Annotated in this window: 101 protein-coding genes and 1 pseudogene (1 of these 102 running past the window's edge); 59 read left to right on the top strand and 43 right to left on the bottom strand. The window is 68.2% G+C overall.

Going from position 1 to position 115343, the window contains the following annotated elements:
- On the bottom strand, nt 1-737 hold the 5' portion of the coding sequence (locus IM708_RS05260) for a 3-carboxy-cis,cis-muconate cycloisomerase (RefSeq protein WP_209425276.1). The gene continues 319 nt to the left of window position 1, outside the view; only the first 737 of its 1056 coding nucleotides appear in the window; the start codon lies at nt 735-737; its stop codon lies off the left edge, out of view.
- Between the two features lie 149 nt (nt 738-886).
- Between IM708_RS05260 and nthA the strand changes: the two genes are divergently transcribed.
- The 4 genes from nthA to IM708_RS05240 all read left to right on the top strand — a co-directional run bounded on the left by nthA (nt 887) and on the right by IM708_RS05240 (nt 5221).
- Complete coding sequence (nthA, locus tag IM708_RS05255) at nt 887-1507, top strand: nitrile hydratase subunit alpha (protein ID WP_209425275.1); 621 nt, start codon at nt 887-889, stop codon at nt 1505-1507.
- Nucleotides 1504-2136: a nitrile hydratase subunit beta gene (gene nthB, locus IM708_RS05250; protein ID WP_209425274.1), complete on the top strand. Its 633-nt coding sequence runs from the start codon at nt 1504-1506 to the stop codon at nt 2134-2136. Before nthA ends, nthB begins: the two co-directional genes overlap by 4 nt.
- The gene (locus IM708_RS05245; protein WP_209425273.1) at nt 2123-2362 is read left to right on the top strand and encodes a nitrile hydratase accessory protein; all 240 of its coding nucleotides are present in this window, start codon (nt 2123-2125) and stop codon (nt 2360-2362) included. Before nthB ends, IM708_RS05245 begins: the two co-directional genes overlap by 14 nt.
- Nucleotides 2363-2491: 129 nt before the next feature.
- Nucleotides 2492-5221: a PAS domain S-box protein gene (locus IM708_RS05240; RefSeq protein WP_209425272.1), complete on the top strand. Its 2730-nt coding sequence runs from the start codon at nt 2492-2494 to the stop codon at nt 5219-5221.
- Between the two features lie 120 nt (nt 5222-5341).
- Here the strand turns inward: IM708_RS05240 and ahcY are convergent, their stop codons facing one another.
- Both ahcY and IM708_RS05230 read right to left on the bottom strand, forming a co-directional pair.
- A complete protein-coding gene (ahcY, locus tag IM708_RS05235; protein ID WP_209425271.1) occupies nt 5342-6733 on the bottom strand; it encodes an adenosylhomocysteinase in 1392 nt (463 codons plus the stop codon).
- Between the two features lie 184 nt (nt 6734-6917).
- Nucleotides 6918-8123: an MFS transporter gene (locus IM708_RS05230; protein ID WP_209425270.1), complete on the bottom strand. Its 1206-nt coding sequence runs from the start codon at nt 8121-8123 to the stop codon at nt 6918-6920.
- A gap of 149 nt (nt 8124-8272) precedes the next feature.
- On the opposite strand from IM708_RS05230, the gene IM708_RS05225 reads away from it, so the two are divergent.
- Together IM708_RS05225 and IM708_RS05220 are read left to right on the top strand one after the other, a co-directional pair.
- Nucleotides 8273-10126, top strand: coding sequence for an autotransporter assembly complex family protein (locus IM708_RS05225; RefSeq protein ID WP_209425269.1), 1854 nt, complete (start codon nt 8273-8275; stop codon nt 10124-10126).
- Nucleotides 10126-14019, top strand: coding sequence for a translocation/assembly module TamB domain-containing protein (locus IM708_RS05220; protein WP_209425268.1), 3894 nt, complete (start codon nt 10126-10128; stop codon nt 14017-14019). The genes IM708_RS05225 and IM708_RS05220 overlap by 1 nt, the downstream gene beginning before the upstream one ends.
- Nucleotides 14020-14465: 446 nt before the next feature.
- Here IM708_RS05220 and IM708_RS05215 read toward each other — a convergent pair whose 3' ends face one another.
- Nucleotides 14466-15731, bottom strand: a complete 1266-nt coding sequence (locus IM708_RS05215) for a lytic murein transglycosylase (protein ID WP_209425267.1) — start codon at nt 15729-15731, stop codon at nt 14466-14468.
- A gap of 88 nt (nt 15732-15819) precedes the next feature.
- Nucleotides 15820-16908, bottom strand: a complete 1089-nt coding sequence (locus IM708_RS05210; RefSeq protein WP_245243009.1) for an ABC transporter ATP-binding protein — start codon at nt 16906-16908, stop codon at nt 15820-15822.
- A gap of 164 nt (nt 16909-17072) precedes the next feature.
- Here IM708_RS05210 and deoC point away from each other — a divergent pair, with 164 nt between their 5' ends.
- Nucleotides 17073-18023 carry a deoxyribose-phosphate aldolase gene (gene deoC / locus IM708_RS05205; RefSeq protein ID WP_209425266.1) on the top strand — a complete coding sequence of 317 codons (951 nt, stop codon included), beginning with the start codon at nt 17073-17075 and terminating at the stop codon, nt 18021-18023.
- 7 nt (nt 18024-18030) lie between these two features.
- Nucleotides 18031-20331, top strand: coding sequence for an aldehyde dehydrogenase family protein (locus IM708_RS05200; protein WP_209425265.1), 2301 nt, complete (start codon nt 18031-18033; stop codon nt 20329-20331).
- 304 nt (nt 20332-20635) lie between these two features.
- Here IM708_RS05200 and IM708_RS05195 read toward each other — a convergent pair whose 3' ends face one another.
- The 5 genes from IM708_RS05195 to IM708_RS05175 form a co-directional block, all read right to left on the bottom strand.
- Nucleotides 20636-21775 carry a M20/M25/M40 family metallo-hydrolase gene (locus IM708_RS05195; RefSeq protein WP_209425264.1) on the bottom strand — a complete coding sequence of 380 codons (1140 nt, stop codon included), beginning with the start codon at nt 21773-21775 and terminating at the stop codon, nt 20636-20638.
- Nucleotides 21776-21779: 4 nt separating this feature from the next.
- Complete coding sequence (locus IM708_RS05190) at nt 21780-23420, bottom strand: ABC transporter ATP-binding protein (RefSeq protein ID WP_209425263.1); 1641 nt, start codon at nt 23418-23420, stop codon at nt 21780-21782.
- Nucleotides 23417-24223 carry an ABC transporter permease gene (locus IM708_RS05185; protein ID WP_245243017.1) on the bottom strand — a complete coding sequence of 269 codons (807 nt, stop codon included), beginning with the start codon at nt 24221-24223 and terminating at the stop codon, nt 23417-23419. The genes IM708_RS05190 and IM708_RS05185 overlap by 4 nt, the downstream gene beginning before the upstream one ends.
- Nucleotides 24224-24303: 80 nt before the next feature.
- On the bottom strand, nt 24304-25248 hold the full coding sequence (locus IM708_RS05180) for an ABC transporter permease (RefSeq protein ID WP_209425261.1): 945 nt from the start codon (nt 25246-25248) through the stop codon (nt 24304-24306).
- A 60-nt stretch (nt 25249-25308) separates the two neighbouring features.
- On the bottom strand, nt 25309-26925 hold the full coding sequence (locus IM708_RS05175) for an ABC transporter substrate-binding protein (protein ID WP_245243008.1): 1617 nt from the start codon (nt 26923-26925) through the stop codon (nt 25309-25311).
- Nucleotides 26926-27161: 236 nt separating this feature from the next.
- Between IM708_RS05175 and IM708_RS05170 the strand changes: the two genes are divergently transcribed.
- From IM708_RS05170 to IM708_RS05155, 4 genes are all read left to right on the top strand, one after another.
- Entirely contained in the window at nt 27162-28463 is a 1302-nt protein-coding gene (locus IM708_RS05170) for an ArgE/DapE family deacylase (protein ID WP_209425260.1), read from the top strand.
- An 11-nt stretch (nt 28464-28474) separates the two neighbouring features.
- Nucleotides 28475-29965, top strand: a complete 1491-nt coding sequence (locus IM708_RS05165; RefSeq protein ID WP_209425259.1) for a M81 family metallopeptidase — start codon at nt 28475-28477, stop codon at nt 29963-29965.
- The gene (locus IM708_RS05160; protein WP_209425258.1) at nt 29962-31116 is read left to right on the top strand and encodes a M20 aminoacylase family protein; all 1155 of its coding nucleotides are present in this window, start codon (nt 29962-29964) and stop codon (nt 31114-31116) included. The genes IM708_RS05165 and IM708_RS05160 overlap by 4 nt, the downstream gene beginning before the upstream one ends.
- 339 nt (nt 31117-31455) lie before the next feature.
- The gene (locus IM708_RS05155; RefSeq protein ID WP_209425257.1) at nt 31456-31953 is read left to right on the top strand and encodes a VOC family protein; all 498 of its coding nucleotides are present in this window, start codon (nt 31456-31458) and stop codon (nt 31951-31953) included.
- A gap of 47 nt (nt 31954-32000) precedes the next feature.
- Here IM708_RS05155 and IM708_RS05150 read toward each other — a convergent pair.
- The 3 genes and pseudogenes from IM708_RS05150 to IM708_RS05140 form a co-directional block, all read right to left on the bottom strand.
- Nucleotides 32001-32945: pseudogene (locus IM708_RS05150) on the bottom strand (DUF3179 domain-containing protein).
- 231 nt (nt 32946-33176) lie between these two features.
- The gene (locus tag IM708_RS05145) at nt 33177-33671 is read right to left on the bottom strand and encodes a hypothetical protein (RefSeq protein ID WP_209425256.1); all 495 of its coding nucleotides are present in this window, start codon (nt 33669-33671) and stop codon (nt 33177-33179) included.
- 155 nt (nt 33672-33826) lie between these two features.
- The gene (locus IM708_RS05140) at nt 33827-34756 is read right to left on the bottom strand and encodes a hypothetical protein (RefSeq protein WP_209425255.1); all 930 of its coding nucleotides are present in this window, start codon (nt 34754-34756) and stop codon (nt 33827-33829) included.
- Between the two features lie 282 nt (nt 34757-35038).
- On the opposite strand from IM708_RS05140, the gene IM708_RS05135 reads away from it, so the two are divergent.
- From IM708_RS05135 to IM708_RS05120, 4 genes are all read left to right on the top strand, one after another.
- Nucleotides 35039-35650: a sigma-70 family RNA polymerase sigma factor gene (locus IM708_RS05135; protein ID WP_209425254.1), complete on the top strand. Its 612-nt coding sequence runs from the start codon at nt 35039-35041 to the stop codon at nt 35648-35650.
- 2 nt (nt 35651-35652) lie between these two features.
- The gene (locus tag IM708_RS05130; RefSeq protein WP_209425253.1) at nt 35653-36306 is read left to right on the top strand and encodes an NrsF family protein; all 654 of its coding nucleotides are present in this window, start codon (nt 35653-35655) and stop codon (nt 36304-36306) included.
- A 280-nt stretch (nt 36307-36586) separates the two neighbouring features.
- Nucleotides 36587-37147 (top strand): VCBS repeat-containing protein, encoded by a 561-nt coding sequence (locus tag IM708_RS05125; protein WP_209425252.1) that lies wholly within the window; start codon nt 36587-36589, stop codon nt 37145-37147.
- A 70-nt stretch (nt 37148-37217) separates the two neighbouring features.
- Complete coding sequence (locus tag IM708_RS05120) at nt 37218-38798, top strand: ABC transporter substrate-binding protein (protein WP_209425251.1); 1581 nt, start codon at nt 37218-37220, stop codon at nt 38796-38798.
- Here IM708_RS05120 and IM708_RS05115 read toward each other — a convergent pair.
- The 5 genes from IM708_RS05115 to IM708_RS05095 form a co-directional block, all read right to left on the bottom strand.
- Nucleotides 38702-39379, bottom strand: coding sequence for a plastocyanin/azurin family copper-binding protein (locus tag IM708_RS05115; RefSeq protein ID WP_209425250.1), 678 nt, complete (start codon nt 39377-39379; stop codon nt 38702-38704). The two genes, IM708_RS05120 and IM708_RS05115, sit on opposite strands and share 97 nt — an antisense overlap.
- 113 nt (nt 39380-39492) lie before the next feature.
- Complete coding sequence (locus IM708_RS05110; RefSeq protein WP_209425249.1) at nt 39493-39768, bottom strand: hypothetical protein; 276 nt, start codon at nt 39766-39768, stop codon at nt 39493-39495.
- Between the two features lie 276 nt (nt 39769-40044).
- A complete protein-coding gene (locus IM708_RS05105) occupies nt 40045-41214 on the bottom strand; it encodes a C45 family peptidase (protein ID WP_209425248.1) in 1170 nt (389 codons plus the stop codon).
- Nucleotides 41211-42293, bottom strand: coding sequence for a PHB depolymerase family esterase (locus tag IM708_RS05100; RefSeq protein ID WP_209425247.1), 1083 nt, complete (start codon nt 42291-42293; stop codon nt 41211-41213). Before IM708_RS05100 ends, IM708_RS05105 begins: the two co-directional genes overlap by 4 nt.
- A 27-nt stretch (nt 42294-42320) precedes the next feature.
- Nucleotides 42321-42737, bottom strand: a complete 417-nt coding sequence (locus IM708_RS05095; protein ID WP_209425246.1) for a CopG family transcriptional regulator — start codon at nt 42735-42737, stop codon at nt 42321-42323.
- A 268-nt stretch (nt 42738-43005) separates the two neighbouring features.
- Here IM708_RS05095 and IM708_RS05090 point away from each other — a divergent pair, with 268 nt between their 5' ends.
- From IM708_RS05090 to IM708_RS05075, 4 genes are read left to right on the top strand one after another with little or no spacing between them, the layout of a single operon-like run.
- Nucleotides 43006-45270, top strand: a complete 2265-nt coding sequence (locus IM708_RS05090) for an acyl-CoA dehydrogenase (protein WP_209425245.1) — start codon at nt 43006-43008, stop codon at nt 45268-45270.
- Nucleotides 45267-46553, top strand: coding sequence for an acetyl-CoA C-acetyltransferase (locus tag IM708_RS05085; protein ID WP_209425244.1), 1287 nt, complete (start codon nt 45267-45269; stop codon nt 46551-46553). Before IM708_RS05090 ends, IM708_RS05085 begins: the two co-directional genes overlap by 4 nt.
- Complete coding sequence (locus tag IM708_RS05080) at nt 46553-48637, top strand: 3-hydroxyacyl-CoA dehydrogenase NAD-binding domain-containing protein (protein WP_209425243.1); 2085 nt, start codon at nt 46553-46555, stop codon at nt 48635-48637. Before IM708_RS05085 ends, IM708_RS05080 begins: the two co-directional genes overlap by 1 nt.
- The gene (locus tag IM708_RS05075; RefSeq protein ID WP_209425242.1) at nt 48634-50466 is read left to right on the top strand and encodes an acetyl-CoA hydrolase/transferase C-terminal domain-containing protein; all 1833 of its coding nucleotides are present in this window, start codon (nt 48634-48636) and stop codon (nt 50464-50466) included. The genes IM708_RS05080 and IM708_RS05075 overlap by 4 nt, the downstream gene beginning before the upstream one ends.
- A gap of 174 nt (nt 50467-50640) precedes the next feature.
- On the opposite strand, the gene IM708_RS05070 is transcribed toward IM708_RS05075, so the two are convergent.
- Nucleotides 50641-51444, bottom strand: a complete 804-nt coding sequence (locus IM708_RS05070; RefSeq protein ID WP_245243007.1) for an ABC transporter permease — start codon at nt 51442-51444, stop codon at nt 50641-50643.
- Between the two features lie 231 nt (nt 51445-51675).
- On the opposite strand from IM708_RS05070, the gene IM708_RS05065 reads away from it, so the two are divergent.
- From IM708_RS05065 to IM708_RS05035, 7 genes are all read left to right on the top strand, one after another.
- Complete coding sequence (locus tag IM708_RS05065) at nt 51676-52758, top strand: sugar transporter (RefSeq protein WP_209425240.1); 1083 nt, start codon at nt 51676-51678, stop codon at nt 52756-52758.
- Between the two features lie 13 nt (nt 52759-52771).
- Nucleotides 52772-53425 (top strand): ABC transporter ATP-binding protein, encoded by a 654-nt coding sequence (locus IM708_RS05060; protein ID WP_209425239.1) that lies wholly within the window; start codon nt 52772-52774, stop codon nt 53423-53425.
- Nucleotides 53426-53560: 135 nt separating this feature from the next.
- The gene (locus IM708_RS05055) at nt 53561-54733 is read left to right on the top strand and encodes a hypothetical protein (protein ID WP_209425238.1); all 1173 of its coding nucleotides are present in this window, start codon (nt 53561-53563) and stop codon (nt 54731-54733) included.
- Nucleotides 54673-55470, top strand: a complete 798-nt coding sequence (locus IM708_RS05050; RefSeq protein ID WP_245243006.1) for a glycosyltransferase family 2 protein — start codon at nt 54673-54675, stop codon at nt 55468-55470. The genes IM708_RS05055 and IM708_RS05050 overlap by 61 nt, the downstream gene beginning before the upstream one ends.
- Nucleotides 55467-56735, top strand: a complete 1269-nt coding sequence (locus tag IM708_RS05045; RefSeq protein WP_209425236.1) for a glycosyltransferase family 4 protein — start codon at nt 55467-55469, stop codon at nt 56733-56735. Before IM708_RS05050 ends, IM708_RS05045 begins: the two co-directional genes overlap by 4 nt.
- Before the next feature lie 133 nt (nt 56736-56868).
- Nucleotides 56869-58011 carry a polysaccharide pyruvyl transferase family protein gene (locus tag IM708_RS05040; protein WP_209425235.1) on the top strand — a complete coding sequence of 381 codons (1143 nt, stop codon included), beginning with the start codon at nt 56869-56871 and terminating at the stop codon, nt 58009-58011.
- 123 nt (nt 58012-58134) lie between these two features.
- Nucleotides 58135-59199, top strand: a complete 1065-nt coding sequence (locus IM708_RS05035; protein WP_209425234.1) for a P1 family peptidase — start codon at nt 58135-58137, stop codon at nt 59197-59199.
- A gap of 166 nt (nt 59200-59365) precedes the next feature.
- On the opposite strand, the gene IM708_RS05030 is transcribed toward IM708_RS05035, so the two are convergent.
- The gene (locus tag IM708_RS05030) at nt 59366-59587 is read right to left on the bottom strand and encodes a DUF1150 family protein (protein WP_209425233.1); all 222 of its coding nucleotides are present in this window, start codon (nt 59585-59587) and stop codon (nt 59366-59368) included.
- A 13-nt stretch (nt 59588-59600) separates the two neighbouring features.
- Nucleotides 59601-60014, bottom strand: coding sequence for an Hsp20 family protein (locus IM708_RS05025; protein ID WP_209425232.1), 414 nt, complete (start codon nt 60012-60014; stop codon nt 59601-59603).
- 204 nt (nt 60015-60218) lie between these two features.
- On the opposite strand from IM708_RS05025, the gene IM708_RS05020 reads away from it, so the two are divergent.
- Nucleotides 60219-60437, top strand: a complete 219-nt coding sequence (locus tag IM708_RS05020; protein WP_209425322.1) for a DUF465 domain-containing protein — start codon at nt 60219-60221, stop codon at nt 60435-60437.
- 72 nt (nt 60438-60509) lie between these two features.
- Here IM708_RS05020 and IM708_RS05015 read toward each other — a convergent pair whose 3' ends face one another.
- Nucleotides 60510-60977 (bottom strand): bacterioferritin, encoded by a 468-nt coding sequence (locus tag IM708_RS05015; protein ID WP_209425231.1) that lies wholly within the window; start codon nt 60975-60977, stop codon nt 60510-60512.
- A gap of 162 nt (nt 60978-61139) precedes the next feature.
- On the opposite strand from IM708_RS05015, the gene purE reads away from it, so the two are divergent.
- The 5 genes from purE to IM708_RS04990 all read left to right on the top strand — a co-directional run bounded on the left by purE (nt 61140) and on the right by IM708_RS04990 (nt 66032).
- On the top strand, nt 61140-61628 hold the full coding sequence (gene purE / locus IM708_RS05010) for a 5-(carboxyamino)imidazole ribonucleotide mutase (RefSeq protein ID WP_209425230.1): 489 nt from the start codon (nt 61140-61142) through the stop codon (nt 61626-61628).
- Nucleotides 61621-62688, top strand: a complete 1068-nt coding sequence (locus IM708_RS05005; protein ID WP_209425229.1) for a 5-(carboxyamino)imidazole ribonucleotide synthase — start codon at nt 61621-61623, stop codon at nt 62686-62688. The genes purE and IM708_RS05005 overlap by 8 nt, the downstream gene beginning before the upstream one ends.
- A 183-nt stretch (nt 62689-62871) precedes the next feature.
- A complete protein-coding gene (locus tag IM708_RS05000; protein WP_245243016.1) occupies nt 62872-63966 on the top strand; it encodes a carboxynorspermidine decarboxylase in 1095 nt (364 codons plus the stop codon).
- A 34-nt stretch (nt 63967-64000) separates the two neighbouring features.
- On the top strand, nt 64001-65239 hold the full coding sequence (locus tag IM708_RS04995; RefSeq protein ID WP_209425227.1) for a saccharopine dehydrogenase family protein: 1239 nt from the start codon (nt 64001-64003) through the stop codon (nt 65237-65239).
- Nucleotides 65240-65273: 34 nt separating this feature from the next.
- The gene (locus tag IM708_RS04990) at nt 65274-66032 is read left to right on the top strand and encodes a Stf0 family sulfotransferase (RefSeq protein WP_209425226.1); all 759 of its coding nucleotides are present in this window, start codon (nt 65274-65276) and stop codon (nt 66030-66032) included.
- A 14-nt stretch (nt 66033-66046) separates the two neighbouring features.
- Here the strand turns inward: IM708_RS04990 and IM708_RS04985 are convergent, their stop codons facing one another.
- Nucleotides 66047-67357: a FliI/YscN family ATPase gene (locus IM708_RS04985; protein ID WP_209425225.1), complete on the bottom strand. Its 1311-nt coding sequence runs from the start codon at nt 67355-67357 to the stop codon at nt 66047-66049.
- Between the two features lie 36 nt (nt 67358-67393).
- Between IM708_RS04985 and IM708_RS04980 the strand changes: the two genes are divergently transcribed.
- From IM708_RS04980 to IM708_RS04920, 13 genes are all read left to right on the top strand, one after another.
- On the top strand, nt 67394-67804 hold the full coding sequence (locus IM708_RS04980; RefSeq protein ID WP_348524941.1) for a flagellar basal body protein: 411 nt from the start codon (nt 67394-67396) through the stop codon (nt 67802-67804).
- A gap of 15 nt (nt 67805-67819) precedes the next feature.
- The gene (gene flgC, locus IM708_RS04975; protein ID WP_209425224.1) at nt 67820-68221 is read left to right on the top strand and encodes a flagellar basal body rod protein FlgC; all 402 of its coding nucleotides are present in this window, start codon (nt 67820-67822) and stop codon (nt 68219-68221) included.
- An 18-nt stretch (nt 68222-68239) separates the two neighbouring features.
- Nucleotides 68240-68533, top strand: coding sequence for a flagellar hook-basal body complex protein FliE (gene fliE / locus IM708_RS04970; RefSeq protein WP_209425223.1), 294 nt, complete (start codon nt 68240-68242; stop codon nt 68531-68533).
- Nucleotides 68534-68556: 23 nt separating this feature from the next.
- Nucleotides 68557-68823 (top strand): flagellar biosynthetic protein FliQ, encoded by a 267-nt coding sequence (locus IM708_RS04965; RefSeq protein ID WP_209425222.1) that lies wholly within the window; start codon nt 68557-68559, stop codon nt 68821-68823.
- A gap of 3 nt (nt 68824-68826) precedes the next feature.
- On the top strand, nt 68827-69543 hold the full coding sequence (locus IM708_RS04960) for a flagellar hook-basal body complex protein (protein WP_209425221.1): 717 nt from the start codon (nt 68827-68829) through the stop codon (nt 69541-69543).
- 11 nt (nt 69544-69554) lie between these two features.
- Nucleotides 69555-70340: a flagellar basal-body rod protein FlgG gene (flgG, locus tag IM708_RS04955; RefSeq protein ID WP_209425220.1), complete on the top strand. Its 786-nt coding sequence runs from the start codon at nt 69555-69557 to the stop codon at nt 70338-70340.
- Nucleotides 70340-70768 carry a flagellar basal body P-ring formation chaperone FlgA gene (flgA, locus tag IM708_RS04950; protein ID WP_209425219.1) on the top strand — a complete coding sequence of 143 codons (429 nt, stop codon included), beginning with the start codon at nt 70340-70342 and terminating at the stop codon, nt 70766-70768. The genes flgG and flgA overlap by 1 nt, the downstream gene beginning before the upstream one ends.
- Before the next feature lie 45 nt (nt 70769-70813).
- Nucleotides 70814-71551: a flagellar basal body L-ring protein FlgH gene (gene flgH, locus IM708_RS04945; protein WP_209425218.1), complete on the top strand. Its 738-nt coding sequence runs from the start codon at nt 70814-70816 to the stop codon at nt 71549-71551.
- A gap of 7 nt (nt 71552-71558) precedes the next feature.
- Complete coding sequence (locus IM708_RS04940) at nt 71559-72026, top strand: flagellar basal body-associated FliL family protein (protein WP_209425217.1); 468 nt, start codon at nt 71559-71561, stop codon at nt 72024-72026.
- A gap of 98 nt (nt 72027-72124) precedes the next feature.
- Nucleotides 72125-72886: an endonuclease/exonuclease/phosphatase family protein gene (locus tag IM708_RS04935; protein WP_209425216.1), complete on the top strand. Its 762-nt coding sequence runs from the start codon at nt 72125-72127 to the stop codon at nt 72884-72886.
- Between the two features lie 24 nt (nt 72887-72910).
- On the top strand, nt 72911-74425 hold the full coding sequence (locus IM708_RS04930) for a phospholipase D family protein (RefSeq protein WP_209425215.1): 1515 nt from the start codon (nt 72911-72913) through the stop codon (nt 74423-74425).
- Between the two features lie 69 nt (nt 74426-74494).
- Entirely contained in the window at nt 74495-74794 is a 300-nt protein-coding gene (locus tag IM708_RS04925; RefSeq protein WP_209425214.1) for a hypothetical protein, read from the top strand.
- A 5-nt stretch (nt 74795-74799) separates the two neighbouring features.
- Nucleotides 74800-75285, top strand: coding sequence for a hypothetical protein (locus IM708_RS04920; protein ID WP_209425213.1), 486 nt, complete (start codon nt 74800-74802; stop codon nt 75283-75285).
- Nucleotides 75286-75529: 244 nt separating this feature from the next.
- On the opposite strand, the gene IM708_RS04915 is transcribed toward IM708_RS04920, so the two are convergent.
- The gene (locus tag IM708_RS04915) at nt 75530-77170 is read right to left on the bottom strand and encodes a peptidoglycan-binding domain-containing protein (protein ID WP_209425212.1); all 1641 of its coding nucleotides are present in this window, start codon (nt 77168-77170) and stop codon (nt 75530-75532) included.
- Between the two features lie 134 nt (nt 77171-77304).
- Between IM708_RS04915 and lipB the strand changes: the two genes are divergently transcribed.
- From lipB to IM708_RS04900, 3 genes are all read left to right on the top strand, one after another.
- Complete coding sequence (gene lipB, locus IM708_RS04910) at nt 77305-77991, top strand: lipoyl(octanoyl) transferase LipB (protein ID WP_348524940.1); 687 nt, start codon at nt 77305-77307, stop codon at nt 77989-77991.
- Between the two features lie 253 nt (nt 77992-78244).
- Nucleotides 78245-79915: a cytochrome c oxidase subunit I gene (gene ctaD, locus IM708_RS04905; protein ID WP_209425210.1), complete on the top strand. Its 1671-nt coding sequence runs from the start codon at nt 78245-78247 to the stop codon at nt 79913-79915.
- Nucleotides 79916-80075: 160 nt separating this feature from the next.
- The gene (locus IM708_RS04900; protein WP_209425209.1) at nt 80076-80570 is read left to right on the top strand and encodes a DUF2244 domain-containing protein; all 495 of its coding nucleotides are present in this window, start codon (nt 80076-80078) and stop codon (nt 80568-80570) included.
- A gap of 21 nt (nt 80571-80591) precedes the next feature.
- Here IM708_RS04900 and IM708_RS04895 read toward each other — a convergent pair whose 3' ends face one another.
- The 5 genes from IM708_RS04895 to trpS form a co-directional block, all read right to left on the bottom strand.
- Entirely contained in the window at nt 80592-81050 is a 459-nt protein-coding gene (locus IM708_RS04895; protein ID WP_209425208.1) for a GatB/YqeY domain-containing protein, read from the bottom strand.
- A gap of 102 nt (nt 81051-81152) precedes the next feature.
- Nucleotides 81153-84164, bottom strand: a complete 3012-nt coding sequence (locus tag IM708_RS04890) for a hypothetical protein (protein WP_209425207.1) — start codon at nt 84162-84164, stop codon at nt 81153-81155.
- 137 nt (nt 84165-84301) lie between these two features.
- On the bottom strand, nt 84302-85588 hold the full coding sequence (locus IM708_RS04885) for an O-acetylhomoserine aminocarboxypropyltransferase/cysteine synthase family protein (protein ID WP_209425206.1): 1287 nt from the start codon (nt 85586-85588) through the stop codon (nt 84302-84304).
- 212 nt (nt 85589-85800) lie between these two features.
- Entirely contained in the window at nt 85801-86655 is an 855-nt protein-coding gene (locus IM708_RS04880) for an MBL fold metallo-hydrolase (protein ID WP_209425205.1), read from the bottom strand.
- Nucleotides 86656-86803: 148 nt separating this feature from the next.
- Nucleotides 86804-87856: a tryptophan--tRNA ligase gene (gene trpS, locus IM708_RS04875; RefSeq protein WP_209425204.1), complete on the bottom strand. Its 1053-nt coding sequence runs from the start codon at nt 87854-87856 to the stop codon at nt 86804-86806.
- A 91-nt stretch (nt 87857-87947) separates the two neighbouring features.
- Here trpS and IM708_RS04870 point away from each other — a divergent pair, with 91 nt between their 5' ends.
- Nucleotides 87948-88664 (top strand): rhomboid family intramembrane serine protease, encoded by a 717-nt coding sequence (locus IM708_RS04870; protein ID WP_209425203.1) that lies wholly within the window; start codon nt 87948-87950, stop codon nt 88662-88664.
- Nucleotides 88665-88856: 192 nt separating this feature from the next.
- On the opposite strand, the gene murJ is transcribed toward IM708_RS04870, so the two are convergent.
- From murJ to IM708_RS04855, 3 genes are all read right to left on the bottom strand, one after another.
- Entirely contained in the window at nt 88857-90404 is a 1548-nt protein-coding gene (gene murJ / locus IM708_RS04865; protein ID WP_209425202.1) for a murein biosynthesis integral membrane protein MurJ, read from the bottom strand.
- A 315-nt stretch (nt 90405-90719) separates the two neighbouring features.
- On the bottom strand, nt 90720-93443 hold the full coding sequence (locus tag IM708_RS04860) for a [protein-PII] uridylyltransferase (RefSeq protein WP_348524943.1): 2724 nt from the start codon (nt 93441-93443) through the stop codon (nt 90720-90722).
- Nucleotides 93444-93567: 124 nt separating this feature from the next.
- Nucleotides 93568-94764, bottom strand: a complete 1197-nt coding sequence (locus tag IM708_RS04855; RefSeq protein WP_209425201.1) for a penicillin-binding protein activator — start codon at nt 94762-94764, stop codon at nt 93568-93570.
- A gap of 105 nt (nt 94765-94869) precedes the next feature.
- On the opposite strand from IM708_RS04855, the gene rsmI reads away from it, so the two are divergent.
- The 8 genes from rsmI (at nt 94870) to IM708_RS04815 (ending at nt 102008) form a co-directional block, all read left to right on the top strand.
- On the top strand, nt 94870-95748 hold the full coding sequence (rsmI, locus tag IM708_RS04850; protein ID WP_245243005.1) for a 16S rRNA (cytidine(1402)-2'-O)-methyltransferase: 879 nt from the start codon (nt 94870-94872) through the stop codon (nt 95746-95748).
- A complete protein-coding gene (locus IM708_RS04845; protein ID WP_209425200.1) occupies nt 95741-96118 on the top strand; it encodes a YraN family protein in 378 nt (125 codons plus the stop codon). Before rsmI ends, IM708_RS04845 begins: the two co-directional genes overlap by 8 nt.
- Nucleotides 96119-96300: 182 nt before the next feature.
- Entirely contained in the window at nt 96301-97254 is a 954-nt protein-coding gene (gshB, locus tag IM708_RS04840) for a glutathione synthase (RefSeq protein WP_209425199.1), read from the top strand.
- Nucleotides 97251-98147: an alpha/beta hydrolase fold domain-containing protein gene (locus tag IM708_RS04835; RefSeq protein WP_209425198.1), complete on the top strand. Its 897-nt coding sequence runs from the start codon at nt 97251-97253 to the stop codon at nt 98145-98147. Before gshB ends, IM708_RS04835 begins: the two co-directional genes overlap by 4 nt.
- 44 nt (nt 98148-98191) lie before the next feature.
- The gene (locus IM708_RS04830; protein ID WP_209425197.1) at nt 98192-99730 is read left to right on the top strand and encodes a YifB family Mg chelatase-like AAA ATPase; all 1539 of its coding nucleotides are present in this window, start codon (nt 98192-98194) and stop codon (nt 99728-99730) included.
- Between the two features lie 42 nt (nt 99731-99772).
- Entirely contained in the window at nt 99773-100372 is a 600-nt protein-coding gene (locus tag IM708_RS04825; protein WP_209425196.1) for a hemerythrin domain-containing protein, read from the top strand.
- A gap of 65 nt (nt 100373-100437) precedes the next feature.
- Nucleotides 100438-100785 (top strand): TraR/DksA C4-type zinc finger protein, encoded by a 348-nt coding sequence (locus IM708_RS04820; protein ID WP_209425195.1) that lies wholly within the window; start codon nt 100438-100440, stop codon nt 100783-100785.
- An 8-nt stretch (nt 100786-100793) separates the two neighbouring features.
- Nucleotides 100794-102008: an MFS transporter gene (locus IM708_RS04815; protein ID WP_209425194.1), complete on the top strand. Its 1215-nt coding sequence runs from the start codon at nt 100794-100796 to the stop codon at nt 102006-102008.
- Nucleotides 102009-102192: 184 nt separating this feature from the next.
- Here the strand turns inward: IM708_RS04815 and lpdA are convergent, their stop codons facing one another.
- On the bottom strand, nt 102193-103578 hold the full coding sequence (gene lpdA / locus IM708_RS04810) for a dihydrolipoyl dehydrogenase (protein WP_209425193.1): 1386 nt from the start codon (nt 103576-103578) through the stop codon (nt 102193-102195).
- Between the two features lie 653 nt (nt 103579-104231).
- Between lpdA and IM708_RS04805 the strand changes: the two genes are divergently transcribed.
- Complete coding sequence (locus IM708_RS04805; RefSeq protein WP_209425192.1) at nt 104232-104690, top strand: TerB family tellurite resistance protein; 459 nt, start codon at nt 104232-104234, stop codon at nt 104688-104690.
- A gap of 41 nt (nt 104691-104731) precedes the next feature.
- Here IM708_RS04805 and IM708_RS04800 read toward each other — a convergent pair whose 3' ends face one another.
- The 10 genes from IM708_RS04800 to IM708_RS04755 form a co-directional block, all read right to left on the bottom strand.
- Entirely contained in the window at nt 104732-105148 is a 417-nt protein-coding gene (locus tag IM708_RS04800; RefSeq protein ID WP_209425191.1) for a universal stress protein, read from the bottom strand.
- Between the two features lie 550 nt (nt 105149-105698).
- Complete coding sequence (locus IM708_RS04795; protein ID WP_209425190.1) at nt 105699-105935, bottom strand: Lrp/AsnC ligand binding domain-containing protein; 237 nt, start codon at nt 105933-105935, stop codon at nt 105699-105701.
- Nucleotides 105936-105995: 60 nt separating this feature from the next.
- Nucleotides 105996-106538 carry an RNA 2',3'-cyclic phosphodiesterase gene (thpR, locus tag IM708_RS04790; protein WP_209425189.1) on the bottom strand — a complete coding sequence of 181 codons (543 nt, stop codon included), beginning with the start codon at nt 106536-106538 and terminating at the stop codon, nt 105996-105998.
- A 90-nt stretch (nt 106539-106628) separates the two neighbouring features.
- Nucleotides 106629-108305 carry a BCCT family transporter gene (locus IM708_RS04785; RefSeq protein ID WP_209425188.1) on the bottom strand — a complete coding sequence of 559 codons (1677 nt, stop codon included), beginning with the start codon at nt 108303-108305 and terminating at the stop codon, nt 106629-106631.
- Nucleotides 108306-108374: 69 nt separating this feature from the next.
- Nucleotides 108375-108788, bottom strand: coding sequence for a universal stress protein (locus IM708_RS04780; RefSeq protein WP_209425187.1), 414 nt, complete (start codon nt 108786-108788; stop codon nt 108375-108377).
- 111 nt (nt 108789-108899) lie between these two features.
- Entirely contained in the window at nt 108900-110450 is a 1551-nt protein-coding gene (locus IM708_RS04775) for an AAA family ATPase (protein ID WP_209425186.1), read from the bottom strand.
- 223 nt (nt 110451-110673) lie between these two features.
- The gene (locus IM708_RS04770; protein ID WP_209425185.1) at nt 110674-111519 is read right to left on the bottom strand and encodes a fumarylacetoacetate hydrolase family protein; all 846 of its coding nucleotides are present in this window, start codon (nt 111517-111519) and stop codon (nt 110674-110676) included.
- Between the two features lie 133 nt (nt 111520-111652).
- Nucleotides 111653-113167, bottom strand: coding sequence for a TRAP transporter large permease (locus tag IM708_RS04765; protein WP_245243004.1), 1515 nt, complete (start codon nt 113165-113167; stop codon nt 111653-111655).
- Nucleotides 113164-113766, bottom strand: a complete 603-nt coding sequence (locus IM708_RS04760; RefSeq protein ID WP_209425184.1) for a TRAP transporter small permease — start codon at nt 113764-113766, stop codon at nt 113164-113166. Before IM708_RS04760 ends, IM708_RS04765 begins: the two co-directional genes overlap by 4 nt.
- Nucleotides 113767-113934: 168 nt before the next feature.
- Nucleotides 113935-114972, bottom strand: coding sequence for a TRAP transporter substrate-binding protein (locus IM708_RS04755; protein WP_209425183.1), 1038 nt, complete (start codon nt 114970-114972; stop codon nt 113935-113937).
- Nucleotides 114973-115343 lie beyond the last annotated feature (371 nt).

Here is a 115343-nt window from a genome sequence, read left to right as displayed (position 1 = left end):
AGCGTGCCTGTCAGCAGGGCCAGCGCGTGCCCGAAGGACACCATCGCGCTTCGATCGGTGTGCCAGACCGGCCCGGTTCTGAGGTCGAGAGCGCGCGCGACGTGTCCCACGAATCCCGGTTCCAACTGGCAGGGCAGGTCCCTGGCGCCGATCGGCCCACCGATCTGCACCTGCCCGATACCGGCGCGCAGTCCCTCGAGCCGGGTCAGATGTTCCTGAAGGGGGCGTGCCCAAGCGCTCAGGCGCAGTGCGACCGTCGCGGGCAGTGCGGCCTGCATCCGGGTCCGGGCCATGAGGGGTTGGGTTCCGAACCGCTGCTCCAGTGTGTCGATCAGTCCAATAATGCCGGCCAGGCGCGTTTCGAGAGTCGAGAGGACCGACAGCAGGGTCAGCGCCATCGCGGTGTCTATGACATCCTGGCTGGTCGCGCCGGTGTGGATTGCCCTTGCCGCATCCGGTGGCAATGAACTGCGCAGGGCCGTGACCATGGCCGGGACCGGCAGTCCGTCGGCGGCGCCGGCTGAGCCGATTCCGTCCGCGTCGAAACCGTCGATCGCGGCCAGTGCCGCGGCCGCCGCGTCCGCGGTGACGGTGCCGGTCGCGTGCAAGGCGCGGGTCCAGGCGGCCTCGAAGGCGAGCATGCGATCGGTGAAGGCGCGCGCAGAGAATTCGGCCGCGAAGGACTCATCGGACAGAAGGTCGCCAAAAAGGCCCGATGCGGTGAAGGCGTTGGTCATGCGTCCACCCGGCCAGATTTCGCGCCGCTGCGCAAGCGGTCTTGCGGCCAATGTCGGTCGGCGCGGGTTTGTGTCGTTGACGTGCGATCCGGGTTCACAGGCCTGCGGTTCCGGCTTATCCTTGCGCGTGCAACCAGCCGAGGCCGCCCATGCCCCATGATCACCCCCATCATGACGCGCCGCCCGATCCGATGACCGAACGGGTGCGCCAGCTTGAGGAGCGCCTGGTCGCGCAGGGTCTGGTCGACCCCGCAGCGGTCGACGCGATCATCGAAACCTACGCCGAGAAGGTGGGCCCGCGAACCGGCGCCGCGGTCGTGGCGCGCGCCTGGACAGATCCCGAGTTCGCGGATTGGCTTGCGCGCGATGCGACCGCGGCAATCGGGTCGATGGGTTATGCCGGCCGGCAGGGCGAACACATGCAGGCGGTCTTCAATACACCCACTCTCCACAACCTCATCGTCTGCACGCTTTGCTCCTGCTATCCGTGGCCTGTCCTGGGTCTGCCGCCGGTCTGGTACAAATCGCCTGCCTACCGGTCGCGCGCGGTGATCGAGCCGCGCGCGGTGCTGGCGGAATTCGGGCTGGAGTTGCCGCCGCAGGTGCAGATCCGGGTCTGGGATTCGACGGCTGAACTGCGCTATCTGGTGATCCCGATGCGCCCCGAGGGGACCGAGGAGATGACTGTCGACGAGTTGGCCGCGCTCATCACCCGTGATTCGATGGTCGGGACCGGGCTTCCGGTTGCGCCGGAACGGGTGTCAGGTTGAACGGGCCGCAGGATCTGGGCGGTCAGATGGGTTTCGGCCCGGTTCGACCCGAAGTCAATGAACCCGTGTTCCATGCCGCGTGGGAGGCGCGCGCGCTGGGCCTGACTCTGGCCACTGGTGCCCTTGGGCACTGGAATATCGACGAAAGCCGGCATGCCCGCGAGAGCCTGCCCCCGGCCGTCTATCTTTCTTCGAGCTATTACGAAATATGGATTCGCGGGCTTGAGGCGCTGCTCGATCGGCACGGCTTGCTGGACCCCGCCGCATCTGTTCCGCATCCGCGGCGCCTTGCGCCCGGTGCGGTGGCGCAGGTTCTGGCCGCCGGGACCGACTACACGCGCCCCATCGCGGGCCCGCCGCGTTTTCGGCCCGGCGATCGGGTGCGGGCGCGCAACATCCATCCGCGCGGGCACACCCGGCTACCACGCTACGTCCGGGGCCACGCCGGTATCGTCGAGGCGGAGCATGGCGGCTTCGTGCTGCCCGATGCGAATGCCCACGGACAGGGCGACGCGCCCGAGCGGCTCTATACCGTCGTTTTCGACGGCGCCGACCTCTGGGGGCCGGATGCCGAGCCGGGGACTTCGGTTTCGGTCGACGCATGGGAGAGCTATCTTGAGCCGATCTGACCTGCCGCCCGCCCCCGATGCCCCGTTTGAGGCGCCCTGGCAGGCCCGTGCCTTCGCGCTGGCGGTCGCGGCGCACGATGCCGGGCTCTACGACTGGCCGGAATGGTCTACGACCCTGGGTCGGGCGCTGCAGGGCGCCGCACCCGACGGATCGGACTACTACGATCGCTGGCTTCTGGCGCTGGAGGAAATCCTGCAAGACCAGGGACGCCCCGATCCGCGCTGAATCACGGTGCCGGCGCATCTGCGCTTGCCGCCTTTAACCCTTGCTTAGGCCCGCTGTCCGATCCTGCAACCCTGCGGTCAGGGAAGGGGAACGCCTTCGCGCGTGACCCGCGGTTCAGGATCGAGTGACATGCCCGCGACGATGCCACTGAGCGACGACTTCGATGCCGCGGCACGCTTTGAGGCCGTCGCCGAGAACATGGGGACAACCGTCATCACGACCGATGCGGCGCGTCGGATCCAGTGGGTCAACCTCGCCTTCACGCGCCTGACGGGCTACACGCTGGACGAGGTGCGCGGCCAGCATCCGGGCCGGCTGTTCCACTTCGAGCGCACCGATCGTGCCACCCTGCGCCGGATCGCCGCGGCGCTGGCCGCCGAGCGCCCCGTCCGCGCCCAGATCGAGAACCGCAATAGATGGGGCGAAACCTACTGGGTCGATCTGGACATCCAGCCCCTGCATGACCCGCGCGGCAAGCTGCAGGGTTTCGTGGCGGTGCAGGTCGACATCTCCGAGATGATCGAGGCGCGGGCGCGGCGCGATGACGTGATCGCGGGCGCGCGGATCGGCACCTGGGAATGGGACGTGACCAGCGGCCTCAACCGGATCAACGACATTTGGGCGGGCATGATCGGATACACCGCGGCCGAACTGGAACCGGTGACGATCGACGTCTGGCGCAACCTCATCCATCCGCAGGACTTTCCGCGCGTCACCGCCGCGCTGGACACGGTTCTGCGCGGCGAAGCCGAGCAATTCGAATACGAATTCCGCTTCCGCCATCGGGATGGTCACTGGGTGCATGTCCTGTCGACCGGCAGGGTCCTCGACCGTGACGAATCCGGCCAGCCGATGCGCATGGCCGGGGTGCATGTCGACGTCTCAGCCCGGCGGAACCTGGAACACGCGCTGGCGGCCGAAACCGAGCTGCTGCACACGCTGACCGAAACCAGCGTCTCGGGCATCATCGCCGTCGACACGGAGGCGCGGATCGTCTTCGCCAATTGCGAGGCGGCGCGCATCCTGGGACTGCGGGACGGCTCGCTGATCGGGCGCTATCTGCATGACGAATGCTGGCAGATCGCGGGGCTGGACGGCGGGCCGATTGACCCGGCCGAATTGCCCTTCGAATCGATCATGGCCACGGGTGAACCGGTTTGTGACCTGCGCCACGCGCTGCGCCTGCCGGATGGTCGTTGGCGGATGCTGTCGGTCAATGCCGCCCCCTTGCCGCGCCGGCCGATGGGGGCCGCGGTCGTCTGCGCAATTACCGACATCACCGAACAGATCGAGACCGAGCGCGCGCTGAAGCAGGCAATCACCGATAGCCGCGCCACGACCGAACGCTACAGGCACATGGCCCGCCTCAGCCGATCGTGGATATGGGAGGTCGATGCCGATCTACGCTTCTCGCACCTCTCGAAAAGCTACGACCTGATCACCGGGCTGGACCCGAAGCGCGTCCTCGGGCGCCGCTTCGCCGAGCTTCGCGCCGGTTCGGAATTCGTGACGGTCGGCGACGGGTTCAAGGCTTTCGACGAGGCCATCGCTGCGCGGCAACCCCTTTCCGAGTTCGTCTACGGCATCCGCCGCCGCAACGGCAACGTCCAGTGGCTGCAGATCGACGGCGAGCCGATGTTCGACGCCGAGGGACGGTTCGCCGGCTATCGTGGTGCCGGCAGTGACATCACGCAACTCTACGAGATGCGCATGCGCGCCGAGGAGGCCAGCAAGGCCAAGTCGGATTTCTTGGCGATGATGAGCCACGAGATCCGCACGCCGCTGAACGGGATCCTCGGCATGGCCGAACTGATCCACGAAACCGCCGATAACCCGGAGTTGTGCGAAAAGATCGGGATCATCCGCGATTCAGGCGAGGCGCTTCTGGGCGTGCTGAACGACGTGCTGGACCTGTCGCGGATCGACGTAGGGCGTCTGGAATTCGATGTCGCACCTTTCGCGCCGGGCCTGATCGCGCAACGCACCTGTGCGCTGCACCATCCGCGCGCGCAGGAAAAGGGCCTGGATTGCAGGCTTGAGGTCCGTCCGCCGAATGGCCCGTTGCGGCTGGGCGATTCCAACCGCGTGGCGCAGATCGTGAACAACCTCGTCTCGAACGCGGTCAAGTTCACCGACAATGGCTCGGTGACAATGCGGATCGAGAACGCCCAGGAGGCCCCGCTGCGGCTGTCCGTTCGCGACACCGGCATCGGCATGAGCGCCGAACAGGCGGCGCGGGTCTTTCAGCCCTTCGTGCAGGCGGACAGTTCGATCGCGCGGCGCTACGGCGGGACCGGGCTGGGTCTGTCGATCGTGCGGCGCCTGGTGGATCTGATGCAGGGCACCGTCGTGATCGACAGCGCCGAGGGAGAGGGCACTCAGATCACCGTCGAACTGCCCTTGCCCATCGCCGAGGCGATTGAGGTGGACCACGACGCGGCAATGACCGATGGCGCCGCGCCGACCCCGGATCCGCTGACCGGGATGCGCGTTCTGGTGGCCGAGGACAATCGCACCAACCTGATCATCCTTCAGAAGATGCTTCAGTCGCTCGGGATCGATGCGGTCTATGCCGAAGACGGCCGCGCCGCCTGCGCCGCCTGGGCGCCGGGTCGGTTCGACGCGTTGCTTTTCGATATCAACATGCCCGACATGGACGGCCGTACCGCGCTGGCGACCCTGCAGGCGCGCGCCCTGGCCGAGGGCGTGTTGCTGCCGCCCGCCGCGGCCATCACCGCCGCCGCCATGGCCCACGAGGTCGCCGAGCATGCCGCCTGCGGCTTCGCGCAAACCCTAACCAAGCCTTTCCGCAAGAAGGCGCTGATCGAGGTGCTCGCTGCCTTCCGCACTCCCGGCTGACGCCTGCTCCGGTCTCTCGGCGCCCGCCGATTGGCGAGGTCAACCGGGCGCGTTCCTCCGCAAGCCACTCGGGTCGGCGCGTGATCCTTCAGCCCCTGCCGAGCGGCGCATCGGACGGGGTCAATAGCGGTAATGTTCCGGCTTGAAGGGGCCTTCCGGGGTGACCCCGATATAGGCCGCCTGATCCGGTTTCAGTTCGGTCAGCTTCACGCCGATCCGTCCCAGATGCAGTCGCGCGACCTTCTCGTCAAGCGCCTTGGGCAGGATGTAGACGCCGGGCTGATACTCCTGGCCCTTGGTCCACAGTTCGATCTGCGCCAGCACCTGGTTGGTGAACGACGCCGACATCACGAAGCTGGGATGCCCGGTGGCGTTGCCCAGGTTCAGCAGCCGCCCCTCGGACAGCAGGATGATCCGGTTGCCCGAGGGCATCTCGATCATATCCACCTGGTCCTTGATGTTGGTCCACTTGTGGTTCTTCAGCGCCGCGACCTGAATCTCGTTGTCGAAATGGCCGATGTTGCCGACGATCGCCATGTCCTTCATCGCGCGCATATGGTCGACGCGGATGACATCCTTGTTGCCGGTCGCGGTAATGAAGATATCAGCGGTTTCAACGACATCTTCAAGCGTCACGACCTGATAGCCGTCCATCGCTGCCTGCAGCGCGCAGATCGGGTCGACCTCGGTCACCACGACGCGCGCGCCCGCGCCGCGCAGTGACGCGGCCGAGCCCTTGCCGACGTCGCCATAACCGCAGACCACGGCGACCTTGCCGGCCATCATCGTGTCGGTCGCACGCCGGATACCGTCGACCAGGCTTTCCTTGCAGCCGTACTTGTTGTCGAATTTCGACTTCGTCACGCTGTCGTTGACGTTGATCGCCGGGAAGGGCAGCAGCCCCTTCTTGTGCAACTCGTAGAGCCGATGCACGCCGGTCGTCGTCTCCTCGGAAACGCCGCGGATCGCGTCGCGCTGCTTGGTGAACCAGCCGGGGCTTTCCTTCAGCCGCTTGCGGATCTGGGCGAAAAGGAATTCCTCCTCCTCGCTCGTCGGCGTGGCGATCAGGTCCTCCTCGCCGGCCTCGACCCGCGCACCGATGAGGATGTAGAGCGTTGCATCCCCGCCGTCGTCGAGGATCATGTTCGCGCCACCCTCGAACTGGAAGATCTTGTCGGTATAGGCCCAGTAATCCTCCAGCGTCTCGCCCTTGACGGCAAAAACCGGCGTGCCGCCCGAAGCGATGGCGGCGGCGGCATGATCCTGGGTCGAGAAGATGTTGCACGACGCCCAGCGGACATCCGCCCCCAGCGCGCTCAGCGTCTCGATCAGCACTGCGGTCTGGATCGTCATGTGCAGGGACCCCGCGATGCGCGCGCCCTTGAGTGGCTGGCTCTCGCCGTACTCCTCGCGCAGCGCGATCAGGCCGGGCATCTCGGTCTCGGCGATGTCGATTTCCTTGCGGCCGTAATCGGTGAGTGCGATGTCCTTGACGACGAAATCCTGCACCATGGTGTGATGCTCCTTGCCTGAATGGGTCGACGGGCAGATAGCACCCGGACCCTGGGGTGACAAGGCAACGGCATTTTGCGGGTGCTGCGGAAGTAAGCGGGGGAATGCGACGGGCGAAAAAAGCTCCCTTGCGACGAGAGATGGGCGGAGAATTCGGCTCCAGGTCAGGTGTGGTGCGGTAAGCTCAGCGATTGAGCCATGGCAGGAACACGGTCAGCAGTCCCAGGACAGGCAGATAGGCGCAAACCTGGTAGACGAACTCGATACCGCGCGCGTCGGCCAGCACGCCCAGTGCGGCTGCCGCGATCCCGCCGATCCCGAAGGCGAATCCAAAGAACAGCCCGGCGATCAGGCCGACGCGGCCGGGGACCAGTTCCTGAGCGAAAACCACGATTGCCGGAAAGGCTGAGGCGAGCACGAAGCCGATCACGACAGTCAGCACGCCCGTCCACAGAAGCGACACATGTGGCAGCAGGAGCGTGAAGGGCAGCACGCCCAGGATCGAGAACCAGATCACGCCGCGCGTTCCGAAACGGTCGCCAAGAATGCCGCCCAGCATCACGCCGAGCGCCGCGGCGGCGAGAAAAAGAAAAAGCATCAGTTGCGCGGCCTGCGTCGAAAGGTCGAACCGCTCGATCAGGAAGAAGATGTAATAGCTGGAGATGCTTGCGGTGTAGATGTTCTTGGAAAAGACGAGAAAGGCGAGCACCGTTATCGCCAGCAGAACCTTGCCCCGCGGAAGCCGCGCAGTGCTTGCCGGCGCGGGTCGGCTTGCGGCCGTCCGACGGTGCCCCTCGTGCCAGCGACCCACGGCGGCGAGGATCGTCATGCCGGCCAAGGCCAGCACGGCGAAGCCGCCCACCGCCACGCGGCCGAGCGGGACGACGATGAACGCCGCCAGAAGCGGTCCCAGTGCATGGCCGACGTTGCCGCCGACCTGAAAGAGCGATTGCGCCGTTCCGAATTTCCCCCCCGCTGCGGCGCGGGCCACGCGGCTTGCCTCGGGGTGGAAAACGGCCGAGCCGATGCCGATGAGTGCCGCCCCCGACAGCAACCAGCCATAGGCGTTCCCGAAGGCCAGGAAGAGCAACCCAAGGAGAGTCGACGCCATTCCCAAGGCCAGCGAAAGCGGCACCGGGCGGCGGTCGGTGGCCAGACCAATCAGCGGTTGCAGAACCGACGCGGTCCCCATGAAGGCAAATGTGAGGAGCCCGATCTGCGCAAAGCTCAGCGCGAACTCGGCCTGCAGAAGCGGATAGATCGCTGCGAGCACCGATTGCATCACGTCGTTGATCATGTGGCAGAGGCTGATCGCCACGATGACCAGATAGTGCGTACGCAACCCCTCGACGGAGGGGGCGGCGGAGAACGACGTTTGGCTGGTGGACATGAAGCGGCACTGCATGACTGCGGACGCGGCAGCCAAGTCCTCGCGCACGGAAATGTCAAGTCGGACCGACCCCGTTTTCGATGTGCTTGAGCATTGCGACTGGTGTCCTATGATGGGAAGGTATGGGGATGTGTGATGGGGTAGGGCACGTGGCAGAAAGCTATCGCAACCGGCAAAGGCGCACCGCGCGCGGGGCGCTGCGCTCCGGTGCGGTGGCCGCGGTGCTGGTCGTGGGATTGACCACTTTCCCGTTCCAGCCACTGGGGGCGTTCGACACGCTCGAGTTTCGCGCGCCGGGCGCGCCGGCGGATCTGCGCGAAACGCTTGAACGGAATTCGCTGCTGGGCGGTCTGCGCGAAGAGGGACGCGTTGAGCCGCTCGACGTGATGGCTGCAGCGCGGGCAGAGTACGGTCGCCTGATCGGCCTACTCTATGAGCAGGGGTACTACGCGCCGCAGATCAGTGTCCAACTCGATGGTCGCGAGGCGGCCGGAATCCCGAGCCTTCGCCCGCCGCGCAATATCGGGCAGGTGGTAGTCACGGTTGATCCCGGTCCTCGGTTCCAATTCGGCCGGGCGGAAATCTCCCCGCTCACCCCCGAAACGACGCTGCCCGAAGGATTTGCCACCGGCGAGCCCGCCCGCAGCACCCTGATCCGTGATGCGACGCAGTTTGCGGTGGACGGCTGGCGCGCGCGCGGTCACGCGCTGGCCGAACCGTCCGCCCAGCAGGTCACGGCGGTGCATCCTGCAAGGCGGCTCGACGTTGCCGTGCAGCTGTCGCCCGGGCCGCAGCTGCGCTTCGGCGCGTTGCTGCCGCAGGGTGCCGAGCGCACGAGGCCCGAGCGTGTGCGCGCGATCGCCGGACTGCCCGTGGGCGAGATACATGATCCTGAAGCGATAGCTCGCGCCGAAGCCCGCCTGCGCCGGACAGGCACGTTCAATTCGGTCGCCTTGCGGACGGCGGATGCGGCCAATCCGGACGGCACGATCGATATCGACGCGCTGCTGGAGGAGGCGCCGCTGCGGCGGCTGGGCGTTGGTGCGGAGCTCGACACCGAGGCGGGGGTGAGGCTGACCGGCTTCTGGCTGCATCGCAACCTGCTGCGCGGCGCCGAACGCTTGCGCCTTGAGGCGGCGATCGAGGGGATCGGGGCGCGGTCGCGCGGGATCGGCTTCACCGTCGATGGCCGCTTCACGCGTCCGGCGACCTTCACCCCCGATACCGATCTGGAACTGGGGGCGCGTGCATCGACACTGGACGAACGCGACTATGAGGCCGAGGCGGTTCAGGCCGAGCTGCGACTCGTGCATCGTTTTTCCGACCAACTGACCGGCAACGCCGGGGTTATTCTACGTTACGAGCGTGCGCGCTTCGGCACGCCGCGGGTTACTCGGAACTTCGCCACGATGGCCTTGCCGGTCGGCTTCGAGCGCGACACGCGCGACGTCGCTCTCAATGCCACGCGCGGCACCTACCTTGCGGGTGAGATCAAACCCTACCTTGGCTTTTCCGGGGCGGACCACGGGATGCGCCTGACGGTCGACGCGCGCGCCTATACAGGGTTGGGCACCGACAGGGTCGTTCTGGCCGGTCGTGCGCAGGTCGGTGCAATCCTGGGCAGCGGGATCGACCGTACGCCACGCGATTTTCTGTTCTACTCGGGCGGTGGCGGCACCGTGCGCGGTCTGCCGTACGAATCCCTCGGGATCGACGCGGGGGCGGGCCGTTCTGGTGGTCGTGGCTTTGCCGCGATTTCGGGCGAGGTGCGGGCGCGAATGACCGACTCCATTGCGGCGGTCGCTTTCGCAGATGCCGGCTACGTCGCAGAGCGTGCCTTTGGCGGTCGGTCCGGTTGGCATGCGGGCGCAGGCGTCGGTCTGCGTTACGAGACGCCGATCGGCCCCCTGCGGCTGGATCTGGCCACGCCGATCCGACGCAGCAGCGGCGATGTCTCGAGCCGTCGCTTCCAGCTTTACCTCGGTATCGGCCAGGCTTTCTGATGCGGAAATTCGTCTATATCGCGCTGGCGCTGCTGCTGGCCGTTGCCATCTTTCAGGCACCGGTGCTGGCCCAGGATGAGGCCGACGACGATCCCGGGGTGATCGCACGGTTTCTGCAGGACACACTCTCGGAAGCCGGCCGCGACGTGCGCATCCGTGGCTTCAGCGGTGCGTTGTCGTCGCGCGCAACGATCGACGAACTGTCCATCGCAGATGACGAAGGCGTCTGGCTGGAATTGCGCGACGTGGTGCTGGACTGGAATCGCGCGGCGCTTTTTCGGCGCATCGTGTCGATCAACGAATTGGCGGCGGGCGAAATCGAGGTGCGTCGTCCGCCCGCCACACCCGAAGACGATATCGTTCTCAGCCCCGCCGCGCGGCCGGAATTTCAGCTGCCCGAGTTGCCCGTATCGATCACCATACGCAATCTTCGCGCGGATGCCGTGACCCTGGGCGCGCCGATCCTCGGGCAGGAGGCGCGGCTTCGGCTGGAAGGCGCAATGCAACTCGAAGGCGGCGAAGGCGAAGCCAGTTTTCTGGCTGAACGCATCGACGGCCAGGAAGGCGTGTTCAGGTTCGAGGGCAGCTTCGACAACGAAGCGCGCTTCCTGGCGGTCGATTTGGAGTTGTCCGAAGGGCGTGACGGAATTGCCGCGCGCGCGCTCAACATTCCCGACCGGCCGTCCGTTGACCTTCGCATCTTGGGCGACGGACCGCTGAGCAGCTTCAGTGCCGATATCCATCTTGGCACGGATGGCGTGGAGCGCGTCAGCGGAACCATCCTTCTGGATGACGAATCGCCTTTCAACGGCGAGGAAACGGCGCAACATTTCGAGCTGGACGTTGCCGGGGATCTTCGGCCGCTGCTCGACCCGTCGTTGCACCCGCTGTTCGGCACCGACAGCCGCCTCCGCACGCGCGGCAGTCGCGCCGAGGACGGCTCGGTGAACCTGTACGAACTTACCTTCAATACCCGGACGGTCCGTTTGGCTGGACGCGCTGATTTCGCTTCCGACGGGCTGCCGCGGGTCATTCAACTCATCGCCGACGTGGCGCGCCCGGATGGAGAGCCCGTGGTTCTGCCGGGCAGCGGCGGCGCTGCGCGCCTGGGCGAGGTCACGCTCAACATCGACTATGACGCCGAGGTATCCGCCGACTGGTTCATCGAGGCCGCGATCGACGAGTTGCTTCTGCCAGACCTGTCGATCGCGGACATGGACCTGCGCGCCCGTGGGCAGTTGGCCCCGCCAGCCAGTGCTGGCGAGGCGCCGCCGCCGTTCTTCGATGGCGTCTTCGATTTCTCCGCCCGCGGCATTTCGGCGGCCGACCCCGGCTTGCAGCAAGCCATCGGCGAGGCCGTCACCGGCTTCATGAGCTTGCGCCTGCCGGGCGCCGGCGAACCCATAGAAATCGGTGGCCTGGTGATCGAGGGCGAAACCGTCTCGCTGAGCGCGCGCGGCGAACTCGACGGAACGGAGTTCGATGGCTTTATGGAGGCCGAAGCGCCGTCGCTAGACGCTTTTTCGGAGCTGGCCGGGCGCAGTCTGGGCGGAGCCGCCCTGATCACCGGCGAGGGGCGGATCGATTTCCTGACCACTGCGCTCGACATGGAATTCGGTCTGACGGCGACGGATCTTTCGATCGACCAGCCCGAAGCAGATCGCTTTCTGGCCGGCGAGTCGACCATGAGCGTTTCCGTGCACCGGGACGAAGAAGGTACCGTCCTTCGCGATTTCACGCTCAATGCCGGGACACTGAGCGTGGAGGCCAGGGGACAGCACCGGCCCGAGGCGATCTATGTCCAGACCGAGATAGATATCGGCGATCTGGCACGGCTTGGTCCAGGGTATGGCGGCAGCGCCCGGCTGGAAGCGCGCTTCGACAGTGATGGCGAGGAAGACCGGCGCGTCACCTTCGACGGCGGAACCCGTGACATCCGCCTCGGCGAGTTGCCCGGGGCCGATGAGGTGGGCGCGTTGCTGCGCGGCGCAACCGAGCTATCGGGCGCCCTGCGGCTGGAAGAGAACGCGGTGACGATCGAACGACTGACTGTCGAGGGGGAGCAACTGGGACTTGACGCCCGCGGCCGCTGGTCCGAAACGACGCCCGATATCCAGTTGCGGCTCGATCGGCTGGACCTGGACGGGTTGCGGCCCGGCATGGGTGGGCGACTGGAAGGCGAGGCGCGCTATTTCTACCGGCAACTCGAGGGGCGGGTTCTGAGCGTGCAATTGGCCAGTGACGGAGGCCTCCGTATCGGTCAGCAGCCGATCGACGGAATGCTGGCCAGCGGGGTTCGATTGACCGCACGGGTCCTGCAACCTGACGCGGGTGGACTGGTGATCGAAGCCGCGCAACTCGACGCGCAAGGACTGCGGATCGCGGCCGAAGGACAGCAAACGCCTGCGGGCGACGCACGGTTCGAACTGACCGGGACACTGGACAACCTCGGCCGGTTGGTCGCCGGCTTCGACGGGCCGGGCCGCCTTTCGGGGACGTTGAGCAAGGCGGCAGACAGCAGCGTCTACGATATCAATTTCGCCCTGAGCGGACCCTCGGGGCTGGATTTGCGCGCTTCGGGCAGCGTCAGCGAAAGCCTCGATCTGGACCTGCGTCTGTCGGGCAATGTCAATGCCGCGATCGCCAATCCCTTCATCGAACCCAATTCGATCCAGGGTCAGATCCGGCTGGATGCGACCGTCCAGGGACCACCCGCGCCGAGTTCGGTCCGGGGCACCGCGAACCTGAGCGGTGGCCGTTTCGTTGCACCGGGACCGGGCGTTGCCATCGGTGCGATCGAGGCGCGTGCGCAGATCGCCGGCAACCAACTGCAGCTTTCGGCAACCGGCAGCCCGGATCGGGGCGGGCGGGTCGCGATCAGCGGTTCGGTAGGGCTGGATGCGCGGCGGAATGCCGACTTGCAGGTCACGCTGGACCAGCTGGTCGTCGCGCAGGCGCAACTCTTTGAAGCCGAAGTATCGGGCCAGGTGAGCGTTAGCGGGCCCATCGCACAGGGTGCGCTGGTCTCGGGCACGGTCTTCGTGAACGAGGCTGAAATCCGCATTCCGAACTCCCCCCTGGCGCGTGCAGGCTTCGTTCCGGACGGCCTGCGTCACGTTGGCGACAGCGCGGCGGCGCGGCGGACCCGTGCGAACGCAGGGATCGCGCGCGGCGAGACGAATGGCCGCCGTCCAAACCCGCTGCGTCTGGACCTTACCCTGGATGCGCCGGGTCGTGTCTTCATTCGGGGCCGTGGCCTGGATGCCGAGCTCGGCGGTCGGCTGAGGTTGACCGGTACCACCCGCGACGTGATTCCGTCGGGCAGTTTCAGCCTGATCAGGGGCCGGCTCGACCTGCTCGGAAACCGCTTTCTTCTGACCGAGGGATCGGCCAGTCTGGTAGGAAGTTTCGTGCCTTATCTGAGGCTTGTCGCGACGACCGACAGCGATGGCGTGTCGACGAGCATCGTGCTGGAGGGAGAGGCGACCTCACCGGATATCCGCTTCACCTCGGTGCCCGAATTGCCGGAGGACGAGGTGCTTGCGCGGTTGGTGTTCCGGCGGTCGCTGGCGTCGCTGTCGCCGTTTCAGGCGGCGCAACTGGCGATGTCGGTGGCGACGCTGACGGGGCGTTCGGATGGTGGGGTGCTCAGCCGGACGCGCCAGGCACTGGGGCTGGACGATCTGGATTTTACCACCGACGCAGAAGGCACGACCGCGGTGCGGGCCGGGCGCTATATCACTGAAAACATTTACACCGATCTTTCCGTCGACAGCGCCGGGCGCAGCGAGGTCTCGATCAACCTGGACCTTACCCCGTCCATCACGGTGCGCGCGCGCACCGATTCCGAGGGGCGGTCGGCGGTGGGCGTCTTCTTCGAACGCGACTACTGAATCGGGCCTTGTGGGCGCGTTGGCAGGGTGCTGGCGGGCGTATGGCAAGGGGCTGGCAAGCGTATGGCAAACGTATGGCAGTTCCGAACGGTGCAGCAGGGAATTGGCAAGGTCTGCGCGCGCGGGTCTCGGCTGTCACCGGGACGGAAGCAAGGGGGGGCGCCGCCCCCCTCTTGGCTGCGTCAATTCACCCCCCGGGATATTTCTGGACAGAAAATGCCGGAGGGGGTGGGGGTTACTGGCCCTTGCCGACGGGGCCACTTTTCGCCGCGCGCGAAGCGCGCGGCGCCTGGCCCAACGCGAGGAAGGTTCGTGCGCGGAACGCGCACAGCCTGACGAGGGGCGGGAGAACCTCCGGGGCCGTGTCGGCCCGGAAGGGGCGCCTGCGGCGGAGCGATCGCGTAAGGCGTGTCCTGTCGCTGGCGGGACTTCGTGCCCACCGGGCGTCAGCGACGCAGCCGTTGTAGCAGCGCGAGCGAGACATAGCCGTCGGGCGCCACGCCGTTTGCCGCCTGCCAGGACCGGACCGCCGCCAGCGAGCCCGAGCCGATGCGGCCGTCGATCTCGCCCTGGTAGTGCCCCGTGCGCGCGAGAAGGCGTTGCAGCTCTTCGCGCTCGCTGGCGTTCAGCGGGCGGTCGTCGCGCGGCCAGGCGGCGACGAAGGGGCCGGCGCCGCGCAGCCGGTCGGCCAGGTGCGCGATGGCGATCGCATAGGCGTCGGCGTTGTTGTAGCGCTTGATCACCTGGAAGTTGCGGAAGGTCAGGAAGGCCGGGCCGTTGGCGCCGGCCGGGAACATCAGCGTCGCCTCGCCCACGCCGGGCAGCCGGCCGCCGCGCTGCGACTGCACGCCCATCGCCGCCCAGTCCTGCACCGGGCGCGCGCTGCCCGCCAGACGCGGGTTGAAGCCCGAGGGCAGGCGGACCTCGACCAGGGCGGGCTGGCCTTGCTGCCAGCCGAAGCGCGACAGATACGCCGCCGCCGAGGCCAGCGCGTCGGTCGGGTCGTCCGACCAGATGTCGCGCCGCCCGTCGCCGGTGAAATCGACCGCATAGTCCAGGTAGCTGGTCGGGATGAACTGGGTGTGCCCCATCGCGCCGGCCCAGCTGCCGACCATCCGCTCGGGCGTGGTGTCGCCGGCCTGCAGGATCTGCAGCGCGGCGATCAGTTGCTGTTCGAAGAAGGCGCGCCGGCGCCCCTCGTAGGCCAGCGTCGCCAGCGATTCGATGATCGGTGTGTTGCCGCGCAACGACCCGTAGGAGCTTTCCAGCCCCCAGATCGCTGCCACCACTTCTTTCTCGACGCCGTAGCGGGCCTCGATCGCGGCCAGCGTGCGGCCGTGGTCGCGCAGCGCGCGGCGGCCGTTGTCGATCCGCGTGTCCGAGACGGCGGTGTCCAGATAGCCCCAGATCGGCCGGGTAAACTCGGGCTGGTGGCGGTCGCGGCGGATTGAATCGGCGTTGTAGCCGACGCCGGCGAAAGCCCGGTCGAAGGTGCGCACGCTCACGCCCTGCGACAGCGCGCGGCCGCGAAATCCCGTGATCCACTGGTCGTAGGTCGCCGTGCGCGGTGCGGTGGCGGCCAGCCGCGTCACCTCGGCCGCCGGGGGGCGGGCTTGCGGGCGGGGGGACCGTTCCAGAAAGGCGCTGGCGCCGCCGCACCCGGCGAGCGAGACCAGCAATGCCGTGAATATGCCTGCGCGGAGATGAACCATCGTCGCGTGTTCCTGCTGCTCGTGTTTGTTTTGTGGTCTTTTGCGCGGAGCATAGCGCAGGCCGGGGCCTGCGCAAAGGGCTCAGCCGTCAGTTGAGCGGAACCACGCAATCACAAATGCGCAGGCGCACGCGGGTGCCGATATCGTGCTGCGCGCCGGGGCCCGAGATGACGATCATGCAGCGCTCGCCCTCCTGCACCCAGTAGATCTGATCGTGGCCGCGGAATTCGCGCCCGGTGACGACGGCGGGGCCGGCGGCGTCGGGTTCCAGCAGGATCTGTTCGGGTCGCACCGCCAGGTTGACCGCGCCATTGGCCGCGCGCGACAGGGGCAGGTTGCCGAAGGCGGTTTGCGCCTGCATGCCGCTAGCGTTGCCGCGCAGGATGTTCGACCGGCCGATGAAGTTAGCGACGAATTCGGTGGCGGGATTTCGGTAGATCTCGTCAGGGGTGGCGATCTGGACGACGCGGCCCTTGTCCATTACCGCGATCCGGTCGGCGACGGCCAGCGCCTCCTCCTGGTCGTGGGTGACGAGGATCCCGGCCGCCCCTGTCGATTTCAGCATCTTGCGCACTTCCTGCCGGGTTTCCACCCGCATCTTGGCGTCCAGGTTGGAAAAGGGCTCGTCCAGCAGGATCAGGCGGGGGGCGACGGCCAGCGCGCGGGCCAGCGCCACGCGCTGCTGCTGGCCGCCCGACAGCTGGTGCGGGCGCCGGCGCGTCAACTCTTCCAGCCCGACGAAGGCCAGCATCTCCTGCGCGCGCGCTTCGGCCCGGGCGCGGGGCAGGCGGTGCAGGCCGAAACGCACGTTTTCCAGCACCGTCAGATGCGGAAAGAGCGCGTAGTCCTGAAAGACGAAGCCGATTTCGCGGGCCTCGGGCGGCAGGTCGGTGATGTCCTGCCCGGCAAAGACGATGCGGCCTTCGTCGGGCGCCTCGAACCCGCCGATCATGCGCAGCGTCGTGGTCTTGCCGCAGCCGGAGGGGCCGAGAAGCGCCATCACCTCGCCCTCGCCCAGGCTGAGGCTGACGCGTTCGACCGCCGCGGTCTGCGCGTGGGCAAAGGTCTTGCGCAGGCGGTCGACCTCGAGCAAGGGTTTGGCGGGTTTCTGCCGGTAGCCCAGCGGCGAGGCCTCGGCCGGCATCTTGAAGGACAGGATCTTTGGCCGTTCGTTCATCTGACCCCTTGGCCCCGCTGGCGGGAGCGACGGCGCGCCGCAGGGGCAGGGTTACATTGCCTGAGCGGATTTATCAAGTTTGCCCGCGGGGCTGCGACAACGCGCACTTGCCCTGTTCCGCGCGCCGACCTAGGCTGGCGCGTCAACAGCCCCGGACCCTCAGGATGACGCCCGACCGCAACCCGACGATGCCGCTTGCCACCGACTGGTTCGAGCCCGTGCGCGTCAACCGCCCCGCGGCCGAGCGGCGGGCCGCGACGCTGGTCGCGCGGCGCGGTCCGAAGAAGGTGCATCAGGCGGCGTTCCTGCTCAACGCGATCCGCTGCATGGACCTGACGACGCTGGCGGGCGACGACACGCCGGACCTCGTGGCGCGGCTTTGCGCCAAGGCGCGCCGGCCACTGGGTGAGGATATCGTGGCGGGCCTGGGGCTGACGGCGATGCCACGGGTGGGGGCGGTCTGCGTTTACCCGACGATGGTGGCGCCGGCGGTGCGGGCGCTGTCGAATTCCGGCATCCCCGTCGCCTCGGTCGCCACGGGGTTTCCGGCGGGGCTGATGCCGCGCGACCTGAGACTGGCCGAGATCCGCTACGCGGTGGACCAAGGCGCGGCCGAGATCGACATCGTGATCACCCGCGCGCATGTCTTCCGCGCCGACTGGGCGCTGCTGCACGACGAGATCGCGGCGATGCGCGAGGCCTGTGGTGCTGCGCATATGAAGGCCATCCTGGGCACCGGCGATCTGGTGACGCTGAAGAATGTCTACGACGCCTCGGTGGTCGCCATGCAGGCGGGCGCGGATTTCATCAAGACCTCGACCGGGAAGGAGGCGGTGAACGCGACGCTGCCCGTCAGCCTCGTGATGCTGCGCGCGATCCGCGACTTTGGTGCGCGCACCGGCCAGCGGGTCGGCTTCAAGCCGGCAGGCGGGATGAAGAGTGCCAAGGACGCCATCGCCTGGCAGATCCTGATGCGCGAGGAACTGGGGCGCGACTGGCTGGAGCCCGAGGTGTTCCGCCTCGGTGCCTCGTCCATGCTGGGCGATATCGAGCGCCAGCTGGAGCATCACGTCACCGGCCGCTATTCGGCGACCCACCGCCACGCGCTGGCCTGAGATGCCCATGCCCAACCTCACCGAGGCCCTTGCCACCATGGAATACGGCCCTTCGCCCGAAAGCCCCGGTCCGGCGCTGGACTGGCTGAAACGCGCGCCCTTCGGGCATTTCATCGGGGGCAAGTTCACCCGGCCGGCGGACCTGTTCGACGCGATCAACCCTGCCGCCGGCGCGGTGCTGGCCCAGGTCAGCCAAGGCAGCGTCAAGGACGTGAATCGCGCGGTCACCGCCGCGCGCAAGGCGGCGAAGGGTTGGGCGAAGACGCCGGGGGCAGACCGGGCGCGCGCGCTCTATGCGCTGGCGCGGCGGATGCAGAAGCACGCGCGGCTTTTCGCGGTGCTGGAGACCCTGAACAACGGCAAGCCAATCCGTGAAAGCCGCGACATCGACGTGCCGCTGGCGATCCGGCACTTCTATCACCACGCCGGCTGGGCCGCCTTGGTCGAGGACGAATTCCCCGGCCTGCACCCGCACGGCGTCTGCGGGCAGATCATCCCCTGGAACTTTCCGCTGCTGATGCTGGCGTGGAAGGTCGCGCCGGCTCTGGCAGCGGGCAACACCGTGGTGCTGAAGCCGGCCGAATACACGCCACTGACCGCGTTGCTCTTTGCGGACATCTGCGCGCAGGTCCTGCCGCCGGGGGTGGTCAACATCGTCACCGGCGATGGGGCGACAGGCGCGGCGCTGGTCGATCACGGGGATGTCGACAAGATCGCCTTCACCGGCTCGACCGAGGTCGGGCGCGCGATCCGGGGGGCGACGGCCGGCAGCGGCAAGGCGCTGACGCTGGAACTGGGCGGCAAGTCGCCCTTCATCGTCATGGCCGACGCAGACCTCGAGGCCGCGGTCGAAGGCGTGGTCGATGCGATCTGGTTCAACCAGGGCGAGGTCTGCTGCGCGGGGTCGCGCGTTCTGGTGCAGGCGGCGGTAGCCGAGCGGTTCATCGCCCGCCTGAAGGACCGGATGGCGCGCCTGCGGCTGGGCGATCCGATGGACAAGGGCGTGGATATCGGCGCGCTGGTGCATCCGGTGCAGGCGGCGCGGGTCGGGTCGATCCTGGACCAGGCGGTGGAGCAGGGGGCCGAGTTGCATCTGGCCGGGACGGCGGTGGGCAACTTCTGTCCGCCCGGCCTGCTGACCGGGCTGGGCACGTCGAACATAGGCTGGAGCGACGAGATCTTCGGCCCCGTCGCAGCCGTCATGTCCTTCCGCACACCGGCCGAGGCGGTGGAACTGGCCAATGCGACGCGCTACGGCCTCGCTGCGTCGATCTGGAGCGAGAGCGCGACGGTGGCGATGGACCTGGCGGCGCAGGTGAAGGCGGGGGTGGTCTGGATCAACGGCACCAACCTTTTCGACGCAAACGCGCCCTTTGGCGGCATGCGCGAGTCGGGTTTCGGGCGCGAAGGCGGGCGCGCCGGGATGTTGGCCTATCTGGCCGCGCCGGCACCCTCGGGCAAGGAGCGCAAGGCGCTGGCCGCGCCCGCCCCGTTGCCGGGCGACGAGGGCGCGGGCGGGATCGACCGCACGCGAAAACTCTATGTCGGCGGGAAGCAGGCGCGGCCGGATGGCGGCTACAGCTTTGCCGCGCCGGGCGGGGCTGCGCCCCTGGGCAACCGGAAGGATATCCGCAACGCTGTGGAGGCCGCGGCGAAGGCCGGGGGCTGGACCGGCCTGTCCGGCCACGCGCGGGCGCAGGTCCTCTGGTTCTTGGCCGAGAACCTGACGGCGCGGGCCAGAGACTTCGCCGCGCTGGTGGGCGAGAAGGAGGTCGCGGCCGCAATCGACCGCGCGCTTTACTGGGCGGGCTGGACTGACAAGCTGGAGGGGCGCGCGGCCGACACGGTTTCTGGGCACCTGACGCTTGCGCTGAACGAGCCCTTCGGCGTGATGGGGGTGATCTGCCCCGACGAGGCGCCGCTTCTGGGGTTCCTCTCGACCGTGCTGCCGGCCATCGCCTTCGGCAACCGGGTGGTGGCGGTGCCGTCGCAATCGGCGCCGAACGCGGCGCTGGAGATGGTGCAGGTGCTGGAAACCTCGGATGTGCCGGCGGGCGTGGTGAACATCGTGACCGGCGCGCAGGCGGAGCTGGCGGCGGTGCTGGCGGCGCATGACGATGCGGCGGCACTTTGGGTCTTCGCCGATCCGGCGACCTGCGCCGCGGCCGAGCGGGCGGCGGCTGGCAACCTCAAGCCGGTCTGGGCAGAGGTGCGGGCGCGAGACTGGGCCGGCGCCGAGGGGCGGGCAGGTGCGTTCCGTGCGAACGCGGTGCAGGTCAAGACCGTCTGGCTTCCCTACGGGGCATGATGCGGTTGCGAGGGCGAAGCGGGGCGCTGCCCCCCTCCTGGCTGCGCCAATTCACCCCCCGGGATATTTTCGGAAAGATGAAGCAGGAGGGGGCGGGACCCGCCACTGGCGACAGGGCCTCTTTTCGCCGCGCGCGAAGCGCGCGGCGCCCGGCCCAACGCGAGGAAGGTTGCACGCGCAGCGTGCAGCCTGACGAGGGGCGGGAGAACTTCCGGAGCCTGTGCGACCGGGCGCCATCCGGGCCGGGGGCGCCCCTCGGTCGCGCCGCGTCCGAGTCGCCGTTGCTGAGGGTCCGGGCGGTGGGTCAGTCGAGTTCGGCCAGCAGGCCGGCAAAGACGCGGGCGCGGGCGACCAGGCTCGGGACGTCGATATGTTCGTTGAGGGTGTGGATGCCGTCGCCCTCGACCCCCAGGCCGTCGATCGTGGGCACGCCCATCGCGCCGGTGAAGTTGCCGTCCGACCCGCCACCCTGGCTCTTGTGCGAGAAATCGAGGCCCACCGCCTTGTGCAGCGCCTCGAGCCGCGCAACCAGCGCCAGCGTCGCCTCCGAGGGTTCCCAGACCGGGCGGGTCAGGCCGCGGGTGACCTCGAATCCCGCCTGCGCGTCGGTCAGGGCCAGCATCGCCGCGACACCCTGATCGAGGTCTTCCTGCCGTTTCGACATGCTCAGGGCCTCGGCGCGGGCCTCGGACGAGACGCAGTTGACCCATTGCCCGGCATGCAGCACGCCCACCGAGAAGGTGCACGAATCCGAGGTCATCTCCTCGATCTGCAGGATGCGCTTGCACATCTCGCGGATGGCCGACCGGCCCTCGGACAGGCGCGCGCCGGCATGGCTCGGCTTGCCGGTGGTGCGCAGGTTGTAGCGGGCGATGGCGTAGCGGCCCGAGGTGACGCCGCCGCCCCGCAGGCCCGGCTCGGGTACCAGCACGTATTTCGCGCGCGCGGCCTCGGCCTCGATCAGCGCGCGGCTGGTTGGGCTGCCGATCTCCTCGTCGGGGGTGAAGAGGATGCGCACCGGCAGCGGCGTCTCGATACTGGCACGGGCCAGTTGCCGCAACGCCTCCAGCGCCAGAAAGTTGCCGCCCTTCATGTCGCAGATGCCGGGCCCCCAGCACTTGTCGCCCTCGCGCCGGAAGGGGTTGACGGCCAGCGTGCCGACCGGGTGCACGGTGTCGAAATGGCCCATGATGGTGATGCCGGGTTCACCCGCGCGCGGATGCGGCAACTCGGCGCGGATCATGCCGCCCATCGTCACGCCCGAAGGCTCGCGCGCGCCGGGGATACGTTCGATCCGCGCGCCCATCGCGGCGAGGTCGCGCGCGGCGAGGTCCAGCATCCGGTTCACGGCATCGGCGTCCCAGGTGGGGCTTTCGCATTCGATCCAGGGGCGCAGACCCGCCAGCATTTCATCGGCGTCGAAGGGCAGGTCGATCGGTTTCATGCGGTCAGGCGTCCTGTCTGGATTCGGAGAAGGGGCGGAAATTTGCGAAGTCCCAGTGCCGGCCGGGCGCGGCCTCGATCAGGGCCTTGGTATAGGGGTGCTGCGGGGTGGCCAGCACCTCGCCCGCGGGGCCGTATTCGACGATGACGCCGTGCTGCATGACGATCACGTCGTCGCAGATCTGCGCGGCGACGCCGAGATCGTGGGTGATGAACAGGATGCCGAGGCCGAGTTTCGCCTGCAGATCCGCCATCAGCCGAAGGACCTGCGCCTGCACCGAGACATCCAGCGCCGACACGGCTTCATCCGCGACCAGCACCTCGGGGTCCATGGCCAGGGCGCGGGCGATGGCGATGCGCTGGCGCTGCCCGCCCGAGAACTGGTGCGGAAAGCGGTCGACGGCCGAGGCCGGCAGATCGACCAGCGTCATCAACTCGCGCGCGCGGGCCATCGCTTGCTTGCGCGGCACGCCGAAGTTCAGCGGTCCCTCGATGATCGACTGGCCGACCTCGATCCTTGGGTTCAGGGACCGCATCGGGTCTTGGAAGACAATCTGGAACTTGCGTCGGTGCGGCTTCAACTCGCGCGGGGGGAGGGTGGCGATGTCGGTGCCGTCGATCTCGATCGTGCCCGAGGTCGGGTCGATCAGGCGCATGATGCAGCGCGCGACCGTGGTCTTGCCCGAGCCGGACTCGCCCACGATGCCCAGCGTGCGGCCCTTGCGCAGGGTGAAGGCGACCTCCTTGGCGGCGACGGTTTCGCGCGTCTTGACCAGCCAGCCGCCCTGCGAATAGACCTTGGTCAGCGCTTGGGTCTGCAGCACCACGGGCGCATTGTCGTCCGCACGCGGCGGGCGCGGCACATGACTGGGCACGGCCTTCAGCAACTCGCGCGTGTAGTCGGTCCGGGGGTGGCGCAGCAACTGTTCGGTCGGCTGCGCTTCCATCACCTCGCCCAGCTTCATCACGGTGACGTCGTCGGCGATGTCGGCGACGACGCCCATGTCATGGGTGATGAACAGGACCGCCGTGCCCTGCTTTTCGCGCAGTTCGCGCAGCAGCGAGAGGGTCTGCGCCTGGGTGGTTACGTCCAGCGCGGTCGTCGGTTCGTCCGCGATCAGAAGCTGCGGCTGCATGATCAGCGCCATGGCGATCATGATCCGCTGGCGCTGCCCGCCCGACAGTTGGTGCGGGTAGGAGCGGTAGATGCGCTCCACCTCGGGCAGGTGGACGGATTCCATCATTTCCAGCACGCGGCGCTTGCGCTCCTTCGCGCCCAGGTTCGAATGCGCCTCGAGAACCTCGTCGATCTGCCGGCCGACCTTTGCGACCGGGTTGAGCGCGGTCATCGGCTCCTGGAAGATCATCGACATGGCGGTGGTGCGCAGCTTGCGCAGCTTCGGCGCCGGGGCGTTGTGGATCGTCTCGCCCAGAAGCTCGATCCGCCCGGCGGTCATCTTCAGCGCCTTGGGCAGCAGACCCATGACCGCCAGCGCCGTGATCGACTTGCCCGAGCCGGACTCGCCCACGAGGCACATCGTCTCGCCGGGCTGGATGGTCAGGTCCAGCCCCTTGACCAGTTCCTGGTCGGCGCGGCCGTCCAGCGCGATGCGCAGGCCGCGGATATCGAGGACGGGTTTGTTCAACGGTCGATCCCCCGTTTGGCCATGCGCGGATCCAGCGCGTCGCGGACCGCATCGCCCAGAAGGTTGATCGACAGGATCGTGACCGACACGACCAGACCGGGCCAGAGGATGATGCCGGGATTGATCTGGAAGAAGAGCCGCCCCTCGGCCATGATGTTGCCCCAGGACGGGGTCTCGGGGTTGATGCCGGCGCCGAGGAACGACAGGATCGCCTCGACCAGGATCGCCGAGGCGCAGATGTAGGTGCCCTGCACGATCAGCGGCGCCACGGTGTTGGGCAAGAGGTGCCGGCGCATGATCAGCCAGCTCGACGACCCGGCGGCGATCGCGGCCTCGACATAGGGTTCCTCGCGCGCCGACAGCACGACCGAACGGACGAGGCGCACGACGCGCGGAATCTCGGGGATGGTGATGGCGATGAGCACGGTCCAGAGCCCTGCGCCCCAGAGCGAGACGATGGCAATGGCCAGCAGGATGTTCGGGATCGCCATGAGCCCGTCGACGAAGCGCATCAGGATCGCGTCGAGCCAGCGGATGTAGCCGGCCAGAAGCCCCAGCGCCAGCCCCGCCGCCACCGAGACGATGGCCGCGCCGACGCCCACGGCGAGCGAGATCTGCCCACCCATAACGACGCGCGAGAAAAGGTCGCGCCCGAAAGCGTCGGTGCCGATCCAGAAGGTGCTGTCGGGTCCGCGCAGACGCACCGACGGCGACAGCCGGCCCGGGTCATGCGGCACGATCCAGGGCGCAAAAATCGAGGCGAGGACGATGATCGCCAGCAGCACCGCAGCCAGCATCACCATAGGGCTGGATACCACGACTTCGCCGATCTTGCGCAGCGTCGAGGGCCGGTCGCCGCGGTCAATGGGAATTGCGGTGTCGGTCATTGATAGCGGATCCTCGGATCGAGAACGACATAGGCGATGTCGATCAGCAGGTTGACGACGACATAGACCAGCGACGCGAGCAGGATCACTGCCTGGATCACCGGATAGTCGCGGGCCAGAACCGCATCGACGGTCAGCCGCCCCAGACCCGGCAGGTTGAAGACGCTCTCGGTCACGACGACGCCCGAGATGATCAGCGCGAAGCCGATGCCGATGACCGTGATGATCGGGACCGAGCAGTTGCGCAGCGCGTGGCGCATCAGAACCCGGGTTTCGGACAGGCCCTTGGCATGCGCGGTGCGGATATAATCCTCGCCCAGGATCTCCAGCATCGAGGTGCGGGTGATCCGCGCGATCAGCGCGACATAGAGCAGCGTCAGCGTCAGCGTCGGCAGCGTGATGCGTTCGAGGAAGGGTTGCAGCCCGTCGGTGATAGACCGGAAGCCCTGCACCGGGAACCAGCGCAACTCCATCGCGAAGAAGGAGATCATGACGTAGCCGATCACGAAGACCGGCACCGAAAAGCCCACGACCGACAGCAGCATCACGAAGCGGTCGATCAGCGTGCCCTGCTTCCAGGCGGCGATGACGCCCAGCGGCACGGCGATGAGCACCGAAAGCGTGATCGTGGTCAGCGCCAGGCTGATCGTCGGCTCCATCCGGCTGGCGATCATCTGCAGCACCGGCGTGCCCGACAGCAGCGAAACGCCGAAATCGCCGCGCAGCATCCCCCAGATCCAGCTGAAGAACTGCACATAGAGCGGGTCGTCCAGCCCCAGCCGGGTCCGGATGAGCGCGATCTGCGCAGGGGTCGCGGCGTCGCCAGCCAGGATCGCGGCCGGGTCGCCCGGGGTCAGGCGCAGAAGCAGGAAGACGATCAGCGCCACGAAGCCCATGACCGGAATCGCGGCAAAGATGCGCTGCAGGATATAGCCGAACATGCCGGGGTCCTTCGGGGGTGGGGCCGCCCAAGTGGCGGGCGGCCCCGGTTCAGTCGGGCCTCAGTCGGCGCGGCGGATGTTCCAGAAGTAGGGCGCCGGGCCTTCCAGCACGCCTTCCAGTTCGCCGCGCCAGGCGGTCATGACGAAGTACTGACCGATCGGGGCGTAGTAGCCCTGCTCGTAGACATGCTCCTGGATCTGGGCGGCCAGCTGCTGCTGGTCCTCCAGCGAGGGGGCCTTGGCATAGGCCAGGCGCAGCTCTTCCAGCGGCGCATCCTCGGGCCAGCCGAACCAGCCGCCTTCCGAACCCTGACCGCCGACCATGTTGTTCACGATCGGGTTGAACACGTCCGCGCCCACCCAGTTGGTGATGAACATGTTCCAGCCGCCGTCGGCCGGGGGGGCCTGGTTGGCGCGCCGGCCGACCAGCGTCTGCCAGTCCATCGCCTGCAAGTCGACCTCGAAGCCGACGTCGCGCAGCGCCTGGGCCACCACGACTGGCTGCGTGCGCAGCGTCGAGACGTCGGTCGGATGCATCAGAACGATCGGCGTGCCGTCATAGCCCGCCTCCTCCAGAAGCGCGCGCGCCTGGTCCTGGCCGCTGCCATCGACCAGCGTCTGCCCTCCGACATCGCTTTCCAGCGGCGTGCCGCAGATGAACATGGCCCCGCAGAGGACATAGAGATCGGGGTTGCCGATCATCGCGTCCATCACGTCCTGCTGGTGCACCGCCAGGATCGCGGCGCGGCGGATGCGCGCGTCGTCGAAGGGCGCGTGCAGCGCGTTCGGGCGCATGATCGTCTGGTAACCCAGGGCGTTGAGGTTGGCGACCTCGATATCCGGGTCGGACTGCAGGATCGGCAGCAGGTCGGCCGAGGCATCCTCCCAGTAGTCGATCTCGCCGGCCATCAGCGCGTTGAGCTTGGTCTGGTCGTCGGGCATGACGATCCATTCGACCCGGTCGACATGCACGACCTTGCCGCCGGCGCCCCAGCTCGGTTCTTCGTCGCGCGGGACATACTCCTCGAACTTCTCGTAGACCGCGACGACGCCCGGCTGGAACTCGTCCTCGACCCAGCGGAACGGGCCCGAGCCGATCTGTTCGGGCACCTGCTCGGTCGACGGCGTGTTCGCCGCGAGACGCGCCGGCATGATGAACGGCACGTTCGACGAGGGTTTGGCGAGGCTGTCGATGACCAGACCGTAGGGTTCGGACAGGGTCATGACGAAGACATTGGCGTCCTCGTCGTCCTGGCCCATGTCGGCGACGAAGCTCATCAGCAGCTGACCCATCGCGTCGCGCTCGCCCCAACGGGCGATCGAGGCCGCGACATCCTCGCCAGTGACCGGCGCGCCATCGTGGAACATCAGCCCGTCGCGCAGGGTGAAACGATACTCCAGCCCGTCGTCGGAGACTTCGTAGCTGTCGACCATTTGCGGCTGCGCTTCCATGTTCTCGTCGAGCGCGAACAGCGTATCGTAGATCATGTAGCCGTGGTTGCGGCTCATGTAGGCGGTGGTCATGATCGGATCGAGCACGCGCAGCGCCGAATGCTTGACCGCCCGCAAGGTATCGGCCGATAGCGGCGTCGCCATTACCAGCGCGCTGGCGGTCGCCGCCATCAGAACGACCGGGCGCGAAAGCCCGCCGAGCATATTCGACAGTCCTGGAATCATCCCAATTCTCCCCATTGTCAGGCACCGCTTTCTCCCACCGAACCATTCCGGCCGGGTGCGGGTTTTGCCCTGAGGGCATCGTAGAGGCCGCGCCTTTCGCCTGTCAATCACCATGGTGGCGGGGACGGCGAAAGGTTCCGGTTCGAAAGAAACTGCCAAGCCGTGCGCGCGAGGGGCTGGAAATGCCTGCCGATCCGGCGCAAGTTGCACGCGTTCAGCAATCGCCGGAGTGCCGCATGCCCAATGCTAAAGACCCGAGCCCGGCAATCGCCGACATCCGCGAGGCCGTGGCCGCGCGTTTCGACGCGCAGACCGCGTTTCTGGCCGATTTCGTGCGCATTCCCAGCCTGCGATTCGCCGAAGGCCCGGCGCAGGACTTCATCGCCGACGCCCTGCGCGCGCGCGGCTACGAGGTCGACGACTGGACCCTCGACCTTTCCGACCTGGAAGCGCTGCCCGGTTTCGGCCCGATCGAAGGCGACTTTTCCCGCGCGCGCAGCGTCGTCGGCACGCATCGGCCCGCCAGCGTCTCGGGCCGATCGCTGATCCTTCAGGGCCATCTCGACGTCGTGCCCGAAGGCCCGCACGAGATGTGGACCCATCCGCCCTTCGACCCGGTGGTCAAGGACGGCTGGATGTACGGCCGCGGCGCCGGCGACATGAAGTCCGGCACCGTCGCTGCGCTCTTTGCGCTCGATGCGATCCGCGCCGCCGGGTACGAACCCGCCGCCCGCGTCCATTTCCAGTCGGTGATCGAGGAGGAGTCGACCGGCCTTGGCGCGCTTTCGACCTTGCAGCGGGGCTACCGCGCCGACCTCGCCGTGATCCCCGAGCCCTCGGACCTGACGATCAACCGCGCGCAGATCGGGGTGCTGTGGTTCAAGTTGCGCGTGCGCGGAAAGCCCGTGCATGTGGCAAAGGCGGGGGAGGGGTCGAACGCGATCCTCGCCGCCACCGACCTGATCCGCGCACTCAAGGGGCTGGAAAAGGACTGGAACGACCGCGCCGCCGAGGATGAGGTCTACAAGGATGTCCGCCACCCTCTGAACCTGAACGCCGGCAAGATCCGGGGCGGCGACTGGGCCTCCTCGGTGCCGGCCTGGTGCGACGTCGACTGCCGCATGGGCCTGCTGCCCGGCTGGTCGCCAGACGACTGCAAAGGCCGGATCGAGGCCTGCATTTCGGCCGCCGCGCGCGATCATCCGTTCCTGTCGAACAACCCGCCCGAGGTCGTCTGGAACGGCTTTCAGGCCGAGGGCTACGTGCTGGGCGAGGATGCCGAGCCGGGGCTGAAGGAAATGGAAGCGGCGCTGCACGCGGTAAAGGGCGCGCGCGCAAAACTGCGCCAGAACAAGATGACCGCGCTGACCGACACGCGCTTCTATGGGCTCTACTACGACATCCCCGCCTTCTGCATCGGTCCGCGGGCCGAAAACATCCACGGCTTCGACGAACGCGTCGATCTTGCCTCGGTGCGCGACGTGACCGAGGTGCTGGCCGTCTTCATCGCCCGCTGGTGCGGGCTCAACAAGCTCTGATCGGAGTCAGCATGCCGCGCATCGCCATCGGCGGGTTCCTGCACGAGACCAACACTTTCGGCCCGTCCAAGGCTAGCTATGCCGATTTCGATGGCGCGTCGGGCTACGGCCCCATCCGGCACGGCGACGAGGTCTTCGCGCATCTGTCGAACGTCAACGCCGCCATCGCCGGCGCCATCGCCGAAGGGCGCGCACGTGGCTGGGAGATGATGCCCGCGCTCTGGTGCGCGGCCTCGCCCTCGGCGCAGGTGACCGAGGATGCGTTCGAGCGCATCACCGGCGCGCTCATCGACCGGATCGCCGCGGCGATTCCGCTCGATGGCGTGTTTCTGGACCTGCACGGCGCGATGGTGACCGAACATCTGGACGATGGCGAGGGCGAGATCCTGCGCCGCCTGCGCGACCGCATCGGGCCGGATGTGCCGGTGGCCGTGGCACTGGACCTGCACGCGAACGTGACGCCCCTGATGTTCGCGCAGGCAGACCTGCTGGAAAGCTACCGCACCTATCCGCATGTCGACATGATCGCGACCGGCGCGCGCGCCGCGACCGTTCTGGCGCAAATGATCGAGACCGGCCGCAAACCCGAAAAGACCTTTCTGCAAGCCCCGTTCCTGACCGCCATTTCCTGGCAATCGACCTGGACCGACCCCGCCCGTGGCCTCTACGCGCGGCTGGCGGAGATCGCGCAGGACGTCACCGCCCTCAGCTTCAACATGGGCTTCCCGGCCGCCGATTTCCACGATTGCGGCATGTCCGTCCTCGCCTACGGCCCCCGCGCCGACGGCGCGGCCCATGCCATGATGGACGCTGTCGCCGCCGCCGAGCCCGACTTCCGCGGTCGCGTCTACAGTCCCGCGGACGGCGTGGCCGAAGCGCTGCGCCTCGCCGCCCATGCCCGCCGGCCGGTGGTCCTGTCCGACACCCAGGACAATCCCGGCGCCGGCGCCAATAGCGACACCACCGGCATGATCCGCGCGATGCTCGCGGCGGGCGCGCCGGGTGCCATTGGCAACCTCTTCGACCCGGCCGCCGCCCGCATGGTGCATCAGGCCGGCACCGGCGCCACGGTCAGGCTGGCGCTTGGCGGCCATTCGCAGCCCGGCGACACGCCACTGGAAAGCGAGTTCACCGTCGAGGTTCTCTCGGACGGCACCTTTCCCTGTCCAGGGCCGTTCTACGGCGGGCGGGTCATGCAGATGGGCCCCTCGGCGGCCTTGCGCATCGGCGATCTGCGCATCGCGCTCACCTCGGCCAAGGCGCAGATGGCCGACCGCGAGATGTTCCGCGCCCTCGGCATCCCGCCCGAGGAGGAAAAGATCGTTATCGTCAAGAGTTCCAACCACTTCCGCGCCGACTTTCAACCAATATCCGAAGCGGTGCTGGTCTGCGCCGCCCCCGGCCCGATGGCCGTCAACCCCGCAACCCTGCCCTGGCGCCGCCTGCGCCCGGGCCTGCGCCTGGAACCCCTGGGCGCCCCCTTCAACGGAGACCCCGCATGACCATCCCGCAGCGCATCACCGATTTCGCCGACGACCTGACCGCCATCCGCCGAGATTTCCACGAACACCCCGAGATCGGCTTTCAGGAGGTCCGCACCGCCGGCATCGTCGCCGCCAAGCTGCGCACCTGGGGGATCGAGGTGCACGAAGGCATCGGCAAGACTGGCGTCGTCGGCGTCCTGCACGGCAACCGCCCCGGCCGCACCATCGGCCTGCGCGCCGACATGGACGCGCTGCCCATCGACGAGCAGACGAACCTGCCCTGGTCCTCCAAGACCCCCGGCGTGATGCACGCCTGCGGCCACGACGCGCATACCACGATGCTGCTGGGTGCCGCCCGCTACTTGGCCGAGACGCGCGATTTCGCCGGCACCGCCGTCTTCATCTTCCAGCCCGCCGAGGAGGGGCTGGGTGGCGGCCGCGCGATGGTCGCCGATGGCCTCTTCGACCGCTTCCCCTGTGACGAGATCTACGGGATGCACAACTCGCCCTACCACGAACCCGGCATCGTCGGCGTCAAGAAGGGCCCGGCGATGGCCGGCGCGAATTTCTTCGACATCACCGTCACCGGCAAGGGTTGCCACGCCGCCATGCCCGAATCCGGCATCGACACCATCGTCATCGCCACCGCGCTGGTCCAGCAGTTCCAGACCATCGTCGCGCGCAACGTGCCCGCCGCACAACCGATCGTGCTGTCGGTCACGCAGATACACGCCGGTGCGGCCTACAACGTCATCCCCGACAGCGCCAGGATCGCCGGCACCGTGCGCTATTTCGACCGCAAGACCGCCGACATGGTCACCCGCCGGATGGAGGAGATCTGCAAGGGTCTCGCGAGCGCTTACGGGATCGAGATCACGCTCGACATGCGCAACGTCTTCGACGTGCTGGAGAACGACGCCGACCTGTCGAACGCGATGATCGCGGTGGCGCAGGAATTCGTGGGCGAGAAGGCGGCAATCAAGACCGACATCGTCATGGGGTCCGAGGATTTCGCCGACATGCTGCAGGTCGTCCCCGGCGCCTACTGCACCATCGGCCACGCCGGCTCGGTGCCGCTGCACAACCCCGGCTTCGTGCTCGACGATGCCATCCTGCCGCTGGGCGCCGCCATCTACGCCCGCATGGTCGAAACGCGCGGCGCCGCTTGAGCGGGGGGGGTGCTGCAAGCCGCATGCAGACGGCAGCCCGCCGCTTGGCGCCCCTGCGACTTATTGCGGGTTGAAAAGACCCGGGGTGAGCGGAGAGTCCCGGGCTGCATTCGGCATCCCGATGTGCAACGGGATGGTTCGAACGGCACGAATTCCTGAAGACCCTTCCTGGCTTCGGGTGATGGAAAAGCGCGGCCCCGTCCGCCCTCACTTCGGTGTCTTGGCGCAGACAAGCGCCGCCCGGGCACAAAACGCTTGGTCAACCGGCAAATCCAGTCGATCCTCGTCTCAGGCGGCCGACCACTTGGGGAATGTCGGATTCGATGGGGAGAGCCTGAAATGACCGACAGAAGCGAAGCACCCGCTGGAACCTGCGTGGGCCATGTCCATCTCCGCGTCTCCGACCTCGACCGGGCGATTGTCTTTTATCGTGACGTTCTGGGCTTTGCGCTCAACGTGAGGTTGGACAAGGCCGCGTTTCTCGGTGCGGGCGGGTATCACCACCATATCGGGCTGAACACCTGGGACAGCGCCGGCGCCACACCGCCGCCGCCCGGCCACACCGGGCTTTTTCACGCGGCCTTTCTCTATCCCGACCGCAAGGCGCTTGTCGCCGTGCTCAAGCGTGTGAAGGCGGCAGGCATCCCCTTCGACGGCGCGGCGCATCACGGTGTCAGCACCGCGGTCTACCTGCGCGACCCGGACGAGAACGGGGTCGAGCTTTATGTCGACCTGCCCGCGGCACAGTGGCCCCGCGACGCGCAGGGAAGGCTGATCCTGCGAAATGACCGCTTCTCGGTCGACGACTTCATCGCCGAGACCGACGCCGCGCCCTGACGCGGGCCAGTCTGACTGACTCGCGCGCTTCCGCCGCGGCCCACCGTTCACTCGGCCAGCATCCAGTCGCCGTGGGGGAAGAGGGCGTGGAAGGCGAAGGCGAAGGGGATGTCGTGGGGCAGGTTGCGGCCGGCCGCGTCGCGGACGCGGACGGTGCCGACGTCGCGGCCGCGGGCGATGTCGCGGGCGTCGAGGGCGGAGGCCTGGCCGGGGGTCCAGGTGAGGGTGACGCCGGCCTCGCGGATCTCGCCTTCGGCGCGCAGCCGCGCGAAGGTCCAGGCGCGGTTTTCCACGCGCACGACGCGGGCCAGCGGCGGGATGCCGTGCGGCGGGTCCTCGCCCTGATAGAGGAAGGGCCGGCTTGAGGTATCGTAGCCGGTGTAGGGATTGGTGCCGTAGGCGCGGCGCCAGTCGGGCTCGTCCATGACGAGGCCGCCCGGGTTGCGCGCGGTGAACTCGGCCCAGCTTTCCATCCAGGCCGGCAGCAGGGTCAGGCGGTGGCCGGTGAGTTCCCCGACGATCGCCTCGCCGGTGGCCTGCTGCCACCAGGTTTCGGTCTCGCGGTCGTACATGACCATGTCGGAATGGCGCAGCTTGCCGGTGACGCCGAAGCTGTGCGGGGTGGCGTCGATGGTGGCGTCGAAGACCATGGCCGAGTTGCAGAGCGGGCAGTAGGTGACGGCGATGGGGCGGCCGCCGACCCGGTCGTTGACGATTTCGTGCCACATCAGTTAGCGGATCGGATAGGCGCGGGGGGTGGCGCCCTCGGCCTCAAAGGTCATCACCGGCTCGCGGGGGTCGATGCGGGTCTCCTCGGCGGCGGCGAGAAAGGTGGGTTCCGAGATCGCGGGGATGCCGTCGCGCGGCGGGCCGCCGGAGATGATCTCGGAAAGATCGACGCTGGCGGTCTCGAAATCGGTCATTGGGAACTCGGCGCGCCATTGCGGCGGGACCTGGGCCGGCGCCGGAGCGGCGATCAGCGTGGCGACCAGCGTGGCGGCGAGGGTCCATGCCGCCGGCCTCGCCCGGCGCGGCGGGGGTTCGTCGGGCGGTTTGCTCAAGCTTGAGCAAAGCTGCAACATATTGATTGCAAGTGATAACGGTTTTTTTGTTAACCGGAATGAAAGCTTTGATTCCGGTGTCGCGCGGACGGATTCCGCGCGCGGGGCCAGGTTTTCATCCTGTCGGGGCACGGCGGCGTGTCGGGGCATGGTCGGACCTTTTCAGTCGATCTGCAGCGGCGTGTCGAAGGCGCCGGCGGCGGAGCGGCAGTCGCCGGCATCGGCGGGCACCATGACCGAGGCGCGGCGGCAGAGCACGACCTCGAAGCGGCCGGCCAGGCGCGGCGCGGGGCCGCGCAGCGCGACGTCCTCCAGCACGATGGCGCCGGGTGGCGGCAGGTCGGCGGTCTGCCAGTAGTTGCGGAACCCGTCGGGCCGGTAGGTCACGCGGGCGTCGAGCGGTAGGGTGCCGGGCGCGGCATCGGGGGGCAGCGCGATCTCGATCACCAGCCGGGCGGTCTCGGCCCCGGCTTCCCCCGCAGCCTCGATCCCCACGGCGTCGAGCATCGAGAACCGGGTGATCCCGGCCCCGCCGGCAACCGGCGCGAGGCGCGCCGGCGCGCCGGGGAAGTCGAGGGTGAGCCAGCCCTGCGCCGGCGCCGGCGTGGCGGCCAGTGCCGTGATCAGCGAGGCGGCGAGGACGGCGGGTCTGGACATGGCACTCCGATCCCGTTCGGGGCAGGCGCGGGAGGCGCCCCCGGTGGCACTCGCTCGGGCCTGTTTTCGCCCGGGCCTGTCTGCGCCCGGGCCGGATGGCACCCGGTGCTGATTGCGCCGGGCCGGCCGCGTTGCCTGCCCCGGCGCGGTGGCGGTCAGTCGCGGACGCGATACGCCTCGTCCATGAACAGCAGGTCGTCGGTCTCGTAGCTCATGCCGATATGGCAGTCGGCGCAGAACTGCATCGCGGCCGCGTTCTGACCCAGCGTCCGCCCCATGAGCGCGCCGTCGGGCAGGATCGCGGTGTAGATCCAGTCGTTGGTGTCGGGCGAGGTGCCGGCCTCGGCCTTTTCCATCAGGAAGAGGGTTTCCCAATAGGCCTCGCCGTCCGCGCCGATGCTGAAGGTCGGCTTGGCGACGATGCCGCCCGCGGGCATCGCGTCGATCTCCTCGTACTGGCCGTAGACCTCGGCGGCGATGGCGTTGGCGTGGTTGGTGGCGTACCGCTCGCCATGCGTGAACGAGATGTAGGGCACCGCGGCGAAGTTCTGCCAGCCTGCGAAGCCGCGCCCCTCCGGCCGGTCGGACTCGGCCCAGGCGGCGGCGATCGCCGGCGTCCCGCCGCCGGCCTCCATCGCCTGCATCGCGTCCATCATGCAGTCGTAGAGCGCGCGCAGGTCGTCCTCGCCGATATCCTCGGCAGGCGTGTCGGCGCCGGCCTCCTCGAGGGTGCAGCCGCTGGCTGCGCCTTCCGCCTCGGCCTCGGCTTCGCCTTCCGCCTCTCCCTCGGCTTCCGCTTCGGCCTCGCCTTCCGCTTCAGCCTCGGCTTCGCCCTCGGCTTCGCCTTCCGCCTCGCCCTCAGCTTCCGCTTCGGCCTCGCCTTCGGCTTCCGCTTCCGCCTCGCCCGCGGCGGCGGCCATGAAGTATCCGCCGCTCTCGCCGAAGGCATCCGCCATCAGCGCGGGGCCCGCGGTGATGCCGAAGGCGGCGATCATCGCCGGGGGGATGAAGGTCCGGCTTCTGGACAGCCGGGCCAGAAGCGTGGTTTCCCGCGTGTCGGTTCGGTCGTCCGGGTTCGGTTGCATGTCGGTCTCCCTCTGTCGCTGCTGGCGGTCTTGCCCGTCGCACCCCGTCGGCGACGGCGGGCCCGGGGCCTGCGCATGGCTTTCGCCTGCACGCGGGCCCGAGCGGTGCTGTTCAAGGCTTCGGCCGGGGCGCGACAAAGGTTACAGGCGCCGGCGTTTTTTTTCACAAAGGGGATTTTTTTCCGCAAAGATGTAACCCGAGGCCCCGCGTGGCGTATCCTGAAGGGAACGCGGCGCCGCGCCCCCAGGGCCGACGCCCGACGCGAGAGGAGACTCGAGCCGATGGAGACGGTCACGCAAGGCGCCACCGACGCCCAGACCGGCAGCGCCCCGACCCGGCACGCCGCGCTCGATGCGCTGATGCGGGCCGCGCAGGCGGGCGACGAGCGCGCCTATCGCGCGCTGCTCGAGGAGGTGGCGCTGCGCATGCGGCGGCTGGTCTGCGCCCGTGCGCCCTGGCTGGGGCGCGCCGATGTCGAGGATATCGTGCAGGACATCCTGCTGGCGCTGCACAGCGCGCGCGCCACCTGGGACCCGGCGCGGCCGTTCATGCCCTGGATCGCCGGCATCGCGCGCAACCGGCTGGCCGATCACGCGCGGCGCTACGTGCGCCGGCAGGCCTTCGACGAGGCGGCGCAGGACCTGGCCGAGGTGTTCTCGACCACGCCCGGGCAGACCCATGCCGAGGGGGTGGTGAACCTGATGTCGGTGCGCCGGGCGATGGACGGGCTGACCAGCGGCGAGCGCGACGCGTTCGAACTGGTCCGCCTGCGGCAGATGTCGCTGGCCGAGGCCGCGACGAAGCGCGGCTCGACCGTGGGCGCGATGAAGGTCGCCGTCCACCGCGCGACCCTTAAATTGCGAGCGGCCGTCGGAAGGGATGGCAAGGAGTAGAGATGAGAACCGAAGACCTGATCGACAGACTGGCCCGCGACGGCGGCCCGGTGCGCCCGCTGGAGGCGCCCGTGCGCCGGGTGCTGGTCTGGCTGGCGGTGGCGCTGGGGTTTGCCGCGGCGATGGTCTGGGCGATCGGCCCGCGCCCGGACCTGGCCGAACGCCTGACCGAGGCGCGCTTCCTCTACGAGCAGAGCGCGGCGCTGGCCACGGCGGCGGCCGCGGCGGCGGCGGCGCTGGCGCTGACGCTGCCCGATGCCTCGCGGCTGTGGCGGTTCCTGCCGGTGATCCCGGGCGCGGCCTGGCTGGGCACGCTGGGGCTGGGGTGTTTCCGCGACTGGGCGCGGATGGGCCCCGACGGGCTGCGCCTGACGCCCGATCCGGAATGCTTCTTCTACATCGCGCTGATCGGCTCGCTGCCGCTGCTGGTGCTGGTGCTGATGCTGCGCCGGGGGGCGCCCTTGCGGCCCTCCTGGACGCTCGGATTGGCGGCGCTGGCGGCGGCCGCGATCGGCAATTTCGCGCTGCGGCTTTTCCACATGGAGGACGCGGCGCTGATGGTGCTGGTCTGGCAGGTGGGCGCGGTGGCACTGATCGCCGGGATCGCGGCGCTGGCCGGCCGCGCCATCCTGCGCTGGCCGGGGCTGCCGGCGTGAGCCGCGCCGCTTGGGCCCCAGTCGGGGGATGAGCCGGGCCGCGATCCGGGCGCTCGTGCTGGCCGCGGCGCTGGTCGCGGGTCACGTTCTGCCCGCCGCCGCGCAGGGGCCCACGGTCCTGTCCTAGGGGGCGGCGGCGTTCCACCCCTGGCCGCTGCGCGCGACGCTGGCCGCCCCGACCGACCGCTACCCGCACAACGTCCTCGGCCCGATCCCGGGCTTTGGTGAACTCCGCGTCGAGATCGCGGTCTGCGGCGATTGTCCCGACCCGCGCCGCATCGTGCAACTGACCCAGCCCGAGACCCACGTCTTCGAGGATGTCGCGCCGCGCTTCTGGGACGTCACCGGCGACGGGCGGCCCGAGATCGTGGTGGTCGAATCCCACGCGCGCCTCGGCGCGCGCCTCGGCGTCTGGACGCTGCGCGCGCCCGGCGCACCGGCGGAACCGCTGATGCGCCGGCTGGCGCGTTCGGACTTCATTGGCACCCGCTTTCGCTGGCTCGCCCCGGTCGGCGCCGCCGATTTCACCGGCGACGGGCGGCGCGAGATCGCCTATGTCGAAACCCCGCACCTGGGCCGCACCCTGCGGCTGGTCCGTCTGCAGGGCGACCGGCTGGTCGCGGTCGCAGCACACCCCTGCGTGACCAACCACCGCATCGGCGACCCGTTCATCGCCGGCGGCCTGCGCGATTGCGGCGCGGGACCCGAGATCGTGCTGGCGCGCCCCGACTGGTCGCGCGCCGTCGCGCTGCGCTTCCGGAACGATCGGTTCACCGAGACCGACCTCGGCCCGATCGCGGGACCCGAGGGGCTGGACGCGCATCTTTCCTGCCCGCCCTAGCCGCTTGCCGCCGCCGGAAGGCGGGCCTACCATCAGAACGATCAGTCCGATAATCTGGGAAGGACACCCGATGCTCCGCACCACCCGCACCACCCGCCTGCTTGCCACCGCCGCCGCCGCCGCCATCGGCCTGGCCGGAATGGCCGGCGCCGAGACCTTCCGCTGGGCCAGCACCACCGACCCGCAGACGATGGACCCGCACGCGGCGAACGTGGCCACCGTCACCTCGTTTCTCAACAACATCTACGAGGGGCTGGTCCGCCGCGACGCGACCATGGCGATCGAGCCGTCGCTGGCGACCTCGTGGGGGCCGCTGCAGGACGAACCCGGCTGGCGCTTCCACCTGCGCGAGGGCGTGACCTTCCACGGCGGGCAGGCGTTCACCGCCGATGACGTGCTTTTCTCCTACGAGCGCGGGATCTCCGAGCAGTCCGACGTGCGCTCCTGGTTCGCGCCGGTGACCGAGGTGCGGGTCGTCGACGACTTCACCATCGACTTCGTCACCGCCCTGCCGAACCCGCTCTTTCCCGAGAGCATCGCCAACTTCCTGATCCTCGACCGCGGCTGGGCCGAGGAGAACGGCGCCGAGGTGCCGGCCCGCGACGCGGAGAAGCACACCACCCGCAACACCAACGGCACCGGCCCCTTCGTGCTGACCGCGCGCGATCCGGGCGTGCGCATCCGGCTGGTGCCCAACCCCGACTGGTGGGACGAAGCCACCCACAACATCACCGAGGCGATCTTCACCCCGATCGACAACCCGGCGACGGGGCTGGCGGCCCTTCTGTCGGGCGAGATCGACAAGCTGTCGCCGATCCCGATCCGCGACGTGTCCCGCCTGCGCGAAACGGACGGCATCGAGACCTTCGAGGGGCTGGAGACGCGGGTGATCATGCTCGGCTTCGGCCACGACCACGACGATCTGCGCTATTCCACCGACCTCGAGGGCGAGAATCCCTTCCAGGACGTGCGCGTGCGCCGCGCCGTCGCGCAGGCGATCGACGTGGGCGCGATCAACCAGGTGCTGATGTCGGGCATGGCCGAACCGGCGAGCCAGCTTCTGCCCGCCGGTCTTTCGGGCTATTCCGAAGCCCATGACGCCCGCCCCGACTTCGACCCCGACGCCGCCCGCGCGCTGCTGGCGGAGGCCGGCTACGGCGAGGGCTTCAGCTTCGGGCTGCGCTGCACAAACGACCGCTATCTCAACGACGAGGATGTCTGCCAGGCGATCACCGGCATGCTGCAGCGCGTCGGGCTGAACGCGCAGCTGGAAACCATGCCGGTGCGCAACTACTGGGGCGAGTTGCGCGAGGGCAATTTCGACCTGTTCCTGCTCGGCTGGTCGCCGGGTACCTTCGACGCCGAACATCCGATCCGCTTTCTGGCCGCGACGCCGGACGGCACGCTGGGCAGCTGGAACTTCGGCGCGTATTCGAACGAACGGATCGACGAGCTCTTGCCCCTGATCCAGAGCGAGCTGGACGCGCAGGCGCGGCAGGACATGCTCGACGAGGTCGCCGGCATCCTGCAGGCGGAGGTCGCCTATGTGCCGCTCTATACCGAACCGCTGGTCTGGGCGGCGCGCGACGGCATCGACCTGGTGCAGCGGCCCGACAACTTCTTCATGCTGCGCTGGGTGACGGTGGAATAGGGCGCGCGACCCTCAGCCGAGCCCTTCGCCCTGTGCCAGGGTCGTGCGAGGGCTTCGACCTCGGCCAGGATCGCGTCGAAGCGCCGCTTCAGCGGGCGCGGCGCGAGGTTCTCGCCGGCCGCGCGCACGGCATTGAGGTTGCGCGTGAAGTCGCCGACCAGAACGACGCCCATCATCCCCATCCCCCGGTGCGGCCGGCAGAAGTAGCCATGGGTGCCCTCGGCGGCGAACTGGACGGTCAGCGCCTCGTTGACCGGGGCGCGGAACGGCTCGACATCCTCGGGCAGCATGTCGGGAAAGCTCTCGACATTGTGGCCGCGGTCGACGGGGACGAAACGGATCCGGTCGCCATGTGCGATGCGCAGGATCTCGGGGCGGTAGATCATCCGCCGGCTGCGATCCTCGGGGTGGATGTTCCGCGCCTCCACCCGGTGTTCGGCCGCGGCCTGCACGCCGCGGGCGGAGGCCAGCGCGACCGCGCCCGCCGCGCCCATCAGCAGCAAGGTCGCGCGGCGCGTGGGCAGCGGGCGGGGCAGGGGGCGGGCGGCGAGGACGCCGGCCGGGGGCAGGGCTCGGGACATGGCGTTTCTCCTGACGGGCAAGTGGGGGGCGGCACGGTTGCGCGCTCGGGCGTCGCCCGACCCCGGTGGACGTGCCCCCGGGGCCGGGCCGTGACGCAAGCGGCGCGCCGCGCTCACCGCCAGGCGGGCAGCAGCCACGGACGCTCGCGGATCACCGCGAGCGCTTCGTGGCGGGCCTCGGCCCGGTTGGCGTGATCGCGCGAACCGACGATCGCGGCAAGTTCGTGGACCTGCTTCTCGCTCAGCCCGCTCAGCCGGGCCTCGGGCACCAGGCGCCGGATCTCGCTGCGCTCGGCCGTGGTGAAGGCGTCGGCCGCGGTCATCGCCTGCGCCGCGCCGGCGCCGAGGATGAAGGCGGTGACGGTCAGGGCAGTGGTCAGGGTTTTCATGGTGATCTCCTTGGTTGACGTTGCATCGGGTTCTCTTGCTTCCCGTGCCCATGAATTCGCCCCAACCCGGCCATCGTTACCGACGCCGCCCGCACAGGCACGTGAGGCCTGCGCGAGAGGCACGTGACCTCTGCGCGCAGAGGCCCGCCGTTCCGCAAGCGCCGCCCGCGCCGCGCGCCGTCAAGGTGCCAGCCATCTGCCATACGCTTGCCATACACCTGCCATACGTTTGCCAGCACCTGCGAACGTTGCGTTATCAGGGCCCGTTTCGCGCGTTCAGGCGGGGCAGGCGGCGCGGCGCGTACCGCCTGTGGCATGCGCGACCTGCGCAAGATAGGCGGCGATCGGCTGCCCCCGTCCCGCGGCGAAATCGCGCCCCACGGCCAGCCAGTCGACCCGGGCCGAAAGCGACCAGTCCGGGACGTCCGCCGCCGGTGCAGGGGCGGTGCAGGCCGGCCGCGTCTGGGTGGGAACGGCAACCGGCGTGACCAGCGAGACCGTCCGTCGCCCCTCGACAAAGGCATCAAGCGACTGATGCCATTGCTCTTTCGGCCAGAGGAGGCGCATCGATCCGCGAACCGGATCGTATTCCGCCGTGAACAGCGTGCCGAACCCCGCGTCGAATCGATCCTGCCTGAGCGGCGCCTTCAGGAACTGCGCGTGCAGCGTCTGCGGGGGGCTGGCAAGGCGCTGAAGATGCGCGTGCCGCTCGTAGGTGCGCGAGAAATCCGCCCCCGCGGGACGCCCGGCGCCGGTCTGATGATTGGTCGCGATCGCCTGTGGCATCCGCCGCGCGCCGCCGCCCGGCAACACCTCGACACTCGCCGTATCGCCCCCGCGATCAGCCAGCACGACGTTATAGGCCATGTGCGACGGCACGCGCATGAGGATCTTCACCGCGTCCTCGACCGTCGTGCAGGTCTCCAGCAAGTAGCGCAGGATGGTGGTGATGCCGAAGCCTTGCCCGACTTCGGTGCGCCCGCCGTAGGCCAGCGCGACCGAAAGGCCGGCGTCGTTGATCCCGTCCGACAGGCCCCAGAGGAATTCGACCATGCCCATGACGGCCCGGCCCGTCCATTCGCTGCGCAGCAGGAACCCCTCGTTCAGGTCGGGCGACAGGTCGTAGTTGCGCACCAGCCTGACTTCGGCCCCGTCGGCCAGCGCGGCGAGAGAGCAGCCGCCCAGGTACCGCGGCGGGCACCAGGTTGAGAGAAACTTCGCGGCGCGGTCGGTGTCGCCTGCAAGCGCGAGCAGGCGGTTGTAGACCGGCAGAAGCTCGGGCATGTGCTGGGCGAGGGCGGCGCGGCAGGCCCGGCGGTCCGGGCCGGCGTCGCCGCCGCGGGCGACGAACCAGCCCTCGTAGGCCGGCCACGACCGCTGCCAGCGCCCGCGCCACTTGGCGCCGGGTTGCGCTTCGGCCACCGCGTCAAAGGTCATGCGCGTCATCGCAGGTCCTCCGCCGTCAGGTCGAGGAAGAAGCGGATCATCTCGGCGCTCGCATCCGGGCCGGCGGGATCGGCATAGGAGCCGGCGCCATCGCCACCGGACCAGGCATGGCCGAGGCCGTCGACTGTCCAGTGCTCTGCCAGGACCGTTCCGCCGGTATCGCAGGTGATGACACGCCGATAGCCCCGGCCGGATTGCACGCCCGTTTCCGTCGTCTCGATTGTGTCCATGGTGGCGCCGGCGCGTCGCGCGATCCGGCTGCTGTTCGATGGATGGACCGTCCGATCCGCGTCGCCATGAAAGACGATCGTGCGACGGGCCTGGGCAGGGGGTTGCACGCTGGCGAGGTGCTGCATGTCGCCACCCATCGCCGCAAAGGCCGTCGGCACGTCATGCGCAGCCCCGAAAGGAAGGCCAGAATGGGCGCCGACCGCGGCGAAAAGGTCCGGATAGGTCTCGCCCAGGATCACCGCCATGGCGGCCCCAGCGGAAAGGCCGGCGACAAAGACGCGATCCGCGGGAACCGCGTGTTCGGCCATCGCCAGACGGGTGATCCCGGCCAGGATCTCGGGCTCGCCACGGTCGCGTCGCTGGTCGCCCTTGCTGAACCAGTTCCAGCAGGTCTGCATGTTCGCGCCGCGCGCCTGCTCGGGGTAGATCACCACCAGGCGGTGCGCCTCGGCCAGGGTGTTCATCTGTGTGCCGATGGCGAAATCCTCGGGCGTCTGGGTGCAGCCGTGCAGCATCAGGACGATCCCCTGCACCCCGTCGCTGGCCGAGGCCGGGACGTAGTGGCGATAGTCGCGGCTGCCGGTGTGGCCGGTGAAGGTGGCGCTGCGGAACTCGGCGCCCTCGGGCAGTTCGATCCGGGGCGCGGGGCGGCGCGGCAAATCCAGACCCGTGGGCGGCAGGTTCAACCCGTTCATCAGGTCGGTCAGGGTCGCCCCGTCGCCACCCTGATCCACCCAGAGCCCGTGGCGGGATAGGGTCTGGCGGACGAGGTCGTTTGCGGCCTGCATGCGCTGCGGGCATGCGCCATCGGTCGCCGGACGCAAAGCGCCGGCCTTGAAATTCAGCATTGTCGTGTCCTTTGGTTGATGCGCGGCTTAGCGGATGCGGTCGGCCAGCGCCTTCTTGATTTCCGCGCTGGCCTGCAGCGCGCCGAGTACCGTAATCGAGCCGATGGTCTGTTGGGCGAGTTCGGGACTCACGTCTGCGGCGATGCGGGCGAGGCCCACGACCTTGACGTGCAGCACCTCGCCCGCGTCGCGCAGCGCCTCCAGATCGGCGCGTGAATAGTCCCGCAATCCCAGTTCCATCGTGTGCCGTTCCACCGATTTCGAGACGATCTCGGCATGCGTATCGATCTGGTTGCGGATCGCCGTTCGGATGAAGTCGCTGCGATTGGAATAGAATCCCTCCTGCACCAGCAGATCGATCCGGCCGAGGTCCACATAGCCGAGATTGATCGTTATCTTCTCGTTCTCGGGCAGTCTGTCGCGAAGCTGTTTGACGTTGCTCATTGCAATCTCCATCCGTGTGGATGGTATATGGATGTATATCTCCCCTTCTGCAAGCGGGAAAGGCGCAACGACGGCGGTTTTTCTGTCGGGCTGTCCATCGCGGGGTCGTAATGAGGCCGGGCATGTAGACGCGGCGGACGCCTTGCGCGCTGCAACTGCGGCGCAGGTTGCAGCCGTCCGAAGACCCTGACGAAGGGATCGGCATCGCGAAGCCCCGGCTTCCTTGGAACGGATTGCGCGCCCGTGCATTCAGTAACGGGAGGCTCACATGTCGTCATTTCGCAGAGACCGGATCACCAAGCCCATCTTCCGCTGGGCGAGGAAGGCGATGCCGGGATTGTCGCAGACCGAACGCGAGGCGCTGAACGCCGGCGAGGTCTGGTGGGATGCGGAGCTTTTCTCCGGCAATCCCGATTGGTCGAAGCTGCTTGCCGTCGCGCCGCCCGAGCTCACGGCCGAGGAGCAGAAGTTCCTTCACGGTCCCTGCCGCGAGCTTTGCGAGATGCTCGACGACTGGGCGATCAACCACACCGATGGCGACCTGTCGCCGGCGGTCTGGGATTTCATGCGCCGCCAGCGCTTCTTCGGCATGATCATCCCGAAATCCCACGGCGGCCTGGGCTTTTCCGCCTTCGCGCATTCCGAAGTGGTGCGCCGCCTCTCGCTGGTCTCGCTTCCCGCAGCGGTCACGGTGATGGTGCCCAACTCCCTGGGGCCGGGCGAGTTGCTGCATCTCTTCGGCACCAAGGCGCAGAAGGATCACTGGCTGCCACGGCTTGCCGACGGCCGTGAACTGCCCGCCTTCGGCCTGACCAGCGACGAGGCCGGATCGGACGCGGCCTCGATGCTCGATCATGGCGTGGTCTGCCGGGGCGATTGGCAGGGCAAGGAGGTTCTGGGCATTCGGCTGAACTGGTCGAAGCGCTATATCACCCTTGCCCCGGTCTGCACGCTTCTCGGCCTCGCCTTCAAGCTGGAGGATCCCGAGGGCCTGCTGGGCGACGAGGCCGAGCCGGGGATCACCTGCGCGCTGGTGCCGACCGACCTGCCGGGCGTGGAAGTGGGCCGCCGGCATATTCCGTCCGGCACGATGTTCCAGAACGGTCCGACGACAGGCACCGACGTCTTCATCCCGGTCGAGAACATCATCGGCGGGCCGGACTATGCCGGCAAGGGTTGGCTGATGCTGATGAGCGCGCTGGCCGCCGGACGGGGCGTGTCGCTGCCGTCGCTGGCCTGTGCCGCGACGACGCTGGCCGCGCATTCCAGCGGCGCCTATGCCCGCGTGCGAGAGCAGTTCGGCCTGCCGCTTGCGAAGTTCGAGGGCATTCAGGAGCCGCTCGCCCGCCTCGCTGCCAATGCCTATGCCGTGGAAGCCGCGCGCCACCTGACCTGCGCGGGCCTCGATGAAGGGCGCGCGCTTTCGGTGATCTCGGCGCTGATGAAATATTCGGCCACCGAACTCATGCGCGCCTCCATCGACGATGCAATGGACATCCATGCCGGCAAGGCCGTGATCGACGGGCCGATGAACTACCTGTCGCCGAATTACCGCGCCGTGCCCATCGGGATCACGGTCGAGGGGGCGAATATCGTCACCCGGTCGCTGATGGTTTTCGGGCAGGGCGCGATCCGGGCGCATCCGCACCTGCTGGACGAGATCCTGGCGCTGGAAGAAGGGCAGGAAGACGCGGCGCTGAGCGCCTTCGACACCCATTTCTGGCGCCATGTCGGCCATTCTCTGCGCACGATCGGTCGCAGCCTGGGCCGTGCGATCACACGCTCGGCGGTCGCGCCGGCCCCGCGCGGCGCGGCCCGCGCCGCGCCCTTTTACCGGGAGTTGTCGCGCTGGTCGGCCGCTTATGCGCTGACCGCGGACCTGGCGTTCCTCAGCATCGGCGGGGGGTTGAAGCGCATGGAAATGCTCTCGGGACGCATGGCCGATATCCTGAGCGAGCTCTACATCACCTTGGCGGTGCTGAAGCGCTGGCATGATCAGGGCCAGCCCGACGCGGATTTCGACTTGGTGGCCTACAACGCCCGCCGTTCTTTCGCGCGGATCGGGCAGCTGCTGGACGAGGTCATCGCCAACTTCCCCTCGCGCCCGGCGGCGCTGTTTCTGCGGATGGCGACGATGCCGCGCGCGGTCGCCCGCGGACCGTCCGACGCGCTGACCACGCGCTGTGCGGCCCTCATCAGCGAACCGGGACCGGTGCGCGATGCGCTTTCCGCGGATCTGACCGTGCCGGGGCAGCATCCGGGGATCCTCGCGTTGAACGACGCCTATACCCGCACCATCGCGACCGACCCGCTGCGCCGGCGCCTGCGCGAGTTGAAGATGACGCCGGATGCAGCGCTTGAAGCCGGGCTGCTGAGCCCGGACGAGAAGGGCCGGCTGGACGAACTCGCCACGGCGGTCGGCAAGGTGATCGCCGTCGATGACTTCACGCCCGCCCAGATCGCGGCGCTGTTTCCCGGCGCGAAGAAGGCCAAGGCCACCAGATCCGGTTCACCCAAGGAGGCCGCGGAATGAACCAGCGAGACGTCTTTCTCGTCGATGGCGCAAGGACGCCGTTCCTGAAGGTGCGGGGTGGACGCGGACCGTTCACGCCGGTGGATCTGGCCGTACAATGCGGCCGACCGCTGCTGGCACGACAACCGATACCGCCCGAGGCCTACGACATGGTCATCCTCGGCTGCGTGAACGTGATCGCCGACGAAATGAACCCCGCCCGCGTCGCCGCCCTGCGGCTCGGCATGGGCGAGGCGATGGTCGCGTTCACCGTGCAGATCAACTGCGGCTCGGGGATGCAATCGCTCGACACCGCGTACCGCTACATCCGCGAGGGTCGGGGCGACCTGATCCTTGCCGGCGGCACCGAGTCGCTGAGCCACGCGCCGATGGTGCTGCGCGACGAGGCGGTGGAATGGCTGGCCGGGATGCAGCGTTCCTCGGGGGCGCTGGCCACTGCACAGAGCGCCGTGCAGATCCGGCCCCGCGACCTCAAGCCGGTGATCGGCCTTGAACGTGGGCTGACCGATCCGATCACCGACCTGAGCATGGGCCAGACCGCAGAGATCCTGGCCCATCACTTCGGCATCAGCCGGAAGATGGCAGACGCCTATGCCGTCGAAAGCCACAAGCGGCTTGCCGCCGCGCAAGAGGCCGGGACGCTGGACGACGAGGTGCTGCCGGCTTTCGACCGCGCAGGAAGTGTCTACAAGCGCGACGACGGCGTGCGCCCGGACAGCACGCTCGAGAAACTGGGCACGCTGAATCCGGTCTTCGAGAAGCCCCACGGGCAGGTCACCGCGGGCAATGCCTCGCAGGTGACGGATGGTGCCTCGTGGTGCGTGCTGGCCTCGGGCGAGGCGGTGGAGCGGCATGGGCTGCGCCCGCTCGCGCGGATCGTCGACAGCGAGTGGGCCGCGCTTGATCCCGCGATCATGGGGTTGGGGCCGGTCATGTCGGTCACTCCGCTTCTGCAGCGTCGGGAGCTGAGCGCCGAGGATATCGACCTGTGGGAAATCAACGAGGCCTTCGCGGCGCAGGTGCTGGCCTGCCTGGCCGCCTGGCAGGACGCGGATTTCTGTACGCAGGTCCTGGGACTGGACGCGCCGTTCGGCACCATCGCGCGCGATCGGCTCAACATCGACGGCGGCGCGATCTCGCTGGGCCATCCGGTCGGCACCAGCGGCAACCGGATCGTCCTGCATCTGGCCAACGCGATGGCGCGGACCGGCGGAAAACGCGGCGTCGCGACCGAATGCATCGGTGGCGGGCAGGGCGGCGCAATGCTTCTGGAGGCACCGTGATGGAGGGCAGACTGAGAGAATTCCTCGCCGGCTCGAAGCTCGAACTCGGCGGCGGGCGCGACGCGCTCGGCAGCGGGCACTGGCGCTACGGCCGGGACGAGGACGGCATCGGCTGGCTGATCCTCGATCGAGAGGATGCCACCGTCAACACGATCTCGGACGAGGTGCTGCGCGAACTCGACGAACATCTTGAACGGATCGAGGCTGACCTGCCGACCGCGCTGGTCCTACGTTCGGGCAAGGCGAAGGGGTTTGCGGCCGGCGCGGATATCGACGCGCTGGCGGGTATGGACGCCGAGGCGGCGCAAGGACTTCTGAGCGAGGCACATGGCGTGCTCGACCGGTTGGAGGGCCTCTCCTGTCCGACCATCGCCGTGGTCCATGGCGCGGCATTGGGCGCGGGGTTCGAGCTGGTCCTGGCCTGCGACTATCGCCTTGCCATCGAGGGCGCGTCGTTCGGGCTGCCCGAGGTGCGCTTGGGCCTACACCCGGGGCTTGGCGGCACTGTCCGCCTGCCCGAGTTGATCGAGCCGACGGCGGCGATGCAGCTGATGCTGACCGGCAGCACCGCGCATACGGCAAAGGCCCGCGACCTGGGCATCGCCGATCTGGTGGTCGAGGAACGCCATGTGCGCGCCGCGATTGCCTCGATCCTGCGCGGCGAGGTCGACAAGCGCAGCCGCGGGCTGATGGCCCGGGCCTTCTCGCTTTCCTCCGCGCGCTCACTTGCCGGTGCGCGCATGCGCCGGGAAACCCAGAAGGCCGCGCCGAAAGACCATTACCCCGCCCCGCACGCGCTGATCGCCAACTGGGAGAAGCATGGCGACGACCCCAAGGCGATGCGAAAGGCCGAGATCGCCTCGTTCGCCGAGCTTCTTCAATCGGAGACAAGCCGCAACCTGATCCGCGCCTTCTTCCTGCGCCGCACGCTCAAGCAGGCCGCGGATACTGCCGACGACATCGCGCATGTCCACATCGTCGGCGCCGGGATCATGGGGGCCGAGATCGCCGCCTGGGTGGCGATGCAGGGCAAGCGAGTCACCGTCACCGACCCCGACCAGGAGGCGCTGGGCCAGATGATCCGCCGCGCGACCGAGGTCTGCGAGGGCGCGCACAAGGATGCGCTGGAAACCCGCGACACGCTCGACCGGCTGATGCCCGACCCGAGGGGCTACGGGGTCGCCCGCGCCGATCTGGTGATCGAGGCCGGCCCGGAAAAGCCTGACCTGAAGGCGCAGATCTTCACCGATCTGGGCAAGCGGATGAAGACCGGCGCCATCCTTGCCACCAACACATCGAGCTTGCGGCTGGCGGATCTCGTCGACAACGCGCCAGCAAAGGCGCGGTTTGCGGGCCTGCATTTCTTCAATCCCCCCAGCAAGGTCCCTCTGGTCGAGGTGGTCAGCCACGACAAGACCAGCGCCGAGACCCGCAACCGGCTTCTGGCCTTCTGCGCCGCCATCGACCGGCTGCCTGTGGCGGTCGCCGACAGCCCGGGCTTTCTGGTCAACCGCGCGCTCATGCCCTACCTGCTCGAGGCGCTGCTGCTGCTGGACGAGGGCATCGCGAAGGAGCGCATCGACAAGGCGGCGCTGAACTTCGGCATGCCGATGGGGCCGGTGACGCTGGCCGATCAGGTCGGCCTCGATATCTGCCTCGATGTCGCCGAAAGCCTTTCGAAGTCGCTGGAAACCCCGATCGCCGGCATCCCCGCGCTGCTGCGCGACAAGGTCGAGGCAGGGGATCTGGGACGCAAGACCGGCCGCGGCTTCTATGACTGGTCCGACGGCACGCCCGAACCCGAGACGAGTTCCAGGATCGGCGAGGACCTGACCGACCGGCTGCTGCTGCCGATGCTGAACGCCTGCGCCGAATGCGTGCGCAAGGGCGTCGTCGGCAGCGCCGATGAAGCGGATGCGGCGATGATCTTCGCCACCGGTTTCGCGCCCTTCCGGGGCGGGCCGCTGCACTATGCGCGCGCCCGCGGGCACGACGAGATCCACCAGCGCCTGAAGGAATTCGAGAAGGCGCATGGTCCGCGTTTCAAGCCGGACGCCTACTGGCGCAACGACACGGCGAAATGACCGAACGCTTCGAAACCGACGGCGCCGCCGTCGACTGGATCCTGCAGAACGTCGGACGCGACCTGCGCGTCGCCCTGCCGCTGGGGCTGGGCAAGCCGGTCACGCTGGTCAACGAACTCGTGCGCCGGGCCTGCGCCGATCGCTCCATCCGCTTGCGCATCTTCACCGCGTTGACGCTCGAGCGCCCCGATCCCTCCTCCGACATGGAGCGGCGTTTTCTCGAGCCCGCGCTCGACCGCCTCTTCGGTGATTACCCGCAGGTCGAATACGCGCGGCTTCTGCGCGAGGGCAGCTTGCCGGACAACATCCGTGTGACCGAATTCTTCCTTCAGGCCGCGAACTGGCTGAAGGTTCCCGCGGTGCAACAGGACTATGTCTCGGCCAACTATACCCATGCCCTCGATGTCCTGCTCTACCAGCGGCCCAACCTTGTCCTGCAGCTGCTGGCCGCAGAGGGCGCGCGGCTCAGCCTTTCGTGCAACACCGACATCACCAGCGACCTTCTGGCGCTTCGGCACACGGGCCGGGCAGATTTCACGTTCGTCGGGCAGGTGCATCCCGACCTGCCCTTCATGCCCGGCCCCGCCGTGATCGATACCGAGGAATGCGCAGCGCTCGTCCGCCCGGCGACGAAGCCGCATGACCTCTTCTCGGTCGTCAAGCGGCCGGTCGGGTTGCAGGATCATGCCATCGGGCTGCATGTGTCGCGCCTGATCCGGGACGGCGGCACCCTTCAGATCGGCATCGGCGAGATTGGCGACGCGGTCGCGCATGCGCTGATCCTGCGCCAGCGCGAACGGATCGCGCCGATCTGGGAAAGCTGCCCCTTTCCGCGCGGCGACGCCTTTGCCGAAACCGGCGTCTTCGACACCGGGCTCTATGGCGTGACCGAGATGCTGGTCGACGGACTTCTGGCGCTGTTCGAGCAAGGCATCATCCGCCGTCAGGTCCAGGGCGCGGCGATCCACGCGGGTTTCTTCCTGGACAGCCGGGATTTCTACGCGCGACTGAAAGCGCTGCCCGACGACCGGCGGGCGCAGATCGCGATGATGCCAGTCTCGTTCACCAACGCGCTCTATGGCGACGAGGACGCCAAGCGCGCCGCCCGCCAGGATGCGCGCTTCGTCAATTCGGCGATGATGGTCACGCTTCTGGGGGCCGTCGTTTCCGACGCGACCGAGGATGGGCAGGTCATCAGCGGCGTCGGCGGCCAGTTCAACTTCGTCGAGCAGGCCTTCGCGCTGCAGGGCGCCCGCGCCATCCTCACGCTGCCGGCCACCCGGCAGGGCAAAGGCGGGCTGCGCTCGAACATCCGCTGGAGCTACGGGCACGCGACGATTCCGCGGCATCTGCGCGACGTGGTCGTGACCGAGTACGGCATCGCCGACCTGCGCGGCAAAAGCGACGCCGACACCATCGCCGCCCTGCTGGCGATCGCCGACAGCTGCTTCCAGCCCGAGTTGGAGGAGAAGGCGAAAAGCGCGGGCAAGCTGCCGAAATCCTGGCGCCTGCCGGAGCGCGCGCGCCACAATACCCCCGACCGTCTGCGCGACTGGCTCGCCCCTTTTCGCGCAGAGGATCTGCCGCGGTTTCCCTTCGGCACCGACTTCACCGATATCGAGCAGTATCTGCTCCCCGCCCTCGCCGATCTGCGGAAGGCGCAGAAGAGCGCCCCCGCGCTTCTTTCGACGATCCTTCGAGGGATGCGCGGCCGCCCCGCCCGCCGCGAAGACGACGCGCTGGCGCGTATGGACCTCGGTCAACCCGGGTCGATCAAGGCGCACTTGGCCGCGCTCGCGCTGCGCGGGGCGTTGCGTCAGAACGATTGAGCCTTTTTCGCGCAGCCGCGCGCGTCCACGCGTTCGGCCCGATGGTGCCTGCAGCGCGAATCGCTCCGCGGCGGCACTTTGCCAGCCATCTGCCATACGTCTGCCATACGCTTGCCATACGTTTGCCAGCACCCCCGCAAAGGCGCCTCCGGCTGGATCGACCAGGGCCGGACCTCAGCGATTCAGAAGCTCCCGATGATACCGCCGCAGCAACAGAAGCCCGAAGGTCATCGGCAGCATGATGCAGATCCCCAGGTACGTCGTGGAGATGTAGTCGGGCCTGTACATCGGATAGAATCCGTCGCGCATCATGCCGGTCAGGTGCAGGATCGGGTTGTACCAAAGGATGTTCTGGGCCATCTGCGGCATGTCCTCATAGATGATGATCACCCCCGAGATCAGGAACAGCGGCCGCGTGATGATCGACCAGATCTGTTGCCACACCGGAAAACGCATGAAGAGGTAAGCGTTCAGGCACCCCACCCCCAGACCGAGCGCTGCGGCAAGTGACATCGCCTGAAGAATGGGCCCCCATCCGAGAACGGTGCGGATATCCTCGACGATCATGATCCCCGAAAGGATCAGGATGGTCACCGCGAAGACGACGGTCATGTTGAGCAGGAACCGGGCGAGGATCGCATCCACCCAAGTCACCCGCGGAAACCGCAGCAAAGGCTTGGAAAAGATCAGGGCGTGACCGACCTGACCGCCAAGCACGACGAAGGTCTGCAGCACCATCAACCCGGTTCCCTTGAACAGGAAGAAACTCGTCCCCATCGACGGCGCGCGCGCGAGCAGCGACCAGGCAAAGCTCAGCAGGATGATCATGCCCAGCGGCTCCATGATCGCCCAGAGATAGCCGCCCGGCGTGCGCCCGTAGCGCGTCGACATCTCGCGCAGCATGAGCGCGGTCGTCGCGCGAAAGCTGGCAACGGCGGTCGAGGGTGCCGCACGCAACTGATGGGGGGCAGAGGGCATCCGCGGACCTTTCATGCCGGGTCGATTGCAGGGCGATCAGCGCTTGGGCTTGCCCGGCGATGTTGATAAGGCACATCAGCGCCGGATTTCCAGCAGCAGGGACATCAGGAAGACCGCAGCATGACCGAACCCGCGCCACAAGGACAGAGTGCCGCGCAGCATTCCGCTGTCGCCGCACCTGTCCGTGCCCCGGCCGGCCCTGCCCGAACCCGTCCGCGTCATCGGGCCCTGATGCTGAGCCTGGTGCTGGTCATTGTCGCGCCGATCCTTCTGACGACGCTATACCTGACGTTTCTTGCCCGCGACCAGTACGCCTCGCAGGTGGGGTTCACAATCCGGCAGGACGAATCCAGTTCCGCCAGCGAATTGATGGGTGGACTACGGACGATCCTTGTCGGAAGCGCGCAGGGCCATGCCGACCTGCTGTTCGAATTCGTCCAGAGTCAGGAGATCGTCGAACGTATCGACGCGCGTGTCGACCTGCTGCAGCATTACAGTCAGGCATGGCCCGTCGATCCGCTGTTCTCGCTCTGGCCGTCCGCCACGATCGAGGATTTGCTCTGGTTCTGGCATCGCGTGGTGCGTGTGACCTATGATCAGGCGACCGGTCTGATCCTCGTCGAAGTGCGCGCGCCGGACCCGGCGACCGCCCAGCAAATCGCGCAACTTGTCGTCATCGAAAGCGAGGCGATGATCAATCGCCTCAATGAAACGGCGCGGCGGGATGCCACACGCAACGCCGAGGCGGAACTCGACACCGCCCTTGCCCGGTTGCGTGCGGCGCGCGAAGCGCTGGCGGAGTTTCGTGCCCGTACGCAGATTGTTGATCCGCAATCCGACATCGAAGGACGCATGGGTGTGCTGATCAATCTTCAGCGGCAATTGGCGGAGGCACTCGTCGACAACGACCTGCTCAACCTGACCGCCGAGGCCGCGGACCCCCGCCTCCGGCAAGCCGCGCGGCGTATCAGCGTGATCCAGAACCGCATTCGCGAAGAGAGGCAGAATTTCGCGGAACAGGATGTCACCGTCGATCAGACCGACTATCCCAGCCTGATCGCGCAGTACGAGAGCCTGCTGGTCGATCAGGCCTTTGCCGAAGACGCTTATCAGGCCGCGCTGGCGGCACTGGACGTCGCGCGCTCGAGGGCGTCGCGTCAAAGCCTCTACCTCGCGACCTTCATCCGGCCGACATTCTCGCAGACCGCGCGGTATCCGCAGACAGGGCTGATCATCGGCCTGACCGCACTGTTCATGACACTTCTCTGGAGCATCATGGCGCTGGTCTTCTATAGTCTGCGCGACAAGGGCTGAACCGGGCGCAAGCATGATCAGGTTCGAGAATATCTGCAAGGGTTTCTGGGTGCGCGGCGAGTATCAGCCCGTGATCAGGGAACTGGACCTGACGCTGCCCAGCGGAAAGTCCCTCGCCCTTCTGGGGCGCAACGGGGCCGGAAAGTCGACCCTGCTGAACATCGTTGCCGGCACGCTGCGGCCGGATACGGGACAAGTCGTCAGCGACGGCTCGATATCCTTTACCGTCGGATATGCGGGCAGCGTCCATGGCGACATGACAGGCGCGCAGAACACACGGTTCGTCGCCAGGATCTACGGGGTCGACAGTGACGAGTTGATCGAGTTCGTCGAAGACTTCGCCGAGATCGGCAAGCATTTCCACATGCCCGTGCGCACCTATTCCGCCGGGATGCGGTCGCGACTGGCCTTCGGGATCTCGATGGGTATCCGCTTCGACACCTACCTGATCGACGAAGCCACCGCCGCCGGCGATGCACGTTTCCGAAAGAAGAGCCAGGAGGTGTTTCGCGCTCGGATGAGCGAGGCGAGCGCCATAATGGTCAGTCACAGCATGGCGGATATTCGCAACTTCTGCGATGCTGGCTTGGTCCTGCACCATGGCGAGATCGAGGTTTTCGACGATCTCGAGGCGGCGATCCGGCGGCATCAAGCAATTCTGGCCTGACGCTGGCGTACGTGCCTTGAAGAGGTGGCGCGCGCCCTGCAGCCACCCGTGGCATGGCGTCTGTTGTATCTACGGTTGTATCTGCTAGTAAAACTCGCGCGTACACGCCGATGCGCCATCCACGGGGGGCGGACCTTGAACCTGAAGCGGTTTCTTCCTGTCCGGACAACCGGCATCACCGCGAAGGCACCCGACGGGAACGCTGGGCGCCTGCTGGGCAGTCCGGCGCGGATCCAGAGGGAACCGGCTGAGATCAGCGATCGCTCCGGCAAGGCGCATCGGGTGTTCGTGGACACCGTCGCCAGGCGCGATGGCAGGGCAATTGTCCTGGGTTGGGCAACCTGCCCGAAAATCGAATTGAGGCTCCTACAAGACGGACGACGCGAACCGCTGACGAATACGAACCGGCACGTTCGCGATGATGTCGCAGCCGCTCTCGGGTCGCCCGCGGGGAAGAAGCTGGGGTTTGGCGCGTCAACCGAAGCGCCTGTCGATGAAGGAAGCATCGAACTCGAGATATGCATCCCGAACGGTGACACCTATCGCACAGGTCCGCTTGCCGAAAATTCCGCTTTGACCGACGTCGACCACCAGCGCTTTCCGGGCCTGATGGGGAACGCCGCCGACATGCTTCGTGCGTTTGAAACCGGAAGCGACGCGTGGTGGAAGTGTCTGGCAGCGTTGCCCGAGCTCGGAAAGGCAACCGAAGGCTACGCCGGGTTCATCGAAGGCTGCCTGGTCAGCCCCGAAGGCGGTGGCGTCATCTTCGGTTGGGCGATTCACCCGCCGAATGCGATCATCTGGCTGGAAGACGATGCGCAGAATGTCTTTCCTTTGAGCCACGCGTTCCGTCGCGAACGCCGGGATATCTCAGCCGCTTACAGCGAGGTTTCTTGGAGCTTGATGAACGCGGCTTTTGTGCTCCATGCACCGGAACTGGACCCTGATCCCGCTTTGCGCCTGCGCGCCGTCACGGCGTCCGGGGTCGTCACGCTTGCCGAGCATATCGGGTCGACACCGCTGCCCGCCGATCCGCGTCAGGCCGCCCAAAACTCTTCGAGATTGAAACGGAAGAGCGAGACTTCCATCGCCGCGCCGCCCTTGTCGACTGGCCGATCCTGGATCCGCTTATTGCACGCCGAGGGGAGGAACTCGCTTCCCTGCCAGCAGAAGTTCAGGACTTCGGGCGACTGGCCGCTGCCCCCTCGGTGTCTGTCATCGTGCCGCTCTACAAGCGGTACGATTTCATGGAACATCAGCTTCTGGAGTTCCTTCGGGACCCCGGATTTCTGGCGCAAGGCGAACTGATCTACGTCATCGACGATCCGTCGATCCGCGCCGATGTCCTGTTCGAAGCCGACAGGCTCTATCATCTCTACCAAATACCGATGCGGATCGTTGCGAGTCCGTTGAACCGGGGGTTCAGCGGCGCCAACAATCTGGGCGCAGAGCATGCGAAGGGCGAATATCTGCTGTTTCTCAACAGCGATGTCATCCCGATCGAACCCGGGTGGCTGGAACATCTGATCGCCGCGTTTGACGAGGAAGCCGTCGGCGTCGTCGGCGCGCGCCTTCTATCCGCGGATGGCGGGATCCAGCACGCAGGGATGGATTTCGACTACCTGGATCGGTTCGGCATCTGGCGCAACATCCATCCCGGCGCAGGGCTGGCGCCCGAATTCGATGGCCGGGAACTTCGCGATGTGCGTGCCGTGACCGGAGCCTGCCTGATCATTCCGCGTTCGGTCTTCGACCAGATCGGCGGCTGGAACATGGGCTACCTTCTGGGCGATTTCGAAGACAGCGACCTGTGCCTAGCCGCCCGAAACGCCGGCTACCGCGTTCTTTATCAGCCCCTTGCCGAACTGACCCATCTGGAACGGCAATCCTTTTCCGGCATGGCGGACGATGCTTTCCGTCTGCGCATGACGATCTGCAACGCCGTGCGCCACCAGGCCCGTTGGCGCGACGAAATCGAAGCGCCCTTCGCGCCGGGTCCCGCCGCGACGGTGCCTTCCGCGCGCGACATGCGGGCACAGGCATGAGTGCGCCGGGCCATCGAATCCTGGTCACCAGCCATGGCCACCCCGATTTCAACCTCGGCGGTGGCGAGCTGGCCGCCTACAACCTGTTCAGGACCTACGCCGATCATCCGCAGGTCGAAACGGCCTTCTTCCTCGGCCGCCATGATCGCGGCAGGGGGCCGACCGGCGCCATCTATCCGCGTCGGGCGAACGAATACCTGTGGGAGCAGACGATCAGCGACTGGTTTCGCATGCGCGCGGCCAACACCGACAGCCTGCATCGCAACTTCGCCGAACTGATCCGCAGGCTCAGGCCGACGGTGGTCCACGCGCATCACTACGTGCACCTCGGCCTCGAATATCTGCACATCATCAAGAGGGTGGACCCCTCGATCCGCATCGTGATGACGCTGCACGAATACGTCGCCATCTGCTTCAACCAGGGTCAGATGATCAAGACCGGCAGCCACAGGCCCTGCTTCCGCGAAAGCCCCGACGATTGCCATCGCTGCTTTCCCGACCGCAGCGTGGAGGATTTCTGGCTGCGCAAGCACCGCTACCGCAGCTTCTTTCGGCTGGTGGACCAGTTCGTCGCGCCCTCCGATTTCCTGCGGCAGCGCTATATCGACTGGGGGATCCCGCCGGAGCGCATCGTCTCCATCGAGAACGGGCAGGCCTCGCGCGATGCCTTGCCCCCGCGTCCGCTGGCCGACGGCGAGACGCGCAACCGCTTCGCCTTCTTCGGGCAGATCAACCCCTACAAGGGCGTGGATGTGCTGCTCACGGCCCTGTCGATGCTGCGCAAATCGGAACGCCGCCAGATCGTGCTGGAGGTGCACGGCACCAACCTCGAAGGGCAGACCGAGGCTTTTCAAAGCCGGATCGCCGCCCTGCGCGAACCCTTGGAGCGCGAAGGCACCCTGCAATGGATCGGACCCTACGAGCCGTTCCAGATGCCCAGCCGGATGGGCGCGGTCGACTGGGTCATCATCCCCTCGATCTGGTGGGAGAATTCGCCGATGGTGATCCAGGAGGCCTTCACCCTGGGCCGCCCGGTCGTCGCCTCCGACATCGGCGGGATGGCCGAGAAGGTCGCACACGGCGTCAACGGAATGCACGTGCCGGTCGGCAATGCAAAGGCATGGGGTCAGACGCTGCTGCAATTGTCCCGGACGACCGAAGAGTGGGACCGGCTGCGCGCGGGGATATCCAAACCGATCAGCCACGCAGAATGCGCCGCCGCGCATCTTGAGGTGATTGGACAGCTCGAAAAGGTGGTCGCGTGAGTTTTGAAGAGACTAGGATAAGAATTATCGTGCATGAAGGCGTTGGTAAAATCGATAAGGTCATTATACAGAACGCGCCGCGCGAATCTCAAGAGGTCCGTGACGAAACTAATCGAAGGGCGGCGAGGCACAAATGAAGGAACCGTTCATTCTCGGCTTGCCTGATAGAGTGCTCGATGGGGCGTTTGTCGCGACTGACAAGCTCTATGATCGTGTTGGACATAATTCTGGAAATCTGGCTTTTCAGCACGCGGTTTCGGTCCATCTTGGCGGGAAAGCGCCGGTAGTCGGATGGGGTGTCGCGCCAAATATTATTGATCGGCACGGCGACATTGGCGTACTGCCCGCGGCCAATCAATTCGGAGCGCATGTTGATTACACAAGGCTTGGCGAAAGATTTTCCGAACTCCACTGTCGCATTGTAATGATCGGCCTCGGCGCGCAGAGCAATGTGGATGGGACGATACCTAACGTTCCTGAGGGCACGGTAAATTGGGTTCGCGAGATTTCAAAGCGCGCACCCGAGGGCGTTCCCAATATTTCCACGCGTGGTGCGTTCACGAAGAAGGTTCTCGAACATTACGGATTCGAGGACAATGTCGTAGCGCTTGGATGCCCTTCCCTGTTCATCAACCCGGATCCCAATCTCGGGCAACATATTGCGTCAAACACTCGACCAATCAAGCGACTTGCCGTTGCAGCGGGTCATCAGAGCTGGAAGCATCTTCGCCATATCGAAGCCTCGCTGGCGCGGATTGTGACCGCGACATCGGGCTCCTATGTCGGGCAGCACGCCCTTCCGATGATGCAACTCACCCGCGGCGAAGCCCGTTTCATGGACGAGGCCGATCTGCGCGCGTGTCGGGATTACGCCTGCCCTGAAATGGATCTCGAGGAGTTTTCGCGCTGGAGCGAACGCCATGGCAACCTGTTCTTTGACGTTCAGGCATGGATGGAACACTATCGACGCTTCGACTTCGTCATCGGTGCGCGTATTCACGGCGTCATGCTGGCCTTGCAGGCGGGCATTCCGGGGGTCGTGGTGGCCCATGACTCGCGCACGCTGGAGCTGTGTCAGACCATGCTGGTGCCCTACGTCCTCGCCAAGGACGTTCAATCCGGCATCACGCGCGATCAGCTTCCGGAATTGTTCAAGTTCGACGCAGACGCCTTCGACAAGAACCGCCGAATGCTGGCGCGCAGATACGTCGAGTTTCTGGAGGCCAATGAAGTGCGCCCGGTTGGCTGGCTGAAGGATCTCGGCGGCTCAGAGTAGATTTGCGGTTGCCCGGGAGTGCCCTGCGGAAGTCGTCCACTAACCGTGATACGGTTCTGCCGTTCTGGGCGGTCACATCGCCCTCCGCAACCGTGACTTCTTGCCAACCTCAGGGGAACCACCATGACCCGACCCCGCGCGCGTGACCTTGGCCTGCCGTTTCCGGGCCATCCCGGCCCGCTCAACGCGATCACCGATGTGCCCGGCGTGACGGTCGGCTTCTGCACGCTGACCGATCCCGCGCGCGACCTGCGCACCGGCGTCACGGCGATCCGGCCGCGCTCGGATGCGGGCCTGCCGCGGCCGGTGCGCGCCGGGCATTTCGCGCTCAACGGCAATGGCGAGATGACCGGGACGCACTGGATCGACGATGCCGGCTACCTGATCGGACCGGTGATGATCACCAACACCCATGCGGTGGGCGCGGTCCATCACGGCGCCGTCGCCTGGATGATCGATCATTATGCCGACTGGTTTCGCACGGCGCATGCCTGGGCGATGCCGGTGGTGGCCGAAACCTATGACGGCGTGCTCAACGACATCACGCAACTGGCCGTCACGCCCGACCATGCCCGCGCCGCGCTGCAGGCCGCCTCCGGCGGGCCGGTGGCCGAGGGGTCCTCGGGCGGTGGCAACGGGATGATCGCCTACGGCTTCAAGGGCGGCACCGGCACCGCCTCGCGCCGGGTCGCGCTGGGCGGGCAGGATTGGACGCTGGGCGCGCTGGTACAGGCCAATCACGGCATCCGCCCCTGGCTGACCGTGCTGGGCCGCCCCCTGGGGCTGATGCTGCCCGAGTCAGCGCCGCCGGGGCCCGAACTCGGCTCGATCATCGTGGTGCTGGCGACCGACGCGCCGCTGTCGCCGCTGGCGCTGCGGCATCTGGCGCGGCGCGCTGGGCTGGGCGTGGGGCGCGGCGGATCGCCGGGCGGCAACGGGTCGGGCGACATCTTCCTGGCGCTCTCGGTCGCGGATTGCGGGCCGATGCCGCACCAGGCGGGGCCGCTGCTGACCGAGACCGCGCTCAACCAGGAATGGCTCGACCCGCTCTATCTGGCGGCGGTCGAGGCGGTCGAGGAAGCGGTGATCAACGCGCTGGTCGCCGGCGAGACGGTGCAAGCGGTCAAGCCGCGCACCCGCGTCGTCCCGGCGCTGGACGTGGAGGCGTTAAGGGCAGCTTTCGGCTGAGTGCGTTACTGCCATACGCTTGCCATACGCTTGCCATACGCTTGCCAGCCGCTTGCCATACGCCTGCCAGCCCCCTTGCCGACGGGTTCTGCGTGCCCCGAAACGCAAGACGCGCGCCCCGATCCGCTCGGCGCGCGCGTCTGGTAAAGGGTCGAAGAAGGGGGGGTCAGTGCGCGCTGACGGGGGCCAGATCGTGCTGGCGGGCCAGGACGAAAGCCATCTTGCGGTTCTTCGCCAGCGCCAGGCATTCGCCTTCTTCCGTATGAATTCCATAGACTTCCACGACGCCGGGCAGTTGCGCGCGAATCTCGTCGGGCAGGGCGTCCAAGGGCACCTGCCGGATATAGGCGATCCGGCTGTCGGGCAGGTCGGGATAGGGGGTCTTCATGATCTGTTACCTCTTACTTCCGCGCAATCGGGATGCTGCGCACCTCGGATTTCGGCTCCGCCCGCTCCAACGTGATGGTCAGCAACCCATCCCCCAGCCGCGCTCCTCCGACCTCGACCCCTTCGGCCAAGGCGAAGACACGGCGGAACTGCCGAGTGGCGATCCCGCGGTGCAGGAAAATGCGTTCGGCCTCGGGCTCGGCCTGCTGCCCGCGGACCACCAGTTGGCGATCCTCCAGCGTGATGTCGATATCGGCATCGCTGAAGCCCGCCACGGCAAGTGTGATCCGGTACTGGTTGGGCGCGACGAGTTCGATGTTGAAGGGCGGATAGCCGTCTGCACCCGCGCGCGCCGTGCGCTCCACCAACCGTTCGAGCGGTTCGAACCCCAGAAGCAGTGGGTGCGAAGGGAAGGCGAACTTCGTCATTTTCCGGTCCTGTATCAGCGACACTAGGCCCGGCCCCCACCTTGGCAGCAAACCGGGACATCCTTGATATGGGGCGCCTATCCCCGTGCTGCAAGAGGCGCGCGGCGCCGGTCGATCGACCCCGCCATGCACGAGCCGGGGACTTGGCCGGATGCGCGAAAGCGGCTACTCTCGCGCACCGACAACAGCTGGATCGATCCCGCCATGAATGCGCCGAAGGAACTGAACCACGAAGAGGTCCTGCGCGTGAAGCTGGAAGTCCTTCGCCGCGAACACCGCGACCTGGACGAGGCTATCGCGGCGATGCAGGAACGCGGCACGTCGGACGCGCTGACCATGAAGCGCCTGAAGAAGCGCAAGTTGATGCTGAAGGATCAGATCGCCCGGATCGAGGATGAACTGACACCGGATATCATCGCCTGACGGCAGGGACGCCCGGGGGCCACTTGGCCCCCGGGCCGGCTGAGCGCTGTTGCGAAAATCCCTGACGGGTTGTTAGTCGGCGAGGAGTCGGGCGCTGTAGACCGGCTCGCCCAGACGCTCGATCAGGTCGAGTTGCAGTTCCAGCCAGCCCTTGTGGCCTTCCTCGTCCATGACGATGGCCTCGAACAGTTTGCGCGACCCGATGTCGCCCACCTCGTCAGCCTGTTTCGCGGCCTTGGTGTAGAAGGCAATTGCGCCCTCTTCATCGGCCAGATCGGCCTTGAAAATGTCGACCAGGTTCTTCGCGCGATGCGGCTTCTTCGCCATTTCCAGCTTCGGATCACCCTTGAGGAAAAGGATGCGCTCCAGAAACTGGTCGGAATGCCCCAGTTCCTCGGTCATTTCCTCGCGCATCTGGGCGGCCAGTTTCTCAAGCCCCCAATCCTGTAGCACATGGGCGTGCAGCTGGTACTGGTGCGCTGCGGTCAACTCCATCTGCAGGGCCTTGTTCAGGTTTTTCAGCGTGGCGTCGTTCGACATTTCGCATTCCTTTGCTGGCATCATGCATCTTCATGCATGTATGAATGCCGGCCTGGCGAAGCAAGGCGCCGAACGAAATGAAGCGGAGGCCGGCGCATCTGCGCGCACGTTGCGCCCGCCCCGCCGGCGGGTATAGTGCGCGCGCAATCTCCGGAGGGCGCGATGGGCGAGGTCACGGTCGGGATCATCATGGGCAGCCAGTCCGACTGGCCGACGCTGCGGCTGTCTGCCGAGGTACTGGACGAGTTGGGCGTGCGTTACGAGGCGAAGATCGTCTCGGCGCATCGCACGCCGGACCGCCTGTGGGACTACGGTCGCACCGCTGTCGGGCGCGGCCTGCAGGTGATCATCGCCGGTGCCGGAGGGGCGGCGCATCTGCCCGGCATGATGGCGTCGAAGACGCGGGTGCCGGTGATCGGCGTCCCGGTCGAGACCCGCGCGCTGGGGGGGCTCGATTCGCTTTATTCCATCGTCCAGATGCCCCGCGGCTTTCCGGTGGCGACGATGGCGATCGGGGCGGCGGGCGCGGTCAACGCCGGCCTGATGGCGGCGCAGATCCTCGCCCTTTCGGACAGCGATCTGGCCGCGCGCCTGCAAGACTGGCGCGACGCCCTGTCGGCCGCCATCCCAGAGGAGCCGAGCGATGAGTGAGTGCCTGACGCCGGGCGCGGTGATCGGCATCCTCGGCGGCGGCCAACTTGGACGAATGCTTTCGGTCGCGGCGAGCCGGCTGGGCTATCGTTGCCACATCTACGATCCGGCCGACGCCCCGCCGGCGGGCCAGGTCGCCGAAACGGTCACGACCGCCGACTGGACGGACGCGACGGCGCTGCGCGCCTTCGCAGCCGCGGTCGATGTCATCACCTATGAATTCGAGAACGTACCCGCCGCGTCGCTGGACCTACTCGAATCCCTGCGCCCGGTGCGCCCCGGCCGGCGGTCGCTGGCCGTCAGCCAGGACCGTCTGAGCGAGAAGGGATTCCTTGCTGGCCTCGGCCTGCGGGTCGCGCCCTTTGCGCCGGCGAGCGACCGGGACACGCTGGATCGGGCGCTGGACGCGATCGGCGCGCCCGCAATCCTCAAGACCGCGCGGCTGGGCTACGACGGCAAGGGCCAGGCACGGATCGACGGGCCGGACGATGCTGCCCCCGCGCTGGCCGCGATGCAGGGCGCGCCGGCGGTGCTGGAGGGGTTCGTCGATTTCGAGCGCGAGGTTTCGGTGATCGTGGCGCGGGGACTTGGCGGCGAGGTGGTCTGCTTCGAGCCGGGCGAAAACGTGCACGACGGCGGCATCCTGCGCACCACCACGGTGCCGGCGCAGCTGACGCCGGGCCAGCGGGTCGACGCGGTGCTCCTGGCCGGGCGGATCGCGAATGCGCTCGATTATGTCGGCGTGATGGGGGTGGAGTTGTTCGTGACGCCGGATGGGCTGGTGGTGAACGAGATCGCGCCCCGGGTGCACAATTCCGGACACTGGACGCAGGCGGGCTGCTCGGTCGACCAGTTCGAACAGCACGTCCGCGCGGTCGCCGGCCTGCCCCTGGGCAACGGCGCGCGGCACGCCGATGTGGTGATGGAAAACCTGATCGGCAACGATGTCGACCGGCTTCCGGAACTGCTGCGCGAGGGCGATATCGCGATCCATCTCTACGGCAAGGCCGAGGTGCGGGCGGGGCGCAAGATGGGGCATGTGAACCGCATCCTCAGGTGACGGGGGCGGCGCTCGGCCCCCATCGAGGGGGCCTCGCGCCGGGGGGGCTGCCGCCCCCGCATCCCTGCCGCCGCCGTTCTGACAATTCGGTCAGAAAGCTGTTGTTCGCCGGGCGACAAGGCTATATCGACCCCGCGCGCGTTCAGCGCCTTGCGACCCCTGATGCCGGGAGGGCCCGAGATGCTGCAGACCCCCTATTACCTGATCGATAAGGCGCCCTTGCGGGCGAACATGGAAAAGATCGCCTGGCTGCGCGAGGCCTCGGGTGCGAAGTCACTTCTGGCGCTGAAGTGCTTCGCCTCCTGGTCGGTCTTCGACTTCATGGCGCAGTATATGGACGGCACTACCAGTTCCTCGCTTTTCGAGGTGCGGCTGGGCGCCGAGAAGTTCGGCGGCGAAACGCATGCCTATTCGGTCGCCTATGCCGACCACGAGATCGACGAGGTGCTGGGGCACGCCGACAAGATCATCTTCAACACCATCGGCCAGCTCGATCGGTTCGACAGCCCCAGCGCCGGGCATGTGCGCGGCCTGCGGGTCAATCCGGGTGTCTCGACCTCGGACTTCGATCTGGCCGATCCGTCGCGGCCTTTCTCCCGGCTGGGCGAGCACGACCCCGAATCGATCGCCACAGTCACTGACAAGATCAGCGGCTTCATGTTCCACAACAACTGCGAGAACGCCGATTTCGACCGCTTCGAGCGGATGCTAGGCCATATCGAGCAGCGCTTCGGGCATCTGGTGCGGCGGATGGAATGGATCAGCCTTGGCGGCGGCATCCATTTCACCGGCGACGGCTATCCGCTGGACCGTCTGGCCGAGCGGCTGAAGCGCTTTGCCGGCGAGAACGAGGTGCAGGTCTATCTGGAACCCGGGGAAGCGGCGATCACCAATTCCGCGACGCTGGAGGTTAGCGTGCTGGACACGCTTTTCAACGGCAAACGCCTGGCCATCGTGGATTCATCGACCGAGGCGCACATGCTCGATCTGCTGATCTACCGCCAGAGCGCCCGGATGCTGCCGAACGACGGCCCGCACGAATGGATGATCTGCGGCAAGTCCTGCCTGGCCGGCGACATCTTCGGCGAGTTCCGCTTTCCCGAGCCGCTGAAACCCGGCGACCGGCTGTCGATCCGGGACGCGGCCGGTTACACGATGGTCAAGAAGAACTGGTTCAACGGCGTGAAGATGCCGGCTATCGCGGTGCGGGAACTGGATGGAACCGTGCGCCTTGTGCGCGACTTCGGATACGAGGACTTTGCCGCGGCGCTGTCCTGAGGGCTGCAATCGACTGAAGGAGGGACGCGACCCCATGAAGAAGAACGTGCTCATCATCGGCGCCGGGGGCGTCGCGCAGGTCACCGCGCACAAATGCGCGCAGAACAACGATATCCTGGGTGACATCCACATCGCCAGCCGGACGAAGGCGAAATGCGAGGCCATCGTCCAGAGCGTGCGCGACAAGGGCTCGATGAAGGTCGAGGGCGCGCTCGAGGCGCATGAGGTCAACGCGCGGGACACCGACGCGGTCAGGGCGCTGATCGAGAAGACTGGCGCGCAGATCGTCATCAACGTGGCCCAGGCCTTCGTCAACATGCCGGTGCTGGACGCCTGCATCGCGGCGGGCGTGGCCTACATGGACACCGCGATTCACGAGGAACCCGACAAGATCTGCGAAACCCCGCCCTGGTACGCGAACTACGAATGGAAGCGGCGCGAGGCCTGCGCCGAGAAGGGCGTGACCGCGATCCTCGGCGTCGGCTTCGATCCGGGCGTGGTCAACGCCTATGCGCGATACGGGATCGACACCTTCCTTGACGAGGTGACGTCGATCGACATCGTGGACATCAACGCCGGCTCGCACGGGCGCTGGTTCAGCACGAATTTCGACCCCGAGATCAACTTCCGCGAGTTCACCGGCACCGTCTACAGCTGGCAGAACGGCGCCTGGCAGGCGAACACCATGTTCGAGGTCGGCCGCGAATGGGATCTGCCGGTCGTCGGCAAGCAGCAGGCCTACATGACCGGCCATGACGAGGTGCACAGCCTCGCCACCAACTACCCGCAGGCCGACGTGCGCTTCTGGATGGGATTCTCGGACCACTACATCAATGTCTTCACCGTGCTGAAGAACCTCGGGCTTCTGTCCGAACAGCCGGTGACGACGGCCGAGGGGCTGGAGGTGATCCCGCTCAAGGTCGTCAAGGCGGTGCTGCCCGACCCGTCGAGCCTGGCGCCCGACTACACCGGCAAGACCTGCATCGGGACGGTGGTGAAGGGCACCAGGGACGGCCAGCCGGCCCAGGCCTTCGTCTACAACGTCGCCGACCACAAGGAGGCCTGGCTGGAGGTCGGCAGTCAGGGCATCAGCTACACCGCCGGCGTGCCGCCGGTCGCCGCCGCGATCCTGATCGCGCAGGGCGACTGGGACACGGCCCGGATGGTCAACGTGGAGGAACTGGACCCGAAACCCTTCTTCGAGGTGCTGGACCGGATCGGCCTGCCGACGCGGGTGAAGGACGCGCAGGGCGACCGCGCCTGGAATGCCTGATCCGAAGAAACGCCGCCGTAGGGCGTGAGCGGACATGGACAGCTACATCATCTGCAGCACGCCACGGACCGGAAGTACGCTGCTTTGTGATCTGCTGACCTCGACCGGCAGCTGCGGCGCGCCCGACTCGTTCTTCATGGGAAATGTCGACCCGGCATGGGCCGAATACTGGGGGCTGCCGGAACTCGCCGAGCAAGGCATGGCCGCGTATGCCGCGGCCTACCTCAAGGCCGCGATCAGGGCGGGAACCGGCGAGACCGGCATCTTCGGACTGCGGCTGATGCACCGGGATCTCGCGGCGTTGACGGCGCTGATCGAGGCTGCCTTCCCCGACTTGCCGTCTGACCGGGACCGCTTTACGGCGGCGTTCGGCCGGACGCTGTTCATCCACCTTTCCCGTCAGGACAAGCTTGCGCAGGCTGTTTCTATGGTGCGGGCCGAACAGACCGGGCTCTGGCACATCGCCCCCGACGGCCGCGAGGTTGAGCGCCTGGGTCCACCGCGCGCGCCGCAATACGATTTCCACCGCATCGCCGTGAAACGCGCACTCCTGAAGAAGGAAGACGCAGCTTGGACCGCCTGGTTCGCGGCGCAGGGGATCGTCCCGTTGCGGATAGGCTACGAGGGGTTTGCCACCGAACCCGCGCCGATCGTCGCAGGCATCTGCCGCGTGCTTGGCATTGCCGAGCCACGACCCGGTCAACTGTCGGCCGGGGTCGCGAAGATGGCGGATGACGTGAGCCACGAATGGATCCGACGCTACCGGCGCGACGATGCAGCCGGCGCCGGCTGAGGCGTCGCCTGACCTCAGCCCTCCAGCACGCGCCGAAGCCGGGCGAAGCTGTCGGCGACGCTGGCCGCCTCGGTCCCGGCGAGGAAGGCGTCGAGCTTCGGCCAGACCCGGATCGCCCGGTCGGTCAGCGGGTCGGACCCCTGCGCGTAAAGCCCCGCCTGCACCATCATCTCGGCCCGTTCCCAGGCGCCGATCAGGCGGCGGGCCTCGGCGATATAGGCGTTCTCGCCCGGCGTCGCGGCGCCGGGCAGGCTGCGCGAGACCGAGCGCGACAGGTCCACCGAGGGGAAGCGCCCGCGTTCGGCGATCGCGCGATCCAGCACGACATGCCCGTCCAGCACGCCGCGCAGGATATCGGCCACGGGTTCGTCCATGTCGGACCCCGCGACCAGCACGGTGAAGATGCCGGTGATGTCGCCCTGGCCGTCCAGCCCCGGCCCGGCGCGCTCGGCCAACGCCATGATCTGGTGCGCGGTCGAGGGCGGGAAGCCGCGCAGGCTCGCCGCCTCGCCGCCAGAGAGCGCGATCTCGCGATGCGCCTCGGCGAAGCGGGTGATCGAGTCGCAGAGCAGCAGCACATGCAGGCCCTCGTCGCGGAAATGCTCGGCCACGGTCATTGCGGTCAGCGCCGCGCGCCGTCGCGCCAGCGGCGAGCGGTCCGAGGTGGCGGTGACCACGACCGAGCGCGCAAGCCCCTCCGGTCCCAGCACCTCGTCGACGAAGTCGCGCAATTCGCGGCCGCGTTCGCCGACCAGCGCCAGCACCACCACATCGGCCTCGACCCCGCGGGCGAACTGACCCAAGAGTGTCGTCTTGCCGACGCCCGAGCCTGCGAAAAGACCGATCCGCTGTCCGCGCACCAGCGGCAGCAGCGTGTTGAACGCATCCAGCCCCGTCGCCAGCCTGCCCCCCAGCCGCTTGCGGCGGGCTGCGGCGGGCGGCGCCGCCCGCAAGGGGCGCGGCGTGCGCCCCCGCGGCAGCGGACGGCCATCGAGCGGCGCCCCGTAGGGGTCGATCACGCGACCGATCCAGCCCGCATCCGGCGCGATCAGGCCCAGCCCCAGATGCTCCACCGCATCGCCGATCGAAACGCCCTCGACGGTTCCTTCCGGCAGGATCTCGGCGCCGTCGCGCGAAAGGCTCAGGATCTCTCCCTCCAAGGCCGCGCCGCCGGCGGTGCGCACGCGCACGCGGTCGCCCAGTCGCGCCCGCCCCGACAGGCCCACCGCCATCAACCGGGGCCCGCGGGTTTCGCTGATACGGCCGAAATGGCGGATCGGTTTCAGTTCCGCCAGATCGGCCAGAAGGTTGTCGAAAACGGGCATCGGGCTTCTCCCTGACGGCGTTCGCTGGCCTCACAAGTGATTACGCTTTCTAAAGGAATCACCCTTAAGGCTTCGTGTAGGCCAGCAAAGGGAGAATCCCTCGTGTCGATCAGTCTGGATATCCTGCGGCTTGCGCAGACGTTTGCGGCACATGCCGCGACGCGGCAGCAAGCCATTTCCCAGAACATCGCCAATGCAAACACGCCCGGCTACCGAAGCCGCGATGCCGTGTCATTTTCGGATTTTCTTGAAAACACGAACGCTGGGCGGCGCGACGCGCAGATCCGCCCCGATGCGCGTCCGGTCACCCTATCGCCCGACGGAAACACCGTTTCGCTCGAGCACGAGATGATGCGCGCCGTGGAAGCCCGCCAGAGTCACGACCTCGCGCTTGGGGTCTATTCGACGGCGCGGGATATCCTGCGCGCGGTCATCACCCGGCGCTGACGAAAGGATTTAAGGATGAGCGATCTGACACATACTCTTTCGCTGGCCGCCTCGGGGATGCAGGCGCAGTCGACCCGGTTGCGCCACGTATCGGAAAACATCGCCAATGCCGACACGCCCGGCTACCGGCGCAAGACCATTCCCTTCGAGAACGTGGCACTGCCCGGCGACGCGTTCGGCGCGCGCTCGGGCGTGGCGGCGGGGCAGGTGGCGCTGGATGCCCGCGAATTGCCGCAGATCTATGACCCGGGCCACATTCTGGCCGACGAATCGGGTCACTACCTCGGCTCGAATGTCGATCTGATGGTCGAACTGGCCGACGCGCGCGAAGCACAACGCAGCTATGAGGCGAACCTCAGGATGTTCGATCAGGCGCGGCAAATGTCGCAGAGCCTGATCGGGCTGCTGCGAAAATAAGGCCCAAGGAGCATTTTCATGGATATCAACGCCACTCTCGCCGCACGTTCCTATGGCGCGGCGCGGCCGCTGACCGCGCCCGACCCCGCCGGTGGCGCCGGCGCGCAGACCTCCGCGGGCCGCTTCGCCGAAGCCTTCGCGCAGACCCTTCAGTCCGCCGAAACCGCCGCACAGGACACGATGATCAGTGGCGCCGACCCGCACGCGCTGGTCGCTGCGCTGTCAGAGGCGCAGCTGGCCGTCGAGACCACGGTCGCCGTGCGCGACCGGGTGGTCGAGGCCTATCTCGAAATTCTCCGCATGCCGGTCTGAGCCGGAACCGGACGGGGGACAGGATGAACGACGCGGTCTTCTTCGACATCATGCGCCAGGGGCTCTGGCTCTCCGTCCTGCTGTCCACGCCGCTTTTGGGCGCGGCGCTTCTGGCCGGGGTCACCGTGGGCCTTTTCCAGGCCCTGACTTCGGTCCAGGAAATGACCCTGACCTTCGTGCCCAAGGTGCTGTCGATGCTGATCGTCTTCTGGGTGTCGATGAGCTTCATGACGGGCGCGCTTGTCGATTTCTTCCAGGCCCAGATCATTCCACTTGTCATAGGGGGCTGAGTGATGGACAATGCCGGCTATACTGGCCTCACGCGCCAAAGCGGCCTTCTGCGCGAGTTGCAGCTTCTGGCCAACAACATGGCCAACGTCTCGACCACGGGGTTCCGGCGCGAAGGGGTGCTCTTCTCCGAATTCGTCCGCCGCCTCGATCCGATCGAGTCGCCGCTGTCGATGGCCGCCGCCAACGCCCGGCAGACCTTTCTGACGCAGGGTACGCTGACGCAGACCGGCGGCGCGCTCGATCTGGCGATCGAGGGGGACGGTTACTTCCAGGTCGAGACGCCGCAGGGCGAACGGCTGACCCGCGCGGGGCATTTCCAGACCAACGCCGAGGGCGAAATGGTCACCCCGGACGGCTACCCGCTGCTGGATCTGGGCGGGGCGCGGATCTTCGTGCCGGCAGATGCGGGCGTGGTCGCCATCGCGCGGGACGGGACACTGTCGGTCGACGGCGCGCCACTGGCGCAGATCGGCCTCGTCCGTCCGGCGGACCCGACCGAGATGCGGCGCGCCGCCGGCGTGCTGCTGGAGCCCGTGGGCGATGTACTGCCCGCCGAACAGGCCGTCGTCTATCAGGGCTTCCTGGAAGAAAGCAACGTCAACCCGATCACCGAAATGGCCCGGCTGGTCGCCGTGCAGCGCGCCTACGAGCTGGGGCAGTCGTTCATGGACCGCGAGGACGAGCGGATTCGCAATGTCGTGCAGACGCTCGGCAGATAAGGAGATTTGAGATGCGTGCCCTTCATATCGCCGCGACCGGGATGAGCGTGCAGCAGATGCGCGTCGATACCGTCGCCAACAACCTCGCGAACATGTCGACCACCGGCTACAATGCCCGGCGCGCCGAATTCGCCGACCTGCACTACCAGCAGCACACCCGCGCCGGCACGATCTCGTCGGCGGACGGCACGATCGTGCCGACCGGCGTGCAGCTGGGCCTCGGTGCGCGGCCGGCGGCGGTGTCGATGCAGATCGCGCAGGGCGCGATCCTGGCCACCGGCGGCGAGCTGGACCTGGCCATCGAGGGGCGCGGCTGGATCGAGGTCACGCTGCCCGACGGGCGCGCCGCCTACACCCGCGACGGCGGGCTGAAGCAGACCGGCGAGGGGTTGATCGTCACCTCCGACGGCTACGAGGTCGCGCCGGGCATCACCATCCCGGCCGATGCGCGCTCGCTCTCGATCAACGCCCAGGGCGAGGTCTATGCCTATTTCGGCGACCGCGTCGCGCCCGAGATGATCGGCCAGATCACGCTGGCCAGCTTCGTCAACGAACGCGGGCTCGAGGCGCTGGGATCGAACCTGTTCCTGGAGACCGAAGCTTCGGGTCCCTCCTTCGTCGCCAATCCGGGCGAGGATGGGCTGGGAACCCTGCGTCAGGGTTACCTGGAGGAAAGCTCGGTCGACGCGGTGCGCGAACTGACCGAGATGATCAAGGCGCAGCGCGGCTACGAGCTGAACGCCAAGGTGATCACCGCCGCCGACCAGATGATGTCGGCCACGACGCAGGTGCGCTGATGCGCGTCCTCGTCGCCCTGTGCCTGACCGTCGCGCTGGGACCGGGAACGGCGCTGGCCGGGTCGGTGCTGGCGACACGGACCTTGCGCGCCAACACCCTGATCGGGGCCGAGGACGTGACGCTTGTCGACCGTCCCGCTGCGCCGGGGGCGGCGCAGTCGCCCGAGGAGGTCGTGGGCTTCGAGGCCCGCGTCACGCTTTATGCCGGCCGCCCGATCCCGCTGTCGGCGCTTGCTCCCCCGGCGCTGGTCCAGCGCAACCAGATCGTGCCGCTGGTCTTTCGGCGCGGGGGCCTGGAGATTCGCGCCGAAGGCCGCGCGCTCGGTCGCGGCGGCGAAGGCGACAGCATCCGCATCATGAACCTTGCCTCGCGCAGTACCGTCACCGGCTGGGTGACGGATACCGGCGAGGTCCACGTCACGCCCTGAACCGGCACGCCGCCGTCCGGCACCCAACAACCGCAGAGGCCCGAAATGCCCGGCAATATCCCTGCTGCCCTTCTGCTTCTCGGCGCGCTGGCCCTCGCTGCGTGCCAGCCGCTTTCGACCGTGGGGCGGGCGCCGGACTTCACGCCGCTCGATCCCCGGCTGGAGCATCGCGCGCTCTACAACGTGCCGCTGCCCGAACGGGCCGAAACGCGGCGCGGCGTCGACGACGCCTCGCTCTGGTCGGCGGGGCAACGCTCGCTTTTGGGCGATCGGCGCGCCAGCCGCCAGGGCGACATCCTGACCGTGGTGATCGAGATCGACGACCGGGCCGAGATCACGAACTCGTCCCAGCGCGGGCGGACCGGGTCGCAGAGCATGGGCGTGCCGCAGCTTTTCGGCATCCCGCAGCGCCTCGACGAGCGCCTGCCCGCGGGCGCCAGCATGGCGAACGCAGTGGGCATGGACAGCGCATCGACCTTCCAGGGGTCGGGCTCGGTCAGTCGCAACGAACGTCTGACCCTGCGCGTCGCGACGACCATCATCGAGCAGTTGCCGAACGGTGTCCTGCGTCTTGAAGGCAGCCAGGAGGTGCGCGTGAACAACGAGTTGCGCGAGTTGATAGTGACCGGCTTCATCCGCCCCGAGGACATCTCGCGCCGCAACGAGATCGCGTACGACCGGATCGCCGGGGCGCGCATCTCCTACGGCGGGCGCGGGCAGATCACCGAGATGCAGCAGCCGCGATACGGCCAGCAGATCGCCGATATCCTTCTTCCGTTCTGAGGCGGCCATGAAGAAACTGATCCTGCCGATTGTTCTGGGCCTGGTTGGGCTGACCGGCGGCGCCGGCGCGGGCTGGATGCTGCGCCCGGCCCCGCCCCCGGTCGACGCCGAATCCCTGGCCGACGCCCCCGACTACGTCCCGCCGCCGACCGGGCTGGAAACGCTGCAGCTGCCCAACCGTTTCGTGGTGCCGGTGCTGGGCGAAGGCAGCGTGCGGTCGATGATGATCATGAACCTTGCGCTGGAACTCACGCCCGACCATGGCATCACGCTGGCGCGGCACGAGGCGCGGATGCGCTCGATCTTCCTGCAGGCACTCTTCGACCACTCCAACCTCGGCGGGTTCGACGGGGTCTATACCAGCGGCGAGGCCCTTCTGACGCTCCGCCGCACGCTGCGCGAGGCTGCGCGCGCCGAGCTTGGCGACGTGGTGCATGACGTGCTGATCACCGAGATCCTGCGCCAGGAAAGCTGAGCCGCGCGGTTGTGGGCTGGCATCCCTGCGCTCGGCGCGATTGCCGGCCTGCGTCGTGTGCGATTGAATGCGGCGCGGGCGCATCGCATATTGGAATCATGAAAGCGCAAGCGCACGAACCCGACAGGCCGCGTCCGGCCGTGACCGACCTGCGGATCGGCTCCTACAACGTGCACAAGGGCGTCGGCGCCGACATGCGCCGCGATCCCGGCCGCACGATCGAGGTGATCCGCGAGATCGGCGCCGATCTGGTCGCGCTTCAGGAAGTTGATCGCCGCTTCGGCGACCGCAAGGGCGTATTCGATCTGGCTCGCCTTCGCGAAAGCACGGGCCTGGAACCCGTACCGCTGCCGGCGCGGCTGGGCACCGCGGCGCATGGCTGGCACGGTAACCTGCTGCTCTTCCGCGGTGCCGAGATTGAGGACGTGCGCCCGATCACCCTGCCGGGGCTGGAGCCGCGCGGCGCCATCGTCTGCGATCTGCGTGTGGCGGGGCGCCCGCTGCGGGTCATCGCGGCGCATCTGGGGCTGCTGCACCAGTCGCGGCTGATCCAGGCCCGCCGCCTGGCCGAGGAAATTCAGACCGAGGACGGGCGCCCGACGCTGGTGATGGGCGATCTGAACGAATGGCGGCTGGGCGCGCGCTGTTCGCTGATGCCGTTGCGCAAGGAATTGCGCGCGGTCAAGCGCTCGGCCATGACGGCGGCCAGCTTTCCGGCGCGGCTGCCGGTGCTGCCGCTGGACCGCATCATCGGCTGCCACCGCGCGGAGGTTCTGGACCTGGTCACGCATGACACGCCGCTGGCGCGGCAGGCCTCGGACCATCTGCCGCTCAAGGCGCGTCTGCGGTTGCCGCAATGATGTTGACCAAATGATGTTGCCCAAATGATCCTGTGGTTGATCTGGATCGCCGTCATCGCAGGGATCGTGGTGGGGGCCTCGGTGGTCGCGCTCTGGTCCTACGGGCGCTTTGCCCGGCGGGCGCGCGGCGGGCCTTCCTCGGCGCTGCCGCCCGGCGATGACGCACCGCTGGACCGCGTCCTTGCGCCGCTGGAGGCCGCGCATCCTGGCGAAAGCGGCGCGGCGCTGGTCATGGACAACCGCGCGGCCTTTGCCCAGCGGATGCAAAGCGCGCACATGGCGCGGCGCGGCATCGACGCGATGTATTACATCTGGCGCGACGACCTGACCGGCAAGCTGCTGGCGCAGGCGCTTCTGGAAGCGGCGGACCGCGGCGTGCGGGTGCGCCTGCTGCTGGACGACGTGAACGTGCTGGGGCGCGATCCGACGTATCTCGCACTCAACAGCCACCCGCGGATCGAGGTGCGGCTGTTCAATCCGATCCGCACTCGCGAAGGTTCCTTCCGGCGCGGGATCGAGATGCTGCTCAACCTCGTGCGCTACAACCGGCGAATGCACAGCAAGGCCTGGATCGTCGACGGCCGAGTGGCGCTGATCGGCGGGCGCAATGTCGGCGACGTCTATTTCGACGCCGCGACCGGCCGGCGGCGGAATGTCCGCGACCTGGACCTGGTCCTGGCCGGCGCGGTCCTGCGCGAGGCCGAGCGCGTATTCGACAGCTACTGGAACGACGGCCACGCCCTGCCGATCGCCGCTTTATGGAAAAAGAAACGCTCCGACCTGACCGGCTTCCGCGCGCGACTCGCCCAGCACAGCCGCTCGGCGCTTGCGCGCGAATGGCGGGCGCTGGGGGCGGGCGAGGTGCCGACGGCGCTGCAACTCGACACGCTGCGCTGGACCGGCACCCTGCGTCTGGTCGCCGACCCGCCGGAAAAGGCCCTGGGCACCGGAAGGCGCGGCTGGCTGCCGGCCGCGCTGCAACCGCTTCTGGGCGGCGCGCGCGACAGCCTGCAGATCATGACCCCCTATTTCGTGCCTGGGGGCGAGGGCGTTCAGGCGCTGGTCGAGGCGGCGGAAAAGGGCGTGCAGGTCTCGGTGGTGACGAACACGCTGGCCGTGGCCGACCATGTCACGGTGCACGGGGCCTATCGTTGGTACCGCAAGCGGCTGCTCGCCGCCGGGGTGCATCTGCACGAGGTCCAGGCACGGCACGAGCCCCGGCCGATGCTGCACAGCAAGGCCTTCATCGTTGACCGCAACCTCGGTTTCGTGGGGTCCTTCAACTTCGACCTGCGGTCTGCCTTCCTGAATACCGAGATGGGGATCGTCTTCGACGACCCGGTACTGTTGCGTGGCCTGCAGGAGGAATTCGACCGCTGCCGCGCGCCCGATCAGGCGTTCAGCCTGGGGCTGGAGGGGCGTTTCGTCACCTGGCAGCGCGACGACGGCGAGGCGCTGAAACTGGAACCGCGTACCGGCGCCGGGCGTCGGACGCTTTCCTTCGTCATTGGGCACCTGCCGATTCACCGCTGGCTCTGACCCGTGCGGTGAAAGCCGGCGCGAATGGTGCTATCCTGTTTCCGGACATCTGAAAAAAGGAAAACCAACATGGTCAGCAAATCGCAGAAATCCGCCGGGACGGCAAAGGCCGACGCCGCCGCTGAAAGCGCAAGGATCGAGGAGCAGATCGCCCGCGTGCGGTCCGAACTGGCGGCACTGGGCGGCATTGTCGCCGATTACGGCAGCAGCCGCCTGCGCGGCGCCGAGCTCGAGGCGGTCGAGGAACTGCAGCGCCAGCTATCGACGCTGGAGGCTGGCGTTAAGCGCAAGATGCGCGAGCAGCCGTTCCAGGTCCTGGGGCTGGCCGCATTGGCCGGTCTGGTTTTCGGGCTGATGTTGCGGCGCTGAAACCCATGCATCCCTTGCTCCAGCAGATCAGGACCATGGCCGCCGAGGATGTGGCGCGGTATCGCAAGGCCCGGATGCGGTCGCTGGCGATCTACGCATTAGCCGCGGTGCTGGGCCTGACTGCCTATGCCTGCGGCGTCGTCGCGCTGGTGATCTGGCTGGCCCGTCAGGGCGATGCGGTCGCCGCGGCGGGCGTCACCGCCGCGGGCTTCGCGGCGCTCGCGCTGTTCGCGCTGCTCGTCCTCGCCCTTCTCAACCGGGCCGAGCGCCGGCAGCGCGCCGGTCGCGCGGCGGCCTATTCGGCGATGCTGGGTTCGCTGGCCGGATCGACGATGATGGGCGTGCTGGCGCGCCCGCAGGCGCTTGCCGCAGGCGCGGCGGTCCTGATCGCGGGCCTTGCAATGGGTCTGTTCGACGGTCCGGGTAGCGATGACGCCCCCGAGGATGCGCCCGAGGACGACATGCCCCAACCCCCGCCGGGCGCGGCCTAGCGCGCCGCCGCTTCGCCGTGTCTTGCGTAGCGGGCGGAAGCGATGGAACCCCGCGATTTCCCCGCGGGGAAATCGCCGAGGGGCACCCGAAGCGGAAGCGGGCATTTCCCAGCGGTGAAATCGAGACCGATTGGCGGCATTTCCCCGCGGGGAAATCGGCGCGCCGTCCGGCGGGCTGCCGCTGTGCGCTTCCGGTCCCGCCGGTCCCGCCGGTCGACCGGCGGGACACTGGGCACTTTCGGGTTCAGTCCGACTTAGGCTGCAGGCTGAAGACCGGCACCGGGGTGGCCGCGGCCGGCGCCTCGGTCCCGGTCAGGCGGTCCAGCGCGGCGTGGATCAGCGGGTTGCGGCTGTCGGGGCCGGGCGCGAAGGATGCGGCGGTCGCGCCCGTCTGCTCGGCCGGGACGCTGGCGCGCAGCCATTCGACCGCCATTGCCTCGCGCTGCGATGCGCCGATGCCCTGCAGCAGGTGGTGGCCCGGCAGTTCGCCATAGCTTTCCTCGCCCAGGGCGACCAGAAGCAGCGACGATCCCAGCGCCACGGGCAGGTTGTCGGTCAGGTAGCCGCTGGCCAGGCAGACGCGGGCGGTGGCCGCCATGTCATCGGCGCCAAGCCCGGATTCGAGGACGAAGCCCGCGACCCGCCGGATCACCGCCTCGCGCGGCTCCAGCGACAGGGCGGCGACGTGCTGCTGCAGCAGCGGCGCCAGCGTCTCGCACTGTTGCGAAACTGCCTGCGGCGTTGCGCCCGGGATCTGCGCGATGATCGCCTCGCCATCCGCGATGGCGAAGGTGCGCGCCAGGCAGAACTGCTCGTTCATGGCGAAGACCGGATCCTCGATCCGGTCGATGGTGGTGAAGCCGCCATTGGCGTTGGTCACCAGCGCCACACGATTGCAATGCGACGCGAGCGACACCTGCTGCGTCTGCGCCTGCCCGAAGAAGCTGGGCATGGCCGGCGCGCTGGCCTCGGGGTTCTGGACGCGGGGTTGCGCGGTGGCGACCGGCGCCGAGCCGGCCTCGTCCGAGGACGGCGGCTCGGCCGGGGCGGCGGCCGCGACCGTGGTGGCGCCACCGCGATCCAGTTCGCAATTGCCGCGGTTGCAGTCGAACATCGCGGGCGTCACGTTGAAGGCCTGAAAGTCGTTGCGAACGTAACCATCGGGGGTCGACACGAAGACCTTCACGGCGCAGGACTGCGCGTTGCACCAGAAGGCCGACCCGGTGACCGAGGTGTCGAGGATATAGTCCGTGCGCCCGTCGCCGTTGAGGTCCGAGAGCTGGATGAAGCCCGAACGCTGCACCAGTTGCTCGGCGGTCGGATCGGAGCTTGCCGCGATTTCGTCCACCGCGTCGGCGACCGCGGCGGGCAGGCCGTAGGCGCCGCCACTGCTGCCGGCGGTGCGCCCGCCGCTGAATTCGTCCCGGACGACAGCCAGAAGGCCGCGCATGCCATCGCGGTGATTCGCCACCACCCGCGCCACCTGCGGCCCGCCCATGGTCGAGCGTTGGTAGGCGGTCATCAGGATGTTGCGTTCGAAGTCATTCAGATGGCCGGTCGGACCGAAGCCCAGGTAGCCCTGGTACTGGGAAATGCCGGCGCGGCTGCGCGGTCCCAGCGCCCCGTCGGCCGCGCCGACGTTGAAGCCGAAATGGTTCAGCGCGACCTGAACCTGCCGATTCTGTTCGCGTTGATAGGTGTTTCTGGTGGCAGGACGCGTCCGCGTCGCGCGCTGGCGCGGCTGCGTGCGGATGTTGGAACCGACGGCGCTGCCGATGAAGCCGCCAAGAAGTCCGCCGACGAAGGCGTCGGCCTCGGCCTGATCGGTCTGCGCCATGCCCAGGGCGGCTGCCAGCATGGTGACCGTCGCGAAATTGAATTTCATGTCAAGGTTCCCCCGGATAAACAATGTTTCAAGACTACCACGGAGGCCGAAATCCGCCAAGCGTTCCGTGTGCGGCCGGGATTGACCCCGGCGCCGGGCGCAGTAGATTTTCGCCGCGTGTGGCGCGGGCGGCGGTGAAGGGTTCTGGGATGGAATGGCAACGGCTTGAAGGACTTGCGGATTATGCCGCCACGCTGCAGGCGATGGAGGCGCGCGTCGCCGCCATTTCCGCCGGCACCGCGCCCGAGGCCGTCTGGCTGCTGGAGCATCCGCCGCTCTATACCGCCGGGACCTCGGCCCGCGTCGCGGATCTGGTCGATCCCGGCCGCTTTCCGGTCCATGTCGCGGGGCGCGGCGGGCAGTACACCTATCACGGGCCGGGCCAGCGGGTGGCCTATGTCATGCTGGACCTCAACCGCCGCGGGCGCGACGTGCGCCAGTTCGTCTGCGCGCTGGAGGACTGGGTGATCCGCACGCTGGCCGAGTTCAACCTGCGCGGCGAACGCCGGGCGGGGCGTGTCGGCGTCTGGGTGGTGCGGCCCGACAAAGCGCCGATGCCCGACGGCACCCCGCGCGAGGACAAGATCGCGGCCATCGGCGTCAAGCTGCGGCGCTGGGTCAGCTTCCACGGCATCGCCATCAACGTCGAGCCGGACCTGAGCCATTTCGACGGCATCGTGCCCTGCGGCATCCGCGGCCACGGGGTGACGAGCCTGGTCGACCTGGGCCTGCCGGTTACGCTGGACGATGTCGACGAGGCGCTGAAGGCGACCTTTCCGCTGGCCTTTCCACAACCGGCCCGCGCGGATCTGCCCGCCTGACCGGGGCGCGCGCGGCGCGCCACGACAGTCGCGACCTGGAACAGTCATATCCTGCCGGCAGGGCCGCGCGGCACAAGCCGATCCAAGATTCTGCGGCGGAATGACGCAGGCAGGCCCTTGCAAAAGCCTGTTTTCTTGTCGCAGGGCGAAGTCGGGCGTTGCCGGCGGGTGCAAGCCGGAGTAATTAGTCGGCAGATGCGGTGCCCGCTGCGGGGCGCAGCAACAAGACGTCGCAAGGGAACGGGAGCAACGCATGGCCAACGCAGCCGCGCCGGAACACGAGGATACGCGGGGGTTCTTCACCCGCTGGTTCATGTCCACCAACCACAAGGACATCGGTATCCTCTATCTGGTCACCTCGGGGGTGGTCGGCTTTGTCGCCGTCGCCTTCACCGTCTACATGCGGATGGAGTTGATGGAGCCCGGCGTTCAGTTCATGTGCGCCGAGGGCGCGCGGCTGATCAGCCAGGGCGACTGCACGCCCAACGGGCATCTGTGGAACGTGCTGGTCACCGCGCACGGCGTGCTGATGATGTTTTTCGTGGTCATTCCGGCGCTGTTCGGGGGCTTCGGCAACTACTTCATGCCGTTGCAGATCGGCGCGCCGGACATGGCGTTCCCGCGGCTGAACAACCTCAGCTACTGGCTCTATGTCGCGGGCTCGACGCTGGCCGTCTGCTCGCTCTTCGCGCCGGGCGGGGGCGGGGACCTGGGCACGGGCGCGGGCGTCGGCTGGGTGCTCTATCCGCCGCTGAGCACCACGTACGAGGCCGGATTCGCCATGGATTTCGCGATCTTCGCGGTCCATGTGTCGGGCGCCTCGTCGATCCTGGGCGCGATCAACATCATCACCACTTTCCTGAACATGCGCGCGCCGGGGATGACACTGTTCAAGGTGCCGCTGTTCGCCTGGTCGATCTTCATCACCGCCTGGATGATCCTGCTGGCGCTGCCGGTCTTGGCGGGTGCGATCACCATGCTGCTGACCGACCGCAACTTCGGCACCACCTTCTTCGACCCCGCAGGGGGCGGCGACCCGGTGCTATACCAGCACATCCTGTGGTTCTTCGGCCATCCCGAGGTCTACATCATCATCGTGCCGGGCTTCGGCATCATCAGCCACGTCATCGCCACCTTCTCGCGCAAGCCGATCTTCGGCTACCTGCCGATGGTCTGGGCGATGATCGCGATCGCGGTGCTGGGCTTCGTGGTCTGGGCGCACCACATGTACACGGTTGGCATGTCACTGACGCAGCAGACCTATTTCATGCTGGCGACGATGACGATCGCGGTGCCGACGGGGATCAAGATCTTCAGCTGGATCGCGACCATGTGGCGCGGATCGGTGACGTTCGAGACGCCGATGCTGTGGGCCTTCGGGTTCCTCTTCCTGTTCACCACGGGAGGCGTCACGGGCATCGTGCTGGCGCAGGCGCCGGTCGACCGGATCTATCACGACACCTACTACGTGGTGGCGCACTTCCACTACGTGATGTCGCTGGGGGCGGTCTTCGCGCTATTCGCCGGGATCTACTACTGGCTCGGCAAGATGTCCGGTCGGCAGTACCCGGAATGGGCGGGCAAGCTGCATTTCTGGATGATGTTCATCGGCTCGAACATCACCTTCTTCCCGCAGCACTTCTTGGGCCGTCAGGGCATGCCGCGCCGCTACATCGACTACCCCGAGGCGTTTGCCTACTGGAACTGGATCAGCTCGATGGGGGCGTTCCTCGCCTTCGCGTCGTTCCTGTTCTTCATCGGGATCATCGCCTGGACGCTGCTCTATGGCCGGCGGATCACGGCGAACAACTACTGGAACGAGCACGCCGACACGCTGGAATGGACCGTGTCCACCCCGCCGCCCGAGCACACGTTCGAGACGCTGCCGAAGCGCGAGCAATGGGACAAGCATCCGGCGCACTGACCGGTACGACGACAGCGAAGGCCCCGGGCGATGCCCGGGGCCTTCGGCGTTTCGGGGCCGTTTTTCCGGCCGGAGCGGCCCGCGTTTTCGGGTGGCCGCGCCGGCCTTGCGATGCGGCGGGGCGTCTTTTCTTTGCCCCAGCGGCAGCTATTTTTTCGCCATGCCCTATTCGCTGACCAGTCCCGAACCGATGCACTGGCAGTTGCGCCTCTGGCCGCACAATGCGCTGCAGGCGCGCGGCTTCGCCTCGGTCATCGGGGTCAGCGCGGCGGCACTGGCGCTGCCGCTGCTGGCGGTGCTCGGCCAGCCGGTCCTCTGGGGCTTGCTGCCCTTTGCGGGTATCGCTCTCTGGGGGCTCTGGATCGCGATCCGCCGCAACTGGCGCGACCGCGCGATCCTGGAGGAGCTGGATCTTTCGCAGGGCGCGGTGCGCTTGCGCCGGACCGAGGCGCGCCATGCGGTGCGCGAATGGCAGGCCGATCCGCATTGGGTCCGGCTGCATCTTGCCCCGCGCGGCGGCCCGGTTGAACAATACCTGACGCTGACCGGCGGAACCCGGGCGGTGGAACTGGGGGCGTTCCTCACGCCCGAGGAACGCCTGGCGGTGCACGGCGAACTGTCGCGCATCCTGCCGCGGTTGCGCGAACCGGCCTAGGGCAGGGCGTAGCGCCCGGCGTCAGCTCAGCCGGCGGCGCACCATCGGGCCGACGGTGCCGAAATCCATCTGCCCGGCATAGCGTTCCTTCAGGCCCGCCATCACCCTGCCGATGTCGCGGATCGAGCCCGCGCCCGTCGCTTCGATCTCGGCCTCGATGGCGGCCAGGATCTCGGCCTCGCTCAGTTGCTTGGGCAGGTAGCCTTCGAGGATCGTGATCTCGGTGCGTTCGCGTTCGGCCAGTTCCATCCGCCCGCCTTCCTCGAAGGCGCGCGCGCTTTCCTGGCGCTGCCGGACCATGCGGCTGATGATCGCGACGATATCGCTGTCCGATATTTCCTGCGCGTCGTCGTCGACCCGGCGCGCGATCTCGCGGTCCTTGATGGTCGCGTTGATCAGCCGCAAGGTCGAGGTGCGCAGCGCGTCCCGGTTCTTGGTCGCCTGCTTCAGGTCTTTGGCCAATCGATCGCGCAGCGACATGTGAACCCTTTCACCGGTTTGCAGCGCGCCACCATAGCGATTGCCGAAGCGGCGGACAATCGCACCATCGGTTGCAACGGGGAAAACGCGGACGGCGGGCTTTCAGCCGCTCTGGCCGACCCGCAGGATCTGGTTGCGCCCGCCGCGCACGTAGCGCAGTTCGGTGTCGCCGATGGCGGACACGCGCCCGCCGTCCAGCGTGTCGCCCACCTGCACGCGCAGAACTTGGCCATTCGGCATGCGCACCAGGGCGCGCCGGTTCGACTGGGACCCGAAGACGCCGATCAGGTTGACGCGGCGTAGGTTGACGGCGCGCCGCTGGGTGGCGGTTTCCGCGACCGAGGCCGAGGTCGGGATCCGGGGTTGCGTGGCGGTGGTTTGCGCCGGGGCGGCCGGCGCAGCGGGCGCCGCGGCCGGTTCCGGCTGGTTTTGGGTCGCGGCGGCAATGGCCCGCTGCACGCTGCTTGCAAAACCCTGCGGGCGGGCATTGGGGCGCAGCGAGCGCGCGACGGCCTGCGGCGTGGCGGATTCGAGGTCGATCTCCGGCTCGGCCGGGGGCGTGGCGGTCTGGACCAGCGAGTCGGGGCGCGAGGCCGGGCGCAGCGCCGCCAATTCGATCGCGCCGGCGGGGGCCGAGGCAAGGCGCGTGCCCTCCGCGCTCTCCGAAACCGGGGATTCTTCCTCCGCGGGCGCCGTGGCCGGGGCTTCCTCGATGCCGGCGACAGGTTCTTCGCCGACCGGGCGCGGCACGGGTCTGAACCCGGCCAGGGCGGAATTGGCGCCCGGCGTCACGTCGACCTGCAGCTCGAAGGCGGGCAGATCAAGGAGGGCGGTTTCCCGCGCCGCCGCCGGGGCGACCGCCTGCGAGGCCGAGGCATCCTCGACCTCGGCCGCGTCGGGCTCCGCCTCGGGCGCGGCGTCGGTTTCGGGCACCACGATCTCGGGGCGGTCGGGCGGCACGGCGGCGGGCAGCCGGGTGAAGACCGTGACCCCCTCGGGCGTGATGGCGCCTTCGGGCGTGGCGACGATCAGCCCATCGTCGCCCAGCTGCATTTCGGTGCCGAAGGGCGGCGGCGGCGGCAGGCTGACTAGCTGCGGAAGTTCGATCACCGGGCGTTCGAGCGGGCCGGGCAAGGCCAGCCGGGCGACCGGCCGGTCCGCGGGGGTGCCCGGCGTGCCGGTTTCCGCGGCCTCTGCCGGTATTTCGGCAGCGTCGGGATCGGCGAATCCCGCGGCCGGTTCGCCCTGGCGGAGCGCCTCCTCGACCAGCGCTTCCATCCGGTCGTCGGCGGCGAGCGGGGCGTCGACGGGTGCCTCGTCGGCGGGCGCGGCGAGCGTTTCTTCCGCGACCGGTGCGGCCGGTGCTTCGTCCGCGACCGAATCGGGCGTCGCCTCGATCAGGGCGGTCGGGGCGGTGACCGGATCGGCGGGAACCTCGGTCGTGGCGGGTAGCTCGGCGAACTCGGACTCGGGCGGGGCGGCGAAATAGGCCACCCAGATACCCAGCGCCGCCAGCAGGACGACAAGGCCCGCGGTCAACACCAGGCCGCGGCGGTTGAAGTCGCGCCCGCCGCTTTCGCCCGAACGCGCCCCGAAGATCGTGAGCGCCTCGGCCTCGCGCGCCTTTTCCTGCTCGCTCGCCGGGGGGCGGGAGGCCGGGATTATCGCGTCGACCGGCGCGGGCGGTCGGGCCGGGGCGCGGTCGAGCGTATTGGTCTGTTTGCCCGAGTCCCTGCTTCGCGGCTGGTCGCCGCCGGTTTTGGCGGTGACCGTTTTCGCAGATTGGTCGCCGGGTCTGGATGGCGTCGCCTCGCTGCGGGCGGTCGCCCCGCCGGCTGCGGCGGTTTCGGGCGGCTTTTCGGGCCGGCCGCGGCGGCGCAGGGTTTCGCCCATCCGCGCCATCGCGCTGCGGGCGCGGCTTGTGCCACCGGCCTCGGCGGCGCCGGCCAGGACGGCGATGCGCCCGCCCGCCTCGGCCTTCGCGTCAGCGGCCGGACGGCTGGAAACCAGCGCCGGCCCCACCTTCCGGCGGGAAGCGAAGGTGGGTGTGGACGGGCTTTCCGCGGGCGTTTCGCCGGGGGTCGCGGGATCTTCAGCGGAAGCGTTCGCGGCGGCGTCGGAGGCTGCCGTCGCGCCGTCGCGCCGGAATCGCGCGCCCAGGCGTCGGACCAGGTCACTCATGGCGCCGCGGGACGCGTCGCTCCCGCCAGGCCGGGCGGGCAGGCCGCCGAAACGGCGCGGCGCGGCCGGCGCCGACTTCGTGCCCGCGCCCTCGGCGGCAAGGCGCTTGCGCGGATCGGGTATCGCGGGCTCCGTCGGCTCGGTCGGTGGCGGGGTCGCAGCGGTCGCCGCCGCAGCGGTCGGGACGGGCGGCGTCTTCGGATCCGGCAGCGGGCGCCCGGTCGCGGGTGTCGCGTCGGCGCTGGCTTTCGCGTCGGTCGTGCCCGCCGAATTCTCCTTTTGCGCCGCGGGCTTTGGCAGCGTTTCTCCGGCAGAGGGATTCGCTGCCGGCGGCGGGGGAGGCGCGGCAGCTGCGGGCGGCACGGTCTGCGCCGCGGGGATGCGCGCCCGGCCGACGACCTTGACGGGCTCGATGTCGGGCAGCACCCGCCCGCCGGCCGGCAGCAAGCGGGCGGCATGGCGCGCGGGGCCGAAGAACGGCTCGCCCAGAAAGCTCTCGGCTGACGGCTCGGCGACGAAGGAAACCGGGTTGAGGCCGTGCGACGCGGCGAAATCCTCGGCCTCGGACAGGGTCTCCTGCGCGGCGATCACGACCAGCGCGTGATCGCCCTCCACGACCCAATCGTAGGCCAGCTCGTCCAGCCCGTAGGGCGTCAGACCGTCGATGGCGGCTTCGATCTGCTTCTTGCGCGCGGCATCGTCCGGCCCGGGGGCGAGCACGGTCTCGTAGCGCAATTCGGTGCCGGGAATGATCAGCTTCGTCGTGATGCCTTCGGGCGCCAGTCGCTGGGCATGGTCGCGCAGGCGCGTGACCTCGGCGTCCAGATCCGGGGCATCCATGCGCGCCGATCCGACCGAAAGCCAGCCGGCAGAGGTCCGCTGAAGAAGCTCGATACTGTCATGCGCCAGGCGCAAAGCGAAATTCGGTTTCATGACGCGCGTTTATCACAGGGATTTGGCACCGGACGAGTCCGCTGGGCGATTGTCTTCCTGCCTAACGCGGGAATCCGCCGATGCAAGGAAAAAGCCCCGCGGGCGGGCCCGCGGGACTGCAAATGCGCGCGAAAGGGTCAGCTTCCGGCGCTGGCCAGCGCCTGGTCGAGGTCGGCGATCAGATCGTCGGCATCCTCGATCCCGATCGACAGGCGCACCACGTTCGGCGCCGCGCCGGCCGCTTTCTGCTGCTCGGGCGTCAACTGCCGGTGCGTGGTCGAGGCCGAGTGGATCACCAGCGAGCGCGTGTCGCCGAGGTTCGCGACATGGCTGAACAGGTCCAGCGCGTCGACGAATTTCACGCAGGCGTCATAGCCGCCCTTCAGTGCCACGGTGAACAGCCCGCCCGCGCCGTTCGGATAGAGTTTCTGCGCGCGCTGGTACCACGGCGAGGACGGCAGCCCGGCATAGGTGACGGCCTCGACCGCGTCGTGTTTCTCAAGCCATTCAGCGACCTTCACGGCGTTCTTCACGTGGCGTTCCATGCGCAGCGACAGCGTCTCGATGCCCAGCAGCGTGTAATGCGCCGCCTGCGGGTTCAGCGTCATGCCCAGATCGCGCAGGCCGATGGCGATGGAATGAAAGGTGAAGGCAAGGTTGCCGAAGGTCTCGTGGAACTTCAGCCCGTGATAGGCGGGTTCGGGTGCCGAGAGCGACGGAAACTTGTCCGAGGCCGACCAGTCGAACTTGCCCGAATCGACGAGGGCGCCGCCGGTCACCGTGCCGTTGCCGGTCATGTATTTCGTCAGCGAATGCACGACCAGCGTCGCGCCCATCTCGATCGGCCGGCACAGGTACGGCGTGGCCGAGGTATTGTCGACGATCAGCGGGATGCCGTGCTTGTCCGCGATCTTCGCCATCGCCGGGATGTCGGTGACATAGCCGCCGGGATTGGCGATCGATTCGCAGAAAAGGGCGCGCGTGTCGTCGTCGATCGCGGCTTCGACGGCGTCCAGGTCGTCGGTGTCGACAAAGCGGGCCGACCAGCCGAAGCGCTTGATCGTCTGGCTGAACTGCGTGACCGTGCCGCCATAGAGCCGCGTGGACGACACCACGTTGCGCCCCGGACCCATCAGCGGAAAAAGCGCCATGATCTGCGCCGCGTGTCCCGAGGAACAGCAGACCGCGCCGACCCCGCCTTCGAGCGTCGCCACGCGCTCCTGCAGGGCGGCGACCGTTGGGTTGGTCAGGCGCGAATAGATGTAGCCGACCTCCTGCAGGTTGAAGAGCGCGGCGGCATGATCGGCGTCGCGGAAGACATAGGCCGTGGTCTGGTAGATCGGCGTCTGCCGCGCGCCCGTGGCCGGGTCGGGCCGGGCGCCGGCGTGGATCTGCAACGTGTCGAAGCCGTGGGTCTTGGTCATGGTGCGCTCCCTCTTCGGATCTGGCGTGACGCTAGTGCAAAGGGCGGGGCTGCACAATCTGTCCGGTGCGGGGCAGGGGCGTCGGATCTGCGTGGCTTCGGCGCGCGGGGCGGGGCGGGGACGGGACGGTTTTCCGCCTCGGCTGCTCCGGCGGGGACGAAAAATCCTGCGGCAAGCACGCGGACCGAAAGATTGGACTTTTTCAACCCTCGTCAGTCGAGGGGCAGGCACAACCCGTCGGTTCCCAGATGCAGCGGCCCGGTCCAGTGCGGCGCGACGGCGCGCGCCCAGTCCGCGGCGCCGAAGTCCGGGTCGTCCGAGGGGATGAGGTGGTGCAAAGCCAGCGCCCGCACCCCCGCCGCGGCGGCCACGCGCGCGGCGTCGGCGGCCAGCGTGTGGCTGCGTTGCAGGTGCCGTAGCAGCCGGTCATCGCCGTTGCCGACCCGCGCGGCCAGCGCCGCCAACCCCTCGGCCAGCATCGCCTCGTGGATCAGCAGGTCCGCGCCGCGCGCGAACTCGACCAGTGCGGGGTTGTGCGCGGTGTCGCCCGAAAAGACCACATGCCGCCCAGCCGCGCGGAACGACAGCGACCAGCATTCGGTCAGCGGCGGGTGGATCGCGGGCAGGGCGGTGACGTTCAGCCCGCCGCTGACGATGGGCGCGTCCGCCGTGATCGGGCGAAAGCGGACGAGGTCGCGCAGGTCGGGGCGCCCTTCGTCAGCGATCCGCAGGTCGATATCGGCCTGCATCGAGGCCAGGAACCCCTGCCAGTACCCCGCCAGCCCGGCCGGCCCCCAGACGGTGACGGGCGACTTCAGCCCCGCGGTCCAGGCGGTGTGCAGAAGCGGGCCCAGTTCCAGGTAATGATCGGAATGCAGATGCGTGATGAAAACGCGCGAAAGGTCCTTCAGCGCAACGCCCTGATCGACAAGCCCGCGCGTGACTCCCAGCCCGCAATCGATCACCGCTTCAGCGCCGCCCAGCGACAGCAGCGACGCGGTCGGCATGGGCGCGCCGGTGCGGATTGCCGGTCCGCCCTTGGTGCCCAGAAGGGCGACGAAATCCATCTTCGGTACCCCGCTCGAAAGCCCGGAAAAAAGGGTTTCCCGGAAGTTAACGAAAAATATCTTATTTCAAGAAATCAATGACATGGTGAAATGTGCGCTGGCGCACGCCCCCCGTTTCCAGGCTTGGGACAGCTTCCGTACCGCGCCCTCAACGGCGTCGCGACCGGACCATGCCCACGATCTCGAAGCACTGCTCTAGGATCGGCGCGGCGATCGCCTCCGCCCGTTCCGCCCCGCGGCCCAGCAGCGCGTCGATCTCGGCCGGGTCCTGCATCAGCCGCGACATCTCGGCGGTGATCGGCGCCAGGCTTTCGACCGCCAGTTCGGCCAGCTTCGGCTTGAAGCTGCCAAAGCCCTGGCCGGCGAACGCCACCAGAACCTCCTGCGGGGACGTGCCGTCCAGCGCGGCGTAGATGTTCACCAAGTTGCGCGCCTCCGGCCGACCCTCCAGCGCCTCCAGCGTGTCGGGCAGCGGGTCGGGGTCGGTGCGGGCCTTGCGGAACTTCTGCGCGATGGCGTCGGCATCGTCGGTCAGGTTGATCCGGCTCATGTCCGACGGGTCGGATTTCGACATCTTCTTCGTGCCGTCGCGCAGGGACATGACCCGCGTCGCCGCCCCTTCGATCAGCGGCTCGGTCACCGGAAAGAAATCCACGCCGTAGTCGTGGTTGAACTTGATCGCGATGTCGCGGGTCAGTTCCAGATGCTGGCGCTGATCCTCGCCCACCGGGACATGCGTCGCGTGATAGGCCAGGATGTCGGCGGCCATCAGCGCCGGATAGGCGTAGAGGCCAAGCGACGCGGCCTCCTTGTCCTTGCCGGCCTTGTCCTTGAACTGGGTCATCCGGTTCATCCAGCCCATCCGCGCCACGCAGTTGAAGATCCACGCCAGTTCGGCATGGGCCGAGACCTGGCTCTGGTTGAACAGGATCGAGCGTTCGGGATCGATGCCCGCGGCGATGAAGCCCGCGGCGGCCTCGCGCGTGGCGTGGCGCAGCCTGGCGGGCTCCTGCCAGACGGTGATCGCGTGCATGTCGACTAGGCAGTAGATCGCCTCGATCCCCTCGTCCTGCTTCTCGACGAACCGCTTGAGCGCGCCCAGGTAATTGCCCAGCGTCAACCCGCCCGAGGGCTGGATGCCGGAAAAGATGCGCGTGCTGAAGCGGGCATTGGCGGAAGCATCGGGGGATGCGTCGTTCATCGACGTCACTCCGTAGTGGAAAAGCGGTCGCGGCTGGCTTATCGCTGGGCGGGCGGGGCGTCAACCAAACCCCGCGGCGGAGTGGGGTTTCATGGCCGAGGACGAGCGCGAGGAGCGGCTGCGCGACCTGAATGCCTCCCCGCTCAATCCCTTGCCGGCGCTGGTGTGGCTGGTGATCCTGGCGCTGGCGGGGATCGAGCTGGTGCTCTGGCTGGGCGGGCAGGGGATCGTCGGCGGGCCCGAGGCGCTGGGCTGGCGGCTGACGGCGTTGCAGCGCTTCGGCTTCTCGACCGGGTTGCAGGTCTGGATGCTGGAAAACCTGCGCCTTCCCCTGCTCCACCTGGTGCGCTACCCGGCCTATTCCTTCGTCCATGCCGGGCCGCTGCATGCGGTCCTGGTGATTGTCCTGATCGCTGCGCTGGGCAAGGCCTATGGCGAGGCGCAGGGCTCTATCCGATTGTTCCTGATGATTTTCCTGCCGCCGATACTGGGTGCTGTGGCCTTCGGACTGGTACTCGGCGCGCACGAACTGGGCTGGCTCTTCGGGGGCATGGCGATGGTCTTCGGGCTGGTCGGGGGGCTGACGTGGTGGCGGTGGCGGGTGGCGGGGGATCGGGGGGCGCGGGTGAGGGCGTTCGGGATCATTGGGGCGCTGTTGCTGGCGCGGTTGGGCTTCGGGCTGATGGTCGAATCCGGACATGGCTGGATCGCGGAACTTGCTGCTTTTGCTGTCGGATTCGGGTTGGCCGCGGCGATGGCGCCGGGGCGCTGGGCGGCGCTACGGGCGCGGCTTCTGGACCGCGGCTGAGCGCCGGCAGGGTGCCGGAAAGCGTATGGCAAGGGGCTGGCAAGCGTATGGCAGTTCCGAACGCTGCCGCAGGAATTCGGCAAGACTTGCCGGCCGCCGTGTACCTTCCTGCATTTTCTGTCTGAAAACATCCTCGGGGGGTGAGGCCGCAGGCCGAGGGGGGCAGACAGCCCCCCTGTCGCCGGTTGCCGCTTAGCCCGAGCCGCGGCGCATGGCGGCGCGCAGGTCGGCGGGGCGAAAGGCGCCGATGGCGATGCCGAGGCCGAAATAGACCACCGTGCCGCCGAGGACGAGGGCGAGGAGCGCCAGCGCCCGGCCGGGGCCGTAGAGCATCGGCTCCAGCGCCGCGGCGAGGAGCCAGAGCGCGACCCCCATCGCCGCGGCGGAGAGCGCGATGCGCCAGATCCGGTCGCGGAAGCGGGCGTCGGGGCGCGCGGCCGGGCCCATCGGGCGCGACCCGTGCCAGAGTTGCCAGACCATCGTCCAGCCGGCGAGCGTGGTGCCCAGCGCGGCGGCGACGAAGCCGATGACCGGCATCAGCCCGACCGCGACGACGGCGTTGACCACCATCGAGTTGAGCGCGTAGCGGAACGGGCTGCGGGTATCCTCGCGCGCGAAGTAGAGGGGTTGGAGGACCTTGTGGAGGACGAAGGCGGGCAGGCCGGCGCCGTAGATGGCGAGGGCCAGCGCGGTGTTCACCGCGTCCATGCGTCCGAAGGCGCCGCGTTCGAAGAGGACCGAGACGATCGGCTGGGCGATGACCACCAGCGCCACGGCCGAGGGGACGGTGAGGGCGAGCGCGAATTCCATGCCGCGGCTGAGCGCGTCGCGGGCGCCCGCTTCCTCGCCGGCGCGCAGGCGGCGGGACAGTTCGGGCAGCAGCACCACGCCGACGGCGATGCCGACGACGCCCAGCGGCAACTGGTAGAGCCGGTCGGCGTAGGAGAGCCAGGAGATCGCGTTCTCGGTGAAGGAGGCGACCTGCCGGCCGACGATCAGGTTGACCTGCACGACGCCGCCGGCGAGGATCGCCGGGGCGGCGATGATCAGGAGGCGCTTGAGTTCCGGCGTGAGACGCGGGCGGCGGAAGCGCAGCCGGAAGCCGGCGCGGCGCAGCGCCCACCAGACCGCGGCGAGTTGCAGCACGCCCGCGACAGGCACCGCCGAGGAAAGCGTGAGGCCGATGGGCCAGCCCTGCCGCGCGCCGAGCAGAAGCGCCGCGATGAAGGCGACGTTGAGGAGCGCCGGCGCGGCGGCGGCGGCGATGAAGCGGCCCGTCGCGTTCAGCATCCCCGAGATCAGCGCCATGAGCGAGACGAAGAGGATGTAGGGAAAGGCGATGCGGCCGAAGACGACGGCCAGCTCGAACCGCTCGCCGGTGCCGAAGCCCGCGGCCATCGCCCAGACGAGAAGCGGCATGGCGGCCATCGCCGCGACCGAGAAGACGATGAGGAAGCTCGCCATCAGCCAGAAGGCATCGCGGGCGAAATCCTCGGCCTCGGTTTTCGAGGATTCCAGCCGTTTGGTGAACATCGGGACAAACGCCGCGTTGAAGGCGCCCTCGGCAAAGAAGCGGCGGAACATGTTGGGCAGCGAAAAGGCGACGAAGAAGGCGTCGGCGACGGTGCCGGCGCCGAGGAAGCGCGCCATCAGCACGTCGCGCACGAAGCCGAGGAGGCGGCTGAAGAGCGTCCAGCCGCCGACCGTGGCGAAGCTGCGCATCAGGCGGATGGGGGTCATGGGCCGGGCTGCGCGCAGGTGTCGGGCTGTGGCGTCGGGGCTGACCGCGCCCACGCCGCGCCCACCCACCCGCCCCGCGGCGCGGGCGCGGTCAGCGCGCCGTTACCGCCGCTCGTCGCCGTGCCGGGGCGGTGAGGCGGGTCTCCGGCGGCAGACATTGGGCTGCGCGCATGCGCGCATTCGCGCAAGATATTGTCGCAGATCGAAAAAAGTCGTGATCGCAAGGTTTTCGTAACCCTCGGCGCGGCGGGCGGGCGACCGCCGTTGGCCCTGCCGGGATCGGCGGCCGGGGCGCGCAGGCGCGGCCTCATCGCGTCACTGGCCGTTCGCCCGCTGGACGCCGGCGGTGATGGCGGCGCGGAGTTTCTTTTCCAGCGCCTCCTGCTTGACCTTGGTGTGCAGTTTCAGCCCGAACATGTCTTTCACATAGAAGCTGTCGACGACCTGCACCCCATAGGTCGCGATCACGGCCGAGGCAATGTAGATGTTGTTGGCCGCGAGCGTGCGCGTCAGGTCGTAGAGCAGGCCGGGGCGGTCGCGGGTGTCGACCTCGATGATCGTGTAGATGTCCGAGCCGTCGTTGTCGAAGCTGATCGTGGTGGGGATGCGGAACTGGCGGTCGCGTTTCTTGACGCGGTCGCGATCTTTCAGCGCCTCGGTCGCCACCACCTCGCCGGCGAAGGTGCGTTCGATCATGCGGCGCAGGCGGGGCAGGCGTTCCATCTCGTAGGGGTGGCCCTCGGCGTCCTGAATCCAGAAGACGGCGGTGGCGAAGCCGTCCTTGGTGGTGTAGGTGCGCGCGTCGACGACATTGGCGCCGACCAGCGCCAGCGCGCCGGCCAGCCGCGAGAAGATGCCGGGATGGTCGGCCAGCGCGAAGCAGGCGCGGGTGGCGTCGCGCCCCTCGTCGGGGTGCAGGTCGATTCGGATCTCGTCGGTGCCGATGCCGAGCAGCAGGCGCGCGAAGACGGCGTGGGTGTCGGTCGCGAGGCCCTGCCAGTAGGGGCCGTAGTGGCGCCCGGTCTCGGCGCGCAGTTCAGACCGCGACCAGTCGGCCAGCGCCTCGCGCAGGGCGCGCTTGGCCTCGTTCTCGCGCTTGGAGCGGTTTACGGCCTCCAGCCCGTTTTCCAGCGCATCGGCGGTGTCGCGGTAGAGCTGGCGCAGCAGCATCGCCTTCCAGTTGTTCCAGGTGCCGGGGCCGACGCCGCGGATGTCGCAGACGGTGAGCACGGTCATCAGGTCGAGCCGCTTCTTGGTCTGCGTGGCGCGGGCGAAGTCGCGCACCGTGCGCGGATCGCCGATGTCGCGCTTCTGCGCGGTGTCGGACATCAGGAGGTGATGGCGCACCAGCCATTCGACGGTCTCGGCATCCTCGGCGTTCAGGCCCAGGCGCGGGGCGACGCGGCGGGCGATCTGGGCGCCGAGGATCGAGTGATCCTCGGGCCGGCCCTTGCCGATGTCGTGCAGAAGAAGCGCGACATAAAGGACCTTGCGGTTGACGCCTTCCTTGAGGATTCGGGAGGCGATGGGCAATTCCTCGACCAGTTCGCCGCGCTCGATCTGGGCGAGGGTGGAGATGCACTGGATGGTATGCTCGTCCACCGTGTAGTGGTGGTAGACGTTGAACTGCATCATCGCCACGATCGGCTCGAATTCGGGGATGAAGGCGGAGAGGACGCCAAGTTCGTTCATCCGCCGCAGCCCGCGTTCGGGGTTGCCGTGCTTGAGCATCAGGTCGAGGAAGATGCGCTGCGCCTCGGGCGTTTCGCGCAGGTCGGTGTCGATCAGCGCGAGGTTGGCGGCAATGAGGCGCATGGCGTCGGGGTGGATCAGAAGGCCGGTGCGCAAGGCCTCCTCGAAGATGCGCAGGAGGTTCAGGGGGTCGGCGAGGAAGGCGGCGGGATCGGCGATGTTGAGGCGGTTGAGGTCGACCTTGTAGCCGGGGCGGACCTTCTTCTTGCGGCGCAGGAGGCGCAGAAGGTCGGGCGCGCGCTTGACGTGGCGGGCTTCCAGCCCGGTGAGGAAGATGCGCGTGAGTTCGCCCACGTTGGTGGCGTGGCGGAAATAGGCCTGCATGAAATGCTCCACCCCGCGGCGGCCGGAATGGTCGGAATAGCCCATGCGCTCGGCCACCGGGACCTGCAGGTCGAAGGTCAGCTGGTCGGTGGCGCGGCCGGTGATGTGGTGCATGTGGCAGCGCACCGCCCAGAGGAAGGTCTCGGCGTCGCGGAAGGTCTGGTATTCGTCCTCGGAGAAGAAGCCGTGCGCGACCAGTTCGGCGGCCTGGGTGACGCGGTAGATGTATTTGGCGATCCAGTAGAGGGTCTGCAGGTCGCGCAGGCCGCCCTTGCCCTCCTTCACGTTCGGCTCCAGCATGTAGCGCGCGCCGCCCTGGCGGGCGTGACGCTCGGCGCGCTCGGCGAGCTTGGCCTCGACGAATTGCGAATGGGTGGCGGGGAAAAGATCGGTCCAGAGCCGGTCCTTGAGCGTGCGGGCAAGCTGCCGGTCGCCGCAGAGGTAGCGGTTTTCCAGAAGCGCGGTGCGGATCGTGGTGTCGTCGCGCGCAAGGCGCAGACAGTCGTCGACGGTGCGGCTGGCGTGGCCGATCTTCAGCTTCAGGTCCCAGAGGATGTAGAGCGTCGATTCGATGACGCTTTCGGCCCAGCCGGTGACCTTCCACGGGGTCAGGAACAGAAGGTCGACGTCGGAATGCGGCGCCATCTCGGCCCGGCCGTAGCCGCCCACCGCCATGACGCAGAGCCGCTCGCCCTCGGTCGGGGTGTTGAGCGGGTGCAGCGCGGTGCTGGCGACGTTGAAGGCGGCGGTGACCACGACATCGGTGAGCCAGGTCTGCGCGCGCACGAAGGCGCGCGCGTCGCGCGGGGCGGCGGCCATCGCGGCGTCGAGCGCGTCGTGCCCGCGGCGCAGCGCCTCGACCAGCACGCGGACCACGGCCAGCCGGCGGGTGCGGTTGTCCGTATCCTCGTCCAGGGCGGCGGCGAGGTCCCGGTCCAGCGCGTCCAGATCGACGATCCGCACCGGGTCGCAGATCAGCGGCTCGCGCGGGGCGGGCGGGGTGGCGAAGCCCGCCCGTGCCGCTGTCGGCGCGGGCGGGGCGGTGGTCGTCGCGGCGGGCGAGCCTGTCGTCACGCGCCGGGTCCGATCAGAAGCCGGGCCCGGTGAAGCTGCGCGGCGCGCTGTCGATGATCTGCACCTGGTTGTCGCGGATCGTGGCGACCGCCAGCGCGCGTTCGTTGCCGCCGCTGGGCAGCAGGCGGAAGACGCCGTTGACCCCGGCAAAGCCCGAGCCCTGGGTCAGCGCCGTGCGCGAGAAGGCGTCCGAGCGGCCGGTGCTGACCAGCGCGCCGATCGCGGCCATGCCGTCGTAGGCCAACGCGGCGATCGGATGCGGGTTGCTGCCGTAGGCGGCGCGGTAGCGCTGTTCGAACTGGGCGGTCAGCGCCGGGTCGGGCTTGGCGAACCAGCCGCCTTGCAGCCCACTCATCTGCAGGCTCGAGGGCGGGATGTCCCAGCGCGTCAGGCCCATGAACTGGAACTGCGGCGGGCCGACGCGGTTGTCGGGCAGCAGCTGCACCAGAAGCGGCAGCGCGCCGGCGGTGTCGGAGGAAAAGAGCACCGTCTGCGCGCCCGAGCCGCGCGCCGTCTGCGACAGGCGCGGCAGCGCCTCGACCACGCCCTGCTGCGAGAAATCGAAGGTTTCGACCGCGACGACGCTGGCGCCGCTGCCGGGGGCGGCGCGCCGCGCCGCGTCGATGGCGGCGCGCCCGGCGTCGGTGCGTTCGGCAACCACCATCACCTGGCCGCGACCCTGGTTGGCGGCGTAGTTCATCAGCCGCCGGGCGGTATTTTCGAAGGTCAGGCCCATGACAAAGACGTTGCCGCCGGCGACCGAGGTGTCGTTGGAAAAGCTGAGCACGTTGACGCCGCGCCCGGCGACGGCGTTGCCGGCGGGGCGCGCCTCGCGCCCGTAGACCGGGCCGAGGATGATCTGCGCGCCTTCGTCGACGGCGCGGGCGGCGACCTGCGCGGCCTGACCGGGCGCGCCGGCCGTGGAATAGACCCGCAGGTCGATGCGCACGCCGGAAAGATCGCGCGTCGCCAGCCGGGCGGCGTTTTCAAGGCTTTCGGCCAGCACCGCATCGCCGGAACTGCCCGAACCCGACGGCACCAGAAGCGCCACCTGAACCGGCGCGCCCGGATCGACGCGCGGCGCGCCGCCGACGCTGCCGAAGGCTGTGGGTTCGCAGGCGGCAAGCGTGAAGATCCCGGTCAGGGCGATCAGGCCGCGCAGCGGCGCGGACTTGCCAAGGAAGCGGACAAGAGACAAAACGGCAGACATGGGGTTCCTTCCGGGATCGAACGGGAATGGCAGGTCCAGATTACGAAGCCTGCCGGCCGAAGTAAACGCATCAGCGCCGCCGAGGTTCCAGGAGGCCACATCGATTTGACCGATTCCGCCCCGCTTGCCCCATCGCTTGCACCCGGGCTCTGGCTGGTGTCGACCCCGATCGGGGCGGCGCGCGACATCACGTTGCGCGCGCTCGATGTGCTGGGCGCGGCCGAGGTGCTGGCCGCCGAGGACACGCGCAGCCTGCGCCACCTGATGCAGATCCACGGGCTGTCGGCGGGCGGGCGGACGCTGCTGGCCTATCACGACCACAACGGCGAACGGATGCGCCCGAAACTGCTGGCGGCGCTGGCCGAGGGGCGGTCGGTCGCCTATGCCTCGGAAGCCGGGACGCCGCTGGTCGCCGATCCGGGGTTCCAGCTGGTGCGCGCGGCGGTGGCGGCGGGGCATGCGGTGCACGCGGTGCCCGGCGCCTCGGCGGTGCTGGCGGCGCTGGCGGTGGCGGGGCTGCCGACCGACCGCTTCGCATTCCTCGGTTTCGCGCCGGCGCAGGCGGGCGCCCGCGCGCGCTTCCTGGCCGAGGCGGCGGCGATCCCGGCGACTTGCGTCCTCTACGAATCGCCCCGCCGGGTGGCGCGGCTGCTGGCCGAGATGGTGCCGATCTTCGGCGCCGGGCGCGACGCGGTGGTCTGCCGCGAACTGACCAAGCGCCACGAGGAGGTGATCCGCGCGCCCTTGGGCGATCTGGCCGCGGCGCTGGCTTCGCGCGAGATCAAGGGCGAAGTCGTGGTGCTGACCGACCGGCAGGGGGCGGTGGCGGTCGGCGCCGGAACGCTGGAGGCGGCGCTGGCAGACGCGCTGGCGCAGGACAGTCTGCGCGCGGCGGTGGACCGGGTCGCGGCGGAACTGGGCCTGCCGCGGCGGCAGGTCTACCAGGCGGCGCTGGCGCTGCAAAAGGGGCAGGGGGATGAGTGAGCGCCCGGGCAACCGGTTGCGGGGTGCGGTGGCGCATCAGGCCGGGCGCATGGCCGAGGCGCAGGTCGCGCGCTGGTACGAGGGCCGCGGGCTGGCGGTGCACGCCACGCGCTGGCGCGGGCAGGGCGGCGAGATCGACCTTATCCTGGCGGACGGCGCGGGGTTCGTGCTGGTCGAGGTGAAGCGGGCGCGCGATCTGGCCGCCGCCGCGCATCGGCTGCAGCCGGCGCAGATGGCGCGACTGCTGGCCGCGGGCGCGGAGTTTCTGGGCGCGCAACCCGCAGGGCTGGCGACGCCGGCGCGGTTCGACGTGGCGCTGGTCGACGGGCAGGGGCGTGTCGAGGTGATCGAGAACGCGCTGGGCGCCTGAGCGGCGTCGGGCGCATCCCGTTCCCCGCGGCCGCGCCACGCCCACCCACCCGCCCCGTGGCGCGGCCGCGGGGAACGGTGCCTGTGGCGGTGGGGGGCGCGGGCCGGGTGGCCCTTGTGGCCGATTGCATCCGGCCCCGGCGCGGTGCATCAAGGCGACCGATCCAACCGACAGGAGGCCGCATGGCGCTTCGCATCGCCTTCCAGATGGACCCGATCGAGCGGGTGAACATCGACGCCGACAGCACCTTCCGCCTGGCCGAGGAGGCGCAGGCGCGCGGCCACGAGGTCTGGTACTACACGCCCGAGCGGCTGGCCTGGGACAATGGCCGGGTCGTCGCGCGCGGCTGCCGGATGACGCTGCAGCGCGTGCAGGGCGATCACGTCAGCCTGGGCGCGGAGGAATTGCTCGACCTGGCCGGGTTCGACGTGGTCTGGCTGCGCCAGGACCCGCCCTTCGACATGGGCTACATCACCACGACGCATCTGCTGGAACTGATCCTTCCGCAGACGCTGGTGGTCAACGACCCGTTCTGGGTGCGCAACTACCCCGAGAAGCTGCTGGTGCTGCAGTTTCCCGACCTGACGCCGCCGACGATGATCGCACGCGACCTGGCCGAGATCCGCGATTTCAAGCACCGGCATGGCGACATCATCCTCAAGCCGCTCTACGGCAACGGCGGGGCCGGGGTGTTCCGGCTGGACCAGTCCGACCGCAATTTGGCTTCGTTGCACGAGATGTTCACCGGCCTCTCGCGCGAGCCGATGATCGTGCAGAAATACCTGCCGGCGGTATCGAACGGCGACAAGCGCGTGATCCTGGTCGATGGCGAGCCGGTGGGGGCGATCAACCGCATCCCGGCCGAGGGCGAGACGCGGTCGAACCTGCATGTCGGCGGGCGCGCGGCGAAGGTGGAGTTGACCGAGCGCGACCGCGAGATCTGCGCCAGGATAGGCCCCTTGCTGCGCGAGCGCGGGCAGGTCTTCGTCGGCATCGACGTGATCGGCGACTGGCTGACCGAGATCAACCTGACCTCGCCCACCGGCATCCAGGAGTTGGAGCGGTTCGACGGGATCAATGTCGCCGGGCTGATCTGGGACGCGATCGAGGGCAGGCGCGCCGCGAAAGGGCAGTGAGCCTGCGCGCGAAGATTCTGCGGGCGGTGCTGCGGGGCACGGTCCGGCCGGCGCTGGCGCGCGCCCATGACCCGGCGCGGGAGCGCGCGCGCTTCGACCGCTGGGCGGCGCGGGTGTTTCCGCCGCCGCGGGATGTGTCGCTGCGCGAGATCACGGCGGGCGGCATGGCACTGCGGCTCGATCCGCCGCAGGCCGGCGCGGGGATGATCCTTTACTTCCACGGCGGCGCGTATCTCACCGGCTCGCCGCGCACGCATGCCTGGATGGTCGGCGCGCTGGCGCGGCGGGCCGGGGTTGCGGCTGTGCTGCCGCGCTATCGGCTGGCGCCCGAGCATCCGGCGCCCGCGGCCTTTGACGACGCGCTGGCCGCCTGGCAGGCGCTGCGCGGGCAGGGGGTGGCGGCGGGGCAGATGGTTTTGGGGGGCGATTCGGCGGGTGGCGGGCTGGCGCTGGCGCTGCTCGGGCATCTCTGCCGGGCGGGCGCGCCGCCGGCGGGGGCATTTGCCTTTTCGCCCTGGACCGATCTGACGCTTTCGGGCGCGTCGCTGCACGGCAACGCCCGGTGCGATCACTACCTGCCGGCCGAGCGCATGACGGAGGCGCGCGCGATGGTGCTTCAGGGCCTCGATCCTGCCGATCCGCGCGTCTCGCCGCTGTTCGCGGATTTTCCCGACCCGCCGCCGGTGCTGGTCCATGTCGCGGCGACCGAGATTCTGCGCGACGATGCGCTGCGGTTGGCCGATGTCCTGCCCGGCGCCGAGATCCGGGTGGCGGGCGATCTGCCGCATGTCTGGCCGTTCTTCCACGCCGTCCTGCCGGAGGGGCGGGCGACGCTGGACGCGACCGCGGGCTTCATCCGCGGCTGCCTTGCGCCTTCGTTAACCGATTCCTAACGGCTGCGCGCCATGCGTGGGGGCCGGGGCGATAGGGGAAGATCATGCTCGCAAGGGCCCGCACGGTGGCTTTCGACGGGGTCGAGGCGAAGATCGTCGAGACGCAATGCGTGCTCTCGCCGGGACTGCCGTCGTTCCAGCTGGTCGGCCTGCCCGACAAGGCGGTGTCCGAGGCGCGCGAGCGGGTGCGCGCGGCGCTGTCGTCGCTGGCGATCGCGCTGCCGCCGAAGCGGATCACGGTGAACCTGTCGCCGGCCGACATGCCCAAGGAAGGCTCGCATTTCGACCTGCCGATCGCGCTGGCGCTGCTGGCCGCACTGGAGCTGATCCCGGCCGAGGAGCTGGAGCGCAGCGTGTCGCTGGGCGAGTTGGCGCTCGACGGCGCCTTGGTGCCAGTGGTCGGCGCGCTGCCCGCGGCGATGGCGGCGGCGGCGGAGGATCTGGCGCTGATCTGCCCCGAGGGCTGCGGGGCCGAGGCCGCCTGGGTCGGTGCGGCGCAGGTCTTCGCGCCGCGCACGCTGCTGGAGGCGATCAACCATTTCACCGGGCGCACGCCGCTGGCCCGTGCCAAACCGGGCGAGGTGCGCACCGGCCCCGCCGCGCGCGACCTGCGCGACGTCAAGGGCCAGGAACGCGCGAAACGGGCGCTCGAGATCGCGGCGGCGGGGCGGCACCACCTGTTCCTCGTCGGCTCTCCGGGCTCGGGCAAGTCCATGCTGGCGGCGCGCATGCCCGGCATCCTGCCGCCGCTGGAACCGGCCGAGGCGCTGGAGACCTCGATGATCCATTCGCTGGCGGGGCTGCTGGACGAGGGCGGCATCTCCCGCGCGCGCCCCTTCCGCGAACCGCATCACACGGCCTCGGTCGCCGCCATCGTCGGCGGCGGGCGCGGCGCGAAGCCCGGGGAAATCAGCCTGGCGCATAACGGCGTCCTTTTCATGGACGAATTCCCCGAATACCCGCGCACCGTGCTGGAAACCCTGCGTCAGCCCATCGAGACCGGCGAAGTCGTCGTGGCCCGCGCCAATGCCCACACCCGCTATCCCTGCCGCTTCCTGCTGATCGCCGCGGCCAATCCCTGCAAGTGCGGCTACATGGCCGAGCCCGCCCGCGCCTGCGCCCGCGTTCCGCAATGCGGCGAGGATTACCTGGGCCGCATCTCGGGCCCCCTCATGGACCGGTTTGACCTGCGGGTCGAGGTGCCGCCGGTGGCGTTTTCCGACCTCGACCTGCCGGCGTCGGGCGACAGTTCGGCCGAGGTGGCCACCCGCGTTGCCCGCGCCCGCGCCGTGCAGGCCGCGCGCTTTGCCGACCGCGACGGGCTGCGCGTCAATGCCGATGCCGAAGGCGCGCTGCTGGAGGCGATCGCCACCCCCGACGCCGAGGGACGCGCGCTGCTGACCCGCGTCGCCGAACGCTTCGGCCTGTCCGCGCGCGGCTATCACCGGGTGCTGCGCGTGGCGCGCACCATCGCCGACCTGGAGGGCAACGCCGATGTCCGCCTGCCGCATGTCGCCGAGGCCATCGGCTACCGGCTGAGCGTCACGCCCACTGAGGGCACGCCCGCCCGCCGCAGCGCCTGAGCCCGCCTTGTCTGGCCCCGCGGCGCGTGGCAGGTAGGGGCGATGGCCGACGATCCCCCCGAAGACGAACCCGTTGAAGACGACCCCCTTGCGCTGGCAAACCGGACCGGGCTGCCCGACGCGCTGCGCGTGCTCTTGGCGGAATATCCGCGCGACCTCTGGACCTCGCACCGCAATTTCGACGGGCTGACGCGGTTCTGGCTGGAGCGGCACCTGGGCTTTCGCCAGCTCATGGACGGCTTGCAGGGCCGCACGCGCGTTTTCCTGGACCGTCCCGGCGACCCGAGGGCCGAGGCGCAGCAGGTCCACCGGATGGCGAGCGCCCTGATCCAGCATCTGCAGGGGCACCACCAGATCGAGGATCAGCACTATTTCCCGGTCCTCGCCGCGGCCGAGACGCGGCTGGAGCGTGGCTTCGACATCCTCGACGCCGATCACCACGCGCTGGACGCCCAACTGCACGCGCTGGCCGAGGCGACAAACGGCTATCTGCGCGCGCTGATCGACGGGCCGGGCAGCCACGACGCGGCCGGCGCTTTCGAGGCGCGGCTGTCGGGGTTCGAGCGGCTTCTCGACCGCCACCTTAGTGACGAGGAAGACCTCGTCGTGCCGGTGATCCTGCACCACGCGCCCCGGCTCTGACCGGCGCCGGACCGCCCGCATCGTGCCTCTTGCGCCGGGCGCAAGCATCTGATCGGAATGCCGGCATGACCGACCCGTTCCCCGAAGACCTGCAACGGCGCTATCGTCCGAGGCTCGAGGCCGATGCGACCGCGCTGCGCGCCCAGTCGGGCGAGACAAGCGACACGCGTCGCCCGGTGGAACTGGACCAGCAGAGCGTCGGGCGCCTGAGCCGGATGGACGCGATGCAGCAGCAGGCCATGGCCGCGGCGCTGGAGGCCCGGCGCGGCGCGCGCCGGCGCGCGATCACCGCGGCGCTGTTGCGCATGGAGGCAGGCGAGTTCGGCTTCTGCGAGGATTGCGGCGACTTCATCGGCTTCGGCCGGCTTGATCTGGACCCGACGCTGGTGCGCTGCGTCGATTGCGCCGGATAGGGACGCCGGTGCCGGGGATCGCGCATTTCCTGCGGGCGAACGCGCCCTGGCTTGCCGCGGGCTTCCTGCTGACCTTCGGGTCGAGCTTCGGGCAAACCTTCTTCATCGCGGTCTTCGCCGGCGAGATCCGCGCGGCCTTCGGCCTGACGCATGGCAGCTGGGGCGCGATCTACGCGCTGGCGACCACCGCCTCGGCCGCGGTCATGGTCTATGCCGGGTCGCTGACCGACCGCTTCCGCGTGCGCTACATCGGGTTGGCGGTGATCCTGGGCCTGATCTGCGCCGCGATGCTGATGTCGGTGATCACCGAGGTCTGGATGCTGCTGGGCGTGCTGTTCCTGCTGCGCCTTTTCGGGCAGGGGCTGATGGGGCATTCGGCGATGGTCGCCATGGCGCGCTGGTTCGTGGCGACGCGTGGGCGGGCGGTGTCGGTCGCCGGCCTGGGCGTCGCCACCGGCGAGGCGCTGCTGCCGATCACCTTCGTGGCGCTGCTGGGCGTTTTCGACTGGCGGATGCTGTGGGTGGTGGCGGCGATGGCGCTCTGCGTGCTGATGCCGATCCTCTGGGCGCTGTTGCGGCGCGAGCGCACGCCGCAATCCTTTGCAGCTGACGAAGGCAGCGCCGGCATGGGCGGTCGCATGTGGCAGCGGGGCGAGGTGCTGCGCCATCCGCTGTTCTGGCTGATGATCCCGGCGCTGCTGGGACCCGCGGCCTGGAACACCGCCTTCTTCTTTCACCAGGTCCATCTGGCCGAGGTGAAGGGTTGGGCGCATGTCGAACTGGTGGCGCTGTTTCCGCTGTTCACCGCGACCAGCGTCGGCTTCATGCTGGTCGCCGGCGTGCTGGTCGACCGGTTCGGCAGCACACGGCTGGCGCCCGTCTACCTCTTGCCGCTGGCCGCCGGCTACCTGGTCTTCGCGCTTGCCGGCGAAACGCGCACCGCGGCGATGGCCATGATCCTGATGGGCGCGACGCAGGGGGCGCATGTGACGATGACCTCGACCTTCTGGGCCAAAGCCTACGGCACGCGCAACCTCGGCTCGATCCGCGCGATGCTGGCGGCGGTGATGGTCCTCGGCACCGCGCTGGGGCCCTGGATCACCGGCGCGCTGATCGACCTCGGCCTCGATTTCCCGCAGCAGAGCTACGGCATCGCACTGTGGTTCCTGATGGCCAGCGTCCTCGCCGGGCTGGGGGGGCGGCTTGCGCGCCGGTCGGCCTGACGACGCCGCCATGTCCGCCGGAAGGCCCCGCCGGGGGCCGTTTCCGGAAGTTTCATTGCGGTTAACGTGCGCAGATTTCTGTCTGAAAACAGGGTCTTGAAAGACCGTGCACGCGTGCACACCCCCCCCGCAAGACCGGCGGGCGGCGCTAAATTGAGGCGCCCGCCGGCAAACGCACCCAGGGTCAGGCGTGGATCGCCCCGTCGCCGCAGGCCAGCGCCGCCTCGCGCACCGCTTCCGAGAAGGTGGGATGCGCGTGGCAGGTCCGCGCCAGATCCTCGGCCGCGGCGCCGAACTCCATGGCCACGCAGATCTCGTGGATCAGGTCGCCCGCCATCGGCCCGATCAGATGCGCGCCCAGGATGCGGTCGGTTTCCTTGTCGGCCAGGATCTTCACGAACCCCTCGCCCTGGAAGACCGCCTTGGCGCGGCCGTTGCCCATGAAGCTGAACTTGCCGACCTTGTAGGCGCGCCCAGCCTCCTTCAGGCTTTCCTCGGTCTCGCCGACGCTGGCCACCTCGGGCGTGGTGTAGATGACGCCGGGGATGACGCCGTAGTTCACATGCCCGGCCTGTCCGGCCAGGATCTCGGCCACCGCCATGCCCTCGTCCTCGGCCTTGTGGGCCAGCATCGGGCCGGCGATCGCGTCGCCCAGGGCGTAGATGCCCTTGACGCTGGTCGCGTAATGCTTGTCGGTCTGGATCTGCCCGCCCTTCGTGGTCTCGATGCCCAGCTCCTTCAGGCCCATCCCGTCGGTAAAGGGGCGCCGCCCGGTCGCCAGCAGCACGCAATCGGCCTCCATCTGGTGTTCGCTGTCGTCCTTGCGCAGCTTGTAGGTGACGCTGGCCTTGGTCTTCTTTACTTCGGTCTTCTGCACCGCCGCGCCGAGGATGAATTCCATCCCCTGCTTCTTCAGGATGCGCTGGAAGGTCTTCGCAACCTCGCCGTCGTTGCCCGGGATCAACCGGTCGAGGTATTCGATCACCGTCACCTCGGCGCCGAGACGGGCGTAGACCGAGCCCATCTCCAGCCCGATGACGCCGCCGCCGATCACCACCATCTTCTTCGGCAGCTTCTCCAGCTCCAGCGCGCCGGTCGAGGTGACGACGATCTTCTCGTCGACCTCCACCCCCGGCAGGCTGGCGGCTTCGGACCCCGAGGCGATGACGATGTTCTTCGCCTGGTGCGTCTCGTCGCCGACCTTGACCTTGCCGGCTTCCGGGATCGAGGCCCAGCCCTTCAGCCAGGTCACCTTGTTCTTCTTGAACAGGAACTCGATCCCCTTGGTGTTCTGGCCAATCACGTCGTCCTTGTAGGCGCGCATCTTCGCCCAGTCGACCTTGGGCTTGGCGATGATGCCCATCTTCTCGAAGTTCTCGTGCGTTTCGTGCAACATGTGGGTGGCGTGCAGCAGCGCCTTCGACGGGATGCATCCGACGTTCAGGCAGGTCCCGCCCAGCGTCTCGCGCCCTTCGACACAGGCGACCTTCAGGCCCAGTTGCGCCGCCCGGATCGCGCAGACATAGCCGCCGGGGCCCGCGCCGATGACGATGAGGTCGAATTGAGCCATGCCGGATCTCCTTGTCCTGTTTCCGCGCCGGTCCCGTGGCCGGACGCACCCCCTGCGTCCCGGTTCCGATTGCGCTGCCGCTACGACATGCCCGCTGGTCAAGTCCGGCGTCAAGGCCGATTGTCGGGAGGGTGCCGACGGCCCGGGGCGCCGGAATCGGTCAAGGGGTTGATATTCGCGGCCCGGGCGGCGATATTGCGCGCACTCGGCCCGGCCTTGACGCGCCTGCGTGTCGGTCGGGTTCCGGAGCGATGAATGCGTGCCCTGCGCGCCGCTTCGGGCAATCCGTGCCAGTCGCGGAAGATGCCGCCATTCCGGTCCATGCGCCGGGGCCGTGGTGGTCGTCCGCGCGAACCTGGGAAACACGGAGTTGGGAAACATGAGAAGGAGAAGGCCATGAGCGAGAGCAACGAAGAACTTCAGCGCCGCATCGACGAACTGCAGGCCTCGGGGATGACCCTGGCTGCGCGCGCCCTGATCCGTGAACTGAACTACCGTCAGAAGAGCGCCTGATCGCGCGATGCTGACCGCAGGGGGCCGCGGTGCGCAGAAGCGCGCCGCGGCCCCTTTGCCGTCTTTCTGTACCGCCACGCCCGACCGCGACGGATACACGTGGGGCTGACAAAACGGTCCCGCCGTTTATATAGGGCCGCATGATCGACGCATTGAAATCACTGTTCCGCCCGCAGGCTGCCGCGCGCATCGAGGTGCCACCGGACGTTGCGATTGCCGCCCTGCTGGTCGAGGCCGCGCGCGCCGACGGCAGCTATGACGCGGACGAGCGCGAAGCGGTGGGGCACCTGCTGGAGGACATGCTCGACCTCGACCGCGCCGCCGCCACGGCGTTGCGCGAACGCGGCGAGGTGGCGCAGGAGGGGTCGGCCGACCTTGTGCGATTCACCCGTGTCGTCAAGTTCGCGCTGGAGGAACACGAGCGCGTCGCGTTGATCGAGGCGCTGTGGCACGTGGTGCTGGTCGATCACCACCGCGACCCGCACGAGGACGCGCTGCTGCGGCGCCTGCCGCCGCTGCTGGGGTTGAGCGACCACGACAGCAGCGCCGCGCGCCGGCGGGTGATGGCGCGGGCGGGCGAACGGGACGATCAGGACTGATCTGTCGGCGCGGATTGCGTCGATGGCCTGGCACGCGACGGCTAGCGAATGACCAGGACCGAGGTTTCGGCGTGGCGGACGACGCGCGCCGCGGTCGATCCGATGAAATAGTCGCTCAGGCCCGGCTTGTGCGACGCGATCATGATCAGATCGGCCTTGCGTTCCTTCGCGGTCCCCAGGATGCCGGACGAGGCCATGCCGCTGCGCACCACCACCTCGGTCTTCATGTCGGGGACTTCGGACGCGATCTTTTCCAGCGTGTCGCGCACCTTGTGTTCGTGGGCGCTGCGCTGATCCTGCGGGATGTGGGCGGCGGCGTATTTGGGGATCTCGTCGAGGACATGCACCAGCACGACGCGGCCGCCGGGGTTGAGCATGGCGCGCGCCTGGGCGACGAGACCGCGTGTCGTGCGACCGTCGTCGAAGAGGGCCGCGGCGATCAGGATCGTGTCATACATCAGCGCGCTTCCTTCCCGGTCGGGGCCCGGGACAGCCTTGCGGCGGTCGCGGGCCGGTGTCGAACATCTGCCTTGCCCCGTCGAGAGACGGCCGGGGCGATACCCGCAGAATGGTGTCTTTCTGGGTAGCGGCTCGGTTTCTGTCGGTCAACCGGGGGCGCGGGATCGACGCAACGCGCGCCGTTAGCTGGGGGCCGATGCAGCTGGTGGAGGGTGTGCAAGCTTGCACAACACGGCCCTCGGGCCTGAAAATCGTCTGAATTTTGCACGAAACGACTGCCACGCGAAAATCAGAAACGAAAAATCGCGCCAGATGAAAAGAATCGACGTTTTTCGCCCCCCGGACTTTCGCACGATTTTCGGGTCTTTTTGTGGTCGGGGCGATGACGCATACCACATATCGTGGCTCATGCGGGCGGGTTGGCGTGTTTTTCGCGTCCGCGCGGGCCGAACGGGCCACGCGCAGGGCGTTTGGTGCTAACTGGTCAGGTCGTTTCGGCCCGCGCGGGAGGGCAGGTGGGGCCGGCGTCAGGTGGGGCGCGAAGGCGGCTCAGAAGGCCTTGAAGGTCATGGTCGTCAGCGTTCGCGAGATGTTGGGGACGTCGAAAAGGCGCTCGGTCAGGTAGTGACCGACATCCTGATCCTCGGGGATGTAGATCTTGGCGATGAGATCGTATTCGCCGCTGGTCGAATAGAGCTCGGACACGACCTCTCGGTCATAGATGTCGGCGGCGACCTGATAGGTCTTGCCCGGAACGCAGCGGAACTGGACGAAGACACATTGCATGAGGCACCTCCTGGGGACGCCGCGCCAGCCTAGTCCGAGCGGGGCTTCGGGTGCAAGCGGTCAGCCGCCCAGCGGGTATTCGGCCAGGACATCGTAGACCGGCCCGTCTGCGCGCAGGATCGAGCGGTAGAGGGCGAATTCGGCCACCGTGAACGGCGGCGAGGCGACCGCGCCGATCTCGCCGAAGGCCTTGGCGAGTTCGTGGGCGCCGACCTGTCCCGGGGACATCCGGCCCAGCGTGACATGCGGCACGAAGCGCCGCCCCGCGACCCGGATGCCGGCGCGCCGCGCGGCCTGCACGATACGCCCCTGCAGATGGTCCAGCGCCGGCGAGGGGGCAAGGCTTGCGTGGACGTTGCGCGGCTTCTCGCCGCCGAAGACGCCGAGGCCGGAGACCGACAGCGTCAACGGCGCCGCGCGCAGCGCCGCGAAGGCGGTGTCGGCTTCCTCCAGCACGGCTTCCGGAACCTCGCCCAGGAAGGCGAGGGTGACATGCATGTTCGCCGGGGGCACCGGACGCGGCAATGGCAGAAGGAACTGCGTCACGGCCAGCTGGCTGCGGATCTCGGCAGGCAGCGGAAGGGCGATGAAGGCGCGGATCATCGGGGCGGCTCTTGCGAGGGGGGGCGGGTCTTACATGGATCGGCCCGGAGGCGATGTCACCTCCGGGCCGATCGGACGGTGGGGTGCGCGTCAGCGCGGCTCGGCCATCAGCCCCTTGATCAGCGCGACGCATCCCAGAAGCAGGACCAGCGCGAAGGGCAGCCCGGTCGACACCGCCATCGCCTGAAGCGCGACCAGACCGCCGCCGATCAGCAGGGCGGCCGCCACCAGGCCTTCGAACGTCACCCAGAAGATCCGCTGCACGACCGGCGCGTCGATCTTGCCGCCGGCGGTGATGGTGTCGATCACCAGCGAGCCCGAATCCGAGGAGGTGACGAAGAAGACGATCACCAGGATGATCGCGATGGTCGAGGTGATCGCGGCGAGCGGCAGTTCCGACAGCATCCCGAAGAGCGAGAGCTCGGGCACATAAGCCTCGATCACGTAGCCGAAGACGGCGCTCTCGCTCGCCCGCGCGATCACCTGTTCGATCGCCGCGCCGCCGAAGGTGGTCATCCAGATCGCCGAGACGATGGTCGGGATGAGCAGCACGCAGGTGATGAACTCCCGCACCGAGCGGCCGCGGCTGACGCGGGCGATGAACATGCCGACGAAGGGCGACCAGCTGATCCACCAGGCCCAGTAGAAGGCCGTCCAGCCCTGGCGGTAGCCGTCATCCTCGCGCCCGATCGGGTTGGACAGGGGCAGGATTTGCTGGAAATAGGCGCCGAGGTTGGAGAAGAACTGCGACACCAACGTCATCGTCGGACCGACGAGGATGACGAACAAGAGCAGGATGCCGGCCAGGATCATGTTCAGTTCCGACAGCCGCTTGACGCCGCCGTCGAGCCCGCGCAGCACCGAGACGAGCGCCATCGCGGTGATCACGACGATCAGGATCACGGCGACGGTGACGCTTTCGCCGATCCCCTCGATGCCGAAGACGAAGCCGATGCCGGCCGCGGCCTGGCTGGCCCCGAAGCCCAGCGAGGTCGCCAGACCGAAGAGGGTGGCGAAGACTGCCAGGATGTCGATGACATGCCCGGTCCAGCCCCAGACCCGCTCGCCGAAGATCGGGTAGAAGATCGAGCGCACGGTCAGCGGCAGGCCCTTGTTGTAGGCGAACAGCGCCAGCGACAGCGCGACGACGGCGTACATCGCCCAAGGGTGCAGGCCCCAGTGGTAGATGGTCCCGGCCATCGCCATGCGGCGCGCGGCCTCGACCGTGGCGGGATCGGCAAGCTCTCCGTCGACGATGCCGAGGTCGCGCATCAGCGGCTGATCGCCCCACGGCGTGCCGAAGTAGTAGACCGGCTCCAGCACGCCGAAGAACATCAGGCCGATGCCCATGCCGGCGGCGAACAGCATCGCGAACCAGCCAAGATAGCTGTAGTCGGGCGTCGCGTCGGCGCCGCCGATGCGGACCTTTCCCAGCGGCGAGACGAGGATGCCCAGGCAGACCAGCACGAAGATGTTGCCGGCGATGATGAAGAACCAGTCGAAGTTCGAGGTCAGAAAGCCGCGCAGGGCGGTGAACACGGGCTCGACCTGGGTCTGGAACGCCAGGGTCAGGATAACGAAGGCAACGACGACCAGCCCGGAGATGACGAAAACCGGGTTGTGGATATCCAGACCGAACGGCCCGATCTGCGGGGTGATGTTCTGCTCGCCGATCTCGTATTCGGTATCGATGATTTCGGAGGCCCCCTCGGGGGCTGGTAGCGCCTCGCTCGTGACGTTGTCGGACTCGTCGTTACTGTCTGACATGGTGCTTCCCTCTGATTATGGTTGTCGATGCTTCGGTTTTCTGCCGAAGTCCTTGCCCGTCCGGGCGCGTCACCGGATGACGAAGACCGAGATCGTCGCGTGCGACGCCAGCCGGCCGCCGTGCGAGCCCCAGAAATAATCGGCGAACCCGGGCTTGTGCGAGGCGATCACGACCAGATCCGCGCCGGCGTCCTCGGCGGCGCGCAGCAGGGTCGCGTCGACATCGATGGTCGGGTCGGTGGCGGTGTAGGCCTTCGACTCGATCTCGATGCCGGCGGCCACGCCCCGGTCGGCGGCGAACTTCGCCAGCTTGTCGGCGAACTCCTTGGGGTTGTGCGCCACCGACGTCGGTGTCTCCGCCGTGACGGAAACGTAGATCAGCTTGGCGCCGTAATGCTTTGCAAGGTCGGTTGCCGTGTCCAGCGCATTGGCCAGCAGGTCGGAATGCGCCAGATCAACCGGGACCACGATGCGTTTGAACATATCGTTTCCTCCGTTTGGCGCTGCACTCTGGACCCGTGCAAAGACAGGGGTCAACCCTGCGATTCGAGAAAGTCGCGAGGGGTGCGGATGCGCCACTTTGGCGCGGTGGGGTCAGTCGCCGTCGGGGGCCAGGGACAGCGGTGTCGGCGCGGCGGACAGATCCGCCGTTTCCAGCGGGCGCGTCGGCCGGCCCAGCCGGTTGCGCACGACCCAGTGCAGCCGGTGTTCGGCGCGGGTGATGGCGACATAGGCCAGCCGTTTCCACAGGGCGATGCCGGCCTCGGTGCGGCCCGACCGCGCCGCGGCATAGAGGTCGGGGGCGAAGACCTGCACCGTCGGCCATTGCGAGCCCTGCGCCTTGTGGATCGTCACCGCCGCGCCGTGCAGGAAGGCCGCGCCCATGTTGGCGGCAAAGGGGATGATCGGTTCCTCGTCGCCCTCACGCTCTATCTTGATGATCGACGCGGCCGAGACCTGGGGGTCTTCGGCGCCGATCACATGCAGCCGCGAAAAGCCCGGCTTGCGCCCCGGCCCGAGGTAGATGACCTGCGCGCCCTTGATCAGGCCGCGCGCCTCCAGGTCGATGCGCTTCTTGCGGTGCTTGAGCGGCAGTTCCAGCCCGTCGCAGACCAGCGGTTCGCCCGGCAGCAGGGTGTCGTCCGGCGCGGCGTGGGCGGCGCGGAAGGCATGGATCAGGCGGATGCGCGTCGCGTTGCGCCAGACGAGGACGGGCGAGCGGGCCATCAGGTCGGCATCGACCCGCGGCGCCCAGACGATCCGGTCGTCGGTGCGCGATAGCGCTTCGATGCGGCGCTCGAACGCCTCGAAATCGAGGTCGGGGTCGGAGAGGGCGTGCGCGAGGTCCAGGATCGGGTTGTCCTGTGCCTGACGGTGAACCCGGCTGAGCGTGACCTTGGCGGGCGCGGGCAGGGTGTCGAACACCATCTCGCCCGATTGTCCCACCGGCGCCAGCTGCGCCGGGTCGCCGAACAGCACGAGCGTGCGGAAGATTTCCGACAGATCCTCGAACTGGCGGGCGTCGAGCATCGAGGTTTCGTCGACGAAGCCGATGTCCAGCGGGTCCTCGCGCCGCTTCCATCCCTTGATGAAATCGCTGCCGCGCAGGCCCGCCGCGGCGAGCGCGCCGGGGATCGAGGGCACCTGGTCGTAGAAGGCCTTGGCCCGGTCGAGCGCATTCTCGCCGAGGTCGGGCATGTCGGGGCGCGTGCCGTTGCCGGCCAGCCATTCCGCGATCTTCTCGTATTCCGGGTCGTAGACCGGGGTGTAGAGGATGCGGTGGATCGTGGTCGCCGGTACCCCGCGCGTGCGCAGGACCGAAGCCGCCTTGTTGGTCGGCGCGAGGATCGCGAGCGTGCGCCGTTCGCGCCGTCGCCGGCCTTCGTAATCGCCCGAGACGATTTCCACGCCGGCGGCGATCAGCGCGCGCGTCAGTTCCGCCAGCAGCATCGTCTTGCCCGAGCCCGCCTTGCCCAGGATCGCCAGCACCGCGCCGGCGGCATCCGGGTCGGGGGGATCGGACTCCTCGTCCAGAAGTCGGACGCCGGCCTTCGCCAGCACCTCGGCCAGCCGGTCCCAGGCCATTGCCTGATCGTCGGAAAAGACGGGCGCGGTTCGGGCAGCGGGGGCGGGTGGCGATGACATGCCCCCCGGCTTATGCGATCCGCGCGCCAGAGGGAAGCGGGCGCCGTCTGCTGGCGGCACCCGACTCCGAAAGGCGTCGACCAAAAGTTTCGTTGCGGTTAACGGCGCGCGTTTATCGAATGATATCAGTGCCTAGCCGAAGTGCTCAAATTTGAGCACCGCACCGCCCCGCGACCCCTTCGCGCGTTTGCGCGCGGGTCAGTGTGCTCGATCCTGCGATCGGTCACGCATCCGCGACGACCACCTGCCGCTGCGCGCCAAGCCCCTCGATCCCCAACTCGACCACGTCCTCGGCTTTCAGAAACCGCGGCGGCTTCTGGCCCATGCCCACGCCCGGCGGCGTGCCGGTGAAGATCACGTCGCCCGGATGCAGGGTCATGAACTGCGACAGGTAGCTGACCAGATGCGCGACGCCGTAGACCATCGTCCGGGTCGTGCCGTCCTGCATCATCGCGCCGTTCACCTTCAGCCACATCTTGAGGTCCTGCGGGTCCGCGACCTCGTCGCGGGTGACCAGCCAGGGGCCGAGCGGGCCGAAACCGTCCGCACTCTTGCCCTTCGTCCACTGGCCGGCGCGTTCGGACTGAAAGGCGCGTTCGCTCACGTCATTGCCCACGGCGTAGCCCGCGACATGGGCCAGGGCATCTGCCTCGTCCACGTATTTCGCGCGCGCGCCGATGACGATGACCAGCTCGACCTCCCAGTCGGTCTTTTCCGATCCGCGCGGGATCGGCAGCGGGTCGGCGGGGCCGCAAAGCGCGCTGGTCGCCTTCATGAAGATGATCGGCTCGGGCGGGACCTGCTGGCCGGCCTCGGCGGCGTGGTCGGCATAGTTCAGGCCGATGCAGACGGCCTTGCCGATGCCGGCGACGCAAGCGCCCAGCCGCGCCCCTTCGGGCAGTTCGGGAAGCGTGGTGGCATCGAGCGCGCGCAGCATCGCAAGGCCGGTGTCGGAAAGGACCGCGCCGCCGATGTCCGGCACCAGCCCGGTCAGATCGCGGGCGATCCCGTCCTTGTCCAGTATCCCCGGACGTTCCGACCCCGCCGGGCCCCAGCGCAGAAGTTTCATGCGGCTTTCCTTTCGTGCTTCGTTCGGGTGCCATCGATGACAACCCAGCGCCCCGCCGTAAAGCCCGATTCATGCGCGCCGGCCACGGCGATCAGGGACGGGCAGGGCGGCGATGGGGCTTGCGCCCGGCCGGTCAGAACATCAGCCAGACCAGCGCCAGCGTGATCGAGGGCGCCGCCACCAGGATCACGGTGCGGATCAGGTCCGAGATGACGAAGGGGATGACGCCGCGATAGGTCTCCATCATCGTCACGCCCCGCGCCATCGAGTTGATGATGAAGAGGTTCATGCCGACAGGTGGCGTGATCAGTCCCACTTCGACCACGATCAGGACGATGACGCCGAACCAGAGCGCGGTCTCTTCCGGGGTCAGGCCGAAGTCGAGCTGCATGATGACGGGAAAGAAGATCGGGATGGTGAGCAGGATCATCGACAGCGAATCCATCACGCAGCCGAAGACCAGGTAGATCAGCAGGATCACCAGCAGCACCATGTAGGGCGAGGTCTGCAGCCCGCCGACCCATTCGGCGGCGAAGAAGGGCAGGCGGGTGAAGCCGAGAAAGCCGTTGAAGACCGATGCGCCGAGCACGATGAAGAAGATCATGCCGGTCGACACCGCGGTCGAGCGCAGGCAGTCGACGAACTCGCTCCAACCCAGCCGGCCGCGCAGAAGCGCCACGAGGCCGGTTCCCGCCGCGCCCACCGCGGCCCCTTCGGTGGGGGTGAAGACGCCGGTGTTCATGCCGCCGATCATGACGACGAAGATGACGACGACCGGCCAGATCTCGGACAGGGCGCGGATGCGGTCGATGATCCGCAGGCGCGGGGTCCGCACGCTGTCCTGCGGGTTGATCCGGGCCATGATCGACACGGTCAGCATGTAGCCGAACGCGGCCAGCAGGCCGGGCAAGAACGCCGCGACGAAAAGCTTGGCGATGTTCTGCTCGGCGAGGATGGCGTAGATCACCAGCACGATCGAGGGCGGGATGAGGATGCCGAGCGTGCCGCCCGCCGCCAGCGAGCCGGTCGCCAGCGCGCCGGAATAGCCGTGCTTGCGCAACTCGGGCAGGGCGACGCGGCCCATGGTGGCGGCGGTGGCCAGCGACGAGCCGCAGATCGCGCCGAACCCGGCCGAGGCGCCGACGCCGGCCATGGCGACGCCGCCGCGCAGATGGCCCAACCAGGCGGAGGCGGCGCGGAACAGCGCGTTCGACAGCCCGCCCTTCATCGCGAAGGCGCCCATGAGCAGGAAAAGCGGCACGACCGAGAGCGAATAGCTCGAGAAGGTCTCGACCGTGACGTGCTTGAGCTGGTTGAGCACCGGCGACCAGCGGCCCCGGACGACATAGAGGCCGAGCACGCCGCAGACCAGCATGGCGAGGCCGATGGGAACGCGCAGGAAGATGAGGATCAGGAGCAGCGCGAAGAACACCGCCGAGATTGCCAGACCCGAGGCGCCACCCAAAAGCGCGTGCGCGCCCTGTGCGATCAGGTCCATCGCCGGACCGCCTAGGTAGAGCCCCGCCGCCGGGGTGAGGACGACGAAAAGCGCCGCGCCGAGGGCCCGCAGGAGGGGCATCCGCGCCCCGAAGAACAGGATCGCCGCCACGGCCAGGATGGCTGCGACCAGAACGCCGCCGGTGATCATGGCAGGTTTCCGTCCTCTTCCCCGGCGCCGAGCATTTCGTTGAGGCTGCGCCAGACGGTGTAGCCGCTGACGATGGCGAAGCTCCACAGTCCGACCATTCCGCCCGCGTAGCTCCACCAGATGGGCAGTTGCAGGATCGCGGTCGTCTCGCCGAAGCGGCGCTTTTCCTCGAGGCCGATCTGGAGTTGCTGGACGAGGATCACCGCCAGCGCGGTCAGGAGCAGATTGCCCGCCGCCGCCAGACCCGCCAACGCCCGCGGCGAAAGACGCGAGACGAAGACATCGACGGTGATATGGCCGCGATTGAACTGCGCCCAGGCCAGAAAGCAGAAGATGGCGATGCCCGCGCCCATCGACACGATCTCGAAGTCACCGGGGACCGGCCCGAGTTGCGTCAGGCCAGGCAGCCCGGTCCGGCTGCCGTAGCGGCCGATGATCGAAACCACCGCGACGATCATCACGCCGGTCAGCACGATGCCGCCAAAGACCGCGAGGATGCCTGTCAGCCGACCGAGCCAGATGCCAAAGAAGGCCTCCGCCTCGGGGTAGATGCCGCCCTTGTGGGCGGGGGGCTTGTGCGGGGAAGGGTCGGCGCGCATCTGTCGGATCGGCTCCGTGGTTCGGGGCGATGGCTGCGGTGGGCTGCAGGTCCTGCCGGCCGGCATGGCCCCATCCCGCAAGGCGCCGATGTCGCACACAGGCGGGGTGTGCTGTCAAGCCTCGGGCGGGGGGCCCGCCCGAGGCCGGCTGCCGCGCGGTGCGCGGTGTCAGCGGTTGGTTTCTTCCGCGATCAGTTGCTCGGCGGCCTCGATCAGCGCCGCGCCGTCAAGATTGCGCTCCGCCATCTCGGCGATCCACTGGTCGCGCACCGACTGGGCGGCGTCGTACCAGGCCTGGAGCGCGTCGCCTTCCACGGTGACGATGGTGTTGCCGCGATCGACCGCTTCCTGCCGCCCGGCGGCATCCGCCGCCTCCTGCGCCCGACCGGCCCAGCCCGAGGTCTCGATCCCCGAATTGGCGTCGATGACCGCCTTCAGGTCGTCAGGCAGGTCGTTGTAGCTGTCGGGGTTCATCGCAAAGAAGAAGAAGGTCGAATAGAGCCCGTGATCGCCGCCGAACTCGGTATGCGTATCGACCAGTTCGGGCACGCGCAGGACGCGGGTGACTTCCCACGGAATGACCGCGCCTTCGACCACGTTGCGCGACAGCGCCTCGGGCACCTGCGGCACCGGCATGCCGACCGCGGTCGCCCCCAGCGCCTCGAGCAGGCGGGTGGTCAGCCGGGTGGGGCCGCGCACCGTGCGCCCCTGCAGATCGGCCGGCGATTCGACGGCGGGCGCGCGCATGTGGAACACGCCCGAGCCGTGCAGATGAACCGCAAGCATGCGCACGTCGGCGGTTTCCTCCTGCATGTGCTCCTCATAGAAGCGCCACGCCGCGCGCGAGCTTGATTCGGCGTCGGTCATGATGAAGGGCAGCTCGAACGTCTCCGACACCGGGAAGCGGCCGGGGGTGTAGCCCGCGACCGTCCAGATGATGTCGACGACGCCATCGCGCACCTGATCGTAGAGCGCCGGCGGCGTGCCCCCCAGCGACATGGACGAGTAGACCTCGACATTCAGCCGGCCCTCGGACTCTTCAGTCACCTTCTCGGCCCAGGGAATGATGAAGTCCGCGGGCACGGTCCCGGTGGCGGGCAGGAACTGGTGGACGCGCAGGGTATATTCCTGGGCGCTGAGCCCCGGCGCAGACCCCAGCGCGACGACACCCGCGAGCCCCGCAGACAACAGAATGTTTCGCAGCATGGATAACCTCCCTCTCCATTCGGACCCCGGGTCGGCAATCGCCGTTCCCCCCAAAGGTCGTTGCGGCTGCAACCGTATCCGTGGTCAGAATTGAGTCAAGGGCCGCAGCCGCCGGGGGCGACGAAAGTCGGTTGAAAAGACCTATGGAAATCATGTCGTTACAATGCAGAAAGGATTGCGCAAGGAAGGGCAACCGGAACTTGCGGGCTGGTCGGAAGCCCGGTCCGAAGGGCAGGCCATCGAGTCGCGCGACTCGCTTTTTCGCCATCCCGGAGGGCCGAGGCCGGTTGGAGGGCGCCGTTCGGCACACAATAGCGGAAGGAGAATAGCTTCTGAATCAGGCATTTGAGAGAAAGCGACGTTTTTTTGAC

The sequence above is a fragment of the Pararhodobacter sp. SW119 genome (assembly GCF_017811755.1).
In the GTDB taxonomy this organism is placed as follows: domain Bacteria; phylum Pseudomonadota; class Alphaproteobacteria; order Rhodobacterales; family Rhodobacteraceae; genus Pararhodobacter.
This window is presented reverse-complemented; position numbering and strand designations above follow the sequence as displayed.

Coding starts and splice junctions, on each gene's coding strand:
- nthA (WP_209425275.1), top strand. CDS start 887: ATGCCCCATGATCACCCCCATCATGACGCGCCGCCCGATCCGATGACC.
- IM708_RS05240 (WP_209425272.1), top strand. CDS start 2,492: ATGCCCGCGACGATGCCACTGAGCGACGACTTCGATGCCGCGGCACGC.
- ahcY (WP_209425271.1), bottom strand. CDS start 6,733: ATGGTGCAGGATTTCGTCGTCAAGGACATCGCACTCACCGATTACGGC.
- IM708_RS05230 (WP_209425270.1), bottom strand. CDS start 8,123: ATGTCCACCAGCCAAACGTCGTTCTCCGCCGCCCCCTCCGTCGAGGGG.
- IM708_RS05220 (WP_209425268.1), top strand. CDS start 10,126: ATGCGGAAATTCGTCTATATCGCGCTGGCGCTGCTGCTGGCCGTTGCC.
- IM708_RS05215 (WP_209425267.1), bottom strand. CDS start 15,731: ATGGTTCATCTCCGCGCAGGCATATTCACGGCATTGCTGGTCTCGCTC.
- IM708_RS05210 (WP_245243009.1), bottom strand. CDS start 16,908: ATGAACGAACGGCCAAAGATCCTGTCCTTCAAGATGCCGGCCGAGGCC.
- deoC (WP_209425266.1), top strand. CDS start 17,073: ATGACGCCCGACCGCAACCCGACGATGCCGCTTGCCACCGACTGGTTC.
- IM708_RS05200 (WP_209425265.1), top strand. CDS start 18,031: ATGCCCAACCTCACCGAGGCCCTTGCCACCATGGAATACGGCCCTTCG.
- IM708_RS05195 (WP_209425264.1), bottom strand. CDS start 21,775: ATGAAACCGATCGACCTGCCCTTCGACGCCGATGAAATGCTGGCGGGT.
- IM708_RS05185 (WP_245243017.1), bottom strand. CDS start 24,223: ATGGTGATGCTGGCTGCGGTGCTGCTGGCGATCATCGTCCTCGCCTCG.
- IM708_RS05180 (WP_209425261.1), bottom strand. CDS start 25,248: ATGTTCGGCTATATCCTGCAGCGCATCTTTGCCGCGATTCCGGTCATG.
- IM708_RS05175 (WP_245243008.1), bottom strand. CDS start 26,925: ATGATTCCAGGACTGTCGAATATGCTCGGCGGGCTTTCGCGCCCGGTC.
- IM708_RS05170 (WP_209425260.1), top strand. CDS start 27,162: ATGCCCAATGCTAAAGACCCGAGCCCGGCAATCGCCGACATCCGCGAG.
- IM708_RS05165 (WP_209425259.1), top strand. CDS start 28,475: ATGCCGCGCATCGCCATCGGCGGGTTCCTGCACGAGACCAACACTTTC.
- IM708_RS05160 (WP_209425258.1), top strand. CDS start 29,962: ATGACCATCCCGCAGCGCATCACCGATTTCGCCGACGACCTGACCGCC.
- IM708_RS05155 (WP_209425257.1), top strand. CDS start 31,456: ATGACCGACAGAAGCGAAGCACCCGCTGGAACCTGCGTGGGCCATGTC.
- IM708_RS05145 (WP_209425256.1), bottom strand. CDS start 33,671: ATGTCCAGACCCGCCGTCCTCGCCGCCTCGCTGATCACGGCACTGGCC.
- IM708_RS05140 (WP_209425255.1), bottom strand. CDS start 34,756: ATGCAACCGAACCCGGACGACCGAACCGACACGCGGGAAACCACGCTT.
- IM708_RS05135 (WP_209425254.1), top strand. CDS start 35,039: ATGGAGACGGTCACGCAAGGCGCCACCGACGCCCAGACCGGCAGCGCC.
- IM708_RS05130 (WP_209425253.1), top strand. CDS start 35,653: ATGAGAACCGAAGACCTGATCGACAGACTGGCCCGCGACGGCGGCCCG.
- IM708_RS05120 (WP_209425251.1), top strand. CDS start 37,218: ATGCTCCGCACCACCCGCACCACCCGCCTGCTTGCCACCGCCGCCGCC.
- IM708_RS05115 (WP_209425250.1), bottom strand. CDS start 39,379: ATGTCCCGAGCCCTGCCCCCGGCCGGCGTCCTCGCCGCCCGCCCCCTG.
- IM708_RS05110 (WP_209425249.1), bottom strand. CDS start 39,768: ATGAAAACCCTGACCACTGCCCTGACCGTCACCGCCTTCATCCTCGGC.
- IM708_RS05105 (WP_209425248.1), bottom strand. CDS start 41,214: ATGACGCGCATGACCTTTGACGCGGTGGCCGAAGCGCAACCCGGCGCC.
- IM708_RS05100 (WP_209425247.1), bottom strand. CDS start 42,293: ATGCTGAATTTCAAGGCCGGCGCTTTGCGTCCGGCGACCGATGGCGCA.
- IM708_RS05095 (WP_209425246.1), bottom strand. CDS start 42,737: ATGAGCAACGTCAAACAGCTTCGCGACAGACTGCCCGAGAACGAGAAG.
- IM708_RS05090 (WP_209425245.1), top strand. CDS start 43,006: ATGTCGTCATTTCGCAGAGACCGGATCACCAAGCCCATCTTCCGCTGG.
- IM708_RS05085 (WP_209425244.1), top strand. CDS start 45,267: ATGAACCAGCGAGACGTCTTTCTCGTCGATGGCGCAAGGACGCCGTTC.
- IM708_RS05080 (WP_209425243.1), top strand. CDS start 46,553: ATGGAGGGCAGACTGAGAGAATTCCTCGCCGGCTCGAAGCTCGAACTC.
- IM708_RS05075 (WP_209425242.1), top strand. CDS start 48,634: ATGACCGAACGCTTCGAAACCGACGGCGCCGCCGTCGACTGGATCCTG.
- IM708_RS05070 (WP_245243007.1), bottom strand. CDS start 51,444: ATGCCCTCTGCCCCCCATCAGTTGCGTGCGGCACCCTCGACCGCCGTT.
- IM708_RS05065 (WP_209425240.1), top strand. CDS start 51,676: ATGCTGAGCCTGGTGCTGGTCATTGTCGCGCCGATCCTTCTGACGACG.
- IM708_RS05060 (WP_209425239.1), top strand. CDS start 52,772: ATGATCAGGTTCGAGAATATCTGCAAGGGTTTCTGGGTGCGCGGCGAG.
- IM708_RS05050 (WP_245243006.1), top strand. CDS start 54,673: ATGGAACATCAGCTTCTGGAGTTCCTTCGGGACCCCGGATTTCTGGCG.
- IM708_RS05045 (WP_209425236.1), top strand. CDS start 55,467: ATGAGTGCGCCGGGCCATCGAATCCTGGTCACCAGCCATGGCCACCCC.
- IM708_RS05040 (WP_209425235.1), top strand. CDS start 56,869: ATGAAGGAACCGTTCATTCTCGGCTTGCCTGATAGAGTGCTCGATGGG.
- IM708_RS05035 (WP_209425234.1), top strand. CDS start 58,135: ATGACCCGACCCCGCGCGCGTGACCTTGGCCTGCCGTTTCCGGGCCAT.
- IM708_RS05030 (WP_209425233.1), bottom strand. CDS start 59,587: ATGAAGACCCCCTATCCCGACCTGCCCGACAGCCGGATCGCCTATATC.
- IM708_RS05025 (WP_209425232.1), bottom strand. CDS start 60,014: ATGACGAAGTTCGCCTTCCCTTCGCACCCACTGCTTCTGGGGTTCGAA.
- IM708_RS05020 (WP_209425322.1), top strand. CDS start 60,219: ATGAATGCGCCGAAGGAACTGAACCACGAAGAGGTCCTGCGCGTGAAG.
- IM708_RS05015 (WP_209425231.1), bottom strand. CDS start 60,977: ATGTCGAACGACGCCACGCTGAAAAACCTGAACAAGGCCCTGCAGATG.
- purE (WP_209425230.1), top strand. CDS start 61,140: ATGGGCGAGGTCACGGTCGGGATCATCATGGGCAGCCAGTCCGACTGG.
- IM708_RS05005 (WP_209425229.1), top strand. CDS start 61,621: ATGAGTGAGTGCCTGACGCCGGGCGCGGTGATCGGCATCCTCGGCGGC.
- IM708_RS04995 (WP_209425227.1), top strand. CDS start 64,001: ATGAAGAAGAACGTGCTCATCATCGGCGCCGGGGGCGTCGCGCAGGTC.
- IM708_RS04990 (WP_209425226.1), top strand. CDS start 65,274: ATGGACAGCTACATCATCTGCAGCACGCCACGGACCGGAAGTACGCTG.
- IM708_RS04985 (WP_209425225.1), bottom strand. CDS start 67,357: ATGCCCGTTTTCGACAACCTTCTGGCCGATCTGGCGGAACTGAAACCG.
- flgC (WP_209425224.1), top strand. CDS start 67,820: ATGAGCGATCTGACACATACTCTTTCGCTGGCCGCCTCGGGGATGCAG.
- fliE (WP_209425223.1), top strand. CDS start 68,240: ATGGATATCAACGCCACTCTCGCCGCACGTTCCTATGGCGCGGCGCGG.
- IM708_RS04965 (WP_209425222.1), top strand. CDS start 68,557: ATGAACGACGCGGTCTTCTTCGACATCATGCGCCAGGGGCTCTGGCTC.
- IM708_RS04960 (WP_209425221.1), top strand. CDS start 68,827: ATGGACAATGCCGGCTATACTGGCCTCACGCGCCAAAGCGGCCTTCTG.
- flgG (WP_209425220.1), top strand. CDS start 69,555: ATGCGTGCCCTTCATATCGCCGCGACCGGGATGAGCGTGCAGCAGATG.
- flgA (WP_209425219.1), top strand. CDS start 70,340: ATGCGCGTCCTCGTCGCCCTGTGCCTGACCGTCGCGCTGGGACCGGGA.
- flgH (WP_209425218.1), top strand. CDS start 70,814: ATGCCCGGCAATATCCCTGCTGCCCTTCTGCTTCTCGGCGCGCTGGCC.
- IM708_RS04940 (WP_209425217.1), top strand. CDS start 71,559: ATGAAGAAACTGATCCTGCCGATTGTTCTGGGCCTGGTTGGGCTGACC.
- IM708_RS04935 (WP_209425216.1), top strand. CDS start 72,125: ATGAAAGCGCAAGCGCACGAACCCGACAGGCCGCGTCCGGCCGTGACC.
- IM708_RS04930 (WP_209425215.1), top strand. CDS start 72,911: ATGATCCTGTGGTTGATCTGGATCGCCGTCATCGCAGGGATCGTGGTG.
- IM708_RS04925 (WP_209425214.1), top strand. CDS start 74,495: ATGGTCAGCAAATCGCAGAAATCCGCCGGGACGGCAAAGGCCGACGCC.
- IM708_RS04920 (WP_209425213.1), top strand. CDS start 74,800: ATGCATCCCTTGCTCCAGCAGATCAGGACCATGGCCGCCGAGGATGTG.
- IM708_RS04915 (WP_209425212.1), bottom strand. CDS start 77,170: ATGAAATTCAATTTCGCGACGGTCACCATGCTGGCAGCCGCCCTGGGC.
- ctaD (WP_209425210.1), top strand. CDS start 78,245: ATGGCCAACGCAGCCGCGCCGGAACACGAGGATACGCGGGGGTTCTTC.
- IM708_RS04900 (WP_209425209.1), top strand. CDS start 80,076: ATGCCCTATTCGCTGACCAGTCCCGAACCGATGCACTGGCAGTTGCGC.
- IM708_RS04895 (WP_209425208.1), bottom strand. CDS start 81,050: ATGTCGCTGCGCGATCGATTGGCCAAAGACCTGAAGCAGGCGACCAAG.
- IM708_RS04890 (WP_209425207.1), bottom strand. CDS start 84,164: ATGAAACCGAATTTCGCTTTGCGCCTGGCGCATGACAGTATCGAGCTT.
- IM708_RS04885 (WP_209425206.1), bottom strand. CDS start 85,588: ATGACCAAGACCCACGGCTTCGACACGTTGCAGATCCACGCCGGCGCC.
- IM708_RS04880 (WP_209425205.1), bottom strand. CDS start 86,655: ATGGATTTCGTCGCCCTTCTGGGCACCAAGGGCGGACCGGCAATCCGC.
- trpS (WP_209425204.1), bottom strand. CDS start 87,856: ATGAACGACGCATCCCCCGATGCTTCCGCCAATGCCCGCTTCAGCACG.
- IM708_RS04870 (WP_209425203.1), top strand. CDS start 87,948: ATGGCCGAGGACGAGCGCGAGGAGCGGCTGCGCGACCTGAATGCCTCC.
- murJ (WP_209425202.1), bottom strand. CDS start 90,404: ATGACCCCCATCCGCCTGATGCGCAGCTTCGCCACGGTCGGCGGCTGG.
- IM708_RS04855 (WP_209425201.1), bottom strand. CDS start 94,764: ATGTCTGCCGTTTTGTCTCTTGTCCGCTTCCTTGGCAAGTCCGCGCCG.
- IM708_RS04845 (WP_209425200.1), top strand. CDS start 95,741: ATGAGTGAGCGCCCGGGCAACCGGTTGCGGGGTGCGGTGGCGCATCAG.
- gshB (WP_209425199.1), top strand. CDS start 96,301: ATGGCGCTTCGCATCGCCTTCCAGATGGACCCGATCGAGCGGGTGAAC.
- IM708_RS04830 (WP_209425197.1), top strand. CDS start 98,192: ATGCTCGCAAGGGCCCGCACGGTGGCTTTCGACGGGGTCGAGGCGAAG.
- IM708_RS04825 (WP_209425196.1), top strand. CDS start 99,773: ATGGCCGACGATCCCCCCGAAGACGAACCCGTTGAAGACGACCCCCTT.
- IM708_RS04820 (WP_209425195.1), top strand. CDS start 100,438: ATGACCGACCCGTTCCCCGAAGACCTGCAACGGCGCTATCGTCCGAGG.
- lpdA (WP_209425193.1), bottom strand. CDS start 103,578: ATGGCTCAATTCGACCTCATCGTCATCGGCGCGGGCCCCGGCGGCTAT.
- IM708_RS04805 (WP_209425192.1), top strand. CDS start 104,232: ATGATCGACGCATTGAAATCACTGTTCCGCCCGCAGGCTGCCGCGCGC.
- IM708_RS04800 (WP_209425191.1), bottom strand. CDS start 105,148: ATGTATGACACGATCCTGATCGCCGCGGCCCTCTTCGACGACGGTCGC.
- IM708_RS04795 (WP_209425190.1), bottom strand. CDS start 105,935: ATGCAATGTGTCTTCGTCCAGTTCCGCTGCGTTCCGGGCAAGACCTAT.
- thpR (WP_209425189.1), bottom strand. CDS start 106,538: ATGATCCGCGCCTTCATCGCCCTTCCGCTGCCTGCCGAGATCCGCAGC.
- IM708_RS04785 (WP_209425188.1), bottom strand. CDS start 108,305: ATGTCAGACAGTAACGACGAGTCCGACAACGTCACGAGCGAGGCGCTA.
- IM708_RS04780 (WP_209425187.1), bottom strand. CDS start 108,788: ATGTTCAAACGCATCGTGGTCCCGGTTGATCTGGCGCATTCCGACCTG.
- IM708_RS04775 (WP_209425186.1), bottom strand. CDS start 110,450: ATGTCATCGCCACCCGCCCCCGCTGCCCGAACCGCGCCCGTCTTTTCC.
- IM708_RS04770 (WP_209425185.1), bottom strand. CDS start 111,519: ATGAAACTTCTGCGCTGGGGCCCGGCGGGGTCGGAACGTCCGGGGATA.
- IM708_RS04765 (WP_245243004.1), bottom strand. CDS start 113,167: ATGATCACCGGCGGCGTTCTGGTCGCAGCCATCCTGGCCGTGGCGGCG.
- IM708_RS04760 (WP_209425184.1), bottom strand. CDS start 113,766: ATGCGCGCCGACCCTTCCCCGCACAAGCCCCCCGCCCACAAGGGCGGC.
- IM708_RS04755 (WP_209425183.1), bottom strand. CDS start 114,972: ATGCTGCGAAACATTCTGTTGTCTGCGGGGCTCGCGGGTGTCGTCGCG.